96 protein-coding genes, 10 tRNA genes and 2 pseudogenes (1 of these 108 only partly in view) are annotated in these 114021 nt (G+C 71.7%); 28 read left to right on the plus strand and 80 right to left on the minus strand.

What is annotated here, in order from left to right; translation table 11 throughout:
- Window positions 1-606: winged helix-turn-helix domain-containing protein (locus tag DMB66_RS15945; protein WP_148112741.1), on the minus strand; the 606-nt coding region annotated here is incomplete at its 3' end.
- 206 nt (window positions 607-812) lie between these two features.
- On the opposite strand from DMB66_RS15945, the gene DMB66_RS15950 reads away from it, so the two are divergent.
- Complete coding sequence (locus tag DMB66_RS15950) at window positions 813-1694, plus strand: LacI family DNA-binding transcriptional regulator (RefSeq protein ID WP_125804870.1); 882 nt, start codon at window positions 813-815, stop codon at window positions 1692-1694.
- Between the two features lie 464 nt (window positions 1695-2158).
- Here the strand turns inward: DMB66_RS15950 and DMB66_RS15955 are convergent, their stop codons facing one another.
- The 9 genes from DMB66_RS15955 to DMB66_RS15995 form a co-directional block, all read right to left on the minus strand.
- Complete coding sequence (locus DMB66_RS15955; RefSeq protein ID WP_125804871.1) at window positions 2159-3148, minus strand: cellulase family glycosylhydrolase; 990 nt, start codon at window positions 3146-3148, stop codon at window positions 2159-2161.
- 122 nt (window positions 3149-3270) lie between these two features.
- Window positions 3271-4035 (minus strand): 2-dehydro-3-deoxy-D-gluconate 5-dehydrogenase KduD, encoded by a 765-nt coding sequence (kduD, locus tag DMB66_RS15960; RefSeq protein ID WP_199752392.1) that lies wholly within the window; start codon window positions 4033-4035, stop codon window positions 3271-3273.
- 2 nt (window positions 4036-4037) lie between these two features.
- Window positions 4038-4862, minus strand: coding sequence for a 5-deoxy-glucuronate isomerase (gene iolB / locus DMB66_RS15965; protein ID WP_125804872.1), 825 nt, complete (start codon window positions 4860-4862; stop codon window positions 4038-4040).
- 15 nt (window positions 4863-4877) lie between these two features.
- The gene (locus DMB66_RS15970) at window positions 4878-6050 is read right to left on the minus strand and encodes a glycoside hydrolase family 88 protein (protein ID WP_125804873.1); all 1173 of its coding nucleotides are present in this window, start codon (window positions 6048-6050) and stop codon (window positions 4878-4880) included.
- Between the two features lie 36 nt (window positions 6051-6086).
- The gene (locus tag DMB66_RS15975) at window positions 6087-6776 is read right to left on the minus strand and encodes a ferredoxin-NADPH reductase (protein ID WP_125804874.1); all 690 of its coding nucleotides are present in this window, start codon (window positions 6774-6776) and stop codon (window positions 6087-6089) included.
- Window positions 6773-7666 carry a carbohydrate ABC transporter permease gene (locus DMB66_RS15980; RefSeq protein WP_125804875.1) on the minus strand — a complete coding sequence of 298 codons (894 nt, stop codon included), beginning with the start codon at window positions 7664-7666 and terminating at the stop codon, window positions 6773-6775. The genes DMB66_RS15975 and DMB66_RS15980 overlap by 4 nt, the downstream gene beginning before the upstream one ends.
- Complete coding sequence (locus DMB66_RS15985) at window positions 7666-8571, minus strand: carbohydrate ABC transporter permease (protein WP_125804876.1); 906 nt, start codon at window positions 8569-8571, stop codon at window positions 7666-7668. Before DMB66_RS15985 ends, DMB66_RS15980 begins: the two co-directional genes overlap by 1 nt.
- Before the next feature lie 87 nt (window positions 8572-8658).
- On the minus strand, window positions 8659-9957 hold the full coding sequence (locus tag DMB66_RS15990) for an ABC transporter substrate-binding protein (RefSeq protein ID WP_125804877.1): 1299 nt from the start codon (window positions 9955-9957) through the stop codon (window positions 8659-8661).
- On the minus strand, window positions 9957-11927 hold the full coding sequence (locus DMB66_RS15995) for a DUF2264 domain-containing protein (RefSeq protein ID WP_233624592.1): 1971 nt from the start codon (window positions 11925-11927) through the stop codon (window positions 9957-9959). The genes DMB66_RS15990 and DMB66_RS15995 overlap by 1 nt, the downstream gene beginning before the upstream one ends.
- Window positions 11928-12080: 153 nt before the next feature.
- On the opposite strand from DMB66_RS15995, the gene DMB66_RS16000 reads away from it, so the two are divergent.
- On the plus strand, window positions 12081-13937 hold the full coding sequence (locus DMB66_RS16000; protein WP_125804878.1) for a heparinase II/III family protein: 1857 nt from the start codon (window positions 12081-12083) through the stop codon (window positions 13935-13937).
- Window positions 13934-15067, plus strand: a complete 1134-nt coding sequence (locus DMB66_RS16005; RefSeq protein WP_125804879.1) for a substrate-binding domain-containing protein — start codon at window positions 13934-13936, stop codon at window positions 15065-15067. The genes DMB66_RS16000 and DMB66_RS16005 overlap by 4 nt, the downstream gene beginning before the upstream one ends.
- 71 nt (window positions 15068-15138) lie before the next feature.
- Here the strand turns inward: DMB66_RS16005 and DMB66_RS16010 are convergent, their stop codons facing one another.
- Window positions 15139-19659, minus strand: coding sequence for an RICIN domain-containing protein (locus DMB66_RS16010; RefSeq protein WP_125805064.1), 4521 nt, complete (start codon window positions 19657-19659; stop codon window positions 15139-15141).
- Between the two features lie 286 nt (window positions 19660-19945).
- On the opposite strand from DMB66_RS16010, the gene DMB66_RS16015 reads away from it, so the two are divergent.
- Window positions 19946-21040 carry a substrate-binding domain-containing protein gene (locus DMB66_RS16015; protein ID WP_233624595.1) on the plus strand — a complete coding sequence of 365 codons (1095 nt, stop codon included), beginning with the start codon at window positions 19946-19948 and terminating at the stop codon, window positions 21038-21040.
- 86 nt (window positions 21041-21126) lie between these two features.
- On the opposite strand, the gene DMB66_RS16020 is transcribed toward DMB66_RS16015, so the two are convergent.
- The 4 genes and pseudogenes from DMB66_RS16020 to DMB66_RS16035 form a co-directional block, all read right to left on the minus strand.
- On the minus strand, window positions 21127-22026 hold the full coding sequence (locus DMB66_RS16020; RefSeq protein WP_233624596.1) for a DUF6745 domain-containing protein: 900 nt from the start codon (window positions 22024-22026) through the stop codon (window positions 21127-21129).
- Window positions 22027-22157: 131 nt separating this feature from the next.
- Window positions 22158-22310 (minus strand): annotated as a pseudogene (locus tag DMB66_RS16025) (AraC family transcriptional regulator); the annotation flags it as partial.
- 42 nt (window positions 22311-22352) lie between these two features.
- Window positions 22353-22814 (minus strand): hypothetical protein, encoded by a 462-nt coding sequence (locus DMB66_RS16030; protein WP_125804881.1) that lies wholly within the window; start codon window positions 22812-22814, stop codon window positions 22353-22355.
- Between the two features lie 80 nt (window positions 22815-22894).
- A complete protein-coding gene (locus DMB66_RS16035) occupies window positions 22895-25735 on the minus strand; it encodes a hypothetical protein (protein ID WP_125804882.1) in 2841 nt (946 codons plus the stop codon).
- 195 nt (window positions 25736-25930) lie between these two features.
- Here DMB66_RS16035 and DMB66_RS16040 point away from each other — a divergent pair, with 195 nt between their 5' ends.
- Entirely contained in the window at window positions 25931-26401 is a 471-nt protein-coding gene (locus DMB66_RS16040; protein ID WP_158647255.1) for an SUKH-4 family immunity protein, read from the plus strand.
- A gap of 66 nt (window positions 26402-26467) precedes the next feature.
- On the opposite strand, the gene DMB66_RS16045 is transcribed toward DMB66_RS16040, so the two are convergent.
- Window positions 26468-26953 (minus strand): helix-turn-helix domain-containing protein, encoded by a 486-nt coding sequence (locus DMB66_RS16045; RefSeq protein ID WP_125804884.1) that lies wholly within the window; start codon window positions 26951-26953, stop codon window positions 26468-26470.
- Between the two features lie 74 nt (window positions 26954-27027).
- Here DMB66_RS16045 and DMB66_RS16050 point away from each other — a divergent pair, with 74 nt between their 5' ends.
- Entirely contained in the window at window positions 27028-27624 is a 597-nt protein-coding gene (locus tag DMB66_RS16050) for a dihydrofolate reductase family protein (protein WP_125804885.1), read from the plus strand.
- Window positions 27618-28424 carry an MBL fold metallo-hydrolase gene (locus DMB66_RS16055; RefSeq protein ID WP_125804886.1) on the plus strand — a complete coding sequence of 269 codons (807 nt, stop codon included), beginning with the start codon at window positions 27618-27620 and terminating at the stop codon, window positions 28422-28424. The genes DMB66_RS16050 and DMB66_RS16055 overlap by 7 nt, the downstream gene beginning before the upstream one ends.
- A 38-nt stretch (window positions 28425-28462) precedes the next feature.
- Here the strand turns inward: DMB66_RS16055 and DMB66_RS16060 are convergent, their stop codons facing one another.
- Window positions 28463-30010 (minus strand): sigma-70 family RNA polymerase sigma factor, encoded by a 1548-nt coding sequence (locus DMB66_RS16060; RefSeq protein ID WP_125804887.1) that lies wholly within the window; start codon window positions 30008-30010, stop codon window positions 28463-28465.
- A 285-nt stretch (window positions 30011-30295) separates the two neighbouring features.
- Between DMB66_RS16060 and DMB66_RS16065 the strand changes: the two genes are divergently transcribed.
- A complete protein-coding gene (locus DMB66_RS16065; protein ID WP_199752394.1) occupies window positions 30296-31711 on the plus strand; it encodes a non-reducing end alpha-L-arabinofuranosidase family hydrolase in 1416 nt (471 codons plus the stop codon).
- 22 nt (window positions 31712-31733) lie between these two features.
- Here the strand turns inward: DMB66_RS16065 and DMB66_RS16070 are convergent, their stop codons facing one another.
- From DMB66_RS16070 to DMB66_RS16110, 9 genes are all read right to left on the minus strand, one after another.
- On the minus strand, window positions 31734-32993 hold the full coding sequence (locus tag DMB66_RS16070; protein ID WP_125804889.1) for an EAL and HDOD domain-containing protein: 1260 nt from the start codon (window positions 32991-32993) through the stop codon (window positions 31734-31736).
- A 61-nt stretch (window positions 32994-33054) separates the two neighbouring features.
- Window positions 33055-35001 carry a response regulator gene (locus tag DMB66_RS16075; RefSeq protein WP_125804890.1) on the minus strand — a complete coding sequence of 649 codons (1947 nt, stop codon included), beginning with the start codon at window positions 34999-35001 and terminating at the stop codon, window positions 33055-33057.
- Between the two features lie 6 nt (window positions 35002-35007).
- On the minus strand, window positions 35008-35445 hold the full coding sequence (locus tag DMB66_RS16080; RefSeq protein WP_125804891.1) for a response regulator: 438 nt from the start codon (window positions 35443-35445) through the stop codon (window positions 35008-35010).
- Window positions 35442-36575 (minus strand): ATP-binding protein, encoded by a 1134-nt coding sequence (locus DMB66_RS16085; RefSeq protein ID WP_125804892.1) that lies wholly within the window; start codon window positions 36573-36575, stop codon window positions 35442-35444. Before DMB66_RS16085 ends, DMB66_RS16080 begins: the two co-directional genes overlap by 4 nt.
- Before the next feature lie 60 nt (window positions 36576-36635).
- Window positions 36636-38003 (minus strand): hypothetical protein, encoded by a 1368-nt coding sequence (locus DMB66_RS16090; RefSeq protein WP_125804893.1) that lies wholly within the window; start codon window positions 38001-38003, stop codon window positions 36636-36638.
- A 315-nt stretch (window positions 38004-38318) separates the two neighbouring features.
- Window positions 38319-39977: a phosphotransferase gene (locus DMB66_RS16095; protein WP_125804894.1), complete on the minus strand. Its 1659-nt coding sequence runs from the start codon at window positions 39975-39977 to the stop codon at window positions 38319-38321.
- Between the two features lie 11 nt (window positions 39978-39988).
- Window positions 39989-44623, minus strand: a complete 4635-nt coding sequence (locus DMB66_RS16100; RefSeq protein WP_125804895.1) for a hypothetical protein — start codon at window positions 44621-44623, stop codon at window positions 39989-39991.
- 128 nt (window positions 44624-44751) lie between these two features.
- A complete protein-coding gene (locus DMB66_RS16105; RefSeq protein WP_125804896.1) occupies window positions 44752-45354 on the minus strand; it encodes a hypothetical protein in 603 nt (200 codons plus the stop codon).
- The gene (locus DMB66_RS16110) at window positions 45351-46277 is read right to left on the minus strand and encodes an ABC transporter ATP-binding protein (protein ID WP_125804897.1); all 927 of its coding nucleotides are present in this window, start codon (window positions 46275-46277) and stop codon (window positions 45351-45353) included. The genes DMB66_RS16105 and DMB66_RS16110 overlap by 4 nt, the downstream gene beginning before the upstream one ends.
- A 113-nt stretch (window positions 46278-46390) precedes the next feature.
- Between DMB66_RS16110 and DMB66_RS16115 the strand changes: the two genes are divergently transcribed.
- Together DMB66_RS16115 and DMB66_RS16120 are read left to right on the plus strand one after the other, a co-directional pair.
- The gene (locus DMB66_RS16115) at window positions 46391-46843 is read left to right on the plus strand and encodes a DUF1203 domain-containing protein (protein ID WP_125804898.1); all 453 of its coding nucleotides are present in this window, start codon (window positions 46391-46393) and stop codon (window positions 46841-46843) included.
- Window positions 46844-47145: 302 nt separating this feature from the next.
- Complete coding sequence (locus tag DMB66_RS16120) at window positions 47146-49644, plus strand: RNA helicase (protein ID WP_125804899.1); 2499 nt, start codon at window positions 47146-47148, stop codon at window positions 49642-49644.
- Here DMB66_RS16120 and DMB66_RS16125 read toward each other — a convergent pair.
- Window positions 49622-51502 carry a cell wall metabolism sensor histidine kinase WalK gene (locus DMB66_RS16125; RefSeq protein WP_125804900.1) on the minus strand — a complete coding sequence of 627 codons (1881 nt, stop codon included), beginning with the start codon at window positions 51500-51502 and terminating at the stop codon, window positions 49622-49624. The genes DMB66_RS16120 and DMB66_RS16125 overlap by 23 nt on opposite strands.
- Window positions 51499-52182, minus strand: coding sequence for a response regulator transcription factor (locus tag DMB66_RS16130; protein ID WP_125804901.1), 684 nt, complete (start codon window positions 52180-52182; stop codon window positions 51499-51501). The genes DMB66_RS16125 and DMB66_RS16130 overlap by 4 nt, the downstream gene beginning before the upstream one ends.
- A 165-nt stretch (window positions 52183-52347) precedes the next feature.
- Between DMB66_RS16130 and asnB the strand changes: the two genes are divergently transcribed.
- Window positions 52348-54297, plus strand: coding sequence for an asparagine synthase (glutamine-hydrolyzing) (gene asnB / locus DMB66_RS16135; protein WP_125804902.1), 1950 nt, complete (start codon window positions 52348-52350; stop codon window positions 54295-54297).
- Between the two features lie 45 nt (window positions 54298-54342).
- Here the strand turns inward: asnB and DMB66_RS16140 are convergent, their stop codons facing one another.
- Both DMB66_RS16140 and DMB66_RS16145 read right to left on the minus strand, forming a co-directional pair.
- Window positions 54343-55281: a DMT family transporter gene (locus DMB66_RS16140; RefSeq protein WP_199752396.1), complete on the minus strand. Its 939-nt coding sequence runs from the start codon at window positions 55279-55281 to the stop codon at window positions 54343-54345.
- A gap of 198 nt (window positions 55282-55479) precedes the next feature.
- On the minus strand, window positions 55480-56802 hold the full coding sequence (locus DMB66_RS16145; protein ID WP_125804903.1) for a hypothetical protein: 1323 nt from the start codon (window positions 56800-56802) through the stop codon (window positions 55480-55482).
- Between the two features lie 156 nt (window positions 56803-56958).
- On the opposite strand from DMB66_RS16145, the gene DMB66_RS16150 reads away from it, so the two are divergent.
- Window positions 56959-57417, plus strand: coding sequence for a hypothetical protein (locus DMB66_RS16150; protein WP_125804904.1), 459 nt, complete (start codon window positions 56959-56961; stop codon window positions 57415-57417).
- Window positions 57418-57480: 63 nt separating this feature from the next.
- Here DMB66_RS16150 and DMB66_RS16155 read toward each other — a convergent pair whose 3' ends face one another.
- Both DMB66_RS16155 and DMB66_RS65230 read right to left on the minus strand, forming a co-directional pair.
- Window positions 57481-58089, minus strand: coding sequence for a hypothetical protein (locus tag DMB66_RS16155; RefSeq protein ID WP_125804905.1), 609 nt, complete (start codon window positions 58087-58089; stop codon window positions 57481-57483).
- A gap of 63 nt (window positions 58090-58152) precedes the next feature.
- Window positions 58153-58281, minus strand: a complete 129-nt coding sequence (locus DMB66_RS65230; protein ID WP_255440738.1) for a hypothetical protein — start codon at window positions 58279-58281, stop codon at window positions 58153-58155.
- 97 nt (window positions 58282-58378) lie between these two features.
- Between DMB66_RS65230 and DMB66_RS16160 the strand changes: the two genes are divergently transcribed.
- From DMB66_RS16160 to DMB66_RS16170, 3 genes are all read left to right on the plus strand, one after another.
- A complete protein-coding gene (locus DMB66_RS16160; protein WP_125804906.1) occupies window positions 58379-59083 on the plus strand; it encodes a hypothetical protein in 705 nt (234 codons plus the stop codon).
- A gap of 127 nt (window positions 59084-59210) precedes the next feature.
- Entirely contained in the window at window positions 59211-61049 is a 1839-nt protein-coding gene (locus DMB66_RS16165; protein ID WP_125804907.1) for a family 43 glycosylhydrolase, read from the plus strand.
- Window positions 61050-61130: 81 nt separating this feature from the next.
- Window positions 61131-61913: a trypsin-like serine protease gene (locus DMB66_RS16170; protein WP_370318526.1), complete on the plus strand. Its 783-nt coding sequence runs from the start codon at window positions 61131-61133 to the stop codon at window positions 61911-61913.
- 107 nt (window positions 61914-62020) lie between these two features.
- Here the strand turns inward: DMB66_RS16170 and DMB66_RS16175 are convergent, their stop codons facing one another.
- The 3 genes from DMB66_RS16175 to DMB66_RS16185 form a co-directional block, all read right to left on the minus strand.
- Complete coding sequence (locus DMB66_RS16175; protein ID WP_125804908.1) at window positions 62021-63703, minus strand: glycosyl hydrolase family 28-related protein; 1683 nt, start codon at window positions 63701-63703, stop codon at window positions 62021-62023.
- Window positions 63704-64003: 300 nt separating this feature from the next.
- Window positions 64004-64531, minus strand: coding sequence for a hypothetical protein (locus tag DMB66_RS16180; RefSeq protein ID WP_125804909.1), 528 nt, complete (start codon window positions 64529-64531; stop codon window positions 64004-64006).
- Window positions 64532-64841: 310 nt separating this feature from the next.
- A complete protein-coding gene (locus DMB66_RS16185; protein WP_125804910.1) occupies window positions 64842-65753 on the minus strand; it encodes a LysR family transcriptional regulator in 912 nt (303 codons plus the stop codon).
- Between the two features lie 239 nt (window positions 65754-65992).
- On the opposite strand from DMB66_RS16185, the gene DMB66_RS16190 reads away from it, so the two are divergent.
- A complete protein-coding gene (locus DMB66_RS16190; protein ID WP_125804911.1) occupies window positions 65993-66625 on the plus strand; it encodes an NADPH-dependent F420 reductase in 633 nt (210 codons plus the stop codon).
- A gap of 96 nt (window positions 66626-66721) precedes the next feature.
- Window positions 66722-67663 carry an SDR family oxidoreductase gene (locus DMB66_RS16195; protein WP_125804912.1) on the plus strand — a complete coding sequence of 314 codons (942 nt, stop codon included), beginning with the start codon at window positions 66722-66724 and terminating at the stop codon, window positions 67661-67663.
- 86 nt (window positions 67664-67749) lie between these two features.
- On the opposite strand, the gene DMB66_RS16200 is transcribed toward DMB66_RS16195, so the two are convergent.
- Window positions 67750-68460 carry an SDR family oxidoreductase gene (locus DMB66_RS16200; RefSeq protein WP_125804913.1) on the minus strand — a complete coding sequence of 237 codons (711 nt, stop codon included), beginning with the start codon at window positions 68458-68460 and terminating at the stop codon, window positions 67750-67752.
- 111 nt (window positions 68461-68571) lie between these two features.
- On the opposite strand from DMB66_RS16200, the gene DMB66_RS16205 reads away from it, so the two are divergent.
- Window positions 68572-68943, plus strand: a complete 372-nt coding sequence (locus DMB66_RS16205) for a MerR family transcriptional regulator (protein WP_125804914.1) — start codon at window positions 68572-68574, stop codon at window positions 68941-68943.
- A 273-nt stretch (window positions 68944-69216) separates the two neighbouring features.
- On the opposite strand, the gene DMB66_RS16210 is transcribed toward DMB66_RS16205, so the two are convergent.
- On the minus strand, window positions 69217-69735 hold the full coding sequence (locus tag DMB66_RS16210; RefSeq protein WP_125804915.1) for a hypothetical protein: 519 nt from the start codon (window positions 69733-69735) through the stop codon (window positions 69217-69219).
- Window positions 69736-69785: 50 nt separating this feature from the next.
- On the opposite strand from DMB66_RS16210, the gene DMB66_RS16215 reads away from it, so the two are divergent.
- Window positions 69786-70190 carry a hypothetical protein gene (locus tag DMB66_RS16215; protein ID WP_125804916.1) on the plus strand — a complete coding sequence of 135 codons (405 nt, stop codon included), beginning with the start codon at window positions 69786-69788 and terminating at the stop codon, window positions 70188-70190.
- Between the two features lie 129 nt (window positions 70191-70319).
- Here the strand turns inward: DMB66_RS16215 and DMB66_RS16220 are convergent, their stop codons facing one another.
- From DMB66_RS16220 to DMB66_RS16265, 13 genes are all read right to left on the minus strand, one after another.
- On the minus strand, window positions 70320-70760 hold the full coding sequence (locus tag DMB66_RS16220) for a hypothetical protein (RefSeq protein WP_125804917.1): 441 nt from the start codon (window positions 70758-70760) through the stop codon (window positions 70320-70322).
- 336 nt (window positions 70761-71096) lie between these two features.
- A tRNA-Ser gene (locus tag DMB66_RS61185) sits at window positions 71097-71188 on the minus strand.
- A gap of 12 nt (window positions 71189-71200) precedes the next feature.
- Window positions 71201-71271, minus strand: a tRNA-Asn gene (locus tag DMB66_RS16225).
- 2 nt (window positions 71272-71273) lie between these two features.
- Window positions 71274-71343: transfer RNA gene (locus DMB66_RS16230), tRNA-Met, on the minus strand.
- 2 nt (window positions 71344-71345) lie between these two features.
- Window positions 71346-71417 (minus strand) — tRNA-Lys (locus tag DMB66_RS16235).
- A 31-nt stretch (window positions 71418-71448) separates the two neighbouring features.
- Window positions 71449-71521: transfer RNA gene (locus DMB66_RS16240), tRNA-Arg, on the minus strand.
- A 71-nt stretch (window positions 71522-71592) separates the two neighbouring features.
- Window positions 71593-71665 (minus strand) — tRNA-Pro (locus DMB66_RS16245).
- A gap of 62 nt (window positions 71666-71727) precedes the next feature.
- Window positions 71728-71800: transfer RNA gene (locus tag DMB66_RS16250), tRNA-Thr, on the minus strand.
- A 4-nt stretch (window positions 71801-71804) separates the two neighbouring features.
- Window positions 71805-71876, minus strand: a tRNA-Leu gene (locus tag DMB66_RS16255).
- Between the two features lie 20 nt (window positions 71877-71896).
- A tRNA-Gln gene (locus DMB66_RS61190) sits at window positions 71897-71967 on the minus strand.
- A gap of 56 nt (window positions 71968-72023) precedes the next feature.
- A tRNA-Phe gene (locus DMB66_RS16260) sits at window positions 72024-72096 on the minus strand.
- A 200-nt stretch (window positions 72097-72296) separates the two neighbouring features.
- Complete coding sequence (locus tag DMB66_RS61195; RefSeq protein WP_158647256.1) at window positions 72297-72446, minus strand: hypothetical protein; 150 nt, start codon at window positions 72444-72446, stop codon at window positions 72297-72299.
- A 225-nt stretch (window positions 72447-72671) separates the two neighbouring features.
- A complete protein-coding gene (locus tag DMB66_RS16265) occupies window positions 72672-74321 on the minus strand; it encodes an alpha/beta hydrolase (RefSeq protein ID WP_199752398.1) in 1650 nt (549 codons plus the stop codon).
- Window positions 74322-74517: 196 nt separating this feature from the next.
- Between DMB66_RS16265 and DMB66_RS16270 the strand changes: the two genes are divergently transcribed.
- Window positions 74518-74706: an AraC family transcriptional regulator gene (locus DMB66_RS16270; RefSeq protein ID WP_125804919.1), complete on the plus strand. Its 189-nt coding sequence runs from the start codon at window positions 74518-74520 to the stop codon at window positions 74704-74706.
- Window positions 74707-74875: 169 nt separating this feature from the next.
- Here DMB66_RS16270 and DMB66_RS16275 read toward each other — a convergent pair whose 3' ends face one another.
- Window positions 74876-75739, minus strand: coding sequence for a LysR family transcriptional regulator (locus DMB66_RS16275; RefSeq protein ID WP_125804920.1), 864 nt, complete (start codon window positions 75737-75739; stop codon window positions 74876-74878).
- A gap of 122 nt (window positions 75740-75861) precedes the next feature.
- Between DMB66_RS16275 and DMB66_RS16280 the strand changes: the two genes are divergently transcribed.
- Complete coding sequence (locus tag DMB66_RS16280) at window positions 75862-76668, plus strand: SAM-dependent methyltransferase (RefSeq protein WP_370318590.1); 807 nt, start codon at window positions 75862-75864, stop codon at window positions 76666-76668.
- A 142-nt stretch (window positions 76669-76810) separates the two neighbouring features.
- Window positions 76811-80113, plus strand: coding sequence for a S8 family peptidase (locus tag DMB66_RS16285; RefSeq protein ID WP_125804922.1), 3303 nt, complete (start codon window positions 76811-76813; stop codon window positions 80111-80113).
- A 62-nt stretch (window positions 80114-80175) separates the two neighbouring features.
- On the opposite strand, the gene DMB66_RS16290 is transcribed toward DMB66_RS16285, so the two are convergent.
- From DMB66_RS16290 to DMB66_RS16325, 8 genes and pseudogenes are all read right to left on the minus strand, one after another.
- Entirely contained in the window at window positions 80176-80796 is a 621-nt protein-coding gene (locus tag DMB66_RS16290) for a class I SAM-dependent methyltransferase (RefSeq protein WP_125804923.1), read from the minus strand.
- 61 nt (window positions 80797-80857) lie between these two features.
- Window positions 80858-83128, minus strand: a complete 2271-nt coding sequence (locus DMB66_RS16295) for an excinuclease ABC subunit UvrA (RefSeq protein WP_125804924.1) — start codon at window positions 83126-83128, stop codon at window positions 80858-80860.
- Entirely contained in the window at window positions 83118-83675 is a 558-nt protein-coding gene (locus DMB66_RS16300) for a MerR family transcriptional regulator (protein ID WP_125804925.1), read from the minus strand. Before DMB66_RS16300 ends, DMB66_RS16295 begins: the two co-directional genes overlap by 11 nt.
- A gap of 154 nt (window positions 83676-83829) precedes the next feature.
- Window positions 83830-84294, minus strand: a complete 465-nt coding sequence (locus tag DMB66_RS16305; protein WP_125804926.1) for a bifunctional nuclease family protein — start codon at window positions 84292-84294, stop codon at window positions 83830-83832.
- 215 nt (window positions 84295-84509) lie between these two features.
- The gene (locus tag DMB66_RS16310; RefSeq protein ID WP_125804927.1) at window positions 84510-85190 is read right to left on the minus strand and encodes a MerR family transcriptional regulator; all 681 of its coding nucleotides are present in this window, start codon (window positions 85188-85190) and stop codon (window positions 84510-84512) included.
- 80 nt (window positions 85191-85270) lie between these two features.
- Window positions 85271-85723 carry an FHA domain-containing protein gene (locus DMB66_RS16315; RefSeq protein WP_023362861.1) on the minus strand — a complete coding sequence of 151 codons (453 nt, stop codon included), beginning with the start codon at window positions 85721-85723 and terminating at the stop codon, window positions 85271-85273.
- A 202-nt stretch (window positions 85724-85925) separates the two neighbouring features.
- Window positions 85926-86306: a glycine cleavage system protein GcvH gene (gene gcvH, locus DMB66_RS16320; RefSeq protein WP_125804928.1), complete on the minus strand. Its 381-nt coding sequence runs from the start codon at window positions 86304-86306 to the stop codon at window positions 85926-85928.
- A gap of 28 nt (window positions 86307-86334) precedes the next feature.
- A pseudogene (locus DMB66_RS16325) lies at window positions 86335-87311 on the minus strand (DUF881 domain-containing protein).
- 35 nt (window positions 87312-87346) lie between these two features.
- On the opposite strand from DMB66_RS16325, the gene DMB66_RS63740 reads away from it, so the two are divergent.
- Window positions 87347-87589, plus strand: coding sequence for a hypothetical protein (locus DMB66_RS63740; protein WP_233624597.1), 243 nt, complete (start codon window positions 87347-87349; stop codon window positions 87587-87589).
- 517 nt (window positions 87590-88106) lie between these two features.
- Here the strand turns inward: DMB66_RS63740 and DMB66_RS16330 are convergent.
- From DMB66_RS16330 to DMB66_RS16350, 5 genes are all read right to left on the minus strand, one after another.
- The gene (locus DMB66_RS16330; protein WP_125804929.1) at window positions 88107-88439 is read right to left on the minus strand and encodes a small basic family protein; all 333 of its coding nucleotides are present in this window, start codon (window positions 88437-88439) and stop codon (window positions 88107-88109) included.
- Complete coding sequence (locus DMB66_RS16335) at window positions 88439-89326, minus strand: DUF881 domain-containing protein (RefSeq protein ID WP_125804930.1); 888 nt, start codon at window positions 89324-89326, stop codon at window positions 88439-88441. The genes DMB66_RS16330 and DMB66_RS16335 overlap by 1 nt, the downstream gene beginning before the upstream one ends.
- Window positions 89323-89955 carry a CDP-alcohol phosphatidyltransferase family protein gene (locus tag DMB66_RS16340; protein ID WP_125804931.1) on the minus strand — a complete coding sequence of 211 codons (633 nt, stop codon included), beginning with the start codon at window positions 89953-89955 and terminating at the stop codon, window positions 89323-89325. The genes DMB66_RS16335 and DMB66_RS16340 overlap by 4 nt, the downstream gene beginning before the upstream one ends.
- Before the next feature lie 339 nt (window positions 89956-90294).
- Window positions 90295-92256, minus strand: coding sequence for a VWA domain-containing protein (locus tag DMB66_RS16345; protein ID WP_125804932.1), 1962 nt, complete (start codon window positions 92254-92256; stop codon window positions 90295-90297).
- A gap of 63 nt (window positions 92257-92319) precedes the next feature.
- Entirely contained in the window at window positions 92320-93744 is a 1425-nt protein-coding gene (locus DMB66_RS16350) for a sigma 54-interacting transcriptional regulator (RefSeq protein WP_125804933.1), read from the minus strand.
- Window positions 93745-93857: 113 nt separating this feature from the next.
- Between DMB66_RS16350 and DMB66_RS16355 the strand changes: the two genes are divergently transcribed.
- Together DMB66_RS16355 and DMB66_RS16360 are read left to right on the plus strand one after the other, a co-directional pair.
- Complete coding sequence (locus DMB66_RS16355) at window positions 93858-94688, plus strand: PhzF family phenazine biosynthesis protein (protein WP_199752429.1); 831 nt, start codon at window positions 93858-93860, stop codon at window positions 94686-94688.
- 23 nt (window positions 94689-94711) lie between these two features.
- Window positions 94712-96346, plus strand: coding sequence for an ABC-F family ATP-binding cassette domain-containing protein (locus DMB66_RS16360; protein WP_125804935.1), 1635 nt, complete (start codon window positions 94712-94714; stop codon window positions 96344-96346).
- Here the strand turns inward: DMB66_RS16360 and DMB66_RS16365 are convergent.
- Window positions 96336-97961, minus strand: coding sequence for a glycoside hydrolase family 10 protein (locus DMB66_RS16365; RefSeq protein ID WP_125804936.1), 1626 nt, complete (start codon window positions 97959-97961; stop codon window positions 96336-96338). The two genes, DMB66_RS16360 and DMB66_RS16365, sit on opposite strands and share 11 nt — an antisense overlap.
- A gap of 32 nt (window positions 97962-97993) precedes the next feature.
- On the opposite strand from DMB66_RS16365, the gene DMB66_RS16370 reads away from it, so the two are divergent.
- On the plus strand, window positions 97994-98899 hold the full coding sequence (locus DMB66_RS16370) for an NAD(P)/FAD-dependent oxidoreductase (protein ID WP_125804937.1): 906 nt from the start codon (window positions 97994-97996) through the stop codon (window positions 98897-98899).
- On the opposite strand, the gene glgA is transcribed toward DMB66_RS16370, so the two are convergent.
- From glgA to DMB66_RS16385, 3 genes are read right to left on the minus strand one after another with little or no spacing between them, the layout of a single operon-like run.
- A complete protein-coding gene (gene glgA / locus DMB66_RS16375; protein WP_233624600.1) occupies window positions 98881-100104 on the minus strand; it encodes a glycogen synthase in 1224 nt (407 codons plus the stop codon). The two genes, DMB66_RS16370 and glgA, sit on opposite strands and share 19 nt — an antisense overlap.
- Window positions 100105-100164: 60 nt before the next feature.
- A complete protein-coding gene (locus DMB66_RS16380; protein WP_125804938.1) occupies window positions 100165-101163 on the minus strand; it encodes a hypothetical protein in 999 nt (332 codons plus the stop codon).
- The gene (locus DMB66_RS16385; protein ID WP_125804939.1) at window positions 101160-101684 is read right to left on the minus strand and encodes a SigE family RNA polymerase sigma factor; all 525 of its coding nucleotides are present in this window, start codon (window positions 101682-101684) and stop codon (window positions 101160-101162) included. The genes DMB66_RS16380 and DMB66_RS16385 overlap by 4 nt, the downstream gene beginning before the upstream one ends.
- 199 nt (window positions 101685-101883) lie before the next feature.
- Here DMB66_RS16385 and glgC point away from each other — a divergent pair, with 199 nt between their 5' ends.
- Window positions 101884-103116: a glucose-1-phosphate adenylyltransferase gene (gene glgC, locus DMB66_RS16390; protein WP_125804940.1), complete on the plus strand. Its 1233-nt coding sequence runs from the start codon at window positions 101884-101886 to the stop codon at window positions 103114-103116.
- 72 nt (window positions 103117-103188) lie between these two features.
- Here glgC and DMB66_RS16395 read toward each other — a convergent pair whose 3' ends face one another.
- From DMB66_RS16395 to DMB66_RS16450, 12 genes are all read right to left on the minus strand, one after another.
- A complete protein-coding gene (locus DMB66_RS16395) occupies window positions 103189-104223 on the minus strand; it encodes an AraC family transcriptional regulator (RefSeq protein ID WP_125804941.1) in 1035 nt (344 codons plus the stop codon).
- 36 nt (window positions 104224-104259) lie between these two features.
- Window positions 104260-104601, minus strand: coding sequence for a phospholipase (locus tag DMB66_RS16400; protein WP_125804942.1), 342 nt, complete (start codon window positions 104599-104601; stop codon window positions 104260-104262).
- On the minus strand, window positions 104598-106007 hold the full coding sequence (locus DMB66_RS16405) for a DUF4331 domain-containing protein (protein ID WP_125804943.1): 1410 nt from the start codon (window positions 106005-106007) through the stop codon (window positions 104598-104600). The genes DMB66_RS16400 and DMB66_RS16405 overlap by 4 nt, the downstream gene beginning before the upstream one ends.
- A gap of 51 nt (window positions 106008-106058) precedes the next feature.
- Window positions 106059-106337: a hypothetical protein gene (locus DMB66_RS16410; protein ID WP_125804944.1), complete on the minus strand. Its 279-nt coding sequence runs from the start codon at window positions 106335-106337 to the stop codon at window positions 106059-106061.
- A 333-nt stretch (window positions 106338-106670) separates the two neighbouring features.
- Window positions 106671-107693 carry an ABC transporter ATP-binding protein gene (locus DMB66_RS16415; protein WP_125804945.1) on the minus strand — a complete coding sequence of 341 codons (1023 nt, stop codon included), beginning with the start codon at window positions 107691-107693 and terminating at the stop codon, window positions 106671-106673.
- A complete protein-coding gene (locus DMB66_RS16420; RefSeq protein WP_125804946.1) occupies window positions 107690-108484 on the minus strand; it encodes an ABC transporter permease in 795 nt (264 codons plus the stop codon). Before DMB66_RS16420 ends, DMB66_RS16415 begins: the two co-directional genes overlap by 4 nt.
- Window positions 108472-109392 (minus strand): ABC transporter permease subunit, encoded by a 921-nt coding sequence (locus DMB66_RS16425; RefSeq protein ID WP_199752400.1) that lies wholly within the window; start codon window positions 109390-109392, stop codon window positions 108472-108474. The genes DMB66_RS16420 and DMB66_RS16425 overlap by 13 nt, the downstream gene beginning before the upstream one ends.
- Before the next feature lie 2 nt (window positions 109393-109394).
- Entirely contained in the window at window positions 109395-110513 is a 1119-nt protein-coding gene (locus DMB66_RS16430; RefSeq protein WP_125804947.1) for an ABC transporter substrate-binding protein, read from the minus strand.
- A gap of 95 nt (window positions 110514-110608) precedes the next feature.
- Complete coding sequence (locus DMB66_RS16435) at window positions 110609-111709, minus strand: serine hydrolase domain-containing protein (RefSeq protein WP_125804948.1); 1101 nt, start codon at window positions 111707-111709, stop codon at window positions 110609-110611.
- 84 nt (window positions 111710-111793) lie between these two features.
- The gene (locus DMB66_RS16440) at window positions 111794-112321 is read right to left on the minus strand and encodes a hypothetical protein (RefSeq protein ID WP_125804949.1); all 528 of its coding nucleotides are present in this window, start codon (window positions 112319-112321) and stop codon (window positions 111794-111796) included.
- Window positions 112318-112992, minus strand: a complete 675-nt coding sequence (locus tag DMB66_RS16445) for an ABC transporter permease (RefSeq protein ID WP_125804950.1) — start codon at window positions 112990-112992, stop codon at window positions 112318-112320. Before DMB66_RS16445 ends, DMB66_RS16440 begins: the two co-directional genes overlap by 4 nt.
- Window positions 112989-113702: an ABC transporter ATP-binding protein gene (locus DMB66_RS16450; protein ID WP_125804951.1), complete on the minus strand. Its 714-nt coding sequence runs from the start codon at window positions 113700-113702 to the stop codon at window positions 112989-112991. Before DMB66_RS16450 ends, DMB66_RS16445 begins: the two co-directional genes overlap by 4 nt.
- Window positions 113703-113811: 109 nt before the next feature.
- Here DMB66_RS16450 and DMB66_RS16455 point away from each other — a divergent pair, with 109 nt between their 5' ends.
- A protein-coding gene (locus tag DMB66_RS16455; protein WP_125804952.1) for a sensor histidine kinase crosses the window boundary here: on the plus strand, window positions 113812-114021 show its beginning. 642 nt of this gene lie beyond the right edge of the window; the window shows 210 of its 852 coding nt (coding positions 1-210); its start codon is at window positions 113812-113814; its stop codon lies off the right edge, out of view.

The following is a 114021-nucleotide window of genomic DNA, read 5'->3' on the forward strand; positions in this document are numbered from 1 at the left end:
TACATCCGGCAGGCGCGACCCATCCGGCAAGCCCGGCCCGCCCGATACGTCCGGCAAACCCGACACGTTCGGCAGACGCGGCTCGTCCGGCAAGTCCGGCCCGCCCAGCAGACGCGGCCGGTACGGCAAGCGCGGCCCGGACCAGACCAGACCGATGCCGAGGCACCGGGCCCGGTCGATGCCCGAGCCATCGACCAGGCTCGCGATGTCGGCGACCAGCCGGCGCAGCACGGCGTCGCGATCGGTGCCGGCCGGCGTCGGCCGGTTCATTCGCGAGATGATTCCGCCGGTCTGCCCGGTGAGCACGTACGTCGTGACGTCGTCGTCCAGGTGCACTCCGACCGCGATGCGCGCGGCCGGGTCCAGCCGCAGCATCGTGCGGGGCTTGCCGCCGGTCGGGGTTCGGCCCGTCTCCACGACCAGGCCCTCGTCCAGCAGGCGCCGCACCGTGGTGGAGACCGATGCCTCGGTCAGGCCGGTCATCGCGGACAGCTCCACCCGGCTCAAGGTCTCCGCCGACCGGATCGCGTCCAGGATCGCCTCGCGTGCGCCGGGACGGCGGCCGCGTCCGGTGACCGCGCCGACGGCCGGGGCGACGTCGCTCATCGTCCGCTCACCGCCACCCGGTCCCCGCATCCATAGGCCGCGCCGCTCGGCCGCCGCGACGGCGACGGCAGGACGGGGAACGAAGCTCCGTTGACGGCTTCGTTCACTTGCTTAAGATAATGGATCGACGGAGTTCGCTGGGTGTCCGCTGGTCCCGGCGGCGTGCCGGCCCGCGCCGCGACGGTGACGACAGGGAGCGATCAAGCATGCTCGAGGTTGACGTGGCCGCCGGGTCCGCCGTCGGCTGCGGGATGATCGGCCTGGTGCTCACCGCCAGCGCACCCCGAGTGGGCGTCGAGCCGTTCTTCATCGAGCTCATCTCCGGCATGGAGGAGGTGCTCGTCCCGGCCGGTGCGACCGTACTCCTGCTGGTCGTGCACGACCTCGCTGCCGAGTTGGCCACCTATGCCCGGTGGGCGGCCGAGGGCACCGTCGACGCCGTGGTCGTGGTCAACCTGGTGCACGACGACGTCCGCCCGGCCCGGCTGACCCTGCTCGGCCTGCCTGCCGTGCTCGCCGGACGGTATGCCGGGCCGGCCGCGCTCAGCAGTGTGGTCTCGGACAACGCCGGTGCGATCAGCGCCGCGATGCGCCTGCTCCGCGACCTCGGCCATCGGCGCATCGGCCGGGTCAGCGGGCCCGCCGAGCTGGTGCACACCGCGGAGCGGTCGGCGACCATGCTCGCGTACGGGCAGCGGCTGCGGGTGCAGGTGCGCATCGTCGAGGCGGACTACAGCGCCGAGGCGGGCGTGCGGGCCGCCCGGCGGTTGCTCGCCGAGGCCGACCCACCGACCGCGATCGTCTTCGACAACGACGTCATGGCGGTGGCGGCCGAGGAGGAACTGGTGCGCTCGGGCGTCGAGGTGCCCGCGCGGGTCAGCCTGCTCGCCTGCGACGACTCCACCCTGTGCGAGCTGGCCGTCCCACCGATGTCGGCACTGGACATCGACGTCCACGAGCACGGCGTCACCCTGGGGCGCGCCGTGCTCGACGTAATGCGGGGCGGCCGGCGGCGGGTCTATCCCGGCCCGCCGGTCCGGATCCGGCGGCGGGGCAGCACCGGCCCGGCGCCAGCCGACCGGCCCTGAACGCCGGGCACCAACCTCGGACATCGCCGGCAAGCCATGCGAACGAACGCCCGCGGCGGTGGACGCTCGATCGATGCCGGGCGCCGACCAAGAGGCGTTTCCGGGTTGGGAAGCCGAATCGCCGGCAAGCCATGCGAACGAACGCCCGCGGCGGTGGACGCTCGATCGATGCCGGGCGCCGACCAAGAGGCGCTTCCGTTGGGAAGCCGACAGGAATATCCGATAGGAAGCCGACGGCCGTTTCCAATAGGGAAGCAGTGCAAAGCAGCCAATGGGGGGTAGGAGCAGGCAGCGACACCCAGCTGAGAGCAAGCAACGACACCCAGCTAAGAGCAAGCCGCGACACCCAGCTAAGAGCAAGCGGCGGTGCCCAGCTAAGAGCAGGCGACAGTGCCCAGCTAAGAGCAGGCGACAGTGCCCAGCTGAGGGCAGGCGGCAGTGCCCGGGGATCGCGGCGGGTAGTTCTAGAGGCCCCAGCCCCAGCGGAGCTGGGCGACGCCGGAGGCGTTGTTCACGGCCAGGCCGCTTCCGCTCTGTCGGGTGAGCGAGTAGCTGTCTCCGGTGCGCAGGCCGGGCCAGTAGACGATGCCCATCTGCCGGGAGCGGGCCAGGTCCGTGGTGGCTGCGAGGTAGGCGGTGAAGACGTTGCCGTCCTGGTTCTGGCCTCCGGTGTAGGTCAGGCCGGTCGTCATCGGGGAGCCGGCCTCGTCGATGATGGTGCGGGAGGAGTACGACCCGAGCCGGTTGCTGAGGTTGGCCGTCCACGCGGCGCGGGTGGTGTCCGACGCCCAGAAGCCGTAGAAGTGTAGCGACAGCAGGGTGCCGGTGAGTGCGCTCGCCGCGCCGACGCCGGTCACGTTGTCGTTGTAGCCGGTGCCGCTGATCAGGACCCGGCCTCGGGGGATGCTCGCATGCCGCGACAGCCAGGTGGAGCAGAGTGACACCCAGGCGTTCAGGCTGTATCCGAACGGCTCGTTCATCGGCTCGAAGTAGACGTTGGCGTTGCTGCCGTAGTCGCCGGTGACGCGGTCCCACATGGTGTTCCACGCGGTGAGGTCGTCGACGTAGCCGTCCTTGTTCGCCTCCCAGTACGACAGGATGACCTTCATCCCGTGGCCCAGGGACGAGTCGATCGCGCCTTTGTAGCGGGCCCACCAGTCGGAGTTCACGCTCTGCGGGTTGATCGGCAGCCGCACCGTGTTGGCGCCGATCTGCTGTTGGAAGCCCGTGATGATGCCGTCCGCCTTGGACCGGACGGTGGTGTAGCTGTCCCCCGCGGTCAGGCCGCTCGGGATGGCCCAGCCGTCGACGTAGTTGTCGCGCTGGTCGGCCCAGTTCACGCCCCGGAAGCTGTTGGTGGCAGCGGACGCGGGTGTGGCGGTGGAGAGCAGCGACGCGGCGAGCGTTGCCGCGATGACCGCACTGATGATGGTGCGCGAGCGTGACCGTCGCATCGCCACTCCAGAGATGTGAGTGAATGTTTGCGTAAACATTGCGCCCACATTTCCGAGGTGTCAAGACTTGGCCGGCCCTGCTGGGCGCGGGTGGCACCCAGCAGGGCCGGCCAAGCCCGGGGTCAGCGGGCCAGCCAGCCGCCGTCGACGGGCAGGACGGCCGCGTGCACGTACCGGGATGCGTCGGAGGCCAGGAAGACGACCGCTCCCCCGAGGTCTCCCGGGGTGCCCCACCGCCCGGCGGGGATCCGGTCGAGGATGGCGCCGGCCCGGGCCGGATCGTCACGCAGCGCCGCCGTGTTGTCCGTGGCCATGTAGCCCGGCGCGATCGCGTTGACGTTGACCCCGAGCCCGGCCCACTCGTTCGCCAGGGCCCGGGTGATCCCGATGACCGCGTGCTTGCCGGCGGTGTAGGCCGGCACCCGGATGCCGCCCTGGAAGGACAGCATCGATGCGATGTTGATGATCTTGCCGCTGCCCTGGTCGATCATCAGGCGGCCGGCCGCCTGGGACAGGTGGAAGACCGCGTCGACGTTGACGGCGCGGACGTCGTCCCAGTCTGCCGCGGTGACCTCCGCGGCCGGCGCCCGGCGGATGATCCCGGCGTTGTTCACCAGGATGTCCAGCCGGCCCAGCTCGTCCCGGACGGTGCCGACTGCGGCGGCCAGCTCGGCCGGGCCGGCCTTGCCCAGGTCGCACGGGACATAGCTGACCCGGCGGCCCAGCTCCACGATGGCCTGGGTCGTCTCGGCGGGGTCGGTCCGGCCCAGCAGCGCGATGTCGGCACCGGCCTCGGCCAGCGCGAGGGCGCACCCCGCGCCGAGGCCGCGGTTGCCGCCGGTGACCAGGGCGACGCGGCCGTCCAGCCGGAAGTTGTCCAGGATCATCCTCAGAGCCCGAGGTCGCGCAGCACCGGCACCGACTTGCCGACCCACGCGAGATCGGTGTCCTCGTGGGCGCCCTGGGTGCGCTGGGTTCCGGCCAGCGCCCACAGGTAGTACGTCGTGTAGCCGGGCGCGCTGACCACGGTGTGGTAACCCTCCGGCATCATCTGCATGCCGTGGTCCCGGGCGGTGAAGTTCTCCTCGTACCCCTCGTCGGTGTACATCCGGCAGATGCCGAAGCCGCCCGCGGGGTTGATCCGGAAGTAGTACATCTCCTCGTGCGCGGCCTCGGCGGGCAGGTTGTCGGTCTTGTGCCGGTGCGGCGGGTAGGTGCTCCAGTTGCCGGACGGGGTGAACGTCTCGCCGACGATGAGCCGCCGGGCGGGCAGGTCCGGCTGGGCCACCTCGGTGAGGATCTGGTGGTAGTTACGGCCGAAGTTGGCCGCGCCCCAGCGCCCGGCGGCGACCCGGCTCGGCTCGATGACGTACGGGTCGACGGCCAGGTCGCTCGGCGCGCTCGGCATCGCGATCTCCACCGGGCCGGCCGCCTTGACGGTGACCGTGCTGCCGGCCGGGATGTAGACGGAGTGCGGCTTTCCGGAGAAGACGTCCGCGCGCCCGCCGACGGCCGGGAACTTCTCCGTGCCGACGGTGAAGCTCGCCGTGCCGCCCAGCACCACGGCGAGGATCTCGCGGTCGCCGGACTCCCCCGACCACGACTGCCCCGCCTCGAGCCGGAGCAGGGTGAAGTCGAGCAGCTCGCACGGGTTGAAGGGCAGCGCGTTGCGCCCGTTCGCCGCGGGGATGTTGCTGTGATAGCGGTAGTCCATCGGGGTGGTGCTCCTTTACCAGTGGTGGGGCCAGTCGGGGCGGGCGAAGCGGGTCAGTGCCTCCAGGTAGAAGTAGTCGCCCCAGAGGTTGCCCTCGTCGACCCCGACGTTCTTGGGTTTGTCGTAGACGCCGTGCAGGATCAGCGCGTTGGAGCCGGGGTGCCCGGCGGTCGAATACCGCTCGATCAGCGAGCCCAGGATCCGGGCGGCCGCCGCCCGGTACCGCTCGCCGCCGTCGGGCAGCGCGTCGGCCAGTTCGATCAGGCCGCTCGCCGCGATCGCCGCGGCGGAGCTGTCCCGGGGCTCGCCGCTGCCGTCGGTGAACTCCAGGTCCCAGTAGCAGACGCCGTCGGCGGGCAGGTGGGCGAGGAAGTAGTCGGCGCAGCGGCGCGACGCGTCCAGCAGCGACGCGTCGCCGGTGTGCCGGTGGTTCAGGGCGAAGCCGTAGATGCCCCAGGCCTGGCCCCTGGCCCAGCACGACTCGTCGGAGTGGCCCTGCTCGGTCTCGCCGCGCAGCGGCTCGCCGGTCCGCGGATCCCAGTAGAAGGTGTGGAACGTCGTGTCGTCCGGCCGCAGGATGTGGTCCCGCAACTGGGCGATGTGGCGCCGGGCCACCTCGGCGTAGCGCGGCTCACCGCTGGTCTCGCTCGCCCAGAACAGCAGCGGCGTGTTCATCAGGCTGTCGATGATCGTCCGGCCCCGCTGCCGCGGGTCGCTCATGTCGCCCCACGCCTGGATGATCCCGGCGGGTTCGAGCACCCGGGTCAGCAGGCGGTCGGCAGCGGCCAGCGCGGCACCGCGCGCGGTGCGGTCGGCGGAGGTCCGCCACGGCAGGACGCAGGACAGGGTGTAGAGGAAGCCGAGGTCGTGAGTCTCGACGTCGATGCCGCCCTCGACGCGGTCGGTGAAACCGCGCACGTGCGCGGTCGCGGCGCGCAGGTAGGTCTCGTCGCCGGTGAGCTCGTACGCGAGCCAGAGCATGCCCGGCCAGAAGCTCGTCGTCCAACCCTGGTTCGCGCCCTCGGGGAGGCCGCCGCCCGCCGGCCGCAGCCCGTACCGCCCGTGCGCGGTGGTGTCGCCCGGATACCGGTCACCGAACTCCGCGATGTTGGCGTCGATCGTGCGTAGCGCGGCGGCCACCGCGGAACCTGTCGCCTCGGCACCGGGGCGGAGGTCGATAGCCGTCATGAGATTGCTCTCCTCGTTCGTCTGGGTTCGGGGATGTCAGGACTGCTGTGCCAGGCCGGGTGCCAGGCCGAAGGCCGCGTTGAGGGTGAACCGGCTGTTGGCCCAGACCACGTACAGCAGCGGGGCGGCGGCCAGGCCCAGCGCGATCGCCGGGTGGCTGGCCAGCAGCGTCTGCAACATGGCCAGCACGGCCAGCGAGAGGACGGTGAGATACCAGCGCCGCACCGCGAGGTACAGGCAGACCCGGCCGGCGTCGCGCAACCGGACGGTCGGCCGCTCGGCGAGGACCACCGCCACGAGCAGCGCCGTGGCCACGAGCAGGGTCATGGCGACCAGCAGCACCGGGATGGCGGCGGCGCCGATCGGATGCCCCCAGGCCGCCCGGGCGTCGACGGCGAGCACGACCAGGGCGGCGGTGGTGATCGCGCCGAGGGCGAGGGCGCGGCGGGCCGAGGCCCGCCAGGCCCGGACGAAGGTGGCGACCACCGGCGTGGAGTGGTCGGCGGTGAAGGCGGCGAGCACGGCGAACGCCGCGCACACCCCCGGCGCGCACAGCGGCGCCACCAGCGCCAGCAGCGGCCAGGACCGCGCCGGGTCGGTCGCCAGCAGGCCGGCCACCAGCGGCAGGCAGGCGAGCACCAGCAGGATGTTGGTCATCAGCACCAGGTAGACCAGGTCGAAGATGACACCGAGGGTCTCGTGCCGGATCCGGAGCCGCATCGTCATCCCTTCAGCCCGCTGGTCGAGACGCCCTCCACGAAGTACCGCTGCCCGAGCAGGAAGATCACCGCGATCGGCAGCACGGAGAGCACCGAGCCGGTCATGATCAGCGCGTACTCGGCGTTGTACTGCGAGATGAAAGTGCTCAGCCCCAGCTGGATCGTCCGCAGGTCGGGACTGCGCAGGTAGATGAGCGGGCCGAGGTAGTCGTTCCAGGTGGTGACGAACGTCAGCAGCGTGAGGCTGGCCAGGGCCGGCCCGGACAGCGGCAGGATGATGCGGCGGTAGATGCCGTACTCGCTCATGCCGTCGATGCGGGCGGCCTCGCTGAGTTCCTCGGGGATCGTCTCGTAGTACTGCTTCATCAGGAAGACACCGAGCGCGCCGAAGGCCTGCAGGGCGATGATCGACCACCGGGTGTTCGACAGCCCGAGCTTCGACATGATGATGAACTGCGGAATCATGTAGGACTGCCACGGCACGGCGATCGTCGCGACGTAGACCAGGAACAGCACGTCGCGGCCGGGGAAACGGACCTTGGCGAAGCCGTACGCGGCGAAGCTGCCGGTGAACACCTGCAGCGCGGTCACCGTGACCGAGAGGATCAGGGTGTTCGCCAGCCAGGTCGTCATGTCCGACTCGCGCCAGATGTCGAGGTAGTTCTCCCACACGACCGGGTTCGGCAGCCACTGGATGGGGATGGTGAAGACGTCGTTGTTCATCTTCAGCGACGACACGACCATCCAGTAGAACGGCAGCAGCAGGCCCAGGGCGGCGGCGGCGAGTGCCAGATAGCCGAGGATCCGCCAGGCACGGTTGGCGCGCCGGCCGCGGCGCGGGAGCGGAGCGCTGTCCGGCCGGGTGCCGGCCGGCGGGGTGTCGAGCATCGTGTCCATCACGCGTTCCTCCGCTTGTTCACCAGAAACTGGACGATGGTGACCAGGAAGCAGACGGCGAACAGCACGATGGAGATCGCCGAAGCGTAGCCGAACTGGTTCTCCTCGAAGCCCTTCTGGTAGATGTACTGCGACAGCACCAGCGTCGACTGGCCGGGCCCGCCGTCGGTCAGCAGCAGGATCAGGTCGAACACCTTGAAGCTGTTGATGGTCAGCATCACCGTGACGAAGAAGGTCGTGGGCCGCAGGCAGGGCATCGTCACGTTCCGAAAGCGCTGCCAGGCGCTCGCGCCGTCGATCCTCGCGGCCTCGTGCAGCTCCCTGGGCACGGTCTGCAACCCGGCCAGGAACAACAGCATGTAGTAGCCCATGTCGCGCCAGGTGCCGACGATGATGACCGCCGGCATGGACCAGCCGGAGGACACCGTCCAGCCCGGCGGGTTGTCCACGCCGACCAGCCGCAGGAAGTCGTTGATCGGCCCGAACTCGGGGCTGAACAGCATGTTCCAGACCTGGGCGATCGCCACGATCGAGGTGACGTACGGGAAGAACGCCACGGTGCGGAAGAACGCCACGCCCCGCAGCTTGCGGTTGAGCAGCAGCGCCAGCGCCAGCGCCACCACGAACGTGAGCGGAATGTGGACGGCCGAGTAGTAGAAGGTGTTCCGCAGCGCCGCCCAGAAGCTGCTGTCGCCGACCATCTGCTCGAAGTTGGCGGTGCCGCTCCACTGCGCGCCACCGAAGATGTTCCAGTCGGTGAACGCGTAGTAGAACAGCAGCACCACGGGGACCAGCGTGAGCACCGCGAAGCCGGCGAAGTTCGGCAGGATGAACGACCAGCCGATCGCCGTGTTGCGTAGGACGCGCCGGGCGGGCCTGCGCCGCGCCGGCAAGATCACTGCCATGAGACTCTCCTGGGACGTGCGAGCACCGATGGTGTTCCGGTGCGCGCCGCGGCACGCACCGGAACACCGTCGTCAGGACCGTGCGGTCTACTTGTTGAGGACCTCGTTCTTGGCCCGCGTCTGCGCCTCGGCGATCGCGGCGTCGATGTCCTTGCTGCCCGACAGCACCCCGGAGTGCAGGTCCTTCAGGACGTTGCCCAGGCCCGCCGTGTGCTTCGACACCGGGTTCTCCGGCCTGATGTCGTGCGTGCCGAAGGCGAACTTGGAGAGCTCGTCGGTGGGCACGCCCTTGAGGGCGAAGAAGTCCGCGGTGACCGCGGAGGTGTCGGCGGGGGTGATGCCGATGCCGGCCAGCGCCTTGGCGCCCGGCGCGCCGGCCGCGTACGCCAGGAACTTCTTGGCCGCGGCGATCTTCGCCTTGCTGATCGCCGGGTTGATGCCCAGGCCGGTCGGGTCGCCGAAGGTGACCGGGGTCTTCGACGTGCCGGCGGTGCTCGCGTCGAACTGCGGCGCGGGCGCGATGCCCCACTCGAACTTGTCGGCGTCGCCCTTCTCCTGCTGGCTGCGCAGCGTCGCGATGTACCAGGTGCCCATCGTCATCATCGCGGCGTCCTGCTTGCCGAACTGCGCCTGGTAGGTGAGCTTGTTGGTGGTCGCGGTGCCGAAGCTGACCTGCGCGCCGGACTTCTGCAGGTCGAGCGACCGGAGGTAGTACGGCTTGAGGTAGGCGAAGTCGCCGCTCTCCGGGTTGGCGCCGGGCGTCTGGGCCGCGGCGAACGCCAGGCTGGTCGACTCCCAGGTGTGCTGGTAGTCGCCGAGGGCCTTCGAGCCGGCCTTCCGCAGCGCGGCGGTCAGCTGCTTCGAGGTGGCCGCGTAGGTGTCCCAGGTCCAGGAGCCGTCCGGGTAGGCGATCTTGGCCTGGTCGAACAGCGCCTTGTTGTAGTACAGGACCCAGCCGTCGTTGCGGTAGGGCACGGCGTAGGTCTTCCCGTCGACCGCGTAGTTCTTGATGCCGCCGGCCTTGTCGCCCAGCTGCGCGGCCACATCGGACACGTCGAGCAGCTGCTTGCCGTTCTGGTAGGTGTAGAAGTTCTTGAGGTTCTTCTGCACGTAGACGTCGGGTGCCGAGCCGGCCGCCAGGTCGGCGATCATCTGGGTGTCGTAGTTGGCAGCGTCGTACTCCTTCACCGAGACCGTGACGTCCGGGTTCGCCGCGTGGAAGCCGTCGGCGAGGGTCTTGAACTCCGGCGTCGTGGCCAGGCTCCAGCCGGACAACGAGAGCGTCACCGGACCGTCGGCCTCCGCCGAGTCGTCGTCGCCGCAACCGGCCAGGGCCATGGACGCCGCCATGGCGACGCCGAGCACCGTCGCTATCGAACGCTTCATCATTTCTCCTTCAAGGGGTGAGGTGTATCGAGGTGGCTGTGGGTGCGCGCGCCGTCGGGCCAGTCGACCCGGACCCCCGCGGCGTCGAGCGCGACCCGGCAGGCCGATGAGCCGGCCGGGTCGTGGCCCGCGGACAGTTCGACGAGCGTGGCTGTCCAGGCGCCGGCCCGCGGCGGCCGGGCCAGCCACGGCACGCGCACCGGCCCGCCGAGCGGACCGGCGTCGTCGAGCACGGTGATCCCCGCGGTGAGCTCGTCCGGCGCGCTGTCATTGACCGGTACGTGGCTGAGGCGCGACCTCAGCCCGCCGGCGGTCGCGGTCGCCGTACCGGTGGAAGTGGTGCCGGTGCCGTCACCGGCGACCGCCCAGCCGCCCACGCGCAGCCCGACCGCGTCGGGGTCGAGGTCGTCGAGCCGGGTCAGCCGCAGCTCCCAGGGGCCGCGGACGAGCGAGAACACCGTGATCGTCCCGGCCGGCCGGGACGGCCCGGAACGGCCGGAGCCGTGGTCGCGCGCGCCCGGCTCGGTGCGTACCCAATGGGCGACGGTGGTCGAACCGGCGACGCCGACCGGCACCGCGCCGCCGTCGATCCGGGTGGTCAGCGTCCGCATGCCGGCCCGGTGCGTGCACTGCCCGTCCCGGTCGATCAGGACCACGGACTGGTCCACCGGCGCGGTCCAGCCGCTCTCGTCCAGCACGGGTGCCGTCGCGGTGGAATAGCCCAGCCGCGCGTACAGCGGGGAGTCGGCGACGGTGGATCCCTCGGTGGCGTGGTCCGTGCCGTGGTTGACGATCCGGACGATGCCGTCGGCCCGGGTGCCGCTGACCAGCCAGCCCGGGGCTCCGACGGCGCGCAGCGTGTCGCCGGCCCGCACTGGCAGCGGCTGCGGCGCGGCCGTCCACACCGGATGGTCGGCCGGCAGCGCGATGCCGAGCATGCCCTTGCTCGCCCAGTACGGCGAGCCCGGTCCGGAGTACGACTGGGCGAGCCGCGGCCAGGGCGCGTGCCAGCCCAGGGTGAGCAGGCCCCGCGCGTCCGGCGCGCCGTGCTCGGCGAAGTGCCCGATGATGCCGGTGGCCGCCTGGCGCAGCAGGCCCGGCGGCAGCGAGGGCACCTCGGCGATGGCGCCGGCCCAGAACGGCGCGGCGGCGGCGAACCGGTAGATCAGGCTCCGGCCCTGCAGCAGCGGCGAGCCGTCCGCACCGACCAGCGTCACGGCGTCCCGCAGGAACAGATCGAGCCGGGCGATGTCGCGGTCGCGGCGGGGCGCCGCGAGGTCGGCGGCGCCGGACATCCGGGCCCACAGGATCGGGTAGAGGTGCAGGGCCCAGCCGGCGTAGTGGTCGTAGGCCCGGTCGGTGCCGTCGGACAGCCAGCCGCCGGCCCGTTCGAAGGTGTCGTGGGTGGCCAGGTCCTCGGCCATCTCGCCGGCCGAGTGCGGACCGCCGACCGACCGCAGGAAGGTCTGCACGACCAGGCGGAACCAGACCCAGTTGATCCTCGGGTACGTGTCGTCGCCGACCGCCGGGGCCAGGTAGTCCACGACGCGCTCCCGCACCTCCGGCGCGAGCCGGTCCCAGATCCACGGGCGGGTCAGGTCGAGGATCAGCGCGAGGGAGGCGGCCTCCACCTTGGCCTGGGGGTGCTCGTCGAGGCGGACCCACCGTTCCGGGGACGCGGGGTCGGTGCCGGTGGCGATGCCCCGGGCGTACCAGTCGGCCAGCTCGTCCAGCCCCGCGCCGCGCTCCCCCGCGATGCGGAAGCCGGCCAGCAGGAACGTCCGGGCGAAACCTTCGAGGCCGTCGATCGCCCGGCCGTATCCGCCCTCGGCGCCCGGGGGCAGGATGCGGGCGTGCCCGGGTGAGGCGTACCGGCGTGCGGAGCTCAGCATCCGGTCGGCGAGGTGGAGCAGATCCGCCCGGGTCGGGCCGGGCGTCGTCGGATCGCAGTCGGGCAGCACGCGTCGCACTCCGATCCCCTCAGATCCCGGGCGTTGGCTCGTTTCGGGGACGTTAAACGCTCAGAATCGAGCATGTCAATGCCTTGTTACGACTAATCGAGTCGTAACCGATCTGATACGATCACAATCGTTCATGACGGCGCGCGTGATCGACGAGAGGCCATGCACCCCACTTCATCGTTCAGGCCGCCCGAGAGCTCCCTGCCCGTGCCTCCGGCCACCGACCGCTCGGTCTGGGATCCGGCCCGGATCGATCCGGCGACCCTGCGGGAGCTGCGCCGCCGCGCCGAGGCGGAGCTCTCCTCGCCGTGGCCGGCCGCCCTCGCAAGCGGCTACGCCCGGTACTTCCGCGACGGCGACCGCGACGGCTACGAGCAGATCGTGTACGCCCGGCAGGATCGCCTCAGCCGCGCCGCCGTGCTCGCCGCGGTGACCCTCGACCCGGTGTGGATCGACGAGGTGGCCGACGGCATCGGCCTGCTGTGCGAGCAGAGCAGCTGGTGCTGGCCCGCGCACGACGACACGCTCGCCCGGCACGGCGCGGTGGTGCCGACCGTGACGGACCCGTACCTGGATCTCGGCGCCGGCGAGGTGGCCGCCCAGCTCGGCTGGCTCGACCAGCTGCTCGGCGCGCAGCTCGACGAGCGGATGCCGGGGCTGCGCGCCCGGATCCGGCACGAGTGCGACCGGCGGGTGCTCACCCCGTTCGTGGCGCGCCGCGACTGGCACTGGCTCGGCCTCGACGGCGACGTGCACAACTGGAATCCCTGGATCCACGGCAACGTCCTGGTCGCGGCGCTGCGCCTGGTCGACGACCGGGCCCGGCGGGCGGAACTGGTCGGCCTGGTCGTCGAGGGCCTCGACCGCTACGCGGCCTCGCTGCCGGCCGACGGCGCGATCGACGAGGGCTACGCCTACTGGTGGAACGGCGCGTGCCGGCTGCTCGAGGCGCTCGAGCTGCTGCGGTACGCGTCCAGCGGGGCACTGGGCGACGTCCGGCTCGACGCGCTGCGCGAGACCGTGGCCTTCCCGCACCGGATGCATCTGGGCGACGGCTGGTACCTCAACCACGCCGACGGCCCGGCCCGCCCGCCGCGGCAGCAGCCCTGGGACGTGCTGCACCGGGCCGCGCGGCGGATCGGCGACCGGGCGGCCGAGGCGCACGCCGCGGCCCACCGCCGGCCCGACGAGCCGGTGGCGCGCGAGCGCGACGGCCTCGGCCGGCTGTTGCGCGCCCTGACCGATCCGGACTGGCTCGCCGCCGCGCCAGCGGCATCTCCGCTGCCGCGCGACGTCTGGTTCGCCTCGACCCAGGTGCTCCTGGCCCGCCCCGCCGCGGGCAGCGCCGCCGGGTTGACGCTCGCGGTCAAGGGCGGCCACAACGGCGAGCACCACAACCACAACGACGTCGGCAGCGTGGTCGTGGCCCTCGGCGGCGTGCCGGTGCTCGTCGACCCGGGCCGGCCCACCTACACCGCGCAGACCTTCGGACCCGACCGGTACGCGATCTGGACGATGCGGAGCTCCTGGCACAACGTGCCGCAGATCCGGGGCACGGCGCAGGGACACGGCCGCCCGTACGCCGCCGGCGAGGTCTCGGCGGCCGTCACGGACGGGTCCTCGGCGCTCACCCTGGAGCTCGCGGCGGCGTACCCGCGTACCGATGTCCGGCGCTGGCGGCGTACCGCCCGGCTCGATCGCACCAGCGGCGCGGTGACCGTGCGGGATTCCTGGGAGCTGGCCCCCGGCGGGTCCGCCGGGCCGACGCTGATCCACCTGGTCGTGGCGGGCCGGGTGAGCGCCGGCGACGGCCACGCCCGGATCATCGCCCTCGACGGCGCCGGGGTCGTGGACCTGGCCTGGGAGCCGGCCGGCGCGCCGGTTACCGTCACGGTGCGTGAGCTTGACGATCCGCTGCTGCGCGATGTCTGGGGCGACCGGCTGACCCGGCTCGACATCGATGTCACGGCCCTGGGACCGATCGGTAGCCTCGACCTGAGCGTGAAGGAGCAGCGGTGAACACATCAGACAAGCGGGGGCCGCTTCAGGTCGCCCGGCGCGCCCAGCTGCTCGAGGCGCTGCAGCGCGACGGGGTGCTGCGCATCTCGGATCTCACCGACGCGCTGGGCGCCGCGGCGGTGACCATCCGCCGCGACATCGCCCAGCTCGCGGCCGAGGGGCTGGTGCGCCGCGTGCACGGCGGGGTGGCGCTGCCCTCCGCCGACGCCGGGGTGACGGTGACCGACGCCCCGGCCGCCGAGGAGGAGCCGGCCGCTCCGGCGTCCGTCCCCGGCGACCGGTCGCTCGGCATGCTCGTGCCGTCGCTGGACTACTACTGGCCCAACGTGGCGCAGGGCGCCGAGGAGGCCGCCCGGGAGCTCGACATGCGGGTCATCCTGCGCGGCTCGTCGTACGAGACGCAGGACGACCGGCCGCAGCTGAGCCGGCTCGTCGAGCAGCAGGGTGTGAACGCGCTGATCGTCGCCCCGCGGATGGACGCGCCGACCGCGGACAGCACCATCGAATGGCTCGCCGGCACCGGGATCCCGGTCGTCCTGCTCGAACGCACCGCCACCGCCGGCCCGCACCACGCCGTGCTGGAGTCGGTGGTGACCGATCACGCCCTGGGCGCGGCCATGGCCGTCCGGCACCTGGTCTCGCTCGGCCACCGCAAGATCGGCGTGGTGCTCGCCGAGCCCAGCCCCACCCGGCCGCACGTGCACCGGGGGTGGCTGGAGGCGGCGGTCGAGTGCGGCCTGGACGCCGGCGCGACCGTCGACGCGCTGGTGCCGGCCGCCAGCTCCCCGGAGTGCGACGCGGCCCTGGACGACGTGCTCGACCAGTGCCTCCGGACCGGGACCACCGCGCTGCTCGTGCACGCCGACGCGGAGGCCATCAAGCTCGTGCAGCGCTGCGAGGAGCGCCACCTGTCGGTGCCGGGCGACCTGTCCCTGGTCGCCTACGACGACGAGGTCGCCGGGCTGTTCAGCCCGGCGCTCACCGCCGTCCGGCCGCCGCGGGGCTCCATCGGCCGGGCGGCCGTACGGCTGGTGGCCGACCGGCTCGCGGACCCCGAGCGGCCGACCCACCGGGTCGTGATAAGCCCCTCGCTGCGGGTCCGCGACTCCTCGGCGGCGCCGCGCCGATGACCCCGCCGGCTGCCGGAACAGCACGATGCCGTGCCGCCGGGATCATCCGGACGGCACGGCATCGCACGCCGTCAGTCGCGCAGCTCCACCCGGTACTGCCGAGTGGCTGACCCGTCCTCGCTGCGCACCGTGATGCGCCACCGCTCCCCGGCGGCGTCCGGCACCGCGGTCACCTGCGCGCCCGGGTCGGTGGCCGTGGCGCTGACCAGCGCGAGGGCCGGCCGGGCGACCCGCACGCGGTAGTCGAGGGTGTCCGGGCGGAAGCCGGCGACCGGCACTCCGTCCACCTCGATGCCGGACAGGGACGCGTCCGGCGAGCGGACGCCCGTCTTGGCGAACACCTCGATCTCACTGGCCGTGATGTAGCCGGACGGGCGGGCGGTCATGACCACCCGCACGGCGGCGACCGGACCGGCCGTGGTGACCGGGACATCGATCACCGGCGTGCCCTCGGTGCCGACCGGCACCTCCGCGCTCGCGTCGGACCAGGTGCCGTCCGCCGCCCGGGCCTGGATCCGCAGGCTGGCCGGGAAGCTGGCGCCGGTGGTCCCGTCCCGGTAGAAGTGGGTGACCACCCGGGTGAGGTCCCGGGCCGCCGGCAGCGTGTAGGTGATCGTGTCCGACGGGTTCTTGGTGCCCGACCGCCAGTTCGACCAGCCCTTCTCGGTCCGGTTGCCGTTGCGCAGCGCGCCCGCCGAGTAGCCGCCCTCGGTGTACGTCGCGGCCACCGTCACCCCGGACTCGACGGCCACGTTCGCCTGGACCGGCTCGGTGACCTGCACCAGCGCGGTGGCCTTGACGGTGCTGCCGTCGACCACCTGGGCCGTGCCCGCCACGGTGACCACGCCGGGCTTGTCGAAGGCTCCCGGCGCCGGTGCCTGCCAGGTGACCGGCAGCTCGGCCCGGCCACCGGCCCGGCCGATCCCGGTCACCGTGGCCGGCAGGGTCGGCCGTCCACCGGCGTACGTCTTGGCCCGGGCCGGCACCGTGCCGGCGAAGGTGTCCACGACGACCACGGCGGTGGCCTGGTGCTCGCGTCCCAGCAGATCGGCGGCGACGCCGGTCACCGCGACGCTGCCCGGCTTGCGCCACTTGCTGTCGGCCGGCAGGGTCCAGGTCACCGGCAGGGTGCCCCGGGCGCCGGCGGCGTAGACCGGCGTGACGGTGGCGGGCAGCGTGGGCCGCCGGCCGGGGACCGTGTACGTCCGCGCCGTCTCGGTCCGCAGCACCGTCTCGTCGGTCACCGCCCACCGCTGGTTGGCGCCCGAGGACGGCACCCAGGTGGAGACCTTGCTGCCGTCCGCGGTGGCGTTGTCGGCCACGTCGACGACGCCGCCGGTGCCCACGTTGACCAGGGTCCAGCTGCCGTCGCCGGTGGTGGACATCATCCACTGGGCGGGCGCGTCCGGCTTGCCGGTTGGGCTCTCCAGCACCAGTTGCCCACCCCGGACCGCCAGCCGGGTCTGCTTGGCGGCGTTGACCACGGCGTACCGCTCGCGGTTGCCGTTGCCCCTGGTCAGCTTGCGCAGCGACCACAGCTGCTCGGCGCTGTCGGCCGCGGTCGTCCGGATGACCACGCCCGTGCCGTCGGCCGACGGGGCGAGCGAACGGCCGCTCGCCGCGCCGGGCAGCCGGTACACGTGGCCGCGCTGGACCAGGGCGGCGTCCGGGGCCACGCCGCGTACGCCGTCGACCAGGAACGTGGTGACCGACTGGCTGGGCACGACCACGGTGGCCGTACCGTCGGACACCGGCACCGGCTTGCCCCGCACCAGGGCGCCCGACGCGCTGGACACCACCGGCGTCACCGTGGCCGAGGAGCTGACCTTCCGGAAGCCGGACAGGTCGAGGACCACGGCGCGGTTCTCCGTGGTGTTGTTGACGTGCACCACGGTCGCCCCGGCACCGGACGGCTTGATCGCCGCCACGCTGGAGGTGTCGTTCACCTTGACGAACCGGTCACCGGGCCGCAGGTAGTGGGTGAAGTTGCGGATCGTGTCGAACTTCGTGTTGGCCTGGATCGGGCAGGTCTTCAGCGTCGCGTCGGCCGCGCAGTTGAACGGGATGTGGATGCTGCCCCAGTTGCCCTCGCCGGCCTGCTGCGGGACGGAGTCCTCGATGGGCTGCCAGAAGACCCACGCCGAGGGCTCCAGCTCGCGCATGTCGTCGACCATCCGGGTGGCGATGCCGAGCCCGGGGATCATGCTGGTGTAGTCGGTGCTGCCGGTGGTCCAGTTACCCTCGACCTCGCTCATCCACAGCGGCTTGCCGGCGGCCTTGGCCGCGTCCCGGACGCTGGTGCGCGAGCCGGTGCCGTAGGTGTGCACGTTCATCTGCTCCACCGCGGCCCGCGCGTCGGGGCCGTAGGCGTTCCAGTTGGTCATGAAGGTGCCCGGGTTGGTCTCGTCCATGGCCGAGACCGCCATGTCGCTGCGCGTCCTGGTCAGTTCCTTGCGCAGCGCCAGCAGGACCGCCTGCTGCGACTCCGGACCGGCGTGCGCACCCTCCTGGCGGCCACCGGTGGGCTGCCCGTCGGCGCCGAGCGTCGTACCCCAGTAGTTGGTGTTCGGCTCGTTGAGCGGGTTGATGGTGTCGAATTCGATGCCGTGCGACCGCTCCAGCCGCTCGGCGACCTTGACCAGGTAGGCGGCGAACTCGTCGACCTGGTCGGGCCGGATCTGGTCGGTGGTGGCGCTGAAGCCGCCGGAGACGTACCCGCTGACCGTCTGGAAGTACGGCGGCGAGTTGCTGAACGCCTCCCACTTGGTCACCTTGCGCTTGATCTGGTCGACCCACCACCGCTGGTTGGCGTCGGCGGCGAAGTTCCAGTGCGCCGGGTTGTTCGGGTCCCACCAGTCCTTGTCGTTGTGGGTGGTGCCGGCCGGCGCCTTCCAGAAGCCGGGCATCGTCGCGCCCCGCTTCATGTAGTCGACGCGGACGTCCGGGGCGTTACCGCCGCCGATGTTGTAGCGCGCGATGTTGAGGTTCAGGCCGTCCTTGCCGAACACCATGTCGACCAGCTTGCGGCGGATCGGCTCCGGGTAGCCCCCGGTGGCGTTGGCCATCCAGACCAGGCTGGTGCCCCAACCCTCGAAGGCCGGCTGCTGGTAGGACGGGTCGACGCGGACGGTGACCGAGTTCGTCGCGTGCAGGGGTCCGGTGACGCCGGGCGGCGGCACGGTGCGCGACCACTGCTGGTTGCGCCCGCTGCCGCAGGTGAACTGCTGAATGTCGGCGCCGGTGCCGGTGGCGGAGCCGACCACGTCGAGGCACTTGCCGCTGTGCCGGGCCTTGAGCTGGTAGTAGCCGTCGACGGCGGTCCACTGCCACTGCTGGTTCTTGCCGCTGCCGCAGGCGTACTGGATGACGTTGGCGCCGTCGGCCAGGGAGGCGTCGCTGACGTCGAGGCACTTGCCGCTGCCCTGGTTGACGACGCGCACGTAGCCCGGCTCGGCCAGCTGGAACTCCCAGCGCTGGGTGCTGCCGCCGTTCCAGGTGTACTGCTTGACCTCGGCGTTGTTCGCCGTCGAGGCGCTCACCGTGTCCATCACCTTGCCGCTGTTGCGGTTGGTGATCCGGTGGTAGGTGGGCGGATTGCCGGTGACCGCGCCGCTGGCCGTGTCCACGGTGACCGAGGGGTACCAGGACAGGCTCATGGTGGTGCTGGTCGGGAAGGCGATCGGCAGCCAGACGTACTGCGAGTTGTTGACCGGCTCGTTCCAGGCGCCGGCCCAGCGGTCGCCCAGGTACAGGTAGTTCGTGGCGGACTTGCCCTGGATCGGCAGCACGAACGTCGGCTGGGAGCCGAAGGTGGTCGCGTCGCCCACGTTGGCCATCGCGGTCCACGGGCCGGCGATGCTCGGCGCGGTGGCGTACTTGGCCTGGTTGGGGAACCAGTAGGAGGTCCCGGAGGTCAGCAGGAAGTAGGTGCTGCCGCGCTTGAACAGCGCGGGCGCCTCCCGGGACTGGTCGTTCCAGAAGTTGCCGACCAGGGTCTGCACGTTGAGGAAGTCCGGCGTGAGCCGGTAGATGTGCATGTCCTTGTTCTCGTCGGCGGCCGAGAGCATGTAGGCGGTGCCGTTGTCGTTGAACAGCGTGATGTCGCGGGACATGTGCGTCCCGAACGGCCGGAAGCTGCCGTGGTAGCTGTACACACCGTCCACGGTGTCCGAGGTCGCGACGGCGGCCCGGGCCTCGGCGTAGTCGGTGCCGTTCTCCTTGTGCATCCACATCACGAACTTGCCGGTGGCGGCGTTGTAGATGACCTTGGGCCGCTCGATCTTGGCGCTGTTCAGCTCGCCGGCCGACGCGCTGGTGAGCACGTCCCGGCGGAACTCCCAGGTCCGCAGGTCGCGGGAGCGGTAGACGGAGACCGCCTTGAACGTGTCGTCCGGGTTGCGGTTCTCGCCGAACCAGTAGAAGTACCCGTCCACCTGGATCACGCCGCCGCCGTGCGCGTGCACGCCGTTGCCGTCGGTGTCGGTGAACTGGGTGCCGTTGGTGATGGTGACCTGAGCCGCCTGCGCGGGAGCGGCCTGCACGGCCACCCCCATCGCGACCACGGTCACGATCGCGGCGAGTGCCGCGAGCATCCTTCTCACTACGTCGTCCCCTTCTTGTACGGACGGGAGTGCGGGAGCCGACGGCGTGCGAGCCGCGGTGACCTCTTGGTAATGGATCCGAAACCAACTGGCCACGCTTAGAGCATGTTCATTCAAAAACGAACTCAACCGAACATTGCCACTGTTCGATGGGAGTGTTGCCTACCTTCGTTCACGTTCGTTCGGAAACACGCCTGAACGAACATCGCGGAGCAGCGTTGACGCAGCTCAGGAGGTAGGTTTACGTTAACATCGCCACACATGAATGGGGCGCGGGTTGACGGATGAACGCCTCTTCCAGGTGCAGCGCCACGAGCGGCTGCTCAGCGAGTTGCGCCAGCACGGGGCCGTGCGCGTCCGGGAACTGGCACACGACCTGGGCGTCAGCGAGCTGACCATCCGCCGCGACATCGCCGCGCTGGCCGCCCGCAACCTGGTGACCAGGGTGCACGGCGGCGCCACGCTGCCCAGCCAGTCCCGCCCGACCGGCCGGCCACGGCAGACGGCCGCCACGCTCGCCATCGGGATGGTCGTACCGTCGCTGGACTTCTACTGGCCGCCGATCGTCACCGGCGCCCGCGCCGCGGCCGCGGCCCTCGGGGTCAACCTCCAGCTCCGCGGCTCCAGCTACGACCCGGAGGAGGACCGCCGCCAGATCGGCCGGCTCGTCGCGGCCGGGCAGGTGCGCGGCCTGCTGCTCGCGCCCAGCCTGGACGGCGCGGACGCGGACCGGATGATCGACTGGATCGGCCGGCTGCCGGTGCCCACCCTGCTCGTGGAGCGCCAGCCCCGGCGCCGCACCGCGACCCCCCGGCAGATCGAGTGGGTCCGCAGCGACCACGCGCTGGGGATGGAGATCGCCGTGCAGCACCTGCACGAGCACGGCCACCGGCGGATCGGGCTCCTGCTCGCCGAGGGCAGCCCCACCTCGGCGTACCTGCTGCAGGGCTGGCGGACCGCCTGCGCCGACCTCGACATCTCCGAAGCCAGGGTGGTGGGTGAATCGGTGACCCTCGACCGCCCGGGACACCGCCGGATCATCCAGGACGTGCTGGCCGAGTGCCGGCGCTCCCGGATCAGCGCGCTGATCGTGCACAGCGACCCGCACGCCATCCGCGTCGCGCAGATCTGCGCCGAGGCCGGCCTGAGCATCCCCGACGACCTGGCCCTGGTGTCGTACGACGACGAGATCGCCCACCTCGGCGAGCCCGCGCTGACCGCCATCCGCCCGCCGAAGAACCACGTGGGCCGGCTCGCGGTCGAGGTGATGGTCTCGCGGCTGCGCGACGGCGACCGGCGCCCGGCCCAGGGGGTGCTCGTCGCCCCGGAACTGGTGGTCCGGCAGTCATCGCTGTTCCGGGTCCGGGCCTGACGGGTGCCGGCGAGCCGGACCGGTTCGGCTGTCCACCGCGGCGCGGCCCTCCCCGGCCGGTGTGCGCCGGCCGGGGAGGGCGTACGTCACGTCAGCATCGGGGTCCAGCCGTCGCGATACTCGACGGCCGGCCGGCTCCCCCGCCGTAACCGCACCTCGTCGTGCCACGTGCCGGGCACCGGCTCGGTGAGCAGGGTGGCAGGCCGTTCCACCATGACGCAGACGTCCTCGCCGGGCCACCACCAGCCGCTCGACCGGGCCAGCGCCGCCCACTCGTCGAGCTGTTCCTCGTCGGATCGCGCGTACCGCACGAGGCCGAGGCGCCGCAGCACGTCGTAGTAGGCGATCCAGGAGGAGTCCTGCTGCCCGTACCAGCCAACCGGTAGCGGGCCGTGCGCCGCGAGCACCGCCCGGACCCGCCAGGTGAAACCCTGTGCCAGGCTGGCCTCGAGCGCGACCCGCACGCCCTGGCGCAACACTTCACGTACGGGCACGCCGGCGTCGAGTGCGTCCGGGGCGGGCAGCGCCGGCCACGGTTTTCCGGCCTTGCGGTGCGGGGACGCCGGTGGTGCCGCGTCGATGTGGTGGGCGTCCTCCAGCGAACTGCGCAGCCGGGACAGCCCGGCGGCGATGTCGCCGGCCAGCGGGGGCCGGCCGGCCGGGCGCCGGGGACGCACCCACTGCCGCAGGGTGTCGTGGGTGGGCAGTCCCTGGATCCGCCCGAGCGCCCGCGAGGGCGACTCCACCCAGTCGAACCGGGGTGCACGGCGGCCCTGGCGACGGTAGATACCGGTGATGGCGTGTTCGGCGGTGGCCCGGTCGGCCGGTGCGGTGCAGTGCCCGGCGTCCCGCCATTCCTGCCGGATGGGGATGACCCGTTCCCAGATCCGGGACGGTGCGGACGCCGGACCCGTACGGGCGGTGAAGGTGCGAAACGAAGCCGCCGCGGGGGCGGGAGCGGCGAGCAGCCGCTGGGGCGCGGTCATCGCGCGAGGGCGTGGAAGCCCTTCCGTGAGGTGATCATGTGCAAAGGATGCCCCTCGCCGCCGCCCGCGGCAACCCGATTAAGAGGCCGCGCAAATAGGGCAGCGGGCTGGCCCGGGTACGAGGCGGGCACGGTGACCCGGAACGTCCGGGTGAAATGCGCGGGCGAGACGTGCGCGATGCGGGCCAGGGCCGCGACGTCAAGCGGCTGCGCGTACGCCCGGTCCATCGCAGCATCCCGGGCCCGGTGCATGCGGCGGTTGGTCTCCTCGACAGCGCGACTCACGACGACATTGCACCGCGGACCGTGGACCTGACCGGGCGGTCGTCAGGGTCCGGTGGTGAAGGACAAGATCCGTTCGCGCAGGTGCGCGATGCGTGGACGGTCTTCCCGGCACCAACTGGCCACGTAGCGCAGGGATCCCACCTCGAGTCGCTCGCTGGACCCGTCGGAGACGGTGCAGGGCGCGTGATCTTTGCTCAGCTCGAAGCCCAGGGCCGGTTCCGTGGCGAGGACAGCAAGCTCGCCTCGCTGCGCCTCGGTGAGCCGGCCGGTTCGTGGCGGTTCCGGCGACGCACCGGTCCCCCGGAACTCTTCCGTCCAGGTCCAGGAACCGTCGGGGGTGATCATCCACTGCCGCGACCGGCCTTCGAAGCCGCCGCCGGTGGTCATCGTGATCGTCGGCAGGTCCCGGGCCCGGTCGGCCACCGGTGCGTCGGCGCACCCGGCCACGAGCAGGACACCGGCGCAGAGGCGGAACGCGGCCCGCAGACTTCTGGACATCACCATGGCCGGTCAGACGATACGCACCACCCGGGAGTTCCCGGCCACGACACCGCAGGTTGTCTAACGCGCTTTCCGTGCGGCGGTCATCCGCGCGGGCAGCCGTTGCTGTCCTGCGGCGTGACCCCCTCCTTGCCGTACAACTCCCCGATCAGGAACAAACAATGCGGCGCGGTGTTCGCCGCCTCCTTCGCGCCGGCCGGTGTCGGCAACCGCAGGATCGCGGTGTTCCGGGTCGCGCCCACCCTCGAGTCCGCGAACGTGATGCGCCCACTCGCACCCACGTGGGCGAACTCGCGATCGCGGAACAGCTGCGCCAGCCAGGCCCGGTTCCACGCCTCGGGGCCGGCCTGCCGGGCCGCGGTGACGACCATGTCGGCCGCGTCGAAGGCGATGCCCACCCGCTCGCCCGGGTACGACGGCACCGCCCACGCCTCGCCGTACAGTTCGGACGCCTCGTCGTGGATCAGGTCGTAGTAGCCGGCGCAGAACTCCACCAGCGGCCCCTTGTCGGACAGCGGCGGCGCCGGGGTCCGGTTCTCCGCGCAACTGCGCCCGGCGAGGACGACCAGGCTGCCGAGCGCGACATAGTCCAGGTTCATCTCGGCCACGAAGCTCTGCTGCCGGAAGGAAGGCTGAGCGACTATCCGCTCGATCGCGTCGTCGGCGACGATCCGCGGCTGAGCCTGCACCGCGCAGTCCTCCTTGATGTTCTGCAGGAAGCTCGAATAGCCCGTCTCCCGGCCGGCGTAGAAATACATCCGGCGCTGGCCGGACGCCCGGGGATCGGGCTTGGTGCAGGGTTTCAGAACATCCCCGCCCGGCAGGGTGACGACCTCGACCGCGACCGTGGTGAGGCTGCCGGCGGCCTTGCTGACCTCGGTCACCAGGGTTTCGACGTAGTCGTCGGGCTGGGCGGTGCGCTCGGGGCGGACGATGGTGAGCAGATCGACCGGTGGGTCGTTGAGATGCTTCAGGTAGCCGGCCAACAGCTGGGCCTGTTGCGGGTTTCCGGACACCATCTGGAAGTAGAACTTCGAGGTCTCGGCCAGCCCGGAGCCGGTCAGTGTGGTACCGATCGTCGGCACGGCCGCCCGTCCCAGGTCGGCGATGGCCCGCCGGGTCGTCTGCACCGTACGGTCCAGACCGACCACGGCCTTGATGCTCGCGTCCTGCTCGGCCAGCGGGATCAGCATGTCCCGGGCGACCCGGTCGGCCGCGGCCATCTCGCGGCCGCCGTTCGCGATGATGACGCGGAGCAGGGGATCGTGCTCGCCGGTCACCGAGATGTTCTGCTGCCGCTGCACGATGGCGAGCCCGATCAGTTCCTCGGCGACCGCGTTGTCGGTCTCGAGGTCGGCGCCGGCATGGGTGAGGCCGCCGAAGTAGATGATGCTGATCAGTGGCCGGTTCCGGTGCGTGTCGTGGATCCTGGCCGCCTCGGCGTTGAGCCGGAAGATCTCGCGCTGGGCGGCCGCGAGCCGGTCGTTGGTGCCGAAGATCTGGCTGTCGTTGTCGCTGTAGCCGACGCATTGCTCGTCGCCGGGCGCGATTTCGGCCAGCCGCACGTCGATGCCGGCATCGGGTTTCGCCTTCAGGTAGGAGCAGCCGGCCTGCCAGTAGTCCTGCAACCGGGCGGCGGGCAGCGCGGCGACCGCGACCAGGCAGGCCACCAGGATCACTTCGAGCACGCCGCGCTGGGCCAGCAGGGAGGGCTTGCCCGGGTCGAGGTTCAGGTCGGCCCAGGCGTCGGGGTCCTCGCCGGAGGTCCGGGCGATCGCCTGCGGCGACAGCGGCTCGGGCAGGTGGATGGTGAGGAACCGGGCGTCGGCCGCGAGCTTCTGCCGCTGGACGGGAAGCTCGCGCTTCCAGGTGCTGTAGGCGGTGGCGCTGGCCGGGGCGAACAGCGGCACCTCCCCGGGCCGGCCGGTTCCGGTCTCGTCGCCGGCGGGAGGAGCCGGTGGCTCGTCGCGGCACCCGGCGATGACCAGCAGCGGGTCCACTTTTCCGGTCTCGTTGCGGACGTCGTTGATCAGGCGCAACAGCGGGAGGCCGCCGTTCTCCTCGCTCGCGTGGTCGATCAGCACCGGCACGTACGCCGTGCGCCGCCACCCCCGGCGCCGGGGCAGCACCGACAACCGCCGCCGGTACGCCTGCCGCAGATCCTCCAGGAACGCGTGCACGAGCAGCTTGTGGAGCTGTCCGGCGTTCTGTTCGTCGAGCCGGTCGGCGGTGAGGCGTTCCGCGAAGCCGAAGAAGTCGGAGGAGTGCTCCGGCACCATGAAGGACTGGCGCCGCATGAACCACCGGGCCTCCGGCACGATGCCGTACGAGCGACGGCCGAACCACTTGAGGATCAGGAGCCGGACGAACCAGAGCGCCCCGCTGAGGCCGAGGGTGCTGGGCCCGCTGTCGCCCTGGGCGGAGACCTGGGTCTGTGCGGCATCCTGGACGGAGAGCGATTGGCCACGCCATTTCCGGAGCAGCGCGACGATCTCCGACTGGGGGTCGCGGTTGCGGGACGGGGTCAGCGTCTGGCGGGTGAGAAACTTGGCGACGCGGTACCGGCGGAAGCTGTTGGGCCGGGTGGAGAACCGGTCCTCCTGGAGGTGCCTACACAGCTGTTCGAGCAACTTCAGCTTGGGCGGCTCGGCTGCGGTCGGCGAGCCGAGGACAACGGTCTCGGCGTCCAGGAGCACATAGGGCGTCCGCGGCTCCGCCTTTTCCAGCAGATCGCGGAATCCCCGGAGAAATCCGTGCACCGACTCCTCCGGCCCGACCAGGCGGATGAGCGGCAGGGGGATGTCGCCGTGCACCGCCATGCTCGACACCCGGGGCAGGAACGGTGGCCGTTTCCGCAGCGTGAGCACCAGCTTCAGCAGTTCGTGGACCCCTGGGAAGACAGGTGGCTTGAACTCCGCTGCCATGCGCGCCCCGATCCACCGTTACTGATCCACATCGAAGCGATGATGATAGCCATCCATTGCTACGGATCGGGGCCACGCGATGTCAGCGAGTAGGCGCGGATGCCGGGCGACCTCGGAAAGGTGCCGACCCCGTCGTGGGGAGCCGGCTGGTGCCCCGTACAGATCTTTCGCGGGTCCCGTCGTAGCCTCGTCGGGGTGAACGTATCGAGCGAGGCCACCCTCGGTGTCGTGCTGGACACCGTGACCGTGCCGGCTGAGGTCACCGTGGACGGCGAGCGGCTGTCGGTCATCGGCTATGTGTGGGAACCGACCACCGAACTGGTCGGGCTCGACAGCGCCGGCGCGGTGTGGTCCTACTCCCCGGATCGCGGCAGCCGGGCGCCGATGAACTGCTCCGTTGACGCGCTACGCCGATTCCTCGACCTGTTCGGCGAGTTCTTCGCGGCCACCGGTGATCCGCCACCGGCGACCTACACGGCCGAGCAGATGGCTGAGAAGCTCGCCGCGTTCCGGCGTGGCGAGATCAAGCCCGCCGCCGGCAAGCCGGACAACCGTGGTGCCCGCATCAAGCAGCTCAAGAAGACCCTGAGGGAGATCGACAGACCCGCCGTGAAAGCCGGGTGGTGGTCGCTGGTCCTGGAACAGGTCGACGATGGGATCCTGTGACCCTCGCCGTCCTGACTCCCGAAGTTGACCAGGGAATGAACGGCAGTTCGCCGACATCCGCCTCCGCTACCCCGCCGAGGCGGCGGCGTAGGCGGCGGCGAGCCGCTCGAGCGCGCCCGGGCCGTCGTGCGGCTTCGGCGGGGCGCCGAGGTGGCGCACCCGGAGCTCGTCCATGAGCTCCTCGATGAACGCCGGGCCCTCGTCGCGCATGAGCTGCTGGCGGCTCCGGAGCTCGGCGCTGCCGGAGGTCCAGTCGAGGCCCCAGTTGCCGAGAGCGTAGATGATCGGCAGCGTCCGGATGCCGGCTTCCGTGAGGCTGAAGCGGGCGCGCTGTCCTCGGGCCGCGGCGCCGCGGGTGAGGATCCCCGCGTCGATCAGCCGCTTGAGGCGGTCGGCGAGGATGTTGGAGGCGATGCCCTCGATCGACCCGGTGAGCAGCGCGCGGAAGTGTCGGCGGTCGCCGAAGATGACGTCGCGCAGCACGAGCAACGACCAGCGATCCCCGAGCAGCTCGACGGCGGCGTTGATCGGGCACCCGGACCGTGGTTCCACGACTCCTCCTTGACAGGTACTTGGCCCCCAATATAGTGGTTGCAAATCGCAACCACTAGGGGAAGAAGGGGACGATGGGCCGCTTCCTGTACTGGATGAACGTGTCCCTCGACCTGCGGATCGAGCAGGTTCCCGGAGACGACGGCGCCGGCGAGTGGATGCGCATCGACGAGGAGCTGCACCGGGAGTTCAACGCGCGGGCGCGATCGCTCGCGGTCATGGTCCATGGCCGGGTCATCTACGAGACGATGGAGGAGTTCTGGCCACGGGCGCGCGAGGACGCGTCGCTGCCGGACTTCATGCGTGAGTACGGCGAGATCTGGACCTCCGCGCCCAAGGTGCTCGTCTCCCGCACCCGCCACAGCGCCGATCACGGCACCCGGATCATCGGCGGGGACGACGCGATCGAGCAACTGGCCGCCCTCAAGGCTGAGACCGACGGCACCCTCGGTGTGGGCGGCGCGACCCTCGCCACCCAGCTGCTCCGGGCGGGGCTGCTCGACGAGCTGCTGCTCTTCACCCACCCGGCGGTCCTCGGCTTCGGCAGGCCGCTCTTCGACGACTACGACGTGCCGATCGAGCTTGACCTGCTCGAGCAGCGCTCGTTCGGGCAGGGCGTCACGATGCACCGCTACGCGATCCGCGATGAGCTCGGGGCCGGCTCGTGCTGAGGCAGGTCGCCGAGGGTGTGCTGGTCCACGAGAGCGCGTTCTGCCAGAGCAACGGCGTGGTCGTGCGAGGCCGGGACGGCGTGTTGCTCATCGACGCCGGGGTCCACGGCGACGAGATGGCCTGCCTCGCGAACGACCTGTCCGGGTCGGGGCAGACCGTGGTGGCAGGCTTCTCGACGCATCCTCATTGGGATCACCTGCTTTGGCACGCCGGGCTCGGCGCGGCTCCCCGCTATGGCACGGCCCGCTGCGCGGCCACTGCCCGAGATCGGCTCTCGGGCGGGGTGGACGCGGTCGCGAAGGCCGCCGGCATCCCCGCACAGGTGCCGCTGGACCTGCTCGGCCACATCACCGGCCTGCCCGCCGGGACGGCACGGATTCCCTGGGACGGCCCCCAGGTCCGCATCGTCGAACATCAGGCGCATGCCCCGGGCCATGCGGCGCTGGTGATCGAGGAACGCGGGGTCCTCGTCGCCGGCGACATGCTCTCCGATGTCCTGGTGCCGATGCTCGACCTGAACGCCGACGACCCGATCGAGGACTACCTCGCCGCGCTGGGCCTGATCGAGGGCGTGGCGGGCGACGTGGAAGTCCTCATCCCCGGCCACGGGTCCGTCGGCGGAGCCGATCGGATACCAGCGCGAATCGAGCAGGATCGGGCGTACGTGCACGCCCTGCGTGCCGGCCAGGTGCCCGCCGACCCGCGGATCGGCCCATCGGCCAAGGACGGCTGGGACTGGGTGGCCGGCGTGCACAATGGACAACTCCAGCGTCTCGCCCACCGCAGCGAACGCAGCTGAGCTGACGCTGAGGATCACGCCGGGGCACCCGGCGGGCCTCACTCGGACAACGCGGAACGGACCAGGAACGAGCTGTCCGCGCGGAACGCCGAGCTCGCGTCGGCGCGGTCGACCCACAGCTGATCGGCGCGGTGCCGCAGGAACCAGCCGGGATAGTTCGACGACTCCAGGGCCACCGAGCCGACCCCCGCACCGGTACGGGCACAGAAGGTGGCGTCCCCCCGGAACAGCGGCGTCCCCTCGTCCGGGCTCAGCCGCAACCGCCACGAGAGGTGCCGCAGGTAGCGACCGTCGGCGTACCGGAACGAATAGCAGGCGGCGTCGTTCAGGCCCGGCACCACCCGGAAGCTGACCCGGCCACGGGTCGCCTCGTCGCTGCCGGCCGTAGCCGGCTCCAGCACGCCGAGACCGGTGGCGGTCGCGACGTACCGGCCGGGGGCGTTCTGTGCTTCGAGCGAGACCGGCCCGATCCGCAGGGATCCCGGCCGGGTGGCCGACGGGACGGCACCCGGCGAAGCCGGGCTGCTCGCCACGGCCGCGGGCGAGGAGGACGGCGACCGCGGCGAGGAGGCTTCCGGCGACGGCACCCGGGCCGGGGCGGCCACCGCGGGCGGCCGGGGTGTCTCCGGATCCGACAGCCGGGCCGTGGTGGCCGTCCCCCCGATCGCCAGCACGCCGGCGGTGACCGTCGCCAGGATCGGATGCGCCGCGACCGCCTGACCGGCCGCGCCGAGCAGACCCGCCGACACGCCCGCGCCGGAACCGGCGGCCACGGCGGCCGGCAGGGCGGCGTTGCCGACCAGCGTCGTGGCCAGGCCGGCGGGCACCGGCAGCAGGGCCAGGGCGGGCAGCAGGCGCTCGGTGGCCACCATCCCGCCGGCCGCGCGGGAGCAGGCCGGGCACGACCGGACGTGCCGGGCGACGCGCTTGCGCCACAGCGGGCCCGGCCCGCCGTCCCACCCGGCCACCACCTCACCCAGCCGGGCACACCCCGGCCGGGCTTCCAGCGCCGCCACCACCGCCCGGCTCACCTCCAGCTGGGCGCGCATGCGCTGCACCCGTACGCCCGCGTGCGCGACGCTCGTCCCCGCCGCGGCCGCCAACTCGGCCCGGGACAGCTCGCCGGCGAGCTCCAGCCACCACAGCGACAGCAGCGCCCGGTTGTCGGCGTCGAGCCACCTGCTCGCCCGCTCGGTCTGCCTGCGCTGGCGGGACAGGTCGACGCCGAGCGCGGTCTCGTCCTCCGACGGGCTCCGCTCGTCCGCTATCCGCGCCGCCTCCTCGATCCCGGCCGTCCGCGCGGCGTTCGCGCCGGAGCGGCGCAGGTGCGTGCCCACCTGGCGGACCGCGATGGCGGCGACCCACGAGCGGAACTGCGCCGGCGACCGCATCGCCGGCAGCTGCCGAAGGACCCGCAGCAGGGTCTCCTGCACGACGTCGTCGACGTCCGGATGGTCGCCCAGGCCGCGCCGGACGATGGTGTAGACCAGCGGCAGGCAGGACCGCAGCAACTCCTCCAGCGCGTGACGGTCGCCCGTCAGCGCGGCTGACACGAGGACCGCGTCATCGGTACGGGCAGCTCGCATCTCACCCATCTCGTTCCCGGCGCAGGCGTCGACTTTGAACGATCGGCGGCCCACGAGTCAACCGCCGGATCCGTACCGGAAAAACTGTTATGGACCGGGCCGCCGCCGAGTCGCTCGTTCACCGTCCACACGGGGCGGACGCGGCCCGCGCCGGCACGCCTTGAGGCGCGCGAAATATTCTGGCAACATTGTCGCCCATGGATGGAAGCGCTCCCAAATCTCGGTGACGTGTGCCGCGTTGTCAACGCTCACCCCGACGATTCGCCCATCCCCAGGAGGATCTCGATGCGTCATCCCACGAGAGCGACCGCGCTGCTGGCGGCGGCCGCCGGCCTGCTGGCGGCGGCCTCGGCCGCCGTGCTGCCCGCCCGGGCCGCGGCCGCCGGATGCTCCGTCAAGTACACCGTGTCCTCGCAGTGGCAGGGCGGATTCGGCGCCGACGTGGCCATCACCAACCTCGGCGATCCGGTCAACGGGTGGACGCTGACCTGGTCCTACTCGGCCGGTCAGCAGGTGACGCAGGCCTGGAACGCCGCCGTCGGGCAGAGCGGCGCCCAGGTCACCGCCGGCAACCTCGGCTACAACGCCGCCATCGGCACGAACGCGACCGTGTCGTTCGGCTTCAACGGCTCCTGGACCGGCAGCAACCCGGCGCCCGGATCCTTCGCGCTCAACGGTGTCACCTGCACCGGCGGCACCACGACCCCCACCACGCCGCCCACCTCTCCCCCGACCTCCAACCCGCCCACCGGCACCCTGCCGAGCAGCTTCCGGTGGACTTCCACCGGCCCGCTGATCGGGCCCAAGAACGACGGCCGCGGCATCGCCGGGATCAAGGATCCCTCGGTGGTGTTCTTCAACGGCCGCTACCACGTCTTCGCCAGCACGGCGCGGGCCGCCGGCTACAACCTGGTCTACACCAGCTTCACCGACTGGAGCCAGGCCGGCTCGGCCCCGTTCACCTACCTCGACCAGTCAGCGATCGGAACCGGCTACCGGGCCGCGCCGGAGGTGTTCTACTTCGCGCCGCAGCGGCTGTGGTATCTCGTCTATCAGACCGGCAACGCCTCCTACTCCACCAACCCGGACATCGGCGATCCGAGCGGCTGGAGCGCGCCCCGGCACTTCTACAGCGGCATGCCCCAGATCATCCAGCAGAACATCGGCAACGGCTACTGGGTCGACATGTGGGTGATCTGCGACAGTGCCACCTGCCACCTGTTCTCCTCCGACGACAACGGTCACCTCTACCGGTCGCAGACCTCGCTGGCGAGTTTCCCGAACGGGATGAGCGAGCCGGTCATCGCCATGCAGGACGCCGATCGCAACCGCCTGTTCGAGGCCGCCAACGTCTACCGGGTCGGCAGCCGCTACCTGATGGTGCACGAGGCGATCGGCAGCGACGGCCGCCGCTACTTCCGGTCCTGGACCGCGTCCGCCGTCGCCGGGCCCTGGACCGCCCTCGCCGACACCGAGAGCAACCCGTTCGCCCGGGCCAACAACGTGACCTTCTCCGGCACCGCCTGGACCCGCGACATCAGCCACGGCGAGATGATCCGCAGCGGCTACGACCAGAACCTGGACATCAGCGCCTGCCAGCTGCGGTACGTCTATCAGGGCATGGACCCGAGTTCCTCCGGCGAGTACAACGCGCTGCCGTGGCGGCTCGGCCTGCTCACCCAGACCAACTCGACGTGCTGACGCCGTGGACGCGACCCGGTGATCAGGTCGACGCCGGCGCCGGGGAGGTGCGTGCCTCGTCGGGCGCGGTCGTCGCGCCCATGAGCTCGTTGCACCACGACATCGCGGCGAGGTAGGCCTTGACGGCCCCACCGGGGTTGAGGATGCCGGCGAGGCCGACCGCGTCACCGTTCTCGTAGTCGCGGACGACCTTCAGCACGTGTCCCAGCCGGCCCACGCCGTCGGCGAGCGCCGCACTGACCTCCTCCGACAGGGGCAGCTGCTGCGCCAGCTCGGCCGGCGGCTGCCCGATCAGCTCGGCGACGCCGGAGAGCAGCCCCACGCTGAAGGCCACATCACCGGAGATGTCGAGCCGCTGGGCCACCGTCTGGCACATCCGGGCCCGGGTCATGGTCGCGACGAGCTGGCTCTCCGTGCCCTCGGCCAGGTCGCTGACCAGCATGAGGGTCACCCAGTGCCGGATCGTCGGCAGGCCCAGCAGGACCGCGGCCTCCCGGATCGACGACACCCGGGCCGTCAGGCCGGACGCCGCGGAATTGGTGGCCTGCAGCAGGCGGTAGGTGAGCACGGGGTCGGTGGCGATGAGCGTGACGACCTCGTCGAAGTCGACCTCCGCGGCGGCGAGCGCGCTGACCAGCCGCAGCCGGCTCAGCCGGGCCGGTGAGAGCCCGACCATCGAGACCACGTGCGGGCGGCCGAGCACGTGGCCCTGGAAGAGGGTGAAGCCCAGGTCGAAGGCCCGGTGCAGCTGTTCCTCCGTCTCCAGGCGCTCGGCGATCAGCTGGACGTTGGGATGCTCCTCGCGGCACCGACGCGCGATGCCGGCCACGTCCACCCCGTTGCCGAGAACATCGATCTTCACGTACGTGGCCAGCGGGAGCAGGCGGTCGTGTCCCCCCGGCGTGTAGTCGTCCAGGGCGATGGTGAAACCCCGGCCCACCAGCTCCTCGACGCCCGCGACGACCGCGTCGTCCACCTCGACGGTCTCGATGATCTCCAGCACGGTCTGGTTCGAGTCGAACGGGATCGGCAGCTCGCCGACGAGGAACTCCCGGGTGATGTTGATGAAGCACGCCCGGCCGCCGACCAGTTCGTGGAGCCCGAAGTCGGTGAACGCGGCGACTATCACCCGGCTGGTCGCGTCCGCCGAGCGGCGTGCTGCCTGGGTGGCTCCGGCTGTGTCGCGGAACAGCAGTTCGTAGGCGACGACGTCGCCCAACCGGTCATAAATCGCCTGCCGCCCCACGTGGACGAGGGGCGGCTCCGCTTTCCTGGGTTCCACCTGACCAGGCTAACGACGCACGGGGACCTCGCGTGGCGAAACGGCCGCCCGTACCCCCATCTCAGTCGCCGGCCCGGGTCGCGCTCTGGGCGAGCAGCCGATGAAGCTCGCCGAGCAGCGTGTCCGTCTCGAAGGGCTTGCGGATCAGCGGGGCGTCCGGCGGCAGCTGCTGGCCTCCGGGGGTGGGCCCGTTGGTGTAGCCCGACATGAACAGCACCGGCAGCTCCGGGCGGTGGTTGCGCAACTCGGCGGCGAGTTGGGTGCCGGACATGCCCGGCATGATGATGTCGGTGAGCAGGGCGTCGACGATCAGGGACTCCTCCAGGCACATCTTGAGCGCCTGCTGCGGGTCCGCCGCCGAGTGCACCCGGTAGCCCGCCTTGGTCAGGATCCGGCAGACGATGTCCCGGACGGCCTGCTCGTCCTCGACGACCAGGATCCGCTCGCCGCTGCCGGACGCGCGCACGGCCGGAACGGTGCTGACCGGCGACACGGCGGTCGCGCTCACCGGCAGGCAGACGCGCAGGGTGGTGCCGTAGCCGACCCGCGACTCGAGGCTGATCGTGCCGCCCGCCTCGGTCACCGCGCCGTACGCCGTGGCGAGGCCGAGGCCCGTGCCCTGGCCGCGCCCCTTGGTGGTGTAGAACGGCTCGAAGGCGCGGGCGGCGACCTCCGCCGACATGCCGCAGCCGGTGTCGGTGATCGTCAGGTAGACGGCGGGGATGTCACCCTGACCGGTGGCGCCGGCGATGGCGGCCGCGAGGCCCGTCGCGATGGTCAGCTGCCCGCCGGAGGGCATCGCGGCGCGGGAGTTCACCAGGGCGTTCATCAGCACCTGCTCCAGTTTGCTGCGGTCCATGGCCACCGCGGGCAGCGTCGGTTCGAGGTGCGTGGCGACCTCGATGTCCTCGCCGAGGGTGCGGCTGAGCAGCCGCTGCATGTCGGCGACGACGGCGTTGAGATCGAGCACCTCCGGCTGGGACGGCTCCAGCCGGCTGAAGATGAGCATCTGGCGGGTGAGCCCGCTGCCGCGGCCGGCCGCCTGCTTGATGCCCTCGAGGTCGGCCCGGCCGGGATGCTCGGGCGCCAGTTCCTCGCTGAGCATGTCGGCGTACCCGGCGATCACCGCGAGGAGATTGTTGAAGTCGTGGGCGATGCCGCCGGCCAGCTGGCCGAGCGAGTCCAGCCGCTCCGCCTGGCGCAGCTGGCGTTCCAGTCCGGCCCGTTCCTGCTCGGCGGTCACCCGCTCGGTGATGTCGCGCAGGATGCCCTCGACGGCGACGGGCCGGCCGGCCGCGTCGGTGATCGCGACCGCCCGCTGCTCGGTCCACACGACCTCGCCGGAGGACCGGCGCCAGCGGAAGGTCAGCGTGCCGGGCAACGGCGATCCCCAGGACTGCTCGATGATCGGCCGGTCCTCGGGCTCCAGGAGCCGGAAGATCAGTTCCGGGTCCGCGTAGAAGTCCTCGGGGCGGTGGCCGGTGACCGACTCCACGGCGGGGCTGAGATATTCCATCGCCGGCTCGGGGATGCGCCGGTACCGGAAGATGATGTCCTGCGCGTGCTCGGCCAGCAGGCGGAACCGCTCCTCGCTGTCGCGCAGCGCCGCCTCGGCCCGCCGCCGCTGCCGCCGGTCCGCGGCCTCGCGCAGCTCCCGCTGGACCGCCGGCCCGAGCCGGGTGAGCCGGTCCTTCAGGACGAAGTCGCGGACGCCGGCGCGCATCAGGGCCGCCGCCGTCTCCTCGCCCACCTGTCCGGAGACCAGGATGAACGGGATGTCCGCGTCGCGGGCGCGCACCTGTTCGAGCGCGTCCTCGGCGCGGAACCCCGGCATGTTGTAGTCGGAGATGACCACGTCCGGCAGTCGCTCGGTGAGCGCGGCCTGCAGGCCGGGCGCGGTGTCGGCCCGGGTGGAGGTGACGACCAGCCCGGCCCGGCTGAGCTGCCGGACGATGAGGATGGCATCGTCGGCGCTGTCGTCGACGACGAGCACATGAATCTCCGCCATCGCCGATCAGCCGTCCCGGGTGGGCGGTGCCGGCTGATTGACCACCAGCCAGTACATGCCCAGCACGTTGGCCGCGGAGACGAACTCCTCGAACACGACCGGCTTGCGCACGAAGCTGTTGGCGCCGAGCCGGTAGCTCTCCACGATGTCGCAGTCCTCGCTCGAGGTGGTGAGCACGACCACCGGCAGCAACCGGGTGCGTGCCTCCCCGCGAATGGTGCGCAGCACCTCCATGCCGTCGACCTTCGGCAGCTTGATGTCGAGCAGGATCAGCGCCGGCCGCAGCGGCGGCCCGCCGTCGGACGAGAACAACAGCCGCAGCGCCTGCTCGCCGTCGCGGGCCACGACGATGTCGTTGCGGATGTGGTTCCTGGCGAAGGCCCGCAGGGTGAACAGCACGTCGTCGGGGTTGTCCTCCACCAGCAGGATCGGGCCGCCGGTCATCGGATCACCCAGCCCGCGGGCGCCGGCGAGAGGCTGAACCGGAAGGTGGCACCCGCGCCGGGCTCGCTCTGCGCGCAGATCTGCCCGCCGTGCCGGGTGACGATCCGGTGCACGATGGCCAGCCCGATCCCGGTGCCCTCGAAGTCGGCGGTGGAGTGCAGCCGCTGGAACGGGTCGAAGAGCTTGTGCGCGTACCGCATGTCGAAGCCGGCGCCGTTGTCCCGCACCGCGAAGACATCGACGCCGTCGTGCTGGTGCCGGGACAGCGAGATCTCCGCGCGCTCCCGGTGCACGGTGAACTTCCAGGCGTTGCCCAGCAGGTTCTGCAGCACGAGCCGGATCAGGTGCGGGTCGCCCTGCACGGCCAGGCCGTCGGGGATGACGAGGTCGAGGACGCGGTCCCGGTCGGTGGCCCGCAGCTCCGTCGCCACCTCCTGGGCCAGGGCGGTGATATCGGTGGGTGCGCGGTGCAGTTCCCGGCGGGTGGCCCTGGACAGGTCGAGCAGGTCGTCGATCATCTGCGCCATGCGGGCCACGTTGGTCTGGATCCGGCCCAGATGCTGGCGTGCCTCCTCCGCCAGGGCGTCGCCGTAGTCCTCGAGCAGGATCTGGCTGAAACCCTCCACCGAACGCAGCGGCGCCCGCAGGTCGTGGGAGACCGAGTAGGCGAAGGCGTCGAGCTCCTGCGTCGAGGCCTCCAGCTCCGCCGTACGCTCCCGGACCCGCATCTCCAGTTCCTCGTTGAGCCGGCGCACCTGCTCCTCGGCCTGTTTCCGCTCCGTGATGTCGGTGGAGATGCCGCAGACCGCGTACGACCGGCCGGACGCGTCGGTGAGCGGAAACTTCACCGTGACGTAGGTGCGCAGCCCGTCGTCGCTGGGGGCCTGCTCCTCCATCTGCACCGGGAACCCGCGCGCGAACGCCCGCAGGTCGTTGGCACGGAACTCGTCGGCGATGGCCTCCGGGAACAGGTCGTGGTCGGTCATCCCGACGATGTCCTCGCGCCGCAGCTTGAACAACCGCTCGTACTCCCGGTTGACCAGCAGATACCTGCCGTCGGCGTCACGCATGTAGATGACGGCCGAGGTGTGGTCGATGAGCGCCATCAGATGCTCGTGCTCCACCCTCATCGGCGCCGCGGGACCCGACGCGGGGCGTTGAGTGCCGACAGTGCTTGGACGCTCCACCGCCTACCCCCGAGTAGTGGCGGGTGGCACCGTCATCGCCTGGCCACCTCCGCGGGCCGCCAGCGACACCGCGACCGACGCTGCCGTTTCAGATGGTGACCGTACCCCGGCATCGGGGGTGTTTGTGACGGTTTCGCCGGTCAGCACCGGCCGGAGCGGCGCGAGCACGTGCTCGCGGCGGGCCCGGGTCAGCCGTTCCAGGAACGTCTCGGTCATGCCCGTGGTGCCCGACCGGTTGGACACCAGCGGCTGGTCACCCAGGCCCGCCTCGTCGCGCCGCCGCTGCGGCTTGAACAGGAACTTCTTGCTCAGCATCAGGTGCGCGCCGGCCACCCGGGCGTGTTCGTTCAGCAGCCCGTACCAGTCGGCGAGCGCGGGATGGCGCCCGACGAGCCGGCGCAGCCCGGCGAGGTCCAGGTCCGCCAGCGCGGCGGCGTCGACGTTCAGCGCCGCCAGCAGCCGCTGCGGGAGCGTCGGCTGGGCCATCAGCGCCTCGATCGCGGCGCGTTCGCCGGCCAGCAGCGCGGGGAACAGCCGGCGGACGTGCCCGGCGTAGCCGGCCATCCCGATGCCGAGCAGGAAGTCACGCTTGAGCGCCTCCGGATCGAGCGCGCCGCTGGGCGGGATGTCGTCCGGCAGCCAATGGACGGCGAACTGGCGGAACACATCCATGAAGTGCTCGGCCGGCATGCTCCGCTCCGGCGGCAGCGCCGCGAAGTCCAGGAAGAGCTGCCGCAGCGCCTGCAGCAGCGCCGTGGCCAGCCGCACCCGCAGGACGGCGTCGGCGGCGTCGAGCCTCGTGCCGGCGCAGGTCAGCGGTTCCAGCAGGTCGTTCACCGCGGTTTCGAGCGCCTCGCCCCGCTTGACCAGCAGGAAGAACCGCTCCTCCGCGCGGCTGCCGGTGTAGCTGCGGATCCGGCCGTCGTCGAATTCACCGGGCAGGCTCGCGAGCAACTCGCCGTCGAGGCGGACCTGCACGGTTCCCACGTTCCAGCGCACCAGCGACGCGTAGCTGTCGCGATGGCAGTGGCCGGTGCCGGTCCGGTCGGCCAGGGCGGCGAAGTACGCCTGGAACGGCACCGCGCTCTCGCCGACCACCAGCCCGGCGAACGCCCGCTGCGGGTCCTCCTTGCCGCCCGGTACGCGTTCCTGGAAGTGCCGGGCGACCGAGGCGCCGGCGAAGCCGAGGTTCACGAGCAGTTGCCGGGCCTGCGGGCGGTCCAGTCGCTCGGGACCGGGCAGCATGGGCAGCACGTCGAGGCACATCGCCTCGGTCAGCGCGACGGGTGACAGGTCGTCGGCCAGGATCGCCCGGTTCTGGCGCGGAAGCTCCTCCAGGGTCCACTTGCTCACCTGTGTCAACTCCACCATCACCACCCCCTCCGGAGGCCTCGTTCAGGTTGTCGGGCGTGGCGCCGACGACCTGAGCGAACCCTGGCCGGATTGCCGCCCCCGCGAATGTTTGCCGAAAAGCAAACACCCTGAGTAAAGGTCGAGTTACCCTCCGTGAACGGCGCCAACCGCGATCGGGACGGCCGGATCTCCCCGGCCGCCCCGATCCCGCCTCCATGGCCGTGACGCTGCACGGACCGTCGCCCGGCCGCGTGGAATGCCGCGGGCGTGGACAGCGGCCGGGCGGTGAGATGGCTCTGCCGTGGGCGGTCGACCCGCGCTCAGGGGTCCGCTTCAGAAGGCCACTGACAGTTTCCCCATCGCCGCCTCCGCCAGGACGAGCTGATCGTAGGCGCCCACGAGGCCGAGCACCCGCTTCGGCGTCGGCAGCTCCTCCCGGCAGGCGGCCCGGAGCAACTGCTCGACCAGGGCGGCGTGCCATTGCCAGCGTTGCTCCTCCGCCATCAGCGGGAGCAGGGCCGGGCGCTGCTCGACGACCCATCGCAGGGCGGCGACCGCGGCGGGGTTGCGCGGGTCGTCCGGGATGGCCTCGAACCGGCTGAGCAGGCCCAGCGTCGTCCGCCACGCCGGCCAGCGGTCCCAGAAATGGCCCTCCGCGAGCGGATCCAGGCACCGCATGACGATGTCCGTGGTGAAGCGGGCGACGTCCATGGCCCAGTGCTGGGACCGGTGCGAGGCCAGGTCGACGACGCAGGGCTGGGGATGCTGCTCCTGGAGCACCAGGACGTTGCCGCCGTGCAGGTCGGCATGCTGCGCGACCGTCCGCAACCGGCCCGGGCAGCGGTCCGGCTCGACCCCGAGGATTCGGCCGTAGCGCACGAAGGCCCCGATGGCCTGCACGATCTCGCCGGGGTTGTCGACCCGTGCGGCGCGAGTCTCGCTCAGCAGCGGCCGCAGCTGTGCTACAGCTTGCCGGACGCGGTTTCTGCGGAATGCCGGGAGGAAGAAGGCATCGATCGCCCGCTCCGCGGCGAGAGTGGATCTCCCGTACGGGCGAGCGAGCCCGTGACCCAGGAAGAGCGCACTGAGCACGCCCGGAACCTGGCCGGCCGACCGCGGATCACACAGCCAGGACCGCAGCGTCACCGCGTCCGCCGCGAAGGCCATGGCGATCGCGTGCCACCCCGCGTGCGACACGGGATGCCGGGAGAGATAGCCGATGATCAGATTGCTGCCGTAGGCGCCGCCGACATGCCGCGCGTTCGCCAGTTCGCGCTTGAGGATCTTGCGTTTGTCGGACAGCTTCAGCAGCCAGGTTCGCTGGAGGCCGTTGGCCATCGTGAGATCGGCCCGCAGGACGTGGGCCCCCGAGGCGCCGGGGGCGACGTATCCGAGCTTCGCCCGCTCGACCCGATGCTCGGCGAGATCGGCCGCCAGATCGACGATGAGCAGGCAGAGATTGGGCCTGCCGACGTCGTCGATGACGGTCAGCACCCCGGGCTCATCGCTCTCCTCCAGGTCGAGGGCGAGGGGGATGAGTTCCCGGCGGCTGAGCTCGTCGTGGATGACCTTGGCGAGCCGCTTGATCCCGGCCGTTCTGGGCGCGAGCTCCGACCACCGCAGCACCTTGTCGGCGCCGGCGCCCTTCGCCCGCCGTTCCAGATCGTCGTCACCGGCGGACTGCAGGAGGGCGATCACCAGCGCGGGGTGCTGACTGTCCGCCAGCCGTTCGCGACTGCGAATCGTTGCGATGATCTCCAGCCCGCGCGGTTCCAGTCTGTCCTCGCGCCCGGGCGAGGGGTAGAGCAGGTTGACGATGACGACCTTGTAGGCGGACGCCGTCTCGACGAGCCGGGCGGTCTCGGCGATCTCCTCGCTCCTGACGACCTGGGCTGTGCACCGCTGGGACTCGAGGGCTTGCCGCAAGGGAGTGGTCAGCAGCAGCCACTGCGCACGGCCGTCCGCGAGCAGCACCGGCACATGCCTGTTCACGGCGGCGCCGTTCACGTCGTCCCGCCGTCCGCGCCGTGCGGCTCCCAGCGGACCAGGGTCAAGGTGATCACGAGTTCCCCGGTCGTGGCCTCCGCGTACTGCAGCGCTCCGTCGAAACTCGACAGCAGACGGCCGGCCCGGTCGATCGCCGCCGTCTTCGACACCGCGTCCGGCATCCGGGGAAGCCGGAATCGGATCCGCACCTCGCCGGCGCCCGTCCCGACATCGATCGCGACGTTCGCGCTCTGCCGCGGCTGAGGGCCGGAGCCTTCCACGGCGGCTTCGAGAATGTGGTGCGTCACCTCCCGCAGCAGGTCACGGTGGCAGAAGACGTCGACGTCGAGTTGGTCGCCGCCGTTGCTGAGCCGCCCGTCCAGTCGCACGTCGCCCGGGTGCTCCGCGACGCAGGCGTCCAGGACGGTGCCGAGATTGCTGGGGCACGGGTCGACCAGCCTGGCGAGCATGGCCTCCGGTGCCGCCCGGGTGCCGGGCGCGATCACCATGTCGTACCAGCGGGTGATCCGTACGTTCAGCTCTCGCCAGGCGTTCCGGAAGACGGCGCTGTTCGCCTTCTCACCGCGCAACTGACGGATGAGCGCCTCGATCTCGCGAAGTCCGTCCGCCACCCCCGCCGGATCGACGGGCTGGCCGGCCAGGAAGCGCTGAGCGAACGGGCCGGCCAGGAAATCTTGCAGCTGGGGCAGCGCGGGCAGGATGCGGATGCTGACGAAGGAGCTGATCTGCTGCCACAACCGTCGCGTGGTGTCCCAGGTGAACTCGTCGAGCACCTCCGGCCCGGCCGGTGGTGAGTCGAGCAGGACCAGCAGGTTGATCGCGGCGGTCTCCGCCTTCGGATGCCGGTAGAGCTCCGCGACGTAACACTCCCGGAGGAAGGCCCAGGAGTCCATCGGGTTCCGCGGGTCGGACGCGACCTCGGCCCGTTCGAGCAGCCGCTCCAGCAGGCTGCGCATCTCCTTTCCGTCCTCCGGCGGCGGATATTCCCCGGCGTCGATGGCGACGCACCGGCGGACCGTCTGCCGAAGCGTCCGCCTGTCCTCTTCGGAATGCCGCAGCGTGGTGCTGAGTGCGTTCCAGAGCTCGTAGAGCAGCTGCCGCAACAGGACCGGGTTGCCGAGCGCGGAACGCCATATCTCGGGGAGGTCGCGGACGAGGTCCTCCGGCCCGGCGACGGCCAGGACGACGATGGCCTGCAGGCGCAGCCGGTCGTGGAACCGCTCGTCCTCCACCGCGACTTCCCGGGCGATCCGGGACACCTGCTTCAGGCATTGGCTCAGGCTGAGCGGCAACTGCGCCAGCCATCGGCGTTCCGCGGCCAGCAGCCGGATCAGCGCCGCCGCGCCCCTGTTGTCGCCGGCCGCCCGGAGGTGGGTGAGATCGTCCGCGAGCTTGTCCGCCCGGCTGGTGTCCCGCCGGGCGTCCCGGAGCCGGCCCCGGAGCTGGATGAACGCGAAAGCATCCTCGGTGCCGATGGGCGAGCCGAAGGCGTCGAGGCCGCTGAGGATCACCGCCGTGCGGTCGCGGGCGACCAGCACGTCGACGAGCGCATCGGCGTGCGAGGCGACCTCGTGCGGCAGGTTGAGGCTGCGCCGCGTCGCCCGAAGCTCCGTGATGAGCTCGCAGAGGGTGCAGTCGCCGGAAAGCATCGGCGTGATGCTGAGCGAGGTGATGAACCGGATCTCGGCCGGCACCGGTTCCGCGCGCGCCGGGTCGCCGACGGCCCGCATCATCGTCAGCGCCCGCTCCTCGTGCGGGCTCATCTGACTGAGCAGCACCAGCACGATGATGCGCCGGGCGCCGCCCTCGGCCGCGAGCCGCATCATCTGGAGCAGGGTCGTCGCGCCGAACGACCCCCAGTCGATAAGGATGACGTCACCGCCGGCGGGAGGCCTGCTCAGACGCTCCGGGAAGGCGTACGTCTGCCCGGCCACGGCCCGGGGGATCTCCTCGGGCCGGATCAGCGAACCCGCCCCGAAGTGCCCGTTCAGCCGGTCGGCGACCAGCCCGGCCAGCTTGGCCGCGTAGTCGCGGGGCGAGTCCACATGGAATATCCGGAGCACCTCCGGCGTCGCGACGGGATCGGCGGACCCGGCCCAGCGGACGATGGTGTCCAGCATCTCGGCGGAGATCTCGTCGCGGAACTGGCTCTTCGTGTCCGCGAGGGCGGCTGCGCTGAAGTAGGCGCTGAAGTGCCGCTCCAGTGGCCGGGCGACGTGCCCCAGACCCACGATGTCCGGAAGGTGGACGCACTCGCCGAGAAAGCTGTCCTCGGTCCACCGGTAGCGCCGCGCGGGGGCCGCCGGCTCGGCGACCTGGGTCCGGAACACCGGGTCGATGTCGATGATGTCGGTGGGATCGTCCAGCGTGATCTCGCGGGGCGTGAACCCGGTCAGGGCGATGACCTGGATCTCGACACCGCGGACGACGATCGGCCCGCGCTCCCGGCGGGCATCGATGATCGTCACCACCGCGACCGGCAGGGCGTCCGAGTCGATCAGCTGCCGCATGACCTTGATGGTCCGGTTGGTCGACAGGACGACGTCGCAGCAGAGGATGCACGGGGTGCCCCGGTCCAGCGGTATCGCGAGCCGCAACGCCGGGTGGTCGTCGGGAAGTTCGTACACCGGGTCGCGCAGGGGGAGATAATCCGCGACGAGCGTGGCGACATCGCGGATCAGCGGCCCGATCTGGACGACCCGCGTGTTGAGCGGCAGCGGCCGGGGCAGGGTCCGCGCGAGGTGGTGAGCGAGCAGGAAGGCGGAGACGCCGGTGCCGACGGTTCGCTCGACCAGTTCGTCCGACTGGAACCAGCGATCGGTCAGGTTGAGGCTCGGCGTGCGGAACACCCCGGTCTGAACGATGTCCTCGCCGTTGTCCAGGGCGTCGCGCAGCCGGCCGGCGGCCTTCTCCTCCAGTTGCGAGATGACGGCGGCCGGGTGCAGGACCAGCCGGGCGGAGCCCTCATCGATCCGGACCAGATGCGGATAGTCGGCCGCCAGCGCGACGAACTCCGCGTCCTGGTCCGGCGGGTCGGCCTCGTGCTCGGCCCGGTGCAGCAGTTCCAGATGCCGGGGCGAGGCGCCGCACCAGATCGTGCGGCGCAGCCCGTCGATCAACAGGAAGGGTGAGCTCGGCGCGGCGCCCTCCGGCGGATGGGCGATGGCGTCGACGGCCGCGTCGACGGTGACGGGATCGGCTCCCGTGACCAGCACCGCGACCGTGTTGTGGCGGGCCAGGGACGCCGCCCGGGAGAGGACGGCGACCAGACTCTCGTGGGTCATGTGCTGGGTGCGGCCGCCGTCGATGCTGAGCAGCAGACCCGCGTTCGGGTCGGGTGCCGCCTGCCCCTCGAGCGAGCCGGAGACCGAGGTCGGATGCAGCCGGATCCAGCTGAGTGGCACGTGTTCCCGTCCCGCGGTGGTCGCGGGCACCACCGGCGTGATCTCGGCATCCGGCCAGACGATGCTGGCCTCGACCAGCGTGCCGGGCGCCGACCAGCTCGATTCGCCGTACAGCGGCGTGGTGACCTCTCCGGTGAAGGCGTATCCGGCGAGCGCGTCCCTGGTGTGGATGATGAGCGAGCCGCCGTAGCGGCGGACCACCTCGCGGACCCGCCACAGCCCTCGGGTGCCCCGGATCTCCTCCCGCGAGCCGGCGCTGGTGGAGCGCCGGTCAAGGGACCAGAGCGCGACGCTCTGCGGGCCCGACCAGCTTCCGCTGCCCCTTGCCGGCAGCCGATCGGCGTCTTCCGGCGTGGCGTGCGGCTGCAGGGTCTGTACCAGACCACGTCCCGAATCCCCCACGAGCAGTTGCAGGCCTCCGGGCGGTGTCGCGGGGACAGCACGCTCGACTCCCACGATCTCGCCGCGCAGGCGAAGCAGCGCCCGGCGCAGACTCTCGTCCACGACGAGCGCGCCGACGAGCGCGTGCGGCGGCGCACCGGTGCCGGCGGAGGCGTGCATCGCGACGTTCTCGACCAGTTCGAAGACGATGCTGTTGGCGAGCCGCTGGGCGTCCCGCTCCTTCAGACCGGTCACGCACAGCCCGCGGATGACATTGACGATCTCGTCGGAGCGGAAGAGATCCTCGCCCTTCTTGGCCGGGATCCACCGGAACGGCAGCACCCGCCGCTTGACATGATGGCGGCGGATGTCGGTCTCCGGCTTCTCCCACGTGGGCTCCCAGAGCTCCGTCTCGACCGGGTCCATCGCGTCGGCGTCACCGGCCGGGCCGGCACCGCTCAAGGTGGGAGTGACCTGGGCCCACGCGAGGTGGGGCAGCCGGATCGCGGCGGTGAAGCCGGTTGCCCGCAGGAAACGCAGGCAATGGAGGCGACGCTGGTGCAGCCTGGCCTCGGCGACGCGGTCGATGTCGTCCGGGACGGGTGATGTGCGCGGCAGTTCGACGTGGACCGGCCGCCGGTCGCGGGCCGCGGCCTCCGTCAGCAGGAGGATCTGGGCGAGAGCCGTGAACTCCGCGAACTGGATCTGCGAGAGATCGATCCGAAGTGCCGGGAGACCGCCGGTTACGGAGACCGCGCTCTGGCCGTCGGACTCCAGCTCGCCGGAGGCGCGGAGGGCCAGTTGAAGTGTCTGTGCCGACAGGACGCTTGGCAGCCGCAGTATCAAACGGGCCTCCCCACAGCCATGCTGTGCTCTGGGTCACAGCCTAGCCTCCTGCGGGTGACCCCGATTGCCGGAATCGGTCCGTTCTGTGGTCGAGACCTCTGTCCACATGGGTGACTCCGCGGCCGCGGTCAGTCGCCGTTCAGGTCGCGGCGGATCGCGAAGATCGCGCCGACGATCGCCGCCAGCACCCAGCCCAGCAGGATCAGCAGCTTCCGCGGGTCGCCCGAGGCCGCGTCCAGGTACGCCGAGAACGGCAGCGGTTCCTGCATCTTGCCGTACATGGCCTCCACGAACAGGATCCAGGTCGCGAAGCCCACGAACAGGAACGTGGCGCTGCGCGCGATGGCCGCGCCGGCCGCGCCGAGCAGCGCCATGAGCGGGGCGACCACCACCGTGATCAGATACCGCTCGTGGTTGCCCTGGATGAGCACGAGCAGACCGCTCACCACGGTGAATCCGAGGCTCACGAGCACGGTGGTGACGAGCTGCCCGAGCAGCACCCGCAGCCGCCGCGGCCGGGCGAGGTAGAGCAGCACGGCCGTCCGGTGCTGGTAGTGCTGGGCGATGCCGGTGGCCCCGAACCCGAACGCGCCCACGCCGGCCAGCAGTGCCCAGAAGTCGGCTCCGATCATGCTGAGCAGGATGCCGAGGGCGGTGAAGATCGCGAGCGACATCGCGCTGGACCGGACGGTCGACAGGCGATACAGCTCGCTGCGCACCACGGCGATCACGCGGCGGCCTCCTCGACCGCCGCCGGGGCCGGGGCCGGGACGCTCGCCGGGGCGTTCACCAGGCCGAGGAAGATCTGTTCGAGGTTCGGGGCGTCCGTGGTCAGTTCGTAGAGCGGCACCTGGGCGTCGAAGGCGAGCTCGCCCGCCTCCTCCGGGGTCAGGCCGGTCACCTCGAGGGCCGACCCGTCGGTGTCGACCTGCGCGCCGGCCTCCTCGAACACCTGCCACAACAGCTGCGGATCGCGGCCGCGGATCCGCAGCCGCGACGCCGCCGAGCCGTACAGCTCGTCCAGCGGCGCCGCGTAGCGCACGGTGCCCTCCGAGATGATGACGACGTCGTCGATGAGCTGGGCCAGCTCCGCCAGCAGGTGGCTGGAGATCAGCACCGTGCCGCCGCCGCGGGCGTGCTCGCGGAGCAGCTCGCGGAGCCAGGCGATGCCCTCGGGGTCCAGCCCGTTGGCCGGCTCGTCCAGGATCAGCACCGACGGGTCGCCCAGCAGGGCGGTCGCCACCGCGAGCCGCTGCCGCATGCCGAGCGAGTAGTCACCGCAGCGCTGCTCCGCGGCGTCCCCGAGCCCCACCTGCTCCAGCAGCGGGTCGACCCGGGCCCGGTCGGCGCCGGAGAGCAGCGCCTGCGTCGTCAGGTGCGCCCGGCCGCTCTGGCCCGGATGGCTGATGCCCTGCTCCAGCACGGCACCGACCTGCCGGGCCGGATGGCGCAGCTCCTGGAACCGCACCTTGTTGATCAGCGCGGCGCCGGACGTCGGCCGGGTCAGGCCGAGCAGCATCCGCAGCGTCGTGGTCTTGCCGGAGCCGTTGAGGCCGAGAAATCCGGTCACCCGACCGGGCGCGGCGGAGAACGTCACGCCGTCGACGGCGCGCACCCGGCCATAGGACTTGGTCAGTTCGCTCAGCTCGATCATCGCGGGCCATCATGGCAGGCGCTGTCACCCCGCGGCGCCCACCGCCCGGCCGGGCCGACGCGACGTCCGAATCCCGCCAGACCGGCGGCCGGTCGCCGCCGCACGATGGCGGTATGACCACCACCACGACCGGATACCGGATCGCCGCCCTGCCCGCTCCCCTGCCCGCCGAGGTCCGCGCCACCGCGGAACGTCACCTCGCGCGCGGCGGCGAACCCCTGCGCTGCTGCCTGCGCGACGCCCGCGCATGCGAGGCGATCCTGCTGTTCAACTACGAGCCGCCCCTGCCCGACAGCCCGTACCGCGAACTCGGCGCCGTGTTCGCGCACGCCGACCCCTGCGGCGGGCCGCCGGACGGGCTGCGCTACCCCGCCGACTGGTACGGCCGCCCGCAGGTGCTCCGCGCGTACGACAGCGACGGCCGGATCCACCCGGCCAGCCGGCTGCAGGACGGCAGCGACCCGGAAGCGGCGATAGCCGCCGTGCTGGCCGAGCCCGGCGTCGTGCTGATCCACAGCCGGAACGTCGTCTACGGCTGCTACATGTTCGCGATCCACCGCCGCTGACACCCGCAACCGTCCCGCAACCAGAAGCGTCCCCGGCTGCACCCGGCCCGGCGAATTCTCTTCTCAGCGAGGCCACCACCGCACCAGAGGAGCTCCCGGAATGCGCCTTCGAATCGGTTCCACCATCGCCGTCGTCGCCGCCGTCATCGGCCTCGCGGGCAGCGTCGCCGGCCCGATCTACTCGGCGTTCGGCGCCTAGCGGGTCGGCAGCAACTCCACAGCAGGGTCCCTTTCCGTGGCCGGGCGCGCCGTGCGCCCGGCCACGGTGCTGGGAAAGCCGGGACGGATAGGCTGGGCCCATCATGACGCTCACCGAACGCCTGCCCGGCACCGCCGAACCCGACGCCGTCTTCGACGCCTTCCAGACCTGGGTGGGCGAGCAGGGCCTGGCGCTCTACACCCATCAGGAGGAGGCGCTCATCGAGATCGCCACCGGGGCGAACGTCATCCTGAACACCCCGACGGGCTCGGGCAAGAGCCTGGTGGCCACCGGCGCGCACTTCGTCGCCCTGGCCGACAAGCGCACCACCTTCTACACCGCGCCGATCAAGGCGCTGGTCAGCGAGAAGTTCTTCGCCCTCTGCAAGATCTTCGGCGCGCAGCACGTCGGCATGCTCACCGGCGACGCGAACGTCAACGCGGACGCGCCGATCATCTGCTGCACCGCGGAGATCCTGGCCAACCTGGCGCTGCGCGAGGGCGCCGAGGCCGACGTCGGCCAGGTCGTCATGGACGAGTTCCACTTCTACGCCGAGCCGGACCGGGGCTGGGCCTGGCAGGTGCCGCTGATCGAGCTGCCACAGGCGCAGTTCATCCTGATGTCGGCCACGCTGGGCGATACCACCCGCTTCGTCGATGACCTGAGCCGGCGCACCGGCCGGCCCACGGCCGTGGTCAGCAACACCGAGCGGCCGGTCCCGCTGCTCTTCTCGTACGCGATGACGCCGCTGCACGAGACGATCGAGGAGCTGCTCGCCACCCGGCAGGCGCCGGTCTACATCGTGCACTTCACCCAGGCCTCCGCCCTGGAGCGCGCCCAGGCGCTGATGAGCATCAACATGTGCAGCCGCGAGGAGAAGGACGCGATCGCCGCGGCCATCGGCAGCTTCCGCTTCACCGCCGGCTTCGGCCGCACCCTGAGCCGGCTGGTCCGGCACGGCATCGGCGTGCATCACGCCGGCATGCTGCCGAAATACCGGCGGCTGGTGGAGACCCTCGCGCAGGCGGGCCTGCTCAAGGTCATCTGCGGTACGGACACCCTCGGCGTCGGCATCAACGTGCCGATCCGCACCGTGCTGTTCACCGGCCTGTCCAAGTACGACGGGGTCCGGACCCGGCTGCTCAAGGCCCGCGAGTTCCACCAGATCGCCGGGCGGGCCGGGCGGGCCGGCTACGACACCCTCGGCACGGTCATCGTGCAGGCCCCCGAGCACGTCATCGACAACGAGCGGATGCTGAAGAAGGCCGGCGACGACCCGAAGAAGCGCCGCAAGGTGGTCCGCAAGAAGCCACCGGAGGGCAGCATCGGCTGGGGCCAGCCCACCTTCGACCGGCTGGTGGCCGCCGACCCGGAGCCGCTGACGTCGTCGTTCCAGGTGTCGCACGCGATGCTGCTCAACGTGCTGGCCCGCGGCGGCGACCCGTTCACCGCGATGCGGCATCTGCTGACCGACAACCACGAGGAGCCGACCGCGCAGCGCCGGCACATCCGCCGGGCCATCGCGATCGCCCGGGCGCTGCTGGCCGGCGGGGTCATCGAGCGGCACGACACCCCGGAGGGGGTCCGCTACCGGCTCCCCGACGACCTGCAGCTCGACTTCGCCCTCAACCAGGCGCTGTCGCCGTTCGCCCTGGCCTGCCTGGAGCTGCTCGACCGCGACGCGCCGGAATACCCGCTGGACGTGGTCTCGGTCATCGAGGCGACCCTCGAAGACCCGCGCCAGGTGCTGTCCGCGCAGCTGTTCAAGGCCAAGGGCGAGGCCGTGAACGCGATGAAGTCCGAGGGCATCGAGTACGACCAGCGGATGGAGCTGCTGGAGGAGGTCACCTACCCGAAGCCGCTGCTGCCGCTGCTAGAGGCGGCCTATGAGACCTACCGGCGCGGGCACCCGTGGGTCGCCGACTACGAGATCAAGCCCAAGGCCGTGGTCCGCGACATGTACGAGCGCGCGATGACCTTCACCGAGTACGTCTCGTTCTACGGCCTGTCCCGCTCCGAGGGCCTGGTGCTGCGCTACCTGGCGGACGCGTTCCGGGCGCTGCGCCAGACCGTGCCCGAGGACGCCCGCACCGAGGAGCTGACCGACCTCATCGAATGGCTGGGCGAGCTGGTGCGCCAGGTCGACTCGAGCCTGCTCGACGAGTGGGAGCGGCTGCGCAACCCGGGCGCCGAGATCGTCGAGGTGTCGCCGCTGGACGACAAGCCGCCGGCGGTCACCCGCAACGCCCGCGCCTTCCGGGTGCTGGTCCGCAACGCGATGTTCCGCCGGGTCGAGCTGTTCGCCCTGCGCCGCGCCGAGGACCTGGGCGAGCTGGACGCCGAGTCGGGCTGGAACACCGAGGCCTGGATCGAGGCGCTGGAGGAGTATTACGCCGAGTATCCGCTGGTCGGCACCGGGCCGGCGGCGCGCGGGCCGGCGCTGCTGCACATCGAGGTCACGCCGGCGATGTGGAAGGTGCGCCAGGTCTTCGAGGACCCGGAGGGCGACCACGACTGGGGCATCGAGGCCGAGGTCGACCTGGCGGCCAGCGACGAGCTGGGCGCCGCGGCGATCCGGATCACGGCGGTGGGGCCGCACTGAACTGGCCCGCACTGAACTGGCCCGCACTGAACTGGCCCGCACTGAACTGGCCCGCACTGAGCTGGCCCGCCCTGACCTGGCCCGGGCCGGCCGGGGCCAGCAGCGGCAGCCGTACGGTGAAGGTGGTGCCGTCGCCCGGCTCGCTGGCCACCTCGATGCGGCCGCCGTGGTCTGTCACGATCCGGTGCGCGATGGTCAGGCCCAGGCCGGTGCCGCCGGTGGCGCGCTGCCGGGCCGGGTCGGCGCGCCAGAAGCGGTCGAAGACCCGGGACAGGTCCGCGGGGGTGATGCCCACGCCGGTGTCCCGTACGGTCAGCACAGCCTCGTGGTTCTGTTCGCGCACCCGGACCAGGACGTGGCCACCCGCGTCCGTGTAGCGGATCGCATTCGTCAGCAGGTTGCCCAGGACTTGGCGCAGCCGGTCCGGGTCGGCCCGCACCCAATGCGGCGCCGGCGCGTCCACGGTCAGCGCGATGCCGGCCTCCTTCGCCACCGCCCGGTGTGCCGTCGCGCCCGCACCGACCAGCTCGGCCAGGTCGATGGGCAGCTTGGTGTAGCCCAGGTTGCCGGCCTCCGCGAGCGCGAGCACCTGCAGGTCGTCGAGGATGCGTCGCTGCAGCATCGTCTCCTCGTGCAGCGACGCGAACAGCTCGCGGCTGGGCTGCACCACCCCGTCGGACAGTCCTTCGAGATAGCCACGCAGGTTCGACAGCGGCGTACGCATCTCGTGGGCGACGTCGGCGACCAGCCGGCGCTGCCGCTCCTCGCTCTCCTGGACCGCCTCGGCCATGGCGTTGAACGACGCCGACAGCCGGGCCAGCTCCCCCTTGCCGGCGGCCGGAACCCGCACGTCGAGCCGGCCGTCGGCGAGCTGCCGGGAGGCCTCGGTGAGCCGCCACACCGGGTGGCTGACCCGGCGGGCGATCCAGGCCGTGCCGAGCACCGCCACCATGATCAGGCCCGCCACCCCGAACGCCGCGGGCTGGCCGAGGGCGCTGAAGCCCGGCGCGGGTGGTGCCCCGAGGTGGATCTCCACCCGGCCGACCGCCGTGGTGTCCGCCGCCGCCTCGAAGCTGCCGACCAGGCAGCCGGCCACCACGAAGGTCCGTGTGTCGATGCCGCACTTGACGAGGATGTTCCAGACCTGCTGCTGCCAGGCGGTGTCGCTGAGGATGTCCTCGATGGCGGTCCGCACGCAGCCGGCGTTGTCCGCGAGCTGCTCCCGGCTCAGGTAGGGGGCGGTGTCGCTGGCGAGAGCGTCCGCGCCGTCCGTGCAGTTGATGGCTCTCACCGCCGCCCGGTACTGGGCGAGCTGACGCAGCACGGTAGGGAGCGGCGCGTCGAGGGCCGCATCCGGCGGCTCCGGGCCGAAGAGGTCCCGCGGCAGCTTCGGCCGCTGCAGACCGGCCTTGCCAGCGCGGTGGAACTCCGCCGCGTTCGGGTCGCGTTTCACCGCCGCCGGGTCGGTGGTGCGCTGCCCGTCGGCGGCGAGGAGGATCTCCTCGCTCAGCCGCGGGCGGGCCGCCGCCGTGATGGGCACGGACTGCACCGGGCCCTCCGCCCGGCCCTCGAGGTTGTCCGAGTCGGCGAGCCGCTCCCCGTCCACCGTCGTCACCTGGATGTGCAGGCCGGTGCGCTGCGACAGCTCACGGACGACGACGTCGATGCCACTCCAGCGGCCGTGGGTCACGCCGTAGCGCTGGACGGTGTCGCGGATCTCGGCGCGGTGCCGCTCCGACGCCTGCTGGGCGCGGTTCAGCTCGCGCGAGGTCAGGCTCAGCGTCAGCCAGGCGGTCGCCCCGATCGCGGTCACGGCCACCACCATGACCAGCAGGAAGATGCGCAGCCGGAAGCTCATTGCTCGGCCATCCGGTAGCCGCGGCCGTACACGGTCTGCACGTAGCGCGGCTCGGCCGGATTCGCCTCGATCTTGCGGCGCAGGTTCACCACGTGCGCGTCGACCGTGCGCTCCGAGACCTCCAGCTCGAAACCGAACGTCTTGTCGATGATCTGGCCGCGGGTGAAGACCCGGCCCGGCTCGCGGGCCAGCAGCTCGACGATGCCGAACTCCTTGGCCGTCAGGGCCACCGGGGCTCCACCCACGCGGACCTCGAAGCGGCCCGCGTCGACCTCGAGGTCGCCGACGCGGACGGTCATGGACTGGGCGTCGCTCACGCCGACGCGCCGTAACAACGCCCGGACCCGGGCCGTGAGCTCCCGTGGGCTCACCGGCTTGGCCAGATAGTCGTCGGCACCGATGTCGAGGCCGAGCAGCACGTCGTTCTCCGACGACCGCGCGGTGACCAGCAGAATGGCGATGTTCGACTCGGCGCGCAGGATCCGGCAGACGTCCAGGCCGTCGACCAGCGGCATCATCACGTCCAGGATCACCAGGTCGGGGCGGCGCGCCCGGGCCTGGTCCAGCGCCGCCCGGCCGTCGCCGACGGTGAGCACCTGGTGGCCCTCGCGCTCGAGGTAGAGCCGGATGAGTTGGGCGTGCTTCGGGTCGTCGTCGGCGACCAAGATCCGTGCCGTCACGGGGAGATTCTGTCCCAGCCCGTCAACAGCGCCAAGAAATGTGGGATTCCTGTGAAGATCCGGCCCGGTTCGGGTGCGCGTCCGGTTCTGCGCGACTTCCTCACAAGTCCTTCACAGTCTCGTCCTTACGGTTCCGGCCTCACTTGCCAACCGAAGGAGTGCGCGATGTGTGGTCTGAGCGTCTTCGTGAGCAGCCGCCCCCAGGCCGGCACGCCCGATCCCGGGGCGTGCGCCGCCTTCGCCGCGGCGCTGGAGACGATGCACCACCGCGGGCCCGACGACACCCAGGTCGAGTTCGCCGACGGCCTCATGGTCGGCTTCAAGCGGCTGGCCATCGTGGACGTCGCCGAGAGCCGGCAGCCGGCGCACTACCCGGTCGACGGGCCGCAGGCGGGCCGCTGGACCGTGGTGTTCAACGGCGAGATCTACAACTACCGCGAGCTGCGGGCCGACCTGGTCCGCGAGCACGAGGCCACCTTCGCCACCCACGGCGACTCCGAGGTGCTGGCGGCCGCGTTCCACTACTGGGGCGCCGCGGCGCTGCCCCGGCTGCGGGGGATGTTCGCGTTCGTGGCGTACGACCACTGGACCGGCACCGTGCACGCCGCCCGTGACCCGTTCGGCGTCAAGCCGCTCTACCTCCTGGAGACCTCGGACGGGCTGTTCCTGGCGAGCGAGCGCAAGGCCCTGCTGCCGTTCAGCGGCGACTCGGGGGCGGCGCTGGACACCGACGCGCTGGCGCACTACCTGACCCTGCAGTACGTGCCGGACCCCATGACGCTGCACCGGCACGTGCGGCGGCTGCCGCCGGGACACCGGCTGACCTGGACGCCGGGCGGCGGCCAGCGCCTGCAACGCTACTTCCGGCCCTCGCTGCGGCCGCTGAACGTCCGGCCGGACGTGGCCATCCACGCGATCCGGGACGCCCTGCGCGACAGCGTCCGCAAGCACCTGCACGCCGACGTGCCGGTCGGTGCGTTCCTGTCCAGCGGCGTGGACTCGTCCTCGATCGTCGCGCTGGCCGCCGAGGTGCACCCGGACCTGCACGCCTTCACGGCGGGCTTCGCGCACGAGGGCTACTCCGAGATCGAGGTCGCCCAGGACACGGCCGACCAGCTCGGCGTCCGGCTGACCCCGACCGTGGTCACCGAGGACGACGTGATCCGCGAGCTGCCGCGGATCGTGCAGCTGCTGGACGACCCGGTCGCGGACCCGTCGCTGGTTCCGCTGTACTTCCTGGCGCAGACCGCGTCACGCTACGTGAAGGTGGTGCTCTCCGGCGAGGGTTCCGACGAGCTGTTCGGCGGCTACACGATCTACCGGGAGCCGATGTCGCTGGCCGGCATCGACCGGCTGCCGGCCGGCATGAAGCGGGGACTGCGCAGCCTGTCCAAGGTCATCCCGGAGGGCGTGAAGGGCCACAGCTTCCTGGAGCGGGGCACCACGCCGATCGAGGAGCGCTACTACGGCAACGCGCGAATCTTCTCCCCGGCGGAGAAGGCGGAGCTGATGCGCTTCACCGCCGACCCGCACACCGTGCTGACCAGCAACCTGTACGCCGAGACCGCCGACGTGGACGCCGTCGCGTCGATGCAGTACGTGGACCTGCACACCTGGCTGCCCGGCGACATCCTCGCCAAGGCCGACCGGATGTCGATGGCGCACTCCCTGGAACTGCGGGTGCCGTTCCTGGACCAGGCGGTCTACGCCGCCGCGGCGGGCCTGCCGACCGAGATGAAGCTGCCGGGCGGCAGCCGCACGACCAAGCACGCGCTGCGCGAGGCGATGCGCGGCATCGTGCCGGAGTCGGTGCGCGAGCGCCGCAAGCTGGGCTTCCCCACCCCCACCCGGCTGTGGCTCAAGGGCGGGATCGGCGACTGGGTCGCCGACCTGATGGCCGGCTCGCAGGCCGGGCACCTGCTCGACCTCGGGTACGCCCAGCGCCTGCTGACCGACCACCGGGCCGGGGTGGCGGACAACTCCCGCAAGGTCTGGACGGTGGCGATGTTCTGCCTCTGGCACGCGATCACGGTGGAGCGGTCGCTGAACCCGATGCCGCTGAACCCGATGCCGCTGCGGCCGATGGCACCGCACCCGGCGGCCGCCGCGGCCTGAGCCGCCCCGGGGCCTTTCCGGTCACCGCCGGCGCGCTTGCGCTCCTCAACAAGCGGCCGGGACCGGCTCTCGTCCGGCGTCAGGCTCGGCGGCGGGCTCGGCGGCGGGCTCGGCGGCGGGCTCGGCGGCGGGATGCTGCGGCTCCGTGGCCGGGCGGGCTCCGGTGCGCTCCGCGCCGACGCCGGCGGCGACCACGAAGGCGACGCCGGCCAGCGGCGCCCAACCCGGCACCTGGCCCAGCACCACCAGGCCGATCAGCAGAGCGAACGCCGGTTCGAGACTCATCAGCGTGCCGAAGGCGGCCGTCGTCAGCCGGCGCAGCGCCAGCATCTCCAGGGCGAACGGCACCACCGGCAGCAGGATCGCCAGGCCGAGCCCGGCCAGCAGCAGGTCGCCGGTCATCGTCCCCAGCACCGACGGGCCGGCGACCAGGGTCGCCACCAGCGCGGCGACCGGCATCGACACGGCCAGGCCCTGCAGCCCCGGCACGCCGTCGCCGACCCGCTGGGTGAGCAGGATGTACGCCGCCCAGCAGACCGCCGCGGCCAGCGCGTACGCGACCCCGACGAGGTTGATGCCGCCGTGCCAGGGCTCGGTCAGCAGCACCACGCCGACCGCCGCCAGGGCGGGCCACACCTTGGTGCCCCGCCGCCCGCGCGCGATGGCCACCCCGAGCGGGCCGAGGAACTCCAGCGCGCTGGCGGTGCCCAGCGGCAGCCGGGCCACGGCGCCCATGAACAGGATGGTGATCCCGGCCGTGACCACGCCCAGGGCGACGGTGCTCAGCAGGGCCGACCGGGTGAACGAGCGCAGCCGCGGCCGGACGAGGACCAGCAGGATCACGCCGGCCCAGGACAGCCGCAGCCAGGCCGCGCCCTCGGGGCCGATCCGGTCGAGCAGGCCGACGGAGGCCGCGAGGCCGAGTTGAACGAGGACCATGGCGCCGAGCGCCATCGACGTGCCGGTCCGTGCTGGTGAACGCATCAGCCCAGTACAGCGGCGAAAACTATTAACGTCCACGTGCCGATGGTCGACATACCGTTCGGGTTTGATGAACGATGGCGGCTCGGAGACCTGCCGCCTGCGCTTACCGGTGGAACTGTCCCGGCCGGGGCCGACGCGGGCGGCCGCCGACGAGTCAGACATCACCACCCCGACGGTGTCCGCCGGCCCCGCTCCCGGTCAGCTGACCTTGCGCTTGATCCACTTGAGGCAGGACTTGTCGACCGCGGCGAACGACTTCCCGTACACGGCGCGGGCGGCCTGATCGGGCTTCGCCGCGTGCCGAAGCACCCGGTCGACGAAGGCGAACAGCTTGCGTTCGCCGTACTGGTCGGCCATGCAACTGGTGGCGAAGTGCCCCATGGCGTAGAGCTTGTCGACGGTACGGTCGTCGGCGTCCTTGACGAGGGGGGCCGTGGCGATCGTCCTCGGTGCGTCCCGGCGCCGGAACTCCGCGGCCACGACGTCCCGGTTGCCGGTGTCGGTGGCCGCTCGTGGATAGTCGCCGATGTACTCGGCGATGCCTTCCACCAACCACTGGCTGTCGCCGGTGTCCCGGCGGGTGAGGCCGGCCAGGGTCACCACGTGACCGAGTTCGTGCTGAATCGTCCTGGCCGCCCTCTGCCGGGTCGTCATCACCTTGCCGGTGCGCAACACGACGTCGGAGCCTGCCGAGTTCAGCGTCCGGGCGTAACCGATGGCCCACCTCGACCGCTCCCCGCCGTACCAGGTCCGCCAGGCCCGGTCGTCGGCCAGGTAGATCCGGTAGCGCTGCTGCCGGTTGCCGACGTAGCCGGCGAAGCGGTCGGCGTTGACGGCGGCCTGCTCGGCCGCCGCCAGCACCTTCTTGAGGTGTTTCGCCTGGCTGCGGTGCGCGGCGATGGTGACCCGCGGGCCGCGGGCGAAGACCAGTGCGTCGCCGTCCCAGGGCGCCGGCTGCAGGCGGTTGAAGCTCGACCGGCCCGTCAGCTCGGCCCGGCCGGTGATCAGGTACTTGCCCTTGACCGGCTCGAAGGTGAGCTGGTGGCGGGCCTTCGGCGGCCCCTCGCCGACATCGTCGTGCCAGGTGGGACATGCCACGCCGCTGAAGCAGTAACCCAACGACGCCTTGACGGTCACCAGGTCGGGCTTCTCCGGCACCATGCCGTACGACATCACCTGGGCGTGGAACTCCGCATGGCTCACGTCGAGCCCGCGCAGGTTGCGGTACACGTTCCGGTACCGCGCCACCAGCTCGGGCCGGGCCGGGTCGACCGGGGCGAGCCAGCCCTTCTCGTCGCCCTTGAGCAGGGCCGCCGCCTGCGCGTCCAGCAGCCTGGCGGCCTGCTCGACCGGGGTCGGCGGCAGGGTCGGCGCCACCTGCGGCGCCGCCACCGCGGCGGGCTCGCGGGACGACCAGAACGCCACGACGCCGCCGGCGAGCGCGAGCACGGCGACGATCAGGCCGGCGACGACCACCAGCGCACGGCGGGACCGCGTACGCGGAGTTGCACGATCTTCCACGATCGTGGATCTAAGCAGTGCCGATCGACGAAATCCAAACCTGTCTCGTGTTTCGGCGTCCGCGCCCGTGCCACGCCCACAGTGTTGATCATCCGATGTGGAAACATGGCGCCGGAGAGGTGCGTGATGGTCGCACGGGAAACATTGGAGGACTGTGTGCGTGTACTAGCGCGACGACTGGCGATCTCGATCGCCTCGGTGGCTGTCGCCGTGGCGGGGTTCGCCTCGCCGGCCCAGGCCGCGACGAACCCGTTCACCGCGGCGCAAGCCTGCAACAACGACTTCGGCGGCTCGTGGGCGTACGCCTCGGACGGCCACCGGACGATCTCCGCCGACGACGGCACCAAGGTGGGCGACGTCTACCTGATGTACAACGGCGCGACCGGCTACAACTGTGTCGTCACCCTCAAGGCCGTGGCTGTCGGAACGTCATCCGGCGTCTCCGCCACCCTGACGGTTCAGGGAAGTGGCAGCTACACCCAGTCGGACAACTACAAGTACTACGCCGCGAGACAGCGCTCCGCGGCGGACACCTGCGTCAAGTACTCGGGCGAGGTCCTGTACGGCACGATGTGGGAAGTCGCCGGTAGGAGCACCTGGGGAAACTGCGGCTAAAGGCCGAAAGCTGTGGGTACGCGACCATCGGCGCGTACCCACAGCCAGGCACGGACCTCGCGGTCAGCGCGTCACGCGGATCGAGAACTCGTTGTTCGCGTCGTAGTGCGGCTGCATCGTGACGCCGCCGGTGATGATCGGTGGCAGCACGTACGCGATGTCCTTGCGGGCCACGTCGTCCAGGAGCCGGCCGAGCCGGACCGCGGGTAGCCCCGGCGCGTAGCGCAGCCACAGCTGCCACGTGCCCGCCGGCAGCGCGCCGATCCGTACCGCGAAACCGGAATCGGTGACGGACCCCGGCAGCTCCCGGGTCGCGGTGCTCCGCAGTTCCAGCACCGGGTCGGCGGGCTCGGCGCCGACCACGCGTCCGGAGATCCGCAGGCCGTCCGCGTCGATCAGCACGTTGCCGATCTCGGCGTACACCGACCGGTTCCAGACCCGCAGGCCGAGGCAGCCGTCGCTGAGCCGGTAGGGCAGCTGGACCCGGGTGGCCGTACCGGGAATCAGGGCCCGGGTGTCCAGCCGGCCGGCCCGGACCGCCGCACCGTCCGGGGTGCGCAGCTGCCAGCTGCCCTCCGCCAGGTCGCCGCCCACCGGCACCTTCTCGTCGTCGCGCCACCAGATCAGGTCCGAGCCGTCCGCCAGCACCAGCTCACCGTCCGCGGTGACCACCGCGTCGACGGTCGGGACGGCGCGGTGTTCGGGAGCCGCACGTGCGCCCGGTAGTCCTCGGCGTCACGCGCGGTGATGGTCACGAACGCGTCCAGCTTGCGCAGGTTCGGCGAGGGCGCTGCCGAGATTGAAGGTCGTGGTGATCGTGCCGCCGATACCGAAGCCGTCGTTGAGCAGGAAAAGGACCTTCACGGGTCGGGACTGTAGACCGATCGTGCGACGGCCGTCCATCCGGGTCGATCTCTCAACGGACCCGACGCACGTTGCTGATCTTTTCTAGGCTGGCCGGATGACCGAACGCCGGCTCGACGTGCTGGTGGTGCGCTGGTACGAACGCACAGACCGCTCACCGGACATCGTCGCGCGCTGGCTCGCGGCCGCCCGAGAGCATCTGCCGGAGGCGGTGCCCCGGCGGTACGGCGACACCGAGCCCCCACGGGGCCGCTTCGACCGGGACGGCGAGCCGGGCCTGGCTCGCGCACACGCGCAGGCCGACACTCTGTTCCTGCTGAGCGGCACCCCGCCGGTGCTGCACGCCTCGCTGGCCGCCGCCGGCCGGGGCCGCGGCCCGGTCGGCGCGCATTCGTTGTACGCCGAGGTGGATCCCGCCGACGAGCGGGTACGCCGGTTCGCGCTGGCGCTGACCCACCCCGGCACCGTCTACGTCTCCGCCTCGGTCGCCGGCGGCATGGTGCTCGCCGGCCGCACCCTGTACGGGCCCGCCGAGTCTCCCGAGGAGCCCTATCTCGCCCCGCTGGGCGACTGGCTCGGCCTGCCGCCGTCGCCGCCGGCCTGGTGCTGGTTCGGGCCGGGGTATGCCCGGCTCGTCGGGCGGCAGGTCACCGCCGAGCCGGTCGCGGGCGGGCGATGGTTCACGGGTGGGCCGTGGGTGCCCGAGCCGCTGCGCGCCCGGCTGGAGGCGGTGGATCCGGCTCGGCGCCCGGCTCCGCGCCTTCCTCGCGGGCTACGCCGTTCGGCGCTGCGGTTCTGGTGAGGCGACCCCGTTGTCAGCATCCAGACGCTCCGCGACGAAGCGACCATGCGCATGAGAACGTGAGCAGCGCACGGAACCTATCCACGTCGGCGAATGCGATCGGCAACCTCGGTGGTGGAGGTCAGCGATGTCCGCACGTACCGCACTGGTCACCGCGCTGGTGCTCGCGCTGACGACGGGCATGTCGACCGCGGTGGTGGCCTCGCCGCTCCCGGCCGCGGCCGGGAGCGGCGGCCGGATCGCGGCGGACCCGCCCGCGCACGACCCGACGATCATCAAGCAGGGCCGGTACTACTACAGCATCGGCACCGGCTCCTACCTGCCGGCAAGCCGGTCGACCGATCTGCTGCACTGGGCGCCGCTCGCGCCGGTCTTCGCCGGGCCACCCGCGTGGGTGGTGCGGGAGCTGGGCACCACGCCGGCCAGCTTCTGGGCGCCTGACCTCTCCTTCTTCGACGGCGAATACCACCTGTACTACGCGGCGTCGTCGTTCGGGCGCAACGAATCCGTGATCGGCCTCGCCACCGCCAGGACGCTCGATCCGGACAGCGACGCCTACGGCTGGGTCGACCGCGGAATGGTGCTGCGGTCGCGTTCGGCCGACACCTTCAACGCGATCGATCCAGATGTGGTCTTCGACGCGGGCGGGCGGCCGTGGTTGTCGTTCGGTTCGTTCTGGGACGGCATCAAGATGCGCGGGCTCGACCGGGAGACCGGCATGCCGTCGGGCGATGATCCCCGGCTCTATTCGCTGGCGTCGCGCGGTGGCGCCTCGATCGAGAGTTCGTCGATCGTCCGCCACGGCCGTTACTACTACCTCTTCACGAGCCTGGACTACTGCTGCCGGGGAATCGACAGCGACTATCGGATCGTCGTCGGTCGCGCTACCGGCATCACCGGCCCCTACGTCGACCGCGACGGCGTCGCGCTGTCGACCGGTGGCGGCACCGAACTCCTGCGCGGGTACAACGAGTTCCGTGGCCCGGGAGGCGGTGACGTCTTCAGCGCCGGGCGCCGCGACTGGTACGTCCATCATTACTACGACGCCTCGGACGGGGGCAGGCCGAAACAGTCCGTACGCCCCGTCGCGTGGTCGGACGGCTGGCCCAGCCTCGAGGATCCGCTGTCCGGCAGCACCCGGGTCGGGCGGGGCGGGGCCTACTTCACTGTGGTCAACCGCGCCAGCGGCGGCGCCGTCGACAATCCGACCTGCGGGTACGAGGGTGCCGATGTCCGCATCGGCGTGCCGTCGGCGAGCCCGTGCCAGCAATGGCGCTTGCCGGAGAGCGGCGACGGTTACGCCGCGATCCTCAATCGGCACAGCAACAAGGTCGCCGAGGTCGCCGCCTGCGTCAACACCGACGGTGGTCGGGTCGCGCAATGGGGCTGGCTGAACAACGACTGCCAGAAGTTCCGGCTCGTGCCCACGGACAACGGCTGGTCCCGGATCGAGAACAAGCTGGCCGGCCGGGTGCTGGAAGCGGCCGGCTGTGGCGGCGTCGGTGCCGCCGTGCAGACCTACACCTGGCTGGGTAACACCTGCCAGCAGTTCCGGTTCGCCCCGGTCGGCGACCTCCTCCTCGCGGACAGCTCGGGCCACCGCGTCCTCGACGTCGCCCGGTGCGGTAAAGCACACGCCAGCCGGGTTGTGGTCGCCGGGCACGAGCGGCGCGGCGGTTGCCAACGCTGGCGGTTCACCCACACCGAGGACGGCTATTACCAGGTCGTGAACGAGCGCCACGGCAAGCCCGTCGCGGTCGTCATCGCCTCCGACGGTTCGCCGCGGCTGGCGCTCGGCGCCGCCGGCGAGATCACCGCTGCGGCACAGTGGCGGATCGAGGCGCTCAACGACGGAGGATATCGGCTGGTGAACCGGGACGGCCTGGCGGCCGACCTCGCCGACCCGGCCGGCGCCGGCACACCAGGCGCAAGCGACACCCAACGCTTGTTGCTGCTCACACCCTGACCGGGCGGCACAGTGCCGGTCAGGTAGCGAGGCTCGTCTATGGTGTGCCCTACTCCATGAGCTATCTGGAAGGAACGCATCGTGCGACGACGCACAGTAACGGCGGTGAGCGGGATGCTCGTCGCCGCGGCGGCCACCGTGTTCGCCATCGCCGGGACCGGCACGGCCAACGCCATCGCCAACGGGGAGCTGGTGCCCGAGGGCCAGTACCGGTTCTCGGTGCGGCTGGTCATGACCGGCATCCCGACCGCCACCGGCGGCAAACGCAACAGCGGCTGTTCCGGTGCGCTGATCGCGCCACAGTGGATCATCACCGCCGGGCACTGCTTCCGCGACGCGAACGGGGTTCGGGTGCAGCGGCCGGTCGCCGACTCGACCGTGGCCACCATCGGCCGCGCGGACACGACCGGCACCGGCGGGTACGACCTCGAGGTCGTCGCGGTGCGGCAATCGACCACCGCCGACGTGTCCGTCGCCAAGCTGGCGTCCCCGGTCCGCGGCATCAAGCCGCTGAAGATCTCCAACAGCCCGCCGGAGCCCGGAGACGTGCTCCGGCTCACCGGCTACGGCTCGGTCACCGGCACCAACCCGGTCCAGGAGACGCGCCTGCGCACCGGGCAGCTGTCCGTGCTCAACGTCGAGGACAGCACCATCGGCGTGGAGGGCTTCGCGCCGGCCGACAACACCACGCCCTGCCCGTACGACTCGGGCGGCCCGTTCTTCATCGAACAACGCTGGCGCGCACCGCAGCTGGTCTCCGTCGTCAGCAACGGCCCGAGCTGCCCACACACTCTGGAGGAGACCAGCGCCCGGGTGGACAACCTGAAGGACTGGATCGAGGACACGATCGAGGCCACCGAGTAGCACGGCTGGGCAGCACGGCTGGGTAGCACGGCTGGTCGTCATCGAGAATCCGGCGGAGCACCGGGTCGGTCGTGGTCGGGTTCATCCGCCCGGCCGACGCGGCCCCGTCAGTCGCGGAGGCGTAGGTGGTCGCGCTGGGCGGCGTAGAGATCGGTGATCCGCGGGCGTACGCCGTGGCCGGCGAGGAGGCTCTCCAGGTCGCCGGGGAAGTCCGGGGTCAACTCGCTCTCGGTGCCGGCGGTGCCCTGGACGCCGACCACCAACCCGCGCGGCGCCGCGTCGGCGATCGTCACCGCGTACGGGCTGCCGCCGGTGATCCGGATGTTCCAGTGCGCGATCCGCTGCCCGAAGAGCGGGCCGGACGCGGCCGATCCGCCCACCCGGCCGTTGTTGACCAGGGTGATATCGGTTCGGGCATTGTCGAACGGCAGCGCCCGGTGCGTGTCGAAGGTGCCCTCTGCCATCCGGCCACGCCGCCAGACGTTGCCCGACGACAGGCCCTCCAGGTTGAGGCCGTGATGCACCGCGCCCGAGGGCACCGGCACGGTGAACGTCTCGATCTCGAAGTCGTCGACGAGGTTGTCATGCGACTGCATCCGGCAGGCGAAGCTGTGATGGGCGGCCCGGCCGCCGACGGCGACCCGGTCGAGGGTGGTGGATTTGGCGGAGGTGAAGCCGAAGCCGAGGTCGCAGTTCGCCACCCGGACCTCGCTGGCCCAGCAGTCGTGCACGGCTTGGAAACACACGCCGTTCGAGCCGGGATGCCGGTTGTGCGCCGCCATCGCGACCGGCTCGTTGCGGACGGTCAGTCCCTCGACCCCGCTGTCGTGCACGGTCGGGCCGGCCGCCCGCAGCCGTGCGGGCCAGCCCGGACGCAGCTCATATCTCACCGGCTGGGCCAGCTCGACCAGCCGCTCACCGAGGACGGCTGCGACCCGGACGGGCCACTGCAGCGTCGCATACTGCACGTACTGGCCGCCGGAACCGGTGACGAGCTGCGGCGCGCGGGTCGGCCAGTCGTACGCCCGGGTGCCCGCGACGTCGCCGGCGAGATGCTTCAGCAGGCTCGCGTCCGGCGGGTTGTCGCACTCGAGGACCACCAGGTCGCCCGGCTGGAGCCGGCCGGTGTCGGAGACCAGCAGGGTCCGCTGGCCGCGCGCGGCGGCGGCGACCTCGGCCAGCGTGTCGCCGAGGAGCCAGCCCTCCGTACCGGCGAAGTCCTCGGCCTCCGACCGGGCCCGACGCTCGGGCGCCATGAACCAGATCTGCCCGCCGGTCCACGACCAGCGGCTGTTGCCGTTGGACTGCCGCGCCGGCCGGTAGCCGTCCTGCAATGGGCGGCTGAAGTGCAGCACCGTGGCGTCGCGCCCAGCGCCCTGCAGCACCACATTGGACCAGTGCATGAAGACCGGCGAGGACAACAGGTATTCCCCGCGCGGCACCCGCACCGTGCCGCCGCCACGCTCACCGACGGCGCGTAACGCCGCGTTGAAGGCGGGCGCGCAGTCGGTCGCGCCGTCCGCGCGGGCGCCGAAGTCAGTCACCCGGGTCACCACCCGTGGCCGCCGCGGCCGAGCGCCGAGTCGGTAACCGGCCCGCGCGATGTCCGGCACCAGCGGGTGGGAGCCGTCCGCCCGCGCCCATTGGTCCAGCAGGGCGGACGACGCGTCCACGGGGCGGCCGGACCGGCCCGCGGCCCGCGCCGTCGTCGTCAATCCGCCGGTCGTCGCCGCGGCCGCGGCCCCGCCGATCAGCAGCCGTCGGCTCAGCTTGGGCTGGTCCAGGCGCATCGCGGCTCCTCGGGTCGAAGGGGCAAGCGCTTTCCTATAACAAACCTCACTGAAACACGGTCCATCGACTTACGTCAATCATCACCCGGCGCTGCGGGTGCGCGGGCCGCCACCAGGCACGCTTCGCCGCCGAGGCCGGCACCACCTGGTCCAGGAGTGGGGCCGACCGCCGGGTCGCGCCTGGGCCAGGGGTGGGGCCGACCGCCAGGTCGCGCCTGGGCCAGGGGTGGGCCGGCCGCCGGGTCGCGCCTGGATCTGAACGAGTCAGGGCGCCCGGACTCGTCCAGATCCGAGCACGAGTCAGCTCACGGTCAGCGTCTCGCCCACCGGCCGTGGGTCGTTCGGCGTACAGGAGACGGTGACGTTGCCGAGCAGGAACACATTGGCGACGACGGTCACGGCAGCGCCACGCACCTCATCGGTGCCGGCCGCGGTCGGGGTCCAGCTGCCGGCCAGGTCGCCGGTGATCGGCGTGTTCGCCGGAACTCTGCCGCCCGATCCGGCGACCTGGAACGTCGCTGTCTCCGCGCCACTGACGTCAAGCGACGCGGTCATGGTCCACGAGTTGATGGCCACCGGAGCCTGCAGGCTGATCTGCGTCAAGTGCAAGGCGAAGCCGACCGGCGCGCCCACGGCCGCCGGGTTGGGCGTGGCGGTGAGCGATCCGCCGATCGTGACGCTCTGGGTGCCCAGCACCGGGGCTGTGCAGGTGTAGGCAGCCGAGAAGTCGGCCGCCTGCGCCGGCGACTGCGCGACGATGATTCCGAGGCTGCCGAGCGCGAGTGCGGTGGATCCAACCACCACGCGACGGCCGATAGTTCTCATCATCGGATGTCTCCCTTCTTCGGGGGAAAGTCCGGACATCACCGTGATGCCCGTGCGTGTTACCCATTGGTAACCATCCAGTGACATATGTCAATGCCTTGAACGCGAGGAGTCTTCATGGCTGCGCCACGCCGGATCTCCACGTGCACGTCAGCCGACTGCAAGGCGGGGGCCGGGTGACACGGCGCTCGGGCGTATCGGCCGGCCTAGCGGGCCAGGCTGCTGGCACCGATGCCGGCGTTACAGACGACCGCATGCAGCCCCGGAAGGCCTGCTGCTCCTCTGTGGGCGCTGCTGTTGTCAGTCGAACTGCTCAGCCGTGCTTCGCAACGGCACCGCCGCCGAGCTGCCACATTTCATAGTTCCCACATTCTGCCGTGATCTCGGCCGTCGCCTGAGCCGCGGTGAGGAAGTCGTCGACCACCGGCGAGGTGCGCGATGCCGCCACCGCGAGGCACACCTGGTCGGGCGCCAGCTCCGGGACGGGCACATAGCTGACGTCCGGATGTGAGTAGAACACGGTCGCCGAACGGGCCAGGAACGAGATGCCCCGGCCGGCCGCGACATGCTCGAGCGTCTCGTCCACCCCGCGCACCAGATATCCGGCGTTGGGGTGCGGGCGCCTGGTGGGCTGCGTGCTCGCGTCCGCGTGCCAGATCAGCGGCTCGCCGGCCAGGTCCGCCTCGGTGACCTGCTCCTTGCCGGCCAATCGGTGGCCGGCGGGCAGCACCGCCACTCGCGGCTCGGCGTACAGCGGGGTGACGCGTAGGCCGGCCTCGTCGATGGGCAGCCGCACATAGCCGACGTCGATGCGGCCGTCGAGCAGCATCGTGGCCTGGTCGTCCCATTCAATCCGCTGCACGTCCACGATCACGCTCGGGTGCTCGGTGGCGAACTGCCGTACCGCCGGGGTGACCGCGATGCCCGCCCGGAAGCCGACCATGAGCCGCAGGCTGCCGCGCGCGGCCACGGTCACCCGGCGGCGGACCGCGTGCGCGGAGGCCAGCAGCGGGCCGGCGTCCGTCAGCAACTGCCTGCCGGCGTCGGTCAGCGCCACGCCGTGGCTGTCCCTGGTCAGCAGCGGGGTGCCGAGATCCTTTTCCAGCGCGCGGATCTGCCGGCTGAGCACCGGCTGCGCGATGTGCAGCTCATCGGCGGCGCGACTGAAATGCAGCTTATCGGCGACGGCGACGAAGTAGCGCAACTTGCGCAGGTCCAGATCCATGGAGCCTCCCGGTCCGGCGATGCCTCAAGGGTATCGCGACGGCTGAAATAGGTCTTGGACACCCCACTCAGGCCAATGGCACTCTTCATAGGCACCAGACGGGGCCGGAGCGAATTCGGCACAAGAATTCGACATCGAGATTTGATAGCACGCCCCGGAATCAGCATGAGCATCGTCGACAACAACGGGGTGGGCGTGGCGTGCTGTCCAACTATTCAGCTCCAGAAAGCAGGAACTCCATGAGCGGCATCAGCATTATCGGCCTGGGAAACATGGCCGGCGCCCTCGCCGACCGGGCACTCGCCGGCGGCAACGCCGTCGAGATCATCGGCCGCGACCCGGCCAAAGCCAAGGAATTGGCCGCCACGCTCGGCGGCGCCACCGCCGGGACGGCCGGCGCCGCCCCGGCCGGGGACATCGTCATCCTCGCCGTGCCGTACGGCAGCGCGGCGGCGGTGGTCAGCGAGTACGGGGACGCGCTGCGCGGCAAGGTGATCATCGACATCACCAACCCCGTCAACGCCGATTTCACGGGCCTGGTCAGCCCCGAGGGCAGTTCCGGCGCGCAGGAGATCGCCAAGGCCGCCCCCGCCGGCGCGCATGTCGTCAAGGCGTTCAACACCCTGTTCTCCCATGTTCTGGCGGCCGGCCCCGCCGAGGGCCGCCCATTGGACGTGTTCATCGCCGGCGACGACGCGCGGGCAAAGGCACGCGTGTCAGCGTTCATCGAGAGCCTGGGACTGCGCCCGTTGGACACCGGGATGCTGCCAATGGCGCGGGCGCTGGAGAACGTCGGTCTGCTGCAGCTGGGCCTGCTCACCCACTCCGTCAAGCACACCAACTTCTTCGTCGGCGTCACCATTCTCAGCTGAGCGCACTCGCTCCACTATTTCTCGCGCCGCGTCCTGCCAGTCGGCCTTCGGCAAGAGAAATAACAGCCTTTCCACCCATCCTCACAAGGACAGTAGATGCGCGTTTTCGTCACTGGCGGGACCGGCCATTCCGGTTCGTCCATCATCCCCGAGCTCGTCGCCGCCGGGCACGAGGTCATCGGCCTGGCCCGGTCGGACGCTGCCGCGGCGACGCTGTCCGCGCAGGGCGCGAAGGTCCGTCGCGGCGACCTCGAGGATCTGGACGGGCTCAAGGAGGCGGCCGCGGACTCCGACGGCGTCATCCACGTCGCGCACCGGCAGGACCTGCTGTTCTCCGGCGGGATCCACGCCGTGGCCGCCGCGGAGCTCCCGATCATGCTCGCCTACGGCGAGGCACTGGCGGGCACCGCGAAGCCGCTGGTCGCGGCGGGGAGCATCGGCTCGCCCGGACAGGGATTCCTGGGCCGGACGGCCACCGAGGAGGACCCGGCCCTTCCCGGTGGCGAGGAGCACAAGGGCACCCTGCGGGCTCGCAACGTCGTGGAGACCACCGTGATCGGCCTCGCCGAGCAGGGCGTGCGGTCTTCGATCGTGCGGATCGCCAACATCGCGCACAGCACGACCGATCGTGCCGGCTTCCTCCCGACGCTGATCGCGCTCGCGAAGGAGAAGGGCTTCATCGGCTACCCCGGAGACGGCGCGAACCTGTGGAACGCCGTGCACATCCGCGATGTCGCCTCCTTGTTCCGCCTGGCGCTGGAGAAGGGCCCGGCCGGCAGATACTGGCACGCGGTCGACGACGGGGGCATCCCGTTCCGCGAGATCGCCGAGGCCATCGGCAGCCGACTGGGCCTGCCCGCCGTGAGCGTTCCCGTGGACGAACTGGTGCTGCCGGGATACTTCGGGTTCCTCGCGAACATCGTCACGCAGAGCTACCCGGCGTCCAACCTCGTCACCCGCCGGACCCTCGGCTGGGAGCCCGCTCAGCCCCGCCTGCTCGCCGGTCTGGACAACGGCCACTACTTCTCCGCCGGCTGACGGCGGGGACCTCCCGCTTCGTTCATGGACTTCAAACACCCACGAACGTAGCGGGAAGGAGCCCGTCAAGATCCCTTCCGGACCGCTCAGCCGGCCGGAACTGTCTGCGGGTAGAAGAGGGCCGGATCCGCCGACAGGGACGCCTTCACGTGGGCGCTCCAGTCGTCGGCCACGATCTCGATCAACCCGGCCTCGATGCCGTCGAGGGCGATGCGCACGATGTCGGCCGGAGCGGACTTGGGCAGGTCCAGGCCGGCCGCCATGTCGGTGTCCACCAGTCCGATGTGCACCCCGGCGACGTAGGTGCCCTGGCCGATCAGCTCGAGCCGGATGCCGTTGGTCATGCTCCACTCGGCCGCCTTGGCCACGCTGTAACTGTTGGCGCCGTCGGCGGAGAACCAGGACAACGCCGACAGCATGTTCAGCACGGCGCCGCCGCCGTTGGCGGCCAGCACCGGGGCGAACTCCCGGACCACCGTCAGGGGACCGAAGAAGTTGGTCTCGAGTTCCTGACGGATCACGGCCAGGTCACCGGTGATGAGATTGTGGCCGGTGCTGATCCCGGCGTTGTTCACCACGAAGGTCACGTCCGGCGCCGCCGCGGCGGCGGCCCGGACCGATTCCGGATCGGTGACGTCCAGGGCCAGGACCTCGGCGCCGGGAAGGTCGACGCTCTCCGGCCGGCGGGCGGTGGCGTACACCTTGGCCGCACCGCGCTCCAGCAGCTGCTCGACGTAGTGACGGCCCATCCCCCGGTTGGCTCCGGTGACGAGAACGACAGAACCGGCGATCTTCACGATGCGCATTCCTTCCGCAACCCGTGAGCGACGCGTTGTCCTCACAGCGGCTACGCTAAGACCTGACGTTGACGTTAGAGGCAAGAGTGACCTCGACCACGAGGAGGAGCAGTGCGGATCGGAGCTGTTGCCGAGGGGGCCGGCGTGAGCGTGCGCGCCCTGCGGTACTACGAGGAGCAGCAGCTGCTCGAATCCGAGCGCAGCCCCAGCGGCCAGCGCCAGTACGCCGACGGCGCGATCGAGCGGGTGAAGTTCATCCAGTTGCTCTACGCCGCCGGGCTGAGCAGCAAGAGCGTCCGGCAACTGCTGCCCTGCGTCTACACCGGCCGGGCCAGCACGGCCATGCTCGAGCACCTGACCCAGGAACGCGAACGCCTCCAGGAGCAGATCACCGCGATGACCGCCGCCCGAGACCGGATGGACGCCGTGATCGCGGCCACCGCCCGGACCATGACCGGAGCCGCGCCCACCTGTTCGCTCTGAGAACTGATCACGAAGTGTCGCTGCCGCACGAGGCGGAAAACAGCGAACAACTCCGACGAACTCTGGGATCGAAACTGGCCAGAGGTGTTTCGGATCCCGAAGTCCGCCCCGGCTGCTCCCCATCCGCTCCCCAACCCCGCCCAGCCATCGCGACCGGCGCCCCCGCCCGCCGATCCCACCCGAAGACACAGACGGCGGCGGCACAGCGGACCCTGGCCCCCACGGCCTCGCCAGCCAGCACCCTCTTATCGGCGACAGATCAGGATGCCGTCGTCACGGGATGCTGGCCAGGTGGCCAGCCAGATTGAATCGTGTGCCGCAGTTGGGGCAGCTGAGCTGACCAAACAGATGGGTCAAGCCGGCGGCTACGAACTCCCGACCCGCTTGCACTGCTGCGGCGTGTAGGCGCTGACCAAGCTCCGAGGACAGCCCCGGTTCGATCGCGGAGTCCTCGGACAGCAGATCGACGAGGACTTCCTCGTCGCGCAAGGCCGCGATCTCATCAGCGTAGGTCGCACGGTCAGCGTCGGTGGCGTCGAGCGCGATGAAACCGGCGAGCGTCACGGCCGTCTCGCACCCCACGGGAGAGAAGGTGGCGATCGTCTCCGCCAGCCAGGGCAGCAGGGCGACGCTGGCGGGGTCACAGCTGCCCTGGTGGCACGACTGCTCCCAGATAATGCCCCACGCTGGAGAAGCGGGATCGGCAGCTGCGGACTCCAGGACGTCCGGAGAGATATTCACCGAGTGGAGCATCCCATAGCTGACTGGCGGCCGCCGCTGCGCATAGCCCATGGCGGGGATCGGGTGGCAGGATGGCCGCATGCTCCCGCACCGAGAAGGCTATGCCGCGTAGGCGCCCGCACCGGCTGCGCCGGTCCCACGACCTGCCAGGTCCGCAGCCGCAGATCCACGGGCTCTCCGCACGCACCCTCGCCGCCATCCGCCACGTCGGGGAGGTCCACAGCCACCTCCACCCGGCCGCCAAGTTCCTGGCCATGTATGAGGAACTGCTTCGCCGACCCGGCCGTTGGCTGCCCGGCGACGCGGTGATCAGCCCCGGCCTGGAACCGGAAGCCGCCCGTAGCGCCCTACAGGACATCCTGGCGAAACTGCCACCGGCCCCGCGACGCGAACTCGAACTCCTGCTGACACCCCTCGACGACGACTACCTGCGCCGCACCCTGCCCGAACCCGGCGAGGACCCCGCGCAGCACAGCCAATGGCGGTGGCGCGACCGCGAGCTCTGAACGCCCGTCCGGTCCCAGGCCCGGCGTGCCTTCGCGGTGCGCGGTGACTCGTCCAGAACGTTCCCCTCTCGGCGTCGCCGGGCCCGGGTGACGGTCAGCGGGATACCCCCGCCGGCAGGAGTGACGTGGTCAGCAGCCCTGCTGCCGGCTGAAGATCCACTTGGGCTCGCCGTTCCAGACGATGTAGGCGCGCGCCTCGACGCAGCGGCTCGCGACGCCGGTCACGCCGACCGGGCCGGCCTGGTAGCTGAAGTTGCCGGAGTCCGTGTCCCGGGCGCCGTCGGGAGTGCAGTGCGCGCCCTCGTTGTTCGGCCGCTCACAGCGGTAGATCTGCACCATGGTCTCCGCCGCCCGCCCGTACGCGGCGCCCCGGTGGTAGAAGCACGCGCTGTTGGTGCCGCCGTTGGCGCTGCTGTAGTAGATGACCAGTTCGCCGAGGCCCGACGACTGCACCTGGCTGTAGACGATCGTGCCCGAGCAACTGCCGGCCGCCTGGGCGGCCGGCGTGCTGACCGTCATGACCGACGCCATCGCCACCAGCGCCAGCAGCATCGAGAACACTTTTCTCACGGTTGACCGATCCCATCCTCAGTGGACTAACGTCGGTGGATCGGCATCCGCTGATCCACCATTCGCGGCAGATCATGTCAGAGGCATACAAACTTCCTGAATCGATTTTCGACGTGGGCGCCGCTATTCCTCGTCCTCCTCGCCGCTGCTGTACGGGCCGGTCTGCAGGACTCCTTCGCTGCCGCGATAGCCGCGGATCGCACGGATCACGACGGCCCGGATCTCGGTGATCGCCCACTCCAGCCGCTCTGCGTCGGCGGCGGTGACCCCGAGGAAGCCGTGCAGCCGGCCCGCGTTGTCCAGGAAGCAGATCGTTCCGCTGAGCTATACGGGGTTTGGCGGAGAGGGTGGGATTCGAACCCACGAGACAGCTCGCGCCGCCTACGGCGTTTCCGGCGCCGCTGCCGTGACCGCCGGCGTCCACCTCCATGACAACTGCGCTCCCTCGACAGGAGTCGAACCCGTATCGACCGGTTAACAACCGGCCGCTCTGCCGTTGAGCTACGAGGGATTGGCGGGTGTCCGAGTCGAACGGCTCCGCTGGGTCATGAGCCCAGCGTGGTACCACTTCCACCACACCCGCAGTGCCGTCGAGAGGAATCGAACCTCCGCAATCCGGATTAAAAGTCCGGAGCCCGGCCATCAGGCGCCGACGGCATGTGTCGCGGCACCCGGGGCACCGCGAGAGTGCCCCGGGCCGGAATCGAACCGGCGGCTGCCCGCTTAGGAGGCGGGTGCTCTGTCCGCTGAGCTACCAGGGCGACACGGGAGTCATCCCAACGGTTTTCGGGACCGTGGCTGGCGCCTGCCTTCGGCTGGCCCTTCCGCTGCGTCGGATCGTCCGGACTCGAACCGAAACCTTCCTGGTCCCAAACCAGGTGCCCTACCGATTGGGCTACGACCCGTTGTTACCACGTCGGGTACGCGCGCTATCAAGCCGCGCCGTACCACGCTTTCCATGTGTACGAGCCGAAGCCCGGACTCGAACCGGGTTCTTGCGCTTACGAGGCGCACGCTCTGTCCAGGTGAGCTACATCGGCGTAGTGCCCTGGGCGGGACTCGAACCCGCACGGGCCGCGGTTTGGGCGCGGTGCCTCTGCGTTGGGCTACCAGGGCGAACATTGCGAGGTCGGTCGCTGGGAGTGCAGGAGTCGAACCCGCATCACGGTGACCAAAGCACCGGGGCTTGCCGTTAGCCGAACTCCCATCAGGGTGCCGAGGATCGGGGGCGGCGACCTTCCGCCCTCGGCTTGGTCCTCGTCGTGCTCACCGCCGGTGTCGAACCGGCAACCTCCGCCTTTTCAGAGCGGCGCTCTACCATCCGAGCTCGGTGAGCAGGGGTGTTGCCAGGAGCAGGCCGGCGTCGTGGTGGCGCCGGCGGGTCCCGTTCTCCTGCCATTCCGCTGTGGAGTTCTCAAGTGGTGCCGTGTCCATGCCGCGAGGATTCTGCGACAGACCCGGTGATGCCCGGGAAGCAGAGAAGCCGCCTTCCCCGGTTCGGGAGGCGGCTTCGGCGCGGTGCGCTTCGGCGTGGCGCTAGGTGCGCCTCCCGGTGGTGGGCTTGCTGTCGAATCGCTCGGAGGTCCTGAGGGTGCGGGCGGCCGAACCGGATTGCCCGGCACAGGTCGTGGTGACCTCGCCGCGCGGCGTGTGCCGCTGCGGGGTGATCGAGGTGTGCCACAACATGGTTGGTCTCCTGACCGTTCGTTCGTGCTCCGGTGCTGATCTCTACGGTAGAGCTGTCCTCCGGACACCAGCAAACCTATTTCGCACAGAGCGGCCGGGGCAGGACGGCTTCAGTTCCAGACCCACCACGCGCCCTGGCGGTAGTCCGGCTACTCCCCCGGATCACGGGTATGACGAAGCGCGGCGCCCGGGTGGGCGCCGCGCTCGATCTGGTGGTGCGGAGGGTCAGCGGTTGCCGTTGAGGGTCGACGGCAGCAGCGTGGTCGCCACCGGCGGCCGCTGTGCCTGTGCCTGGGTGGCCCGCAGGGTTGCGGCGTCGCCCGGGTCGGTCGGCAGCGGCGTGACGAACGGCTGGTACTCGCCCACGCAGAGCTTGCCCTTCGCCGGCAGGGTCCCCTTGAGCAGGTAGTTGTCGATGGCGCCGGTCGCGCACGCCGAGGTGCCGTACGAGGTGTGGCCCCAGTTGGTGTTCGACAGCAGCCGGCTGTTCGGCAGCAGCTTCGACGCCGAGACCGCGTCGTCGTAGTTGGTCGCCGGGTCCCACTTGGTGCCGACGATCAGGACCGGCGCGGCGGTGCGCCGGTTCCACGGCCCGGTGTACGCGTCCTCGTCGCGCACGGTCCAGGTGTTGCGCGCGCACTGCGCGGTCGACCAGCCCCAGGCCCGGCCGAAGTACGGCGCCCGCTTGTCGGCCTTGGCCATCAGCGCCGGCCACGAGCTCGCATCCTTCGGGTGCAGCGCGTCGGTGCAGTCGACGCCGGCGAACGACTCGAAGCCGTTGTCGTACGGGAAGTCGCGCCCGGCCTTGGCCCGGGCGTCGGTGATCCTCTTGATCAGCTTGGCCTTGGCGGCGGCCTTGGCCGCCGGGCTGGCCGGGTTGAGCAGGGTCCAGACGAACTGGGCGTCCTGGGTGACGAAGTCACCCGCGTTCACCGAGTAGAGGTCGCCGAGGATGCCGCCGACCAAGTCGGCGTAGGTGATCGTGAAGCTCTCCCCGGATTCCTCGTCCGTGATCACCAGCGGCTTCAGCCGCAACTTCTGGGCGATGGTCTCGAAGTTCTTCACCGGATCACCGGCCGCGAACGCGCAGTACGACTCGCCGGCCTTGTCGCAGCGCTTGAGGATCTCCCGCAGCGCCCGGTAGGCGCCGTCGGCGGAGCGCAGCCGCTCGTCCTGCTCCTGCGTGGCAGTCTTCTTGGTGCCGACCCAGTGCTCCGGGTCGAGCACGCCGTCGACCACGACGGCCCGGAACCGGTCCGGGAACATGTTGGCGTAGTACTGCCCGATCGCGGTGCCGTAGCTGAAGCCGAGGTAGCTCAGCTTCTTGTCGCCGACCGCGCGGCGCAGCACCTCCATGTCCCGGACGACCTCGGCGGTCGACATGGCTCCGGTCAGCGGCTTGCCGGTGGTCGAGCAGGCCTTGCCGAACTTCTTGGCGGCGTTCACGTACGTCGCCTCCTGGGCCTTGCCCCAGGGGAAGGCGACGTTCATCTGGGACAGCACGGCGCCCTGGTCCTTGACCGACTTCCAGCACTTCACGTTCGTGCTGTTGCCGATGCCGCGCGGGTCGAAGCCGACGATGTCGAACCTGTCGAGCACCGCGGGGCTGAGGAAGGAGGGTGCGGCCAGCGCGATCGAGACACCGGAGCCGCCCGGGCCGCCCGGGTTGAGGAACAGGCTACCGATCTTGCGTTTCTGGTCCTTGGCCTTGATCCGGAGAACGGCGATCTCGGTGGTCGCGCCCTTCGGCTTGTCGTAGTCGAGCGGCAGCCGGGTCGTGGCACACTCGGCGGTCTCGTAGCACTTGTACCAGCCGAGCTTGGGCGTCGGAACCTTGTCGACGCGGGCGCGCTCCTTGGCGCTGGTCGTGTCCACGCGCGCCCTCGCCGACGCGGGCGAGGCAGGTCCGACGAGCCCCGCCACAAGGACGGCGGCGGTCGCTCCGGCCGCGAGGAGGCTTCTCCCGATAGGTGGCAATTCCCCAGCCTTTCCATCGACGAACGCGGCTGCGTCGCCGCGCGCATCGGATAGTAGGCAATGGATGCCATAGGTCTCACCGGCGCGATGTCCAATGAGGCCGGTCCGAAATGGCGAGCCGTTCATCCTCGCCCACCTGGGCGAGCCGGGCCTGGACCCGGCGGCGATCGCGGCCGCCCACCACATCTCCCGGTGCTACCTGCACCGGCTCTTCCAGTACGGGGTCTCGCCACAGCAGTACCGGGAGTGCGCGCTGAGGCAACAGGTGTGCGCCCGCCCGTAAGGACAGCCGGGTGCCGCGGCAAGCATGCTCGTTCCCTGACGTCCGCGACGGGCCCGCGCCGTCGTGGATCCGGGGGCGACGGCGCGGGCCCGCGGTCAGACCGCGTCGAGGGTGCGGACCCTCAGGAAGTGCTCCCACCCGGCCCGCGCGGTGCGGGGCCCGGTACTGGTCAGCCGGCCGAGAGCAGCCCCAGCACCAGGGCCAGCGGCGGCCAGCCGGCGCGGCCGCACCGGGTCACGGCGTAGCAGCGCAGCCGGACCTGGGCGCCGGTCAGCGGCAGCAGCCGTACGCCCGGCAGGGTGGGCTCGTCCATCGGCAGCAGGCCCACGCCCAGGCCGGCGACGATCATGTCCTGCACCAGGTCCAGGCTGTCCGCCCGGTGCACGATCCGCGGGGTGAAACCCACCAGCGAGGCGACCGTACGGACCACGTCCTCGTCGGCGGTGTTGCGGGAGTTGACGATCCAGTCGTCGGCGGCGAAGCCGGCGAACTCGGTGGCCGGGGCGTCGCGGGGCACCGCGAGGCCCCACGGGACCTCCCAGAGCGGCACCGCCTCCAGGCCCTGGTCGAAGACGGCCGGGGCCAGGTTGTAGTCGTAGGTCAGCGCCAGGTCCACGGCGTCCATGGCGAGCAACTCGAACGCCTCGAACGGTTCGTGCTCGTGGATCAGCAGCCGGACCCGGGGCGTGGTCCGGGCGAGGGTCGCCGCGATGGGCAGCAGCGACCGGCGCACGGCCGTCGCGAAGCCCGCGACCCGCAGCGCCCCGGCCGGCTCCGCGTCCGGGTCCAGGTCGAGCCGGGCCGCCTCGACCGCGGCCAGGATGGTCACCCCGTGCCCGGCCAGCCGCTGGCCGGCCGGGGTGAGCCGGACCCGCCGGCCGTCCGGCTCGGTCAGCGTGGTGCCCGCCTCCCGGGCCAGGACGGCGAGTTGCTGCGACACCGTGGAGGTGGTGATGTGCAACTCGTCGGCGACCGCCCGCATCGAGCCCAGCCGGGACAGTTCCACCAGTAAGCGCAGGCGGCGGGTCTCCATCCCACTATCGTCCACCAAACCCGGACGGTACGTGGTACCGACCACGACCGCGGGGTTGCCGGCGCGCCGGAAGGACGCGAGACTGGTCGCCGCTATGGCCACGAAGGACGGGAATCGTGACAGTGGAAGCATCGACTGACGGGCCAACACCAGCCAAGATCGACACGTCGGTGCCGCACTCCGCCAGGATCTGGAACTACTGGCTCGGCGGCAAGGACAACTACCCGGTGGACCGGGCGGCCGGAGACCAGTTCCGGGCCACCTTCCCCGGCGTGGACGAGGTGGCCCGCGCCTCCCGGCAGTTTCTGGTTCGCAGCATCGGATACCTGGCCGGCGAGGCCGGCGTCCGGCAGTTCCTCGACGTCGGCACCGGGCTGCCCACGGCCGACAACACCCACGAGGTCGCCCAGCGCGTCGCGCCCGAGGCGCGCATCGTCTACGTCGACAACGACCCGCTGGTCCTGATCCACGCCCGCGCGCTGCTCACCGGCAATCCCGCGGGCGCCACCGACTACATCGACGCCGACCTGCACGATCCCGGCCGGATCCTCCGCGAGGCCGCCCGCACCCTCGACCTCACCGAGCCCGTCGCGCTGGTCCTCAGCGGAGTCCTCGGCCACGTCGCCGACACCGGCGAGGCGCGCGGCATCATCGGTCGGCTGATGGAGCCGCTGCCGTCCGGCAGCTATCTCTCGCTCAACGACGGCACCAGCGTCGTGGCCGGCCCGGAGGCCGACAAGGCGCTCGACGAATATGCCGACACCGGCGCCGTGCCATACCGCAACCGCACCCCGGCGGAGATCGCCGGCTTCTTCGCCGGTCTGGAGCTCGTCGATCCCGGTGTGGTGTCCGTGCCGCACTGGCGCCCGGAGCCCGGCGCCGAGCCGCGCGACGTCGACGCCTTCGGTGGTGTCGGCCGCAAGCCGTAGTCACGGCACCGGCACCCGCCGCCACGGTCCAGTTTGGACCACGGACGGTCATCGATGGAGCCGGCGATTTGCGTGCCTGTGCGAAAGTCATGGCCATCTATGGGCGCCGGGCCACGAGGGCCCGGCTGACGGGAGGCCCTGCATGCGCCTGCGAAAATCGCCCGCTGCTCTGCTCGCCGTGGGGACGGTTGCCGCGCTCGCGGCGGTCGCGCCCACCTCGGCGTACGCGGCACCTGCTCCGGGAGCGCCTCCGGGGCAGGTGGCCGCCACATCCACCAGCATCACCCTGATCACCGGCGACCGGGTGATCGTCACACCGGACGGCCGGACCAGCGTCGACCGCGCGCCCGGACGGAGCGGAACGCGGTTCGTCAGCCGCGCGGCCGGCGGGCACCACTACGTGATCCCGGTGGACGCGCTGCCGCTGGTTCAGGCCGGCCGGCTCGACCAGCGGTTGTTCGACCTGACCGCGCTGCGCGACTTCGGCTACACCGGCGAGGCCGAGCTGCCGTTGCTCCTCGCGTACCCCCGGTCGGGAAGCCGCAAGGGCCCGGCCGGCGCCCGGGCGGCGACCGGCGGGACGGCCCGCGTCGCCCGCGATCTCAGCGGGGTGGGCGCGCTCGCGGTGCGCACGCCGCGGACCGCGCGGGCCGAGCTTTGGACCTCCCTGACCACGGGTACGGCCGCAGCCCGCGCGCTCCGGCCGGGTGTCGAGCGGATCTACCTGGACGGCAAGCGCAAGCTCGACCTGGACGTGAGCGTGCCGCAGATCGGCGCACCGGCGGCCTGGCAGGCGGGTCTGGACGGCACCGGCGTGACGGTGGCGATCCTGGACTCCGGCATCGACGCCACCCACCCCGACTTCGCCGGGAAGATCGTGGCGAACGAGAACTTCACCACCGACCCGAACGCGGACGACGTCGTGGGGCACGGCACGCACGTCGCCTCGATCATCGCCGGCAGCGGCGCGAAGTCCGGCGGCAAGTACCGGGGCGTGGCGCCCGGTGCGAAGCTGGCGATCGGCAAGGTGTGCGAGACCGAGTTCTGCGAGGAGTCGGCGATCCTGGCCGGCATGCAGTGGGCGGCGCGGACCGCCCCGGTCATCAACATCAGCCTGGGCGGTGGTGACTCGCCGAGCATCGACCCGCTGGAGCAGGCCGTCGACGAGCTGACCGCCGCGCACGGGGCCCTGTTCGTGATCGCGGCGGGCAACGCCGGCGGCACCGCGACGGTCGGCTCGCCGGGCAGCGCCGACTCGGCGCTCACCGTCGGCGCGGTGGACGACGAGGACCAGCTGGCCGACTTCTCCAGTCGCGGCCCCCGGGTCGGCGACGACGCCATCAAGCCGGACATCACCGCGCCCGGTGTGGACATCGTCGCGGCCCGCGCCGCGAACGGCCAGATCGGCACCCCCGCCGGGGAGGGCTACGTGAGCCTCTCCGGCACCTCGATGGCCACCCCGCACGTGGCCGGCGCGGCAGCGATCGTCACTCAGCAGCACCCCGGCTGGTCCCCGCGGCAGCGCAAGACCCTGCTGATGGGCGCGGCGAAACCCACCGAGGGCGTGGACGTCTTCGGCCAGGGCGCGGGCCGCGTCGACGTGGCCCGCGTGGTGCGCCAGGCGGTGTCCGTGGACGAGGGCAGCATCAGCTTCGGCCGGCAGCTGTGGCCGCACGACGATGACGCACCGGTCACCAGGACCGTCACCTACCGCAACGGTGGCACCGGGCCGCTCACCCTGTCGTTGTCGCTGACCGGCGACTCCGGCACGTTCTCGCTGGCGGCGACCAGCGTCACCGTGCCGGCCGGCGGCACCGCCACGACCACGGTCACGGCGGACACCAGCGGCGAGGGTGTCGACGGCTTCAAGACCGGGCGGCTGGTCGCGACCGGCGCCGGCGACGTCCGGGTGGAGACCCCGGTCGCGGTGAACCGCGAGGTGGAGAGCTACGACGTCACCCTCCGGCAGCTCGGCCGCGACGGACAGCCCGCCGAGCACGTCACGTCGCTGAACCGGCTGGACCAGTTCGCGATCTACGATGTCTTCGGCAGCGAGGCGACCGACAAGGTGCGGCTGCCCAAGGGCGAGTACGGCCTGCTCACCTGGATCTACGGTGCGGCGGACCTGACCACGCTGGTCCAGCCGAAGCTCGTCGTCAACGGCCCGGAGAGCGTGCTGCTGGACGCTCGCCGCGGCAAGCCGGTGACGATCACCGTGCCCCGCAAGGACGCGACACCGGCGTTGGTCGCGGTCAATGCCGACTGGGTCAGCGAGGAGTTCGGGATCAGCGCCTCCGCGCTCTCCGACAGCGGCGACGATCTGTTCCTGGGGCAGGTCGGCCCGCGCGCCAAGCAGGCTGGCTTCTTCGGGTCGGTCAACGCCACCTTCGCGAAGTTCGACGAGGCGGGGCAGACGTTCCAGGACACCCCGTTCACCTACAACCTCGCGTACCTGAGGGAGGGCGCCTTCTACAACGGCTTCACCAAGCGCGTCCGGGCCGGCGAGCTGGCCACGGTGAAGTCCAGCTTCGCCCGGGAGGCCGAGGGCGTCACCGCCATCAAGCTCAACTGGCCCGACCTGGGGCCGACCATCGGCGGGTGGGCCGTGGGCCTGGGGTTCCGGCTGCCGTCGGAGCGCACCGAGTGGTTGAGCACCGAGGGCAGCACCACCTGGGCGGGCGAGTTCGACCAGGAGCTGCGCGGCGACGACCCGGAGAGCTTCCCCGAACTGCTCAGCATCGCCGTCTCGCCCGACAAGCGGTACCGGGCGGGCCAGACCTACCGGGAGGCCTGGAACCGTGCGGTGTTCGCTCCCTCGGTCGCCGGTGACCTCGACGCGGCGGTGCGGATCGAGGATCTGATCGTGGCCGGCATCCCGCTGTTCAGCGACGGCGTCGGGCACTGGGGCGACGCGCGCGCCGACACCGCGCGAACGGCGCTCTACGCCGGCGGCACGCTGATCGCCGAGGTGGCGTCCGGCTACGCCGAGTTCAAGGTGCCGCCGGGCAACGCGCGGTACCGGCTGGAACAGTCCGCCAGCCGCGGCGCACCGTTCCGGCTGTCGACGTCGGTCAGCGGCGCCTGGACGTTCCGTTCGGCGACGGCCGGGGAGGCTCCCGTCCGCCTGCCGTTGTCCACCGTGCGCTTCAGCCCGCGCGTGGACGCGAAGAACGTCGCACCGGCCGGCGAGCCGGTCGTCATCCCCGTCACCGTGGAGCGGCCGACCGGCTCGGCGGCCAAACCGAACCGCACGCTGACCGTCGAGTTCTCGACCGACGACGGGCGGACGTGGCGGCCGGCCACGGTGCGGGGAACAGGTGACCACCGGACGGCCCGGGTGATCAACCCCGCCGGGCCCGGGCACGTGTCGCTCCGGGCGAACGCCACCGACGCCGCGGGCAACACCGCCGCGGTGACGGTGCTGCGGGCGTACGCGGTCGGATAGGCACGCTGGACGAACGGGGCGGTGGGCCGATGGCTCGCCGCCCCGTTTCCGTCGCCGGGCGCTCAACCCGGCAGGCGGCGCACCTTGACCGTGCTGTCCGTCCGGTGCGCCGGCTGTCCGTCCGGCCCGTTCTGCAGCCGGTCGTGCTTGGCGGCGCGCAGCACCTGCCACTCCCCCTCGCCCAGCCGCAGGCCGGCGATCACCTCGTCGGGCTCGGGAAAGGAGATGTCGCCGTGGGCGTGGTGCTGCTCGGCGAAGGGCCCGAAGTCCTGGTGCCCCTCGATCAGCAGGATGCCGCCGGGGGCGACCGCCGCGGCGGCGGCCAGCAGGATCCGCTCGCGGGGCACCTCGCCGCGGGGGTAGAGGAACTGGGCCGACACCAGGTCGAACGTGCCGGCCGGGAACGAGCTGCCGAGGTCGTGGCACTGGAAGTCGACGCTGACCCCGGCCCGCGCGGCGTGCGCGGCGGCCTTGGCCAGCGCCACGGCCGAGATGTCGGTGGCGGTGACCCGCCAGCCCTGCGCGGCCAGCCAGATCGCGTCGCCGCCCTCGCCGCAGCCGAGATCCAGCGCGGTGCCCGGCGTCAGGTCGCTCACCTCGTCCCGGAGGGCGACGTTGACGTCGCCGCTCCAGACGGCGGTGCTCTCCGCATAGCGGGTGTCCCAGTAGGTCGCGTCAGTCATGCCGCCAGCCTGCCCGCCCCCGGCGCCGGACGACAACATCTGTTGCCGATTCGGCAACAGATCAGCGGCTCACGTACTCGCGCAGGTGCTCCGCGGTCAGGGTCTGCGCGCTCGCGACCAGCTCCCGCGGGGTGCCGGTGAAGACGATCCGGCCGCCGTCCTGGCCCGCGCCCGGACCCAGGTCGATGATCCAGTCCGCGTGGGCCATCACCGCCTGGTGGTGCTCGATGACGATCACCGTGTTGCCGTCGTCGACGAGGCGGTCCAGCAGCGCCAGCAGCTGATCCACGTCGGCCAGGTGCAGGCCCGTGGTCGGCTCGTCCAGGATGTAGGTGGCCGCCTTCTCCGCCATGTGGATCGCCAGCTTCAGCCGCTGCCGCTCGCCGCCCGACAGCGTGGTCAGCGGCTGCCCCAGGCTCACGTAGCCGAGGCCGACGTCGACGAGGCGGTCCAGCACGGCGCGGGCCTGCTTCTCGGTGAAGAAGTCCCGGGCCTCGCTCACCGACATGGCGAGGACCTCGCTGATGTCGCGGCCGCGCAGCTTGTACGTCAGGACCTCGGGCGTGAACCGCTTGCCCTCGCACTCCTCGCACACCGAGGCGACCCCGGCCATCATCGCCAGGTCCACGTAGACCAGGCCGAGGCCCTTGCAGTTCGGGCAGGCGCCCTCGGAGTTCGCGCTGAACAGGGCCGCCTTCACCTTGTTCGCCTTCGCGAAGGCCGTCCGGACCGGGTCGAGCAGGCCGGTGTAGGTGGCCGGGTTGCTGCGCCGCGACCCCCGGATCGCCGACTGGTCGACCACCACGACGTCGTCGCGGCGCGGCATCGAGCCGTAGATCAGCGAGCTCTTGCCCGAGCCGGCCACCCCGGTGACGACGGTCAGCACCCCCAGCGGGATGTCGACCGACACGTCCCTCAGGTTGTGCAGCGACGCGCCCTTGATCGACAGTGTGTCCGAGAAGGATCGGGGCTCGTCCCGCAGCGACACCCGGTGGTCCAGGTGCCGGCCGGTCAGCGTGCCCGAGGCGCGCAGGCCGGCGACCGTACCGGCGAAACAGACCTGGCCGCCGGCCGGGCCGGCGCCCGGTCCGAGGTCGACCACGTGGTCGGCGATCGCGATGGTCTCCGGCTTGTGCTCGACCACCAGCACCGTGTTGCCCTTGTCGCGCAGCCGCAGCAGCAGGGTGTTCATCCGCTGGATGTCGTGCGGGTGCAGCCCGATGGTGGGCTCGTCGAAGACGTAGGTGACGTCGGTCAGCGCCGAGCCGAGGTGCCGCACCATCTTGACCCGCTGCGCCTCGCCGCCGGACAGGGTGCCGGACTCGCGGTCCAGGCTCAGGTAGCCCAGACCGATCTCGACCAGCGAGTCCAGGGTCTGCCGCAGGCCGGTCAGGACCGGCGCGATGGACGGCTCGTGCAGCTCCCGCAGGAACGCGGCGAGATCGCTGACCTGCATGGCCGAGCACTCGGCGATGTTGCGCCCGGCGATCCGCGAGGCCAGCGCCTCCGGCTTGAGCCGGCTGCCGCCGCACGCCGCGCAGGCCGCGAAGGTGGCGACCCGGTCGATGAACGCCCTGATGTGCGGCTGCGCCGAATCGCGGTCCTTGGCCAGATACATCCGCTGGACCCTCGGGACCAGGCCCTCGTAGGTGGTGTTGATGCCGTTGAGCTTCATCTTCGTGGCCGGCTTGTGCAGCAGGTCGTCGAGTTCGCCGGCGGTGAAGTCGCGGACCGGCTTGGCCGGGTCGAAGAAGCCGGCGTCGGCGTAGCCCTTGACGTACCAGCCGTCGACGCTGAAGCCGGGAACGGTGATCGCGCCCTCGTTGATCGACCTGTCCGGGTCGATCAGGCCCGCCACGTCGATGGTGGAAACCTTGCCGATGCCCTCGCACGCCGGGCACATGCCCTCGCCGTTGAACGAGTAGGCCAGCGCGCTGCCCGCGCTGGGCACGCCGACGCGGCTGAAAACGATCCGGAGCATCGTGTACGCGTCCGTCGCCGTGCCGAGCGTCGAGCGCGAGTTGGCGCCCATCCGCTCCTGGTCCACGACGATCGCGGCGCTCAGATTGCGCAGGCTGTCGACGTCCGGGCGGCTCGGGCTGCCCATGAACGACTGCAGGAACGCCGAATACGTCTCGTTGATCATCCGCTGCGACTCGGCGGCGATGGTGCCGAAGACCAGCGACGACTTGCCGGAGCCGGAGACGCCGGTGAAGACGGTCAGGCGCCGCTTCGGCAGCTCCAGCGACACGTCCCGAAGGTTGTTCTCCCGGGCCCCGCGAACCTCGATGACATCGTGGGAATCAGCGACGTGCCGCTGCTCAGCCCGCACGGCGGCGGGCGCGGCGGGCCGCGAGCTCGTCTCCGGCCGCGGGCTGCTCGGGCACGCCGGTGCCGACCGGCTGCGGCCCGGCCGCCGGCTCGGCGGGCAGGTGCGAGAGCGAACCCTGGATCTCCTTGAAGGCGCCGCCGATGGCGATGCCGAAGACACCCTGGCCGCCCTGGAGCAGATCAACGACCTCCTCCGGCGAACGGCACTCGTACACCGTCGTGCCGTCGGAGATCAGGGTGATGCCCGCCAGGTCCTCGACCCCGCGCGAGCGCAGCGTCTCGATGGCCTTGCGGATGTTCTGCAGGGAGACGCCCGCGTCGAGCAGGCGCTTGACCACCTTCAGCACGACCAGGTCGCGGAACGAGTACAACCGCTGCGTGCCGGACCCCGACGCGTCCCGGATGCTGGGCAGGACCAGCGCCGTGCGCGCCCAGTAGTCGAGCTGGCGGTAGCTGATGCCGACCGCCTGACATGCCGTCACTCCGCGATACCCGGTATCGCCGTCCTCGCCGACAAGCGGACCCTCAACCGAGTCTGACTCGTGCACGCGACTACCTCCCCGCTGCGCGGTGCCGCTTCACCTGGACTTCACGAGCCTATAACCCAGCGCGCCACGAAACAGGGAGGTAATGCTGCGACACGCCGCGTACGGACGACCGGACCGAAGGTGGCCGTCGATGCCCGAACCGGGCGACCGGGGCTCAGCCGGCGAAGTCCTCCGGACGCACCTGGTCGAGGAACTCGCGGAACTTCTCCACCTCGTCCTCCTGCTCGTCCGGGATGACGATGCCCGCCTCCGTCAGCACCTGGTCGGCGCACCGGATCGGCGCACCCACCCGCAGGGCCAGGGCGATCGAGTCGCTCGGCCGCGCGGACACCCGCAGATCGTCGCCGATCAGCAGGTCCGCATAGAAGACATTCTCCTTCAACTCCGTGATCTCGACGGCCTTCAGCGGCGCCTCGAGCGCCGCGAGGATGTCCCGTAACAGATCATGGGTCAACGGTCTGGCGGGCTTGACGCCCTGTTGTTCGTACGCGATGGCAGTTGCCTCCACCGCACCGATCCAGATCGGCAGGTACCGATCGCCGTCGACCTCCCTGAGCAGGACGATCGGCTGGTTACTGGGCAGCTCCACCCGAACCCCGACCACGCTCAGCTCGCGCACCGCCCGCCTCCGTGTCGCACGTCGTTGCCGCCCCGTAGGCCGACGCCGCCCCCGCAGGGCAACGCGACCATCAGGCTGTTTCCTGCCTATCCTGCACGGTACACGGACGCTCCGAACGGAGCGCCACACGATGCCGTGTCTGTGGGTTACCCGGGCCACCCCAGGCAAACCGGGACTCGCGCCGCGACGCCACCTCAGCGCGCCACAACGCGCCCTCAGCGCCCGAGGGTGTCCCGCAATCCGGCCCGTACCAGCGCGGCGTGCAGCCGCTGGGACAGCGCCTGCAGCTCGCGCGCCGTTTCCGCGGCCCGCGCCCGGGCCGCGGGGTCGTGCTGGCGCATCAACGGCGTCAGCAGCTGAGCGAACAGTCCGACCTCCCGGTCCGCGCCGGTCCGGAACGCGCGCAGGTGCCGCAGCTCCAGGCCGTGCCGGACCAGGCCGACCACGGCCTCGACGATCACCACGGCGTCGCCGTCGTACCAGCCCGGCGGCCGCGAGGTCACCAGGGAGAGCTGCTCCAGCTCCGTGAGCATCTGCTCGGCGATGCCGGTGCGCTCCACCAGGTCGGCCCGCGACACCCGGGTGTCGGCGGTCTCCGCCGGCACCTCGGCCTCCGAGCCGACCGCGACCAGCGACGGCCGCCGGTGGGCCAGCGTGTCGTCACCGCGTTCCTGGGCCTCGAGCTGCTCGCGGATGACGCGCAGCGGGAGGTACTGGTCCCGCTGCGCGGTCAGGACGAAGCGCAGCCGCGCCACGTCGTTCCACGAATACTTCCGGTAACCGGAGGCGGTGCGCTGCGGGTCGACCAGCCCCTCCGCCTCCAGGAACCGGAGCTTGGAGATCGTGGTGTCCGGGAACTCGGTACGCAGCTGGGCCAGCACCTCCCCGATGCTCATCAGCGCAGCGTCACGACCGCCCGGGGCACGATTGCCCTGGGCGCTCATGCCGTGGTCGCGCGCGGCCGCCCCCGACGGGTTCACGCCCCGCTTCCCTCGCCCTCCGGCCGGGGTCCGGCGATGAAGACCAGCCGGAACTTGCCGATCTGGACCTCGTCCCCGTTGCTCAGGGTCGCCGACTCGACCCGCTCCCGGTTCACATACGTGCCGTTGAGCGAACCCACGTCGCGGACCGTGAAGGTGCCCCCGTCGCGGTGGAACTCGGCGTGCCGGCGCGAGACCGTCACGTCGTCCAGGAAAATGTCACTGTCAGGATGGCGACCACTCGTGGTCACGTCATGGTCCAGCAGGAACCGCGCACCCGCGTTGGGGCCGCGGCGCACGACCAGCAGCGCCATCCCCGGGGGCAGCGAGCCGGACATCCGGCTCGGCACCACGTCGGTCTCGGGGCCCTCGAGCACCTCGTCGAGCGCACCGAGGTTCAGCGTGGACGTGACGTCGAGTGGGGGGAACTCGTCGTCTGGGCGCGTCATCGGACCACCTCACGGATCTGTTTCGGTCGCCGCCCGACGACGCGGGGTGAGCGAGCCGGACCCAGGTCCGGAGCGCAGCGCCCCCCGCCGCTGCCCGGAGGTCCGGACGGCACGACTATCGGTTTCGAAGTAATAACAGTTCTTCACGTGCTCCGCGAGCCTAGTCAGCGCCGAAATGGCGGGCAACCAGACGCGCGGACGTTCAGCTGTCGGTCAGCGCCTTGTAGGCTTCCGCGTCCAGCAGGCCGTCGAGCGCCGCCGGGTCCTCCGGGGCGATCTCCACGAGCCAGCCGGCCGCGTACGGCTCGGCGTTGATCAGCTCCGGCTCGTCGGCGAGGCTGCCGTTGCGGGCCACCACGATGCCGGCGATCGGCGCGTAGATCTCCGAGACGCTCTTCGTCGACTCGATCTCGCCGAGCTGGTCACCGGCCCGCACCGCGGTGCCCTCGTCGGGCAACTGCACGAAGACGATGTCGCCGAGCGCGTCCTGCGCGAAGTGGGTGATGCCCACCCGCACGGGCGCGGTGCCGTCACCGGACACCCACTCGTGCTCGGCCGTATACCGCAGGTCCTCAGGAATCACGCATTCCTCCGTTGACAAGCGCGCCCGCTCACGAGACCGGACGCGCGTACTGCAGGCTGGTGGGCTGACGCACCGCGGTCACCTCGACCGTGCTGCGTTGCTCCATGGTCACGTTACCGCCGGCCTGGCTCACCGAAGCGACCACCCCACCAGGGATCTGCAGCGCGGTCTGCATGGTCGACGGCACCCCGATCACCCACAGTGTGTAAGGACCGCTCAATTCCTTGCCGTCGACGATCACCTGACCACCGGCGGCATCAACAAAATAGGACGAGGCCACGATCCGCACGGCGACGCCGTTGTTCCCGATGATCTCCATCACCTCGCCGCCGGCGCCGCGCAGCTCCTGCACGGCGTTCAGCAGGGCCGAGGCCTTGATCGCCTGGCCCTTCGGGTCGATGGAGATCTTCAGACCGGGTCCCCGCGCGGGCAGCGTGCCCGACAGCAGACCCAGCTCATCGGCCCGCTTGCCGGCCTCGGCGAGGGCGGCCTGGCGCCCGGCGACCCCGGAGGTCAGCTGCCGCTGGCTCTCCTCCAGGGCGTTGATCTCCTGCTGCAGCCGCTGGTCCCGCGCCTCGAGATCACTGAGAATGCCGACGAGGTCCTCCTGGCGCGCGCTGGCCAGCCCGCCGTCGTCGTCGTTGCTGCGCAACTGCACGACCAGGGTGAACCCGAGCAGGGCGAGCAACACCCAGATCAACGCACCCGCCGAGGTGAGCCGCCGCCGGGCCGCCGGCTTCCCCGGCCCGGCCTTCTCGGGTACGGCCCCATCCGGTACGGCCGAAGCACCGTCCGCCGTATCGCCCGCACCGTTGGCCGTCACCACATCGGGTGACGTAGCCGGCGCGCCGGCCTCCGGCCCAGCCTCCCGGTCGAGCGGCGCGGGGCCGGCGTACGGCCCAGCCTCCCGGTCGAGCTCGGCGAGGCCGGCCGAGGACTCGGCTCCCGGGTCGGCCGGCGTGGCCTCGGCCGGCGTGGCCTCGGCCGGCCGGTCCTGGCGGACATCCGGGCTGGCCGTGACCGGTGCCGGGCGATGCATCGTGGTCGTTTCCGGCGCGAAGAACGGTGGCTGCAACCGCATCGTCGCGCCGCCGCGGAGCGACGGCGGCTCGGCGGCCGGCTGGGCCGGCTCACCGGGCGCCGGTGGCGGCGTCAGCAAGGTGGTGGGCTCGTCGTCGCGCCCGGCCGGGTGGGAGACCACGGTGGGCTCGTCCCCGGCCGCCACGGGCGTGTCAGCCGGCTCGCTCCGGCTATCGGCCGGGACGTCCGGATCCCGCGGGTGAACCGCGGTCGCCCGCCGGGCCCGGCACAACCATGGCCGAGGCGAGGCGGACCGTGGGGCCGTCCGCGGACAACGGCGCATACGGATCCAGCGGGGTGTCCATGTCCGGCCCGGGCGACACGGCCGCAGGCGGATCGGGCGGATCGGCGCCGGGCTCGAAGGGGTCGGCCGCCGGTCGCCGACCGGCGGCGGGCATCCCCGGACCGCCGAGCGTCGCAGCCCGGTCGGCGCCACGCCCCTCAGCGCCCGGCCCGTCGCCGGACCCCGACCGGGTCGCGAACCGGTCAGGCTGCTCATCTCCGGACTCCGGTCCGGTCACAGGCCGGTCAAGCTGCCGGTCGCCCGGCTCCTGCCCCGGCGCCGGCCGGTCGGGCCGCGATTCCGACGCGGGACGGTCGGGCCGCGAATCCGACGCAAGCCGGTCGGGCCGCCCGTCGCCGGACTCCGGCCCGGTCGCGGGACGGTCGGGCCGCGATCCCGGCGCGGGGTGGTCGGGCTGCTGGTCGTCGGTCATCGCGCTACGCCCGGAACAGGTGTCGGCGGATCGCGGCCACGTTGCCGAAGATCCGGACGCCGAGCACCACCACGACGCCGATGGAGAGCTGGCTGCCCACGCCGAGCTGGTCGCCCAGGTAGACGATGATGCCCGCGACGAGCACGTTCGAGATGAAGGACACGACGAACTGCTTGTCGTCGAAGATGCCGTCGAGCTTGGCGCGCACGCCGCCGAAGACCGCGTCCAGCGCGGCCACGACCGCGATGGGCAGGTACGGCAGCAGGGCCGGCGGCACCGTCGGATCTAGCACGAGGCCGAGCACGACGCCGGCGATCAGGGCGAGTACGGCGATCATCAGCCGCCTTTCGACGCTTTGCTGGACGGGGTGGGTGCGCTGGACGGCAGGGCCGGTGGCACCGCATGGCGCAGGTTCGGCGAGGCGGCGGCGTCGAGGGTGACGTCACCGACCTCGGCCACGTCGTACGAGATGCCGAACTTGGTGTTCAGCGCCCGGAAGAAGCGGCCCGCCGAGCCCTCGCGGAACGTGCCGGCGAGGTTGTCCGGCCCGATCGCCACCACCTGGTACGGCGTGGTCACCGGCCGGAAGTCGACCAGGATGGCCTCGCCCGCCTGACGGATCGTCGACGTGGCGGTCAGCCGCTGGCCGTTGACCGCGATGGCCTCCGCGCCGGCCGCCCACAGCGCGTTCGTCGCCACCTGCAGGTCGGTGTCGCGGACCCGGGCCTCGCTCTTGCGCTCGCCGGTCAGCGGGTCGACCGGCGTCGGTCCGTCGCCGACGGTGACCCGGGCGCCGGAGCCCCGCACCGGCGCCAGCCCGGTCTCGGCCTCGAGGTCGCGCAGCCGGGCCACGGCCGCGCCGCCGAGCTGCTTCTCCCGCAGGCCGGCGACCTCGGAGCGGAGCCGCTCCGCGCGCTTCTGCAGCTCGGTGGTCTCGGTGCGGCGGTTTTGCACCTGGTCGATGAGGGTGGCCCGGGCCTGGCTGCGGGCCGGCTCGTCGGCCATCGTCTGCTGATAGGCCACCACCAGCAGGAAGCCCAGGGCGACCAGGGTCAGCGCGCTGACGCCGCTGACGACCTGCTTCGCGGTGCCGGTGCGGCCCTCGCCGCGGGCCTTGCGGGCCGCCGCGTCGGCGTAGCCCGGGTCCAGCGGGTTCTGGAACAGCTCGGTCAGGAAGTCCGGGGCGAACCGGCGCTGCCCGTCGCCGCCGTCGGGCGAGGTCATCCGGCCGCTGCCCCGGCCCGGTCGGCGCGCAGCATGGCGCGGGTCTGCGCGAGGTAGAGCACCGCGGCCGCCCAGTAGAGGCCGAGGGCCCACCAGGCCAGGGCCCAGCCGATCGGCGAGGCGACGGCGTGGACCGACGGGACCGCCTCGGCGAGCAGGAGCACCGGGAACGCGCCGAGCAGCAGGAACGTGCCGGTCTTGCCGACGTAGTGCACCGGCGGCGGCCCGTACCCATGCCGGCGCAGGACCAGCAGCGCGACCGCGAGCACGACCTCGCGCAGCACCAGGGCCGCGGTGAGCCACCAGGGCACCACCTCGCGCAGGGTGAAACCGAGCAAAGTGGCCAGGATGTAGAGCCGGTCCGCGAACGGGTCGAGCAGCTCGCCGAGGCGGCTGACGGAATTCATCCGGCGGGCCACGTAGCCGTCGACCCAGTCGGTGGTGCCGCCCAGCGTCAGCACGATCACCGCGGCGACGTCGTGCTGCGGGCCGAGCAGCAGATAGAGGAAGAGCGGCACGCCCAGCAGCCGGATGAAGCTGATGACGTTCGGGATGGTCCAGATCCGGTCGGAGGCGGTGATCGGCGGTGGCACCGGACCGGGCGTCACCCGCGCAGGCTGCTGCGACATCGCGCCCCCTCTCCCCTTGCCAGCCCCGGGACCCCACCCGGGGACGTCGGACCGCCACCCCGGCGGCATCGTCCGTCGCCGACCCCCCGGTCGGCTCGCCGGACACACCGGGGCCGGTCACTCGCGGAGCCACTATAACCAGCCTCGTCGTTGTCCCGGTCCAACCGTTGCCGTTGAGCGCCATTTTGCCTTCATGCGGCAGTCCTGCCTCGCGGCCGCCGGCGCGACTCGGCGAACCCGGCGTCGGCGATGTGCCGACCGACCTCCGGTCGGCGAGCATCCCGGTGGTGCGGGACACCTCCCCTAGAGCATCCTAGGAAGGAGGTGCCCCGCGCGTTCTCAGCGTTTGCCGCGGCGGCTGCGGACGTAGTCGTCGACCACGTAGCGGCCCAGCTCCGTCACGTCCGGGCTGAACACCCGGCCGCCGCTGCGCTGGGCCACCGCGTCGACGAAGCGGCGCAGGCCCGGGTCCTCCCCCAGCATGAAGACGTTGAGTGTCGCGCCGTACCGGGTGAGCAGGTCGACCTCGCGCACGGTGAGCTGGACCGTCTCCGGCAGGGTCGGCCAGGTGAAGGACGCCTGGCCGTCGTCGCCCAGGTGGGCCGTCGGCTCGCCGTCGGTCACCACCAGCACGACCGGCTCGGCGCCCGGATGCCGGCGCAGGTGCCGGCCGGCCAGCTTCAGCGCGTGCTGCAGGTTGGTGCCCTGCACCATGTCCGGCTCGATGGCCGCCAGCTCGCCCTGCGACAGGCTCATCGCATATCTGCCGAAGCCGATGATCTGCAGCGAGTCCTGCGGGAACTGGGTCGCCACCAGGTGCGACAGCGCCAGCGTGGTCTGCTTCATCGGGCCCCAGCGGCCGTCCGCGAACATCGAATACGACAGGTCGACGCAGAGCGCCACCACCGCCGAGGCGCGGCGTTCGGTCTCGGCGACCTCGAAGTCCTCCGGCTGCAGGCGCACCGGCACCGTGCCCACGCCCGCACCGGCGCGGCGGCGGATCGCGTTGCCGATGGTGCGGACCGCGTCGATCGGCTGCTCGTCACCGAAGCGCCAGCGCCGCGACGACCCGATCAGGTCACCGGCCGCGCCCGCGTCCCGCAGGTCGTGCGAGCCGCGTTTGCGGCCGGACAGATCCGAGAAGACCTGCGCCAGCGCGGTGCGGCCGAGCCGGCGCAGCGCCTTCGGCGACAGGGTCAGCCCGTCGTCGTCGCGGGTGACCCAACCCTGGCGGCGCAGCTCGCGTTCGAGCTCGCGCAGCCGGCGGACGTCGTCGGCGGCACCGCGGCCGAGCTGGCGCTCCACCGCCTCGACGTCGACGTCGTCCAGCGTCGCACCGGGGTGCTCCTGGCCGAGCTGCTCCAGCAGGTCATCGAGCTCGCCCAGCTCGCCGAGGGCCGCCGTGGCGTCGCCGTAGCCGAGGTCCTCATTGCCCCGCATCCGCTCGCCGCGGTTCCAGTTCAGCTCGGGCCGCAGCGCCCGCAGGTTGTCGGTCAGCTCCGCCAGCCGGTCGCGCAGCGGGCCGTCGCCGAGCGCCTGCTCCATGAGCTGGGCCAGCTCCTCGCGCTGCTGCGGGCTCAGCGAGCGCATCAGCCGCTCGGCCGCCGCGGCCCGCCGGGCCAGGGAGTCGACCAGCTCGTCGATGGTCTGCGGATTTTCCGGGAAGAACTCGCCGTGCTTGGCCATGAACTGCTGGAAGGCGTCGTCGGTGTCCTCGCCGCGGGCGTGCTTGGCGAGCAGGTCGTTGAGGTCGCCGACCATCTCCGCGACCCGGGCGTCGGTGGCCGGGTCGCGGCCCCGCAGCGCGTCCTTCATGCCGGCGAAGCGCTGCTCGACCACCTCGCGCCGCAGCCCGTCGAGGATCTGCTGGTAGGTCGCGCGGGCCTCGTCGCTGGCCCAGTCGTAGTCGGACAGCTCCCGCACGGCCTGGCTGGTGGAGCGGGGCAGGTTGTCCAGCACCGCCTCCTGGAAGCGGGCGTCGTCGCCCTCGCGGCCGCGCAGCTCGTCGCGCTCGGCCGCGACGGCCTGGTCGAGCAGCTGCTGGGCCCGGGTGACCGCGCCGTCGAGGTTGCCGCGGCGGAGCGCCTCGCGGCGCATCCGGCGGGCCCGGGCCTCGAGGTCGTCGAGGCCGCGGCCGTCACGGGGGCCGCGGCGCAGCAGGTCACGCAGCGCGTCGCGGAGGCTGTCGCCGCCGAGCACCCGCTCGCCGACCTCGTCGACGGCCGCCCGCACGTCGTACGGCGGCGCGAGCGGGTCGGGCCCGTCCCGCCACGCGCCATACCGAAATCGGTTACCGGCCATGACCGGGCTCCGCGCCGGGTTTGGGGACGGTTGCGGCCGAGCGGAAGAAGAGGCACATACCGATCAGCTCCCGTACAGGGTGCGGCCGTCGTCGGTCAGCTCCTTGGCCAGCCGGCGGGTGAGGTGCAGCCCCTCCAGGACGAACTCGACGCCGGAGGCGGCCTGACCGGGACTCGGCGCGTCGCCCAGGCCGAGCCGGTCGAGGACCTTGGCCAGGCCCGGCACCGTGCCGATCTGGCCGAGCAGCTCCTCGGCCGAGACCAGGTCGCCGGTCTCGATGATGGCGCCCTCGGCGACCAGGTCGGTGAAGCCGGACAGATCCAGCCCGGTCAGCCGGGCCCGGAACGTCTCGGCGGTGGCCAGGCGCAGCAGGTGGGCGAGGATCTCGGTCTCGCGCCCCTCCTCGCCGCTCTCGAACTCGACCTTGCCGCGCAGCGTGCTGGTCACCGAGACGGTGTCGCAGATCCGGGCGACGGCCTCGCGCTCGTTGCGGAGCCCGGAGCGGCGCAGCGCGGACGCGGCGACGGTCTCGGCCGCCGCGATGGCGAACCGGGCCGAGATGCCCGAGCGGGAGTCGACGGCCGGCGACTCGCGGACCGCCCGGGCATAGCGGGCCAGGACGTCGATCAGGTGGTCGGGCACCGCCGCGGCCAGCGCCGCCTCCTGCCGGATCAGCTCCGTCTCCAGCTCGATGTCGAGCGGGTAGTGGGTGCGGATCTCGGCGCCGAAGCGGTCCTTGAGCGGGGTGATGATGCGGCCCCGGTTGGTGTAGTCCTCCGGGTTGGCCGAGGCCACCAGCAGCAGGTCCAGCGGCAGGCGCAGCTGGTAGCCGCGGACCTGGATGTCGCGCTCCTCGAGCACGTTGAGCAGCGACACCTGGATGCGCTCGGCCAGGTCGGGCAGCTCGTTGACGGCGAAGATGCCGCGGTTGGTGCGCGGGACCAGGCCGAAGTGAATGGTGTCCGGGTCGCCCAGGGCGCGGCCCTCGGCCACCTTGATCGGGTCCACGTCGCCGATCAGGTCGCCGACGCTGGTGTCCGGGGTGGCGAGCTTCTCGCCGTACCGCTCGGAGCGGTGCAGCCAGGAGACGCCCAGCAGGTCGCCGCTTTCGGCGGCGAGCCGCCGGGTGGCCGGGGTGAGCGGCAGGTAGGGGTGCTCGCGCAGCTCGGAGCCGGTGATGAACGGCGTCCACTCGTCGAGCAGGTCGACCAGGCCGCGGATGAGCCGGGTCTTGCCCTGGCCCCGCTCGCCGAGCAGGACCATGTCGTGGCCGGCGAGCAGCGCCCGCTCGACCTCGGGCAGCACGGTGTCGTCGTAGCCGACGATGCCGGGGAAGCGGGGCGCGCCGCGGCGCAGCCGGTCGAGCAGGTTGTCGCGCAGTTCCTCTTTGACCGTGCGGAACTCGTGGCCGGAGGCGCGGAGCTCGCCCAGGGTGCGGGGAAGATCGGTCGGAGGTACGGGGACGAGCTGTGTGGAAGCTTCAGTCACTCCGGAAACGCTACCTCGCAGGTGTGACAAGTGACGGGGGCCGCGGCCAGCGCCGGGGAATTGGCTCTGGCCCCGGACGGCCGGGAGACGGAAGGCTGAGCGGCATGAGCGACATCGAGATCCTGCGGTACGCGGTGTTCAGCGCGGACCCCGCCGGCGGCAACCCGGCCGGAGTGGTCCTGGACGCGAGCACTCTGTCCGAAGCCGAGATGCTGACGATCGCGGCGGAGGTCGGCTATTCGGAGACCGCCTTCCTGACCGAGGACCGGGGCGCGGGCGTCCACCGGGTGCGCTACTTCAGCCCGCTGGCCGAGGTGCCGTTCTGCGGGCACGCGACCGTGGGGACCGCGGTGGCGCTGGCCGACCGGCGCGGCCCGGGCACGTACGTGTTCGTCACCAACGTCGGCGAGGTCCCGGTGACCGTCGACGATCAGCGCCGCGCGACGCTGACCAGCGTCGGCGCCCGGGTGGCGGACCTGCCCGGCGACGAGCTGAGCGCCCTGCTGGCGGCGCTGCGGTGGGAGCCGGCCGACCTCGATCCGGCCCTGCCGCCCCGGGTCGCGTACGCCGGGGCGTACCACCCGGTGATCGCCGCCGCGAGCCGGCAGCGGCTCGCCGACCTGGACTACGACGTGCCGGTCCTGAAGGCGTTGATGGAGGCGAAGGGCTGGACCACGATCCAGCTCGTCTGGCGCGAGGCCGAGGACCGGTTCGACGTGCGCGACCCGTTCCCGGTCGGCGGCGTCTACGAGGACCCGGCCACCGGCGCCGCCGCGGCCGCGTTCGGCGGTTACCTGCGTGATTTGTGGCTGGTGCCGGGCGATGCCGTGGTGCTGCTGTCCCAGGGTGACGACCTCGGCCGGCCCGGCCGGCTGACCGTCACGCTGACCCCCGGCGAGGCCGGCGTGCGGGTCAGCGGCACGGCGGTGCCGATGGCGGGGTAGCGCGACGATAGAGTCGGGCCCCGATGAGCGCCACGATGATCGTCCGGGAACTCGCCGCGGGGCACGGCGACCGCACCCTGTTCAGCTCCCTCGACCTGGTGGTCGCCCCCGGGGACACGATCGGCCTGGTCGGCGTGAACGGGGCCGGCAAGACCACACTGCTGCGTACGCTGGCCGGGCTGCTGCCGGTCGAGGCCGGCGCGGTGACGCTGAGCCCGCCCACCGCGAACGTCGGCTATCTACCGCAGGAGCGTGAGCGGCGCGCCGGCGAGACCGTCCGGGACTTCCTGGCCCGGCGCACCGGCGTCGGGCCCGCCCAGGTCGCGATGGACGCGGCCGCCGAGGCGCTGGCCGCCGGCCGACCCGGCGCGGACGAGACCTACGCGGCCGCGCTGGAGCGCTGGCTCGACCTGGGCGGGGCCGACCTGGACGAGCGGGCCGGGGCCGTCGCCGCGGAGCTGGGGCTGGGTGTCGCGCTCGACCACCCGATGACCGCGCTCTCCGGCGGCCAGGCGGCCCGGGCCGGGATGGCGTCGCTGCTGCTCAGCCGCTACGACATCTTCCTGCTCGACGAGCCCACCAACGACCTGGACCTGGCCGGGCTGGCCCGGCTGGAGGAGTTCGTCACCTCGCTGCGCGCGGGCACGCTGCTGGTCAGCCACGACCGCGAGTTCCTCACCCGGACGGTCACCGCGGTGCTGGAGCTGGACCTGGCCCAGCAGCAGGTCCGGCGCTACGGCGGCGGCTACGCGGGCTATCTGGAGGAGCGCGAGCGGGCCCGGCGGCACGCGCGCGAGGACTTCGAGGAGTACGCCGACCGCAAGGGCGCGCTGCAGGACCGGGCGCAGATGCAGCGCGGCTGGATGGAGCACGGCGTCCGCAACGCGCGCCGCAAGTCCAAGGACAACGACAAGATCGGCCGCAACGTCCGGGCCGAGTCGACCGAGAAGCAGGCCGCCAAGGCCCGGCAGACCCAGCGGATGATCGAGCGGCTGGAGGTCGTGGAGGAGCCGCGCAAGGAGTGGGAGCTGCGGATGGAGATCGCCGCCGCGCCCCGCGCCGGCGCCGTCGTGGCGACCCTGCGCGACGCGGTCGTCCGCCGCGGCGGCTTCACGCTGGGCCCGGTGACCCTGCAGATCGACTGGGCGGACCGGGTGGCGATCACCGGCGCGAACGGCGCCGGCAAGTCGACGCTGCTCGCCGCGCTGCTGGGCCGGCTGCCGCTGGCGGCGGGCGCGGCGCACCTCGGCCCGGGCGTCGTCGTCGGCGAGGTGGATCAGGCGCGCGGGCTGTTCCTGGGCGACGAGCCGCTGATGGCCGCGTTCGGCGCGGCCGTGCCGGAGCTGCCGGACGCCGAGGTGCGCACGCTGCTGGCCAAGTTCGGGCTGCGGGCCGCGCACGTGCTGCGCCCGGCCGGCACCCTGTCGCCGGGCGAGCGCACCCGGGCGGCGCTGGCGCTGCTGCAGGCCCGCGGGGTGAACCTGCTGGTGCTGGACGAGCCGACCAACCACCTGGACCTGGCCGCGATCGAGCAGCTGGAATCCGCGCTGGCCGGTTACCCGGGCACGCTGCTGCTGGTCACCCACGACCGGCGGATGCTCGAGGCGGTGCACACCACCCGGCTCGTCGACGTCACCGCCGGCACCGTCACCGGGTGACGCCGCGCGGCTCGCTGATCGCGCTCTCGTTGCCGGAGCGGTCCAGGCCGCTGAGGCAGTACTTGGCGGCGGCCGCCGGCGGCGCCGGGTCCCGCACCTTGGCGCCGTTGCGGCCGGTGGCGACCAGCTTCGCGGCGGCGCCGTCGACCCGGTAGAGCGCCCAGCTCGCCGGCTCCTTGCCCGCGCCGGCCTGCCATTCCAGCTCCACCGGGCCGGCCGCGGTGCGGCGGGCGGCGACCAGCCGCGGCGCGCCCGGCGGCTCGGCCGGCAGCTGCGCCATCGGTGGCAGTAGTGAAGGCGCGGCGTAGTGGTGGTCGCGGTAGCGGGTGACCGACCCGAGCCGGTCCTCGCGGATCTGCTTGGCGCTGAAGTGCACGCTGCCCAGCACGCCGTACTTGTCGTTGAGGGTGAGCTGGCGGTCGAGCTGGTCCGGCTGCCTCCAGGGGCCCTTCTCACCCACCCGGTAGTCACCCTGGCCGATGTAGAGCTGCACCCGGGTGCCCTTGACCAGCTCCGACCACCAGGGCAGCGCCTTGGTGTAGTCGGCCTTGTCGAAGCCGATCGCCCAGTACAGCTGCGGCACGACGTAGTCCAGCCAGCCCTCGCGGACCCACTTGCGGGTGTCGGCGTAGATCGAGTCGTAGCTCTGCAGCCCGTGGGTGTCCGAGCCGGCCCGGTCGGTCTCCTGGTTGCGCCAGATGCCGAACGGGCTGATGCCGAACTTGACCCACGGCTTGAGCTGCTTGATCCGCTGGTTCATCTCGCGGACCAGGGTGTCGACGTTGGCCCGGCGCCAGTCGCCGCGGCTCTGCGCCTTGTCCGCGCGCCGGGCGAAGCTGGCGTCGTCGGCGAAGGTGTTTCCGCCGCCCTCCGGGTAGGGGTAGAAGAAGTCGTCGAAGTGCACGCCGTCCACGTCGTATTTCGCGACGGCCTCCAGCATGGCGTCCTCGACGAACTTGCGCGCGGCCGGGATGCCCGGGTCGAAGTACAGCCGGGCGTTCTTGCCGTCCGGGTAGGAGATGGCCCAGTCCCGGTGCTTGAGCAGCGGATGGTTCGGTGCGAGCTTGGCGAAGTCGGCGCCGGGCCCGGACGGGCCGGGCTGGGTCCCGCGGTACGGGTTGAACCAGGCGTGGAACTCCAGGTTGCGGGCGTGCGCCTCGGTGATCATGAACTCCATCGGGTCCCAGCCGGGTGACCTGCCGTCCCGCTTGCCGGTCAGCCACTCCGACCAGGGCGCGTACGCCGACTCCCAGAACGCGTCCCCGCTGGGCCGGACGTGCACGAAGATCGCGTTGTGCCGCATCGACACGGCCAGCTCCAGCCAGGCGCGGTATTCGGCCTGGACCTGCTCCTTGCTCAGGCCCGGCTTGCTGGGCCAGTCGATGTTCATCACCGTGGTGAGCCACATGCCCCGCAGCTCCTTGACGGCGCTGACCGGCACCCCCGCGCACCGGCCCGGGGTGCCGGCGGCCGGCCCGACCTGGGCGGGCGCGTCCCGCGAGCCGGCCCCCGGCGGCTCGTAGGTGGCCGCCCGGAGCAGCCCGATGCCGAGGACCGACACCGCCAGGAGGACGGCGGCGACGATCAGGACGAGCCGGACGGGGGGACGGGGCATCGCCCCAGTGTGCCTGGTCCTAGCCTCAGACCATGAGGGTGGTCGTGGTGGGTGCGGGGGTGGCGGGCCTGTCCTGCGCGCGGGAGCTGGCCGCCGGGGGCGTCGCCGTCCGGGTGCACGAGCGCGGCCGGGTCGTCGGCGGACGGCTGGCCAGCAAGCGTTTCGACGGCCGGTATGCCGACCTCGGCGCGGCCTACTTCGTCGCGGACCACCCGGACTTCGCCGCCCTGGCCGGGCGGTGGCGGGCGCGCGGGCTGGCCCGCCCCTGGACGGACACCCTGGCGGTGTACCCCGGTGGGACGACCACGGGCCCGGTGCGCTGGGCCGCGCCGGGCGGGCTGCGGTCACTGGCCACCGACCTGGCCGGCGGGCTGAACGTGCGGCTGGGCAGCGAGCTGACCGCGATCCCGGCGGACGCGGACGCCGTGGTGCTGGCCATGCCGGGCCCGCAGGCGTTGCGGCTGAGGCCGCCCGCGGCGGTCGCCGACGTGGCCCGCGCGCAGGTGTGGGAGCCGGTGCTCGCGGCCGTGTGCACGTACGGGAAGCGGTCCTGGCCGGAGATCCACGGCGCGTTCGTGAACGACCACCCGGTGCTGGCCACGATCTTCGACGACGGCGACCGGCGCGGCGACGCCGCGCCGGTGCTCGTCGCGCACTCGACCGCCGCCTTCGCCCGGCCCCGGCTGGCCGACCCCTCAGCCGCGGCCGGCGAGCTGGCCGCGGCGGTCAACGAGGTGCTGTCCCTGACCGGCCGGCCGGAGGTCCACGTGCACCGCTGGACCTACGCCTCCCCCGCGCCGGGCACCTCGTCCTTCGCGACCGACGGCCGCGTGTGGCTGGCCGGCGACGCCTTCGGCAAGCCGCGGGTGCAGACGGCCTGGCTCTCCGGGCGGGCCGTGGCGCGAGCCATCCTGGGCGGTCAGAGCAGCGAGCGGTAGACCTCCAGGGTGTCGACCGCGATCCGGGACCAGCTGAAGTGCTCGACCGCGCGGCGGCGCCCGGCCAGGCCCATCGCGGCGGCCCGGGCCGGGTCCCGGATCAGCTCGGTCATCGCGGCGGCCAGGTCGGCGACGAACCGGTCGGGGTCGACCGGGGTGCCGGTGCCGTCGCCGACCTGCTCGATCGGCACCAGCAGGCCCGTCTCGCCGTCGGCGACGACCTCCGGGATGCCGCCGGTGGCGGTGGCGACCACGGCCGTCTCGCAGGCCATCGCCTCCAGGTTGACGATGCCCATCGGCTCGTAGATCGACGGGCAGACGAAGACCGTGGCGTGCGTCAGCACCTGCACGACCTCGTGCTTGGGCAGCATGTCCTGCACCCAGATCACGCCGCCGGCCGCGCGGGCGTCGCGCAGCTCGGACGCCAGGCCCTCGACCTCGGCGGCGATCTCCTTGGTGTCGGGCGCGCCGGCGAGCAGCACGATCTGGGTCTCCGGCGGCAGGTCGTGACAGGCCCGCATCAGGTACGGCAGGCCCTTCTGCCGGGTGATCCGGCCGACGAACACCACGCTGGGGCGGTTCAGGTCGATGCCCAGGCGCTCGATCACGTCGGTGCCGCGGTCCGGAAGATACTGCTCGGTGTCGATGCCGTTGTAGACCACCCGGATCTTGTCCGGGTCCACGCTCGGGTAGGCGGTCAGCACGTCCCGCTTCATCCCACCGGAGACGGCGATGATCGCGTCGGCGCCCTCGATGGCCGTCCGCTCGCAGAACGACGAGAGCGCGTAGCCGCCGCCGAGCTGCTCGGCCTTCCACGGGCGCAGCGGCTCCAGGCTGTGGGTGGTGACGACGTGCGGCACGCCGTACAGCAGCTTGGCGGTGTGGCCGGCGAAGTTCGCATACCAGGTGTGGCTGTGCACGATGTCGGTGCCGTCGCAGCCGGCCGCCATCGCCAGGTCGACACCCATGGTGCGCAGGGCGGCGTTCGCCCCGGCCAGCTCGGTGGGCTCCGGGTACGCGGTGACGCCCGGCTCGTCGCGCTTGGCGCCGAAGCAGTGCACCCGCACGTCGGTCAGGGGACGCAGGTCGCGGGCGAGATATTCGACGTGCACACCGGCGCCGCCGTACACCTCCGGCGGGTATTCCCGGGTGAGCAGGTCGACGCGCAGGCTCTTACCGGTGGATGTCGAACGTGAGTCGGTCACGAGACGCAGAATAGTCGTTTCCCGGGTTCCCCACGGGAAACGATCTACGCCGCGCCGGGCCTACCCGTTGACCGTGATGCCCTCCGCGAAGCGGATCAGCTGCTCGCGGGTGACCGGTACGTCCTCCTGCTTGACGTACACCGTCAGGACCCGCCGGGAGTCGAGGGGCACGGTCAGCGAGCCCGGTCCATCCTCGTTGCCCGACAGCGTGGCCCGCCTGCCGCCGACGATGAGCCGCTCGTCCTCCGGTGCCGGCCTGTTGTGCTCCGCCGGCGCGTCAACGACGACGCAGATCCCCCGGCCGCCGTCCGGGTCGGCGAGCAACGCCGGCGGGGCCAGGCACAGGTAGTCCTTCGTCATCGTCTGCAGGACCAGCCCGGCCGGCGCCGCGGCGACGGTGAACGGCACCGGCGAGGCCGGCAGGGTCCGTAACCGCAAGCCACGGGCGAACCGCAACACGTCGCTCTCCGTGCTGTGGCCCTCGCTGCTCACCTGGACCCAGCGGCCGTCGGCGAGCTGCCAGCGGATCCCCACGTACTGGTCTTCGCCCGGATTCATGCCCTGATAGACGTCGGCCCCGACGGCCCGGACCTTCGCCGGGCGGCCACTCACTGTCGTGGCGCGGTCGCTGCCGTCACCCTCCGCCCACCAGGATCCGGGCTCCGGTCCCACCTCGACCTCCACGTGCTCGGTCGGGCCGCGCTCGTAGCCGAGCAGCAGGGTGGGTCCCGCCCGCCCCACCCGCGACGCGCCGACCCCGGACGGCGTCCACCCCGGCGTCAACGGGAACGTGGGCGGCTCCACCCTCGGCCGCTCCCAGCCCGCGATCGGGTCGGCCGGCGCGGACTGCAGCGGGACCGGGGCCGACGCCCGGCCGTTGGTCACCGCGACCGGCACGGCGATCGCCGCCACCAGCAGCGCGGCGGCACCCAGCACCGCCACCCGCCGCCGGTTGGCCCGCCGGATGCCCCCGCGCACCTCGTCGAGCAGGTCGGGCCGCATCGCGGGCTCGGCGGCGTGCTCCCGCAGGGTGGCCCGCAGGTCGTCTTCGAGCATCATCGGGTTCCTCCGGACAGGCTGGACGGGGACGGGGTCAGCTCGGTGCGCAATCGGGCCAGTCCGCGGGCGGCGTGCACCCGTACCGTCGAAGCGGCGCACCGCAGCACCTCGGCGATCTGCCGGTCGTCCAGGTCCTCGTAGTAGCGCAGCACCAGCACCGCGCGCTGGGCCCGGGTGAGCCGGTCCAGCCGCGCCCACAGGTCGTCACGCACCGCGTGCCGGTCGGCGAAGTCGGGCGCCGGCCGGTCCGGCGCCACCTCGACGGCCAGGTCGTCCCCGGTCCGGCCCGGCCGCTCCCCGCTGGAGCGCCGGCGCAGCCACGACACGTGCGAGCGCACGAGCGCGGTCCGCAGGTACGCGCCCGGGTCGTCGGCCTCGATCCGCGACCAGCGCCGGTACGCCTTGATCAGGACCTCCTGCACGAGGTCCTCCCCCAATTCGCGGTCCCCGCACAACAGGTACGCGAACCTCCGTAACGCGTCGCCCCGGGCCCTGACGTACTCCTCGAATCCATGCCGCACTGCCTCGCTCCCCCGCTGCGGTCGTGACGTCCTCCCCCGAAGGACGCCGCGAGGGCGCCCGTCCGCTTACCCGTTCCGAGGATTGCCCCGGCACGCAAGTTCGGCATCGGACGGCGAAACCATCCCGAAGGCCGGGCGACACGCGGAGAATCCTCGCTTCGACTGGCGCTGGGGCACGCGGAAAGTTAGCGTCACGGGCATGGCTGTCAAGGTGCTCGCGATCGTTCTGGCAGGTGGCGAGGGCAAGCGCCTGATGCCCCTCACCGCCGACCGGGCCAAGCCCGGCGTACCCTTCGGCGGCATCTACCGCATGATCGATTTTGTGCTGTCGAACCTCGCCAACGGCGGGTTCCTGAAGATCGTGGTGCTGACCCAGTACAAGTCGCACTCGCTCGACCGGCACATCACCAAGACGTGGCGGATGTCGACCCTGCTGGGCAACTATGTGACCCCCGTACCGGCGCAGCAGCGGCTCGGCCCGCGCTGGTTCGCCGGCTCGGCCGACGCGATCTACCAGAGCCTCAACCTGATCAACGACGAGAATCCCGACTACGTCATCGTCTTCGGCGCGGACCACATCTACCGCATGGACCCCAAGCAGATGGTCGACGACCACATCGCCTCGGGCGCGGCGGTCACCGTCGCCGGCATCCGCCAGCCCAAGTCGATGTCCGACCAGTTCGGCGTCATCGACGTGGGCCCGGACGGCCGCCGGATCAGCGCCTTCCGCGAGAAGCCGGTCGACGTCGAGGGCCTGCCGGACGCCCCGGACGAGATCTTCGCGTCGATGGGCAACTACGTCTTCACCACCCGGGCGCTGTGCGAGGCGGTCACCGCCGACGCGCAAAACCCCGACAGCAAGCACGACATGGGCGGCAACATCATCCCGATGCTGGTGGAACGCGGCGAGGCGAACGTCTACGACTTCCGCGACAACGAGGTGCAGGGCAGCACCGAACGCGACCGCGGCTACTGGCGCGACGTGGGCACGCTCGACTCGTTCTACGACGCCCACATGGACCTGATCGCGACGCTGCCGGTCTTCAACCTCTACAACATGGACTGGCCGATCTTCACCAACTACGGCTCCTGGCCGCCGGCGAAGTTCGTGCACGGCTTCGACGACCGCCAGGGCCGCGCCGTCGAATCGATGATCTCCCCCGGCGTGGTCGTCTCCGGCTCCCTGGTCGAACGCTCGGTGGTCTCCCCGAACGTGCGGGTGAACTCGTGGGCGCACGTGGAGGGCTCGGTCCTGATGGAGGGCGTCCGGGTGGGCCGGCGCGCGGTGGTCCGCAACGCGATCATCGACAAGAACGTGCTGATCCCGGAGGACGCCCGGATCGGCGTCGACCTGGAGAGCGACCGCAAGCGCTACACGGTCTCCGAGAGCGGCATCATCGTCATCGGCAAGGGACAGCGGATCGAGCCCTGACCCCGGACCACGGGCTCGGCACCAGCGAGCAGCGGGGCCCGGCGGGGTGACGACGACCGGTGCCGCGTGCGGTCAGGCCCGGTCGCGGAGGGTTTGGCTCGGGGACACGCCGTAACGGACCCGGTAGGCGCCCGCGAAGCGGCCCAGGTGGGTGAAGCCCCAGCGGGTCGCCACCTCGCTCACGCTCACCTGGCCCGGTCCCGCCCGGCTCAGCTCCGCGTGCACGCCCTCCAGGCGGAGCCGGCGCAGGTAGGTCAGCGGCGGCACCCCGACGTGCTGGCGGAACGACTCCTGCAGGACCCGGATGCCGACCCCGGCGATGCCGGCCAGCTCCGCCGCCGTGAACAAGCGGCCCGGTTCGGCGTGCATCGCGTCCAGGGTCCGCTTCACCGTGCGGGGACGCCGGGCCGTCGGCTGGCCCGCCGAGCCGTACGAGGACGGGTGTTCGACCGCCTGGGCGAGGCTGCTGATCGCCAGCTCGCGCCACCGGCGCAGCAGGTGCGGCAGCAGGCTGAGGCCGTCGATCTGCCGGGTCTCGCCGAGCAGCAGGCGGACCAGCGCCAGCCAGCTCCGGCCGGGACCGCCGGCCAGGCCGAACGTCGCACCGAGCGGCAGCGGGGAGCCGACCTTGCGGTCCAGGGTCGCGTCGAACTCGCGCTCCATGGCCAGCCGCTCCACCTTGACGCTGATCAGCCGGCAGTCGGCCGACCAGCGCAGGCTCGTGTCGCCGACCGGGCGAAAGACGGCCGCCTGGCTCGGATCCGCCCGCGTCGCCGCCCCGCGGTGCAGCACCCGCACCGCGCCGGTCAGCGGCGCCAGCACGTGGTAGGCCGTCTCCAGGTCACCGGTGGCCAGCTGCATCTCCACGCCGTAGCTGATCTCCGCGATGGTGATCGGGCCGATCTGGACGGCCTCGCCGGAGAACGCCAGCACGCCCGCTCCGCTGGTGGGCTTGGCCTCCAGCGGACCGTAGAACAGCCGCCGGCAGAACGAGCTCGCCTCTTCCACATCCGTCGTGCGGAGGGTGGCGCAGACCGCCACGTCCCCGTCCGGATTGCCCGGAGCCACCGAACCCGGCTCCGGACCGGCCGCCCCTGCCGTATCCATCTGCTAACACTAGACCGACAGAGGCGTCACCGCGCGTCACACCGTGGCGGGTACCGGCCACTCGTACTCGGTGACCGAGCCGCTGCGCACGTCCACCTCGGCCAGTGCGGTGACCGGGTCGCCCCAGACCACATAGCGGCCCTCCGCCAGGTTGTCGATGACGACGCTGAACAGCACGCCGTCGCGCACGTAGCGGGCCCGTACCGCGGCGTGGGTCCGCGCGGTCGTGTCGTCGACCGGGCTCACCTCGATCTCGTGGCCGTGCAGGTTGCCCGGGGTGTAGATGACCAGCGCCCCGATGCCCGCCCCGATGTTGAGCACCACGGTCCCCTGCCCGGACGGGTCGAGGGTGTGGTGATGGTGGACGCCCGCACTCACTTCTTGTCCTCCGGCTCCGGGTTGTTGAAGCCGTCGAACGGCACACCCAGGTAGGGGAAGTTCTTCAGCAGCTTGGAGCTGGCGTCCTTGGCGGACAGGCCCTGCTCGACCAGCGCGGCCGCGGCGTCCGGCTTGAACTTCTCGTCGACCAGCGGCACGGTCACACCGGCGATCGCCCGCAGCGAGATCGACACCACGTCGTCGGCGACGCGGCGCCCGTTCGGGAAGCCGGCCAGGTCGCCGCCGAGCAGGCCGAACGCGTTGGCCTCCTTGGTCGGCGGGATCGCCGTGTTCAGCCGCAGCATGTCGGCCTGCACGGCACCGGTGTTGTTCTGGAAGCCGTCGATCAGGCCGTCCGGGATGCCGGTGAGCAGGATCGCGACCAGGTCGGCGCGGGCCTTCTTGGCCTTGTTGAGCTCGGCCAGGTTGTCGAACAGCCCCGGGTAGAGCACCGGCAGCAGCGCGCCCAGCTCCGGCTGCTCGACGAACTCGGCGAACCGCTTGTCCTCGGTCGGCGGCAGGCTGTTCCACAGGTCCTTCTGCGCCATCGGCACGATGACCTCGTTGAACAGCGGGTTGCCCAGCCGGGATACCTGGACCTGCGGGCCCACGTACACGTCGTCGTTGTCCTTCTTGCCGTGCCGGACCTGCACCTGGCGGCGGCTCGCGGAGGTCCAGACGCCGATGACGGCGCCGGAGTCGCGGCCGCGGACCTTCTTCTTGCCTTCCTTGCGCACGTAGTGCAGCGGCAGCTGGATGGCGATGCTGTGCACGTTCATCTTGTCGGTGGCGTTGACCGCCTTGCCGGCGTAGTTGAACAGCTTCTGCCCGACCAGGTGCTTGTCCTGGAACGGCCGCAGGGTGCCGAGGTCGAAGATCGCACCGAGGTCGACGAAGAACGGGTCGGCCCGCTGGCCGGCGAAGACCTTCTCGCCGGTCTTCAGCTTGTGCACCGCGTCCTCGGCGAGCTTGTCGTAGTCCGGGATCGACAGCGGACCGACGTTGCACGGCGGGCAGGGCAGCTTCTCGGCGAGCACCTTCTGCTTGCCGTGCTTGTCCACCTGAGTGACCGAGTAGAACTGCCGGCGGTTCCAGTTCTCGCTGTCCAGCGACTCGATCGGGCCGGTGTTGTACAGGAAGGTCCGGTCGTTGCGCAGCTCGGTGCGGAACCGGAACTGGTACGTCAGGTCCGGGCGGCCGTCACCGTTGGAGTCCACGTGGATCTCGTAGAGCACGTCGTCGCCGAACTCGAAGAAGTTCGGGCCGCTGGCCGGGAGCTGCAGCGGCACGTAGTTGGCGATGAGCGTCACGGTGTCCGGGTGGTCCGGGCTGACGAACGCGTAGAGGTCGGCGCTGTCGGCCACCGGGTCCTTGCTGATTTCCGGCGCTTCACGGTGCGATGACATGAGTCTTCTTCCTTACTCAGGAATTCGGGGGCTGCTGGGTGAGGAAGCGGTTCAGGCGCGCTTGACGGCCTTGAGGAGCTTCGTGGCGAGATCCTTGTCGGTCAGCGTGACCTTGGACCCGCCGGAGAACACGTCGAAGGTGCCCTTCTTCGCGTCCCGCAGGGAGATCACCAGTGGTTCGGTGTCGTTCGAACCAGCACTCTCACCGGCGAGGCTCAGGCCGGCCGCACTGGCACCGGCGACGCCGACGCCCACGGTGGCGGCGATGGCAAGAACCCGACGGCGCGACAGGCGGTTAACCGCCCGCGTGCCGTAGTGGACACGACTCATGCTCGGCCTTTCGTCAAACGCTCCGGCGGTCGCCCGCCGTCGCGCGAATCGGGGCTAATGCCCGGGAAAAATGTCGTCGACGTCCATCAGTACGAAGCGACCGCCGCAGGAGTTCAAAGCAATTTCTCAGCAAAGGATTACTTCAGGAACGGCGCCGGCGATGACCGGCGAATGCGCAGCTCAACGCCGAGATGACCGGTAACGGCGGGCCTGGCGGCCCGTTGCGGAAACGGCAACAGAAAGTCCGCCGACGACTGCGGCGAGTGATCTTGATGGGCGGCACGCGGGCCCGCGGCAGTCAGGTGCGCACACGTCAGTGGGGCAACGGCCCCGTCAGCCCTCGAGGGCCACCGGCACCGGGCGCAGCGTGAGCCGGACCGGGGTGCCGACCGCCAGGTCGGCCAGCAGCTCGCCGCCGACCTGCGCGACGACGACGCTCTCGCCGACCTCGACGGTGACCCGGCTGGTCGGGCCGAGGAACGCCGTGGACAGCACCCGGGCCTCGCCGCCGGGGTCCGGCACGACCCCGACCGACTCCGGGCGCACCAGGGCGGTCACCGCCGGCCCGCTCGCCGATCGCTGGACCAGCGGCAGCCGGGTGCCGAGCACGATGACCTCGTCGCCGTCGAGGTGGCCGGGCAGCCGGTTGCTCAGCCCGACGAAGTCCGCGACGAACGCGCTGGCCGGGCGCAGATATACCTCGGCCGGCGCGGCGAGCTGCTCCAGCCGGCCGGAGCGCATCACCCCGACCCGGTCGGCGATGGCCAGCGCCTCCTCCTGGTCGTGGGTGACGAACAGGGTGGTGGTGCCGACCTCGGTCTGGATCCGGCGGATCTCGTCGCGCAGCTGCACCCGGACCTTGGCGTCCAGCGCGGACAGCGGCTCGTCGAGCAGCAGCACCTGCGGCTCGATCGCCAGGGCCCGGGCGAGGGCCACCCGCTGCTGCTGGCCGCCGGAGAGCTGGTGCGGGTAGCGGGCGGCGTGCGCGCTGATGCCGACCAGCTCCAGCATCGCCGCGGCCCGGTCGCCGCCGGCCCGCTTGCGCAGCTTGAGCCCGAACTGCACATTCTCCAGCGCGGTCAGGTGCGGGAAGAGGCTGTACGCCTGGAAGACCATGCCCATGTCGCGCCGGTTCGCCGGCAGGCCGGTGATGTCCTTGCCGCCGACCAGGACCCGGCCGCCGTCGGCGTCCTCCAGCCCGGCGAGGATGCGCAGGGCCGTGGTCTTGCCGCAGCCGGACGGGCCGAGCAGGGCGATCAGCTCGCCGGGCTCGATGTGCAGGTCCAGCCCGTCCAGGGCGTGCACGGCGCCGAAGGTGCGGCGCAGGTCGTTGAGGTGGACCGCTACGCCGTTCATCGGGACGCCTTCCGTCGATCGCCGAACAGGGACAGCAGCAGCAGGAGCACGAACGCGAGGATCAGCGCGGCCAGCGAGACGGCCACCGACATGGTGGCGCTGCTCTTGCCGAGAAAGTTGATCGCGACCTGCAGGTTGGTGCGGTTGAGCAGCGAGGCGATGGTGAACTCACCCAGCACCAGCGCCACGGTCAGGAACGCCGCGGACAGCACGGCCGACCGGATGTTCGGCAGCACCACCCGGGCCATCACGGTGAACCAGTTCGCGCCGAGGCCGCGGGCGGCCTCGGCGAGCGTCTTGACGTCGATCGCGGAGAGCCCGGCGTCGATCGCCCGGTAGGCGTACGGCAGCACCAGGATCGTGTACGCGAAGGTGAGCGTCAGCGACGAGCCGCCGAGGAAGTAGTTGACCCAGGCGTACACCGGGGCCAGGCCGACCACCAGCACGATCGCCGGGATGGTCAGCGGCAGCAGGCAGATGAACTCGACCAGCGGCCGCAGCCCGGGCAGCCGCAGCCGGACCCAGATCGCGGTCGGCACGAGCAGCACCAGCATCAGCAGCGCGGTCAGCAGCGCCTGGCTCAGCGACGCGACGATCCCGTCGGCCAGGTCGGGGTAGGTCGCGCTGAGCTGCGGCCAGTCGACCAGCAGCGACCAGGTGCCGCTGTCGCCGCGGGTGGTGAACTCCACCATGGCCGCGAGCGGGAGCAGGAAGAACACCCCCATGACGGCGAGCACCGTCCAGCGGAACACCGCCTGCCGGCGGGCCCGGCGTGCCCTCAGCCCAGCCATCGCGCGGTCCTCTTCTGCAGCAGGGCGTACAGGGCCATCACCACGGCGACCACCAGCACCATGCCGAGCGCCATCGCCTTGCCGAGGTTCTCCTGGCCGAGGATGACCTCGCTGGTCAGCGCGCTGCGGATCTGCAGCGGCACGATCGGGTTGCCCTGGCTGACCAGGGCGGCCGCGGTCGCGTACGCGGAGAAGGCGTTGGCGAACAGCAGCAGCGTGGAACCGAGGAACGCGGGCGCGAGCAGCGGCCCCGCGACCCGGGTCCAGTACTGCCAGGTGGTGCCGCCCAGGCTCTCGGTAGCCTCGCGCCACTGTGGACGGATGCCGTCGAGGGCGGGCAGGAACACGATCACCATGAGCGGGATCTGGAAGTAGGTGTAGACCAGCGCCAGCCCCGGAAACTCGAAGAGCCAGACGCCACCGGAGTAGATGTCGACGCCGAGGTGGTCACGCAGGAACACCGTGACGAAGCCGGACAGCCCGATGGTGGCGAGGAAGGCGAACGCCAGCGTGACCCCGCCGAACTGGGCGAGCACGCCGGACGCGGCGGTGACCACGCGCCGCAGCAGCCCGCCGGGCCGGGCGGTGGCCAGGGCGTAGGCCAGCACCGCGCCGAGGACGGCGCCGATGACCGCGGTGATCGCCGAGAGGGCGATGCTGCGCCCGAACGCGTCCAGCACGTACGACTCGCCGAGCGCGGTCACGTTGTCCAGGGTGAAGCCGCCGTCGCCGGCGAACGCGCCGACCGCCACCACCAGGGTGGGGATGATCAGGAAGATCGTGACGTAGGCGAAGAAGGGCACGGTGCCCAGCAGGCTGCGGATGCTGCGCACGCGCAGCCCGCGGCGGGGTGCCCGGACCCGCGGCACGGGGGCCAGCAGGTCCGGGTCTTCCGTGGCGGTGGCCATTGTCAGCCGATGGCCTTGGCCCAGTTGGCCGCCAGGTATTCCTTGGCCTTGGTGGTCTGCGCCTCGGTCGGGTAGACCGGGGTGCCCTCCACCTTGGGCAGCGCGGCGTACGCGGTCTGGTCGACCGTGCCCGCCTTGACCATCGCCTCCAGGCGCACCGGCCGGGCGTTGCCCTTGAGCCACAGGTTCTGGCCCTCGTCGGAGTAGAGGAACTCCTGCCAGAGCCGGGCCGCGGCCGGGTGCGGGGCGTCCTTGCTGATCGCCTGGTGGTAGTACGAGCCGGTGACCGCGCCGGCCGGCACCACGGTCTTCCAGCTGGCCAGCTTGGCGGCCTGGCCGACGTTGAGGTAGTCCCAGTCGAGCACGACCGGGGTCTGCCCGGACTCGATGGTCGTCGGGCTGGGGTCGACCGGCAGGAAGTTGCCGGCCTTCTTCAGCTTGCCGAAGAACTCCACGCCGGGCGCGATGTCGTCGGCGGAGCCGCCGCTGCCCAGCGCCGCCATCAGCACGCCGGCGAACGCGGCGCCGGCCTGGGTCGGGTCGCCGTTGAGCGCGACCTTGCCCTTGTACGCGGGCTTGAGCAGGTCGGCGACGCTCGTCGGGGCGGGCACCTTGGCGCTGTCGTAGCCGATCGACATGTTGCCGCCGTAGTCGTTGGTCCAGGCGCCGTTCGGGTCCTTGAGCGCGTCCGGCACGTCCGCCCAGGTGGCCACCTTGTACGGGGCGAACTTGGCCACGTTGGCGAGCGCCACGGCGGTGCCGAGGTCGAACACGTCGGGCGCCTTGTCCTGGCCCTTGAGCTGGTCGGCGGCGTTGATCTCATCCTGGCTGGAGCCGTCCGGCTGGGCCGAGTTGACCTTGATGGCGTACTTGTCGCCGAAGGCCTTGATGATCGCGCCGTAGTTCGCCCAGTTCGGCGGCAGCGCGATGACGTTGAGCTGGCCCTCCTTCTTGGCGGCCGCGATGAGCGCGTCCATGCCGCCGAGGTCGGCGGCGCTGGCGGCGGTGGCCGCGCCGGTGCCGGTGGAGGCGCTCTCCTTCTCGGGCGGGGAGCAGGCCGTGAGGCCGGCGAAAGTCGTGACCGCCAGCAGGGCCGCGGCGGTTCTGGCAAGGGTCCGCACTGTGGTTCCTCCAAATCATCGGCGCCGCCGTGGGGGCGACACCGCTGTGGATCATGAGAGTACGGGGTGTCGGGCGAGCGGTCGACAGTCGACGATCACGTGTCGGCGGCCTGAATGACAGCCGGCACGAACTGATCGTTCTCCACCGCGCCGCCGCCGTGGGGTTGGGCGAGACGATCACGGGCATAGCCGTACGCGACGCCGCTGCGCGGGTCGGCGAAGCCGAGGGAACCGGCCGCGCCGTAGTGACCGAACGCGGCCGTGCCGAGAAACGGGTAGGGCGTCGTCATGGCCTCGAAGCCGAGGCCGAACTGGTTGCCGGGGCCTCCGGACAGCAGGTCCGGGGCGGGGCCGCCGGCGGTGCCGAAATCGACGGTCGTCGCCGGGCGCAGCAGCGGTTCCCCGCCGTTGAGGCCCGACAGAGCCGCAGCATACAACCGCGCGATGCCGCGCGCGTTGCCAACACCACCGGCCGACGCCTGTCCCTGCGCGCGCACCGTCCGGCTGTTGGCGAAAACGGTCAGATCGGTCGGCGGGTCGGCGTGCAGGTTGAGCGCGATGCCGGTCAGGCTCGCCGGATCCGGTCCCGGGTCGTGGCCCACGGGCGGCCGCAGCGGGTGGAACCGCGGCTCCAGCTCGGCGGGCAGCCCCAGATACAGATCGATGCCGTACGGGGCCCGCACCCGCTGCTCGTAGGTCTGCTGCAGGGACCGGCCGGTCACCCGGCGCACGATCTCCCCGGTCAGCGCCCCGATGACCAGCGCGTGGTAGCCGTAGCCGGAGCCGCGCTGCCAGAACGGCCGCTGCTTGGCCAGCCGCTCGGCGATGATCCGGTCGTCGGCGAGCTCCGCCGGGCCGAACCCGCCGTCCACGCCGATCAGCCCGGCCCGGTGCCCGAGCAACTCACGCACGGTCACGTCGGGGGTGAACTGCGGCCAGTAGTGCCGCACCGATCGGTTGACGTCGATGACGCCGTCCTGCACCAGCAACGCGACGACCAGGAACGCCGCGCCCTTGGTCACCGACAGCAGCCCGGTCAGCGCCTCCGGGTCGACGGTCCAGAGGTCGACGACCGGGCGGCCGTGCCGGTAGACGGCCAGCTGGGCACCGAGCTCGCCGAGCCGGGCCATCTCGGCGGCGAAGCACTCGCGGACCTTCTCGTAGCCGGGGGCGACCGTTCCCTGCACCAGCGACATCGGAGGCCTCCTTCCACCTCCCCCATCGTGACGCAAAACGGGTGCGGAAGTCTCCCCCGCCACGCGGCGGCCCGCGCGGCGCCGTCAGGCGTCCCTGCGCACGACCGCGGCGGCCGCGGCGAGCAGGATCACCAGGGTCCACGCGGCCGGCAGCCACAGGCCGTCGTCGAAGCGGTCCCGGACGAACGGGCCCAGCACGTAGTAGTAGCCGAGCACCACCACGACCCCGGCCAGGGCGTGCCGCAGCACTGTCGCCACTCCCCCGGCCAGCAGCGTGATCAGGACCAGGTAGGCGGCGTCGCCGGTGCCGGCGATGAGCACGGTCACAACCGCGACCGGGGTGGTGACCAGGGCGAGGACGAGCGCCTTGGCCAGCTGCAGGCGGGCGCGGCGGGGCACGCCGAGCAGCGTGGTGCGGAGCTGGCCGCCCTCGTATTCCGACGACGCGGCGAGCACGCCGAGGACCAGGAACCCGGCCCGGACGTACGGGATCGGGTCGGCGTCGTCGGCGACGAGGGCGAGCAGCGCCGTCAGCCCCCAGGTGAGCCCGACGGTCAGCGCCAGGGCGGGCAGGGTCACCAGCTTCAGCAGCTCGGCCCGGGCCGTGGTCACGCGTCGCGCCGGTGGAAGGCGTACCCGGCGGCGCCGAGCACGGCCGCGACCCAGGCCGCCATGACCAGGCCGCCGGTGACCGGGGCCAGGTCGCCCGGGGTGTCCATGTCGTGCAGGTACATCCGCGCGCCGGCCAGGTCCGGCAGGTAGGCCGCCAGCGGCGTGACCTTGGTCAGCAGGTAGCTGAACGAGACCGCCGTGGTGTTCACGATCAGCACGGTCAGCGGCAGGACGCCGCTGCGGGTCAGCAGGGTGATCCCGTACGCCAGCAGCGCGCCCAGCACCCAGTAGACGACCACCCCGGCGATCCGCGGCCCGGCCCCGCCGGTGAGCGCCCCGGCCAGGGCCAACGTCAGCACCGCGCTGAGCGCAGACATCACCGCCACGGTCAGCGTCACCGCGCCGGCCTTGACCGCCAGCAACCGCAGCCGCGACGGCACGCAGACCAGGCTCGTCCTGATCTGCCCGCCCCGGTACTCGCTGCCGGCGGCGATCGTGCCCAGCACCAGCGGCCCGAGCACGCCGACGGTGAGCTCCAGGAAGCCTGTGTCGGTCCCGGCCGGCACGGCCCGCGAGTTGAGGGTGACCAGCAGCGACGGGATGACCAGGCCGAGCGCGGCCGCCACCCACGCCGCCGGCAACCCGGCCAGCTTGAGCAGTTCCGCCCTCACCGCAGCCCCCGCGTCCCGGCCGAGGTGAGCGCGAAGTAGGCGTCCTCCAGGCTCGGATGCGCGCCGGTGACCTCGCTCAGCGTCCCGTCGGCGATGATCCGGCCCCGGTCGATGACGACGACGTCGTCCACCGTCTCGGCGAGCTCGCCCATCAGGTGGCTGGAGAGCAGCACGGTCGCGCCCTCGGCGGCCCGCCGGCGCAGGAACTCCCGCATCCAGCGGATGCCGCCGGCGTCCAGGCCGTTCACCGGCTCGTCGAGCACCAGGATCGCCGGATCGCCGAGCAGCGCCGCCGCGAGCCCGAGCCGCCGGCCCATGCCCAGCGAGTACGAGCCGATCCGCTTGCCGGCGGCCTCCGCCAGGCCGACCAGGTCGAGGACCTCGGTCACCCGCGAGCGGGCCAGCCCGTTGCTGGCGGCGACCCAGCGCAGGTGGGCGCGGCCGGTGCGGGAGCGGTGCGCCCCGCCCTCGTCGAGCAGCGCGCCGACCACCGTCAGCGGGCGCCGCCACGCGGCGAAGGGCCGCCCGGCGATCAGCGCCGTGCCCTGCTGCGCCCGGTCCAGGCCGAGCAGGATGCGCAGGGTGGAGGACTTGCCGGCGCCGTTCGGGCCGAGGAAGCCGGTCACCCGGCCGGGCCGGGCGGTGAAGCCGACGTCGGACAGGATCGTGGTCCGCCCGCGCCGTTTGGTGACGTGCTCGATGGTGATCACGCCACCAGTGAAGGCGAGGCCCGGCCCGGCCACATCGGACCGGGGACCGGACCGCGATATCGGACCCTGGTCCGACGCCGGGCGCGTGGCGCGCACGTAGGGTGCGGGGGTGCAGGAGGTACGGCAGCGGCCCGCCCGCCGGTCCCGGGTCTGGCCGGTCACCGGCGTGGCCCTGGTCGTGCTGGCGCTGATGCTGCTCCTGACCGGCGCCGAGGGCGTGCTGGCGGTGGTGATGCCGTCGCTGATCGCCGTGGGCGCGATCGCGCTGGCGGCCTGGGCGATCCGGCGCAGCCACACCGACCGGGTGGCGTACGAGGCC

This window comes from Actinoplanes sp. ATCC 53533 (genome assembly GCF_003947245.1).

What these genes read in the sequence shown, in the direction of transcription:
- DMB66_RS16090 (WP_125804893.1), bottom strand. Translation starts at nt 38,003, where the DNA reads ATGGTGGAGTTGACACAGGTGAGCAAGTGGACCCTGGAGGAGCTTCCG.
- DMB66_RS16215 (WP_125804916.1), top strand. Translation starts at nt 69,786, where the DNA reads ATGCCGCGTAGGCGCCCGCACCGGCTGCGCCGGTCCCACGACCTGCCA.
- DMB66_RS16360 (WP_125804935.1), top strand. Translation starts at nt 94,712, where the DNA reads ATGAGCGCCACGATGATCGTCCGGGAACTCGCCGCGGGGCACGGCGAC.
- DMB66_RS16010 (WP_125805064.1), bottom strand. Translation starts at nt 19,659, where the DNA reads ATGCTCGCGGCACTCGCCGCGATCGTGACCGTGGTCGCGATGGGGGTG.
- DMB66_RS16395 (WP_125804941.1), bottom strand. Translation starts at nt 104,223, where the DNA reads ATGGATACGGCAGGGGCGGCCGGTCCGGAGCCGGGTTCGGTGGCTCCG.
- DMB66_RS16065 (WP_199752394.1), top strand. Translation starts at nt 30,296, where the DNA reads ATGCGTCATCCCACGAGAGCGACCGCGCTGCTGGCGGCGGCCGCCGGC.
- DMB66_RS16340 (WP_125804931.1), bottom strand. Translation starts at nt 89,955, where the DNA reads ATGTCGCAGCAGCCTGCGCGGGTGACGCCCGGTCCGGTGCCACCGCCG.
- DMB66_RS15990 (WP_125804877.1), bottom strand. Translation starts at nt 9,957, where the DNA reads ATGAAGCGTTCGATAGCGACGGTGCTCGGCGTCGCCATGGCGGCGTCC.
- DMB66_RS16085 (WP_125804892.1), bottom strand. Translation starts at nt 36,575, where the DNA reads ATGAGGGTGGAGCACGAGCATCTGATGGCGCTCATCGACCACACCTCG.
- asnB (WP_125804902.1), top strand. Translation starts at nt 52,348, where the DNA reads ATGTGTGGTCTGAGCGTCTTCGTGAGCAGCCGCCCCCAGGCCGGCACG.
- DMB66_RS16060 (WP_125804887.1), bottom strand. Translation starts at nt 30,010, where the DNA reads ATGCGAGCTGCCCGTACCGATGACGCGGTCCTCGTGTCAGCCGCGCTG.
- DMB66_RS16275 (WP_125804920.1), bottom strand. Translation starts at nt 75,739, where the DNA reads ATGGAGACCCGCCGCCTGCGCTTACTGGTGGAACTGTCCCGGCTGGGC.
- DMB66_RS16290 (WP_125804923.1), bottom strand. Translation starts at nt 80,796, where the DNA reads ATGACTGACGCGACCTACTGGGACACCCGCTATGCGGAGAGCACCGCC.
- DMB66_RS16120 (WP_125804899.1), top strand. Translation starts at nt 47,146, where the DNA reads ATGACGCTCACCGAACGCCTGCCCGGCACCGCCGAACCCGACGCCGTC.
- DMB66_RS16190 (WP_125804911.1), top strand. Translation starts at nt 65,993, where the DNA reads ATGAGCGGCATCAGCATTATCGGCCTGGGAAACATGGCCGGCGCCCTC.
- DMB66_RS16210 (WP_125804915.1), bottom strand. Translation starts at nt 69,735, where the DNA reads ATGGGCTATGCGCAGCGGCGGCCGCCAGTCAGCTATGGGATGCTCCAC.
- DMB66_RS15975 (WP_125804874.1), bottom strand. Translation starts at nt 6,776, where the DNA reads ATGACGATGCGGCTCCGGATCCGGCACGAGACCCTCGGTGTCATCTTC.
- DMB66_RS16185 (WP_125804910.1), bottom strand. Translation starts at nt 65,753, where the DNA reads ATGGATCTGGACCTGCGCAAGTTGCGCTACTTCGTCGCCGTCGCCGAT.
- DMB66_RS16000 (WP_125804878.1), top strand. Translation starts at nt 12,081, where the DNA reads ATGCACCCCACTTCATCGTTCAGGCCGCCCGAGAGCTCCCTGCCCGTG.
- DMB66_RS16140 (WP_199752396.1), bottom strand. Translation starts at nt 55,281, where the DNA reads ATGCGTTCACCAGCACGGACCGGCACGTCGATGGCGCTCGGCGCCATG.
- DMB66_RS61195 (WP_158647256.1), bottom strand. Translation starts at nt 72,446, where the DNA reads ATGTTGTGGCACACCTCGATCACCCCGCAGCGGCACACGCCGCGCGGC.
- iolB (WP_125804872.1), bottom strand. Translation starts at nt 4,862, where the DNA reads ATGGACTACCGCTATCACAGCAACATCCCCGCGGCGAACGGGCGCAAC.
- DMB66_RS16435 (WP_125804948.1), bottom strand. Translation starts at nt 111,709, where the DNA reads ATGTCGCTGGTGCAGGGAACGGTCGCCCCCGGCTACGAGAAGGTCCGC.
- DMB66_RS16315 (WP_023362861.1), bottom strand. Translation starts at nt 85,723, where the DNA reads ATGACGCGCCCAGACGACGAGTTCCCCCCACTCGACGTCACGTCCACG.
- DMB66_RS16125 (WP_125804900.1), bottom strand. Translation starts at nt 51,502, where the DNA reads ATGAGCTTCCGGCTGCGCATCTTCCTGCTGGTCATGGTGGTGGCCGTG.
- DMB66_RS16410 (WP_125804944.1), bottom strand. Translation starts at nt 106,337, where the DNA reads ATGAGTCGTGTCCACTACGGCACGCGGGCGGTTAACCGCCTGTCGCGC.
- DMB66_RS16115 (WP_125804898.1), top strand. Translation starts at nt 46,391, where the DNA reads ATGACCACCACCACGACCGGATACCGGATCGCCGCCCTGCCCGCTCCC.
- DMB66_RS16380 (WP_125804938.1), bottom strand. Translation starts at nt 101,163, where the DNA reads ATGATGCTCGAAGACGACCTGCGGGCCACCCTGCGGGAGCACGCCGCC.
- DMB66_RS16330 (WP_125804929.1), bottom strand. Translation starts at nt 88,439, where the DNA reads ATGATCGCCGTACTCGCCCTGATCGCCGGCGTCGTGCTCGGCCTCGTG.
- DMB66_RS16415 (WP_125804945.1), bottom strand. Translation starts at nt 107,693, where the DNA reads ATGAACGGCGTAGCGGTCCACCTCAACGACCTGCGCCGCACCTTCGGC.
- DMB66_RS16285 (WP_125804922.1), top strand. Translation starts at nt 76,811, where the DNA reads ATGCGCCTGCGAAAATCGCCCGCTGCTCTGCTCGCCGTGGGGACGGTT.
- DMB66_RS16160 (WP_125804906.1), top strand. Translation starts at nt 58,379, where the DNA reads ATGACCGAACGCCGGCTCGACGTGCTGGTGGTGCGCTGGTACGAACGC.
- DMB66_RS16420 (WP_125804946.1), bottom strand. Translation starts at nt 108,484, where the DNA reads ATGGCTGGGCTGAGGGCACGCCGGGCCCGCCGGCAGGCGGTGTTCCGC.
- DMB66_RS15950 (WP_125804870.1), top strand. Translation starts at nt 813, where the DNA reads ATGCTCGAGGTTGACGTGGCCGCCGGGTCCGCCGTCGGCTGCGGGATG.
- DMB66_RS15985 (WP_125804876.1), bottom strand. Translation starts at nt 8,571, where the DNA reads ATGGCAGTGATCTTGCCGGCGCGGCGCAGGCCCGCCCGGCGCGTCCTA.
- DMB66_RS16080 (WP_125804891.1), bottom strand. Translation starts at nt 35,445, where the DNA reads ATGACCGGCGGCCCGATCCTGCTGGTGGAGGACAACCCCGACGACGTG.
- DMB66_RS16050 (WP_125804885.1), top strand. Translation starts at nt 27,028, where the DNA reads ATGGGCCGCTTCCTGTACTGGATGAACGTGTCCCTCGACCTGCGGATC.
- DMB66_RS15980 (WP_125804875.1), bottom strand. Translation starts at nt 7,666, where the DNA reads ATGGACACGATGCTCGACACCCCGCCGGCCGGCACCCGGCCGGACAGC.
- kduD (WP_199752392.1), bottom strand. Translation starts at nt 4,035, where the DNA reads ATGATCCTGGACAACTTCCGGCTGGACGGCCGCGTCGCCCTGGTCACC.
- glgC (WP_125804940.1), top strand. Translation starts at nt 101,884, where the DNA reads ATGGCTGTCAAGGTGCTCGCGATCGTTCTGGCAGGTGGCGAGGGCAAG.
- DMB66_RS16075 (WP_125804890.1), bottom strand. Translation starts at nt 35,001, where the DNA reads ATGGCGGAGATTCATGTGCTCGTCGTCGACGACAGCGCCGACGATGCC.
- DMB66_RS15970 (WP_125804873.1), bottom strand. Translation starts at nt 6,050, where the DNA reads ATGACGGCTATCGACCTCCGCCCCGGTGCCGAGGCGACAGGTTCCGCG.
- DMB66_RS16030 (WP_125804881.1), bottom strand. Translation starts at nt 22,814, where the DNA reads ATGGTGATGTCCAGAAGTCTGCGGGCCGCGTTCCGCCTCTGCGCCGGT.
- DMB66_RS16405 (WP_125804943.1), bottom strand. Translation starts at nt 106,007, where the DNA reads ATGTCATCGCACCGTGAAGCGCCGGAAATCAGCAAGGACCCGGTGGCC.
- DMB66_RS16270 (WP_125804919.1), top strand. Translation starts at nt 74,518, where the DNA reads ATGAGGCCGGTCCGAAATGGCGAGCCGTTCATCCTCGCCCACCTGGGC.
- DMB66_RS16365 (WP_125804936.1), bottom strand. Translation starts at nt 97,961, where the DNA reads ATGCCCCGTCCCCCCGTCCGGCTCGTCCTGATCGTCGCCGCCGTCCTC.
- DMB66_RS15955 (WP_125804871.1), bottom strand. Translation starts at nt 3,148, where the DNA reads ATGCGACGGTCACGCTCGCGCACCATCATCAGTGCGGTCATCGCGGCA.
- DMB66_RS16425 (WP_199752400.1), bottom strand. Translation starts at nt 109,392, where the DNA reads ATGGCCACCGCCACGGAAGACCCGGACCTGCTGGCCCCCGTGCCGCGG.
- DMB66_RS16035 (WP_125804882.1), bottom strand. Translation starts at nt 25,735, where the DNA reads ATGGCAGCGGAGTTCAAGCCACCTGTCTTCCCAGGGGTCCACGAACTG.
- DMB66_RS16345 (WP_125804932.1), bottom strand. Translation starts at nt 92,256, where the DNA reads ATGGCCGGTAACCGATTTCGGTATGGCGCGTGGCGGGACGGGCCCGAC.
- DMB66_RS16335 (WP_125804930.1), bottom strand. Translation starts at nt 89,326, where the DNA reads ATGACCTCGCCCGACGGCGGCGACGGGCAGCGCCGGTTCGCCCCGGAC.
- DMB66_RS16110 (WP_125804897.1), bottom strand. Translation starts at nt 46,277, where the DNA reads ATGATCGAGCTGAGCGAACTGACCAAGTCCTATGGCCGGGTGCGCGCC.
- DMB66_RS16370 (WP_125804937.1), top strand. Translation starts at nt 97,994, where the DNA reads ATGAGGGTGGTCGTGGTGGGTGCGGGGGTGGCGGGCCTGTCCTGCGCG.
- DMB66_RS16180 (WP_125804909.1), bottom strand. Translation starts at nt 64,531, where the DNA reads ATGATGAGAACTATCGGCCGTCGCGTGGTGGTTGGATCCACCGCACTC.
- DMB66_RS16175 (WP_125804908.1), bottom strand. Translation starts at nt 63,703, where the DNA reads ATGCGCCTGGACCAGCCCAAGCTGAGCCGACGGCTGCTGATCGGCGGG.
- DMB66_RS16195 (WP_125804912.1), top strand. Translation starts at nt 66,722, where the DNA reads ATGCGCGTTTTCGTCACTGGCGGGACCGGCCATTCCGGTTCGTCCATC.
- DMB66_RS16165 (WP_125804907.1), top strand. Translation starts at nt 59,211, where the DNA reads ATGTCCGCACGTACCGCACTGGTCACCGCGCTGGTGCTCGCGCTGACG.
- DMB66_RS16020 (WP_233624596.1), bottom strand. Translation starts at nt 22,026, where the DNA reads ATGACCGCGCCCCAGCGGCTGCTCGCCGCTCCCGCCCCCGCGGCGGCT.
- DMB66_RS16310 (WP_125804927.1), bottom strand. Translation starts at nt 85,190, where the DNA reads ATGAGCATCGGGGAGGTGCTGGCCCAGCTGCGTACCGAGTTCCCGGAC.